Below are 110,669 nucleotides of genomic sequence, written 5' to 3' on the forward strand. Positions count from 1 at the left end.
GAATTTCGCGGCATTGATATCTTCACTGGGCAGATCGACGCATCGAAAGCCAAAAACAAACTGCGCGCTGCGCTGCACAGTGACGTACCAAACGAGACCGTTCTTGAGATCCGCGAGGAGATCGTCCGAGTGATCTCGCGAACATGAATCTGGTGGTTGACGCCGAACCAGTTTGATCGCGCCTGGCGCCAAGCCGCACAGAAAATCGCAGGTGCAAACATCAACGTCGCGTCGACCGCGTCCCAGATGCTGACCAGAGATTTTCGCCAAGAATAGAAATGGAGTGCGTAGTCCAACAGTTTCGGCCCGAGCATTGTCGGCCCAACGCCAACTTTTGATCAGCAAGTATTTCTTGTTTCCAGCATTCGCCCACCGGACAAATCGGTGCCATCCACTGCTGGCGCGCGCTTGTCCGGTGGGCCGCTGACGATCCGGTTCGGGCCGTCGGGTACTGAAATGGGTGGCGGGAGGGGCTCTTTTCCTCCCCTGCGTTCCCCAGGGAGGCTCAATACACCCCTGTTGCGGACACGGACCTGTCCGGCCCTACGCGATGGTCAATTCCGCCAGGGCACCCGCCTTTTTCAGTTCATAGAACTTGGTCCTGCCAATACCGAGTGCCAACCAGGGCTTAGTCCGGGAGGCATTGTTCTCGGCCAGATATTCGTCGCGTGTGACTGCCCCCTGTGCCACCCGCCGCGCGCGCTCAGCAACCGCCTTGCGGTGTTTACGCTCTTCAACCGGAACGATCTGCTGCAAACCTAAGTCCCGTGCTAACTGGGGCGAGATTTCCAGCCTTTCGGCGATCGTTGACCCCTTGTAGCTGTAGCGCCCATCCTTCCAGACACAATGGGAGGTCGGACGGCTTGCCTTGTCCAAGGCCTGCCTGATGGTTGCCCGAACGTCATTCGGCTTCAGCCCCGGGGTGGCGATGGCAGCCATGTTGGCGATCTGCGCTTCGATGTCACCGGCGTCCGGGGCATACGTCAGACAGGTCGCATAGAAATGCAGCCAGGTGTTGCGACGGCCAACCGGAACCATCCCGCCGCAGTAGTTCCGGAAGGTTTCCAGATCATCCATGATCTGTCGGAACCGCTGAGCCTGGGTCAGACCTCTCGGCATGTCAGCACCGTTCTTCGGCGACCTTTTCTTCCGTGCCTCTTTCCTGGTCAGGAGTTCCGCTCGCGTGGGCCGTCCACAGGCCAGGTAGATTTGATCTTCCAGCGTTTCATATGAGTAGCGTTGCAGGGTGCCGCCGGCGATCCTGACGCGCTTCCCGGATTTCTCGTTGATGCTGCCGGGAATTCTGAAGACCCGGGATTCATCATTGCATGCCGGGTCTGCCCCGAAAGGTAGAGAAAGCTCGATCAGGGCCTTCAATGCGGCGCGCCAGCGCTTCTTGATCGTCCACGACAATTCCTGGACCAGCCAAATAGCGGCGACCCCTCTGCCGGTTTGCAGAACGATGGATGGCTGAGGCAGGCCGTGAGCGGCAAGGTGCGCCGAATAGGCCGCCTGGACCTCGTCAGGTGTCTTACCGCGCCAGTCGATGGCAGTGCGATAGTCGAGATCGACAAACAGCGCATTCACGGCCGCCAGGTTGTTGTTTTCGCGTTTGCCCCAGAAGCGGTTCAACGAGACAAAGGAAGGCGAGTCCAGGAAGGTTGGCAGCTGATCCAGAAGTGTGTCCTTGTAATAGGTCCAGGACTTGGCCCCACCATCCGGCAGCTTGGTTAAAATGGCCGGGCCTCCCAAGCTGTCCTTGGGATGAAGCAAAGAGATGTAGTCCTCGGGGGAGAGGCTCTGTGGGATCGGATTGAACGGGGCGAATTCGCGCGGATCTGTATGTTGCATCCGCAGGAATTAGGCTCGGCCAACCTATCCCGGAAAAATCAGGTTGAAATCAATTTCGGTGGTATAACCTGCCCCAGGAGTGAAGAGTAAGTTAGTCAGGTCCTGACTTGACTTACCCGTTGCGAGATAAACCGTTTTGTAGACGGTCATTTGGACCCATCTCCCGTTAGTCAAACGCGTTATGCTAACGGGAGAAAAGCCTATGACCGCACAAATCATCCACATCGATCCAGAAATCGAAACCGCAATTCGAGACGGAAAACTGTCAGAGATCGAGATTACCGAGGCGCACATGAGGCTCTCAAATGGTGCTTTGTTGCTGAGGGCACGAGATCTTTTGCCACAGAAGGTGAATACAGATGAAGAAAAGGCGCAGGCCAAGACTGCTAAGCAACGTCAGCGCGATTTCGTCAAACGCAAGAATGAAGCCGGGTTCAAGAAAGATTGGCTGCATCAGAGCATTCAAGAATTGGCCGAAGCCGTTGGCGGCCAAGAAAATATTGCGAGCTGTATCCATCGACTGCGCAAACGTGCTGAAATAGCTGAACATCGCGCCGAGATGGCGGAGGCTGAGATCCACCGGCTGAAATCCAAGCGGTGGTGGCTTTTCTGGCGTTGACATTCTCGTAGTAGCGAGACTCTCACGGTAATCGGGGCTCATTGTAGGCGGTCTTTGACCCGGCCGCGCAAATCCACTCTGGTTCGTTTCTTGAGCCAAGAATCGACAGCCAGTTTATTGCACCCTGTAAATATCAGTCCTGCTGATAAAGGCTTGCTGGGGCGAAAGTGCCGGGTAACGGAGTTTCGTTTTCGTCCTTCACTTCATCCAGCGCTTCACTGGTGCCGATTATTACCTTACCGACCAGATGCATCAGAAGCTTGCGTTCTGCGTCGTCGAGATGAGCTAACATTCGCGCGTTGCGATCCCGCGAGGCGACCAGAGCCCTTTGTACGAGGGCCTGAGCTTCGTCGCTTAGCCGCAACAGAACACTGCGTTTGTCTTTGGGGTGCTTTTCCCGCACGACCAGCCCGCGGTCTTCCAGATCGATCACCAGGCGGCTCATTTGGCTTTTCTGTACGCCGGCGCGTTGTGCCAGCAGGTGAAGTGGCGCGGCATTGAGGAAGTCCAGCACTGCCAGTGCTCGCCATTCTTGCACGGTAAGGTTGAAATCCTTTTCGAGAGACAAGGAGGCGATCCGGGACGACATGCCAGCAAGCCTCTGAAGGTTATAGGTGAAAAGGTGCCGAATGTCCCCAGCATCCGACCCAATGCCATCCAGTTCCGTGATCACTGTATTGTCTTCCGTCATCTCGTTCTCCTTCGTCTTAATTAATATACTCGAACATCTATATCGTATCAAGAGACAACTAAATCGTTGACTCGATCAACTAAATAGGTGCAGGGTGGGACAAATGGTTGAAGCGGGAGAATCCGAAATGACAGAATGTGCGCAGATGTTCATCGCAGGCGAATGGTGTGATGGTGGTGCTGGAACGGCAGAAGTGCTGAATCCGTCCAACGGCCAGCCGATTGGCGCCGTAGCAATTTCCGACTGTGCGGATCTGGATCGGGCGTTGGCATCCGCGGACGGCGCATTTTCGGGCTGGTCGCGAACGTCGGCTTACGAACGTTCGGCGATCCTGCGCAAGGCAGGCGATCTACTTCGCGCACGGGCTGAGGAGATTGGCCGTCTGATGACTATTGAGCAAGGCAAGCCTTACGAGGAGGCGAAGGGAGAAGTCATGGGGTCGGCCGATCACATTGACTGGGCCGCCGAGGAAGGTCGCCGCATCTATGGTCGCGTGATTCCTGCGCGCGCGCCCAACGTTAGTCAGATTGCGTACAAGGTGCCGCTTGGCGTGGTTGCGGGGTTCTCTCCTTGGAACTTCCCGGTCAGCCAAGCCGTCCGCAAGATTGCTGGGGCGCTTGGCGCTGGGTGCTCAATTGTTATCAAGTGTCCGGAGGAGACACCTTACTCCTGTGCTGAACTGGTGCGTTGTTTCGCCGACGCTGGGGTGCCGGCGGGTGTGTTGAACCTTGTCTATGGTGTGCCTTCCGAGATTTCAGAGCACCTTATCCCTGCCGCGCCTGTGCGTATGGTCAGCTTCACCGGTTCAATCCCGGTGGGTAAGCATCTGGGAGAATTGGCTGCGCGTCATGTCAAGCGATGCACACTTGAATTGGGGGGGCACTCGCCCTTCATCGTGGCTGAGGACGCGGATGTTGATGCGGCCCTGGCGCTGGCCGTGGGGTTGAAGTTTCGCAACGCGGGGCAGGTCTGTGCTTCACCCTCGCGCTTTATGGTGCATGAACGTCACTATGATCGTTTCGTCGACGGTTTTGTCAAAGGTGCCGAAGCGTTGAAGGTTGGTGATGGTTTCACAAAAGGCGTGCAGATGGGTCCCTTGGCCAACATTCGCCGACTGGAGGCGATGGAGGCATTTGTCCAGGACGCGACTGACCGTGGTGCGACCCTGCGCTTTGGGGGGCGTCGCATCGGCAATGAAGGGTATTTTTTCGAGCCGACCGTCCTGACCGATGTTCCCGAAGACGCCCGCTTGATGGTCGAAGAGCCTTTTGGTCCTCTGGCTCCAATCGCGCCGTTCTCCTCGCTCGACCAAGCTATCGAAAAGGCAAATCAACTGCCGTTCGCGCTGGCTGCATTCGCGTTCGGCTCCAGTCAGCACACGGTTTCTCAGCTGTCTGAAGGGCTGGAGGCGGGGATGGTTTCGATTAACCATTTTGGGATCGCTTCTCCAGAAACGCCCTTCGGAGGGATGAAAGAAAGCGGCTACGGCAGCGAAGGTGGAGTTGAGGGCATGGAGGCCTTTATTACCACGAAATTCGTTAGTGCCGCGTCTTTGGCGGCCTGAGGAGAGAATGATATGACACTAAAAACACGAGCTGCGCTTCTGACGAAACAGGGCGTCGAAGGACCCTACGCAAAATCGAAACCTTTGGAAATCGCGGAGATCCGGCTGGATCCACCGGGTCCGGAGGAAGTGCTGGTGAAGGTGACCGCAGCCGCACTTTGCCACACTGATCTCAGTTTTATGACTGGGGATCGGCCTAAGGATATGCCGATGGTGCTGGGCCACGAAGCCTGCGGGGAGGTGCTGGAAACCGGCGCTCGCGTGAGTGATCTGAAACCCGGTGACCAAGTGGTGTTTTCCTTCGTGCCGCGTTGCGGTCATTGTCCCGAATGCACAGAGGGACGGCCCGTGCTTTGTGAGGAGGGGACAAAGGCCAACGGTGCAGGCACTCTGTTGTCGGGCGAACGTCGGATGCACCACAAAGGCCATGCCGTGAACCACCAAGCGGGGCTTTCGGCATTTTCCGAGATGGTCGTAGTCTCTCGCCATTCGCTGATCTCCGTCGCCGAAAAAGTTGAACCGAAATATGCCGCGCTCTTCGGTTGTGCGATCCTGACCGGGGGCGGAGCGGTGAACCGCGCGGCGGGAGTCACCGTAGGGTCGACCGTAGCGGTCCTGGGCCTTGGCGGGGTTGGCTTGTCGGCGGTGATGATGGCGAGGGCTGCGGGCGCACGCGAAATCATTGCCATTGACGTCAACGAAGACAAGCTGGCGCAGGCAAAGGACCTGGGCGCGACGGCCACCTTCAACGCCAGGTCTGAGACCTGTGTACAAGACGTGTTGGACCATACGTCTGGCGGGGTCAACTACGCGCTCGAAATGGCGGGCGCGCCGGGGGTGATGGAAATGGCCTATGCAATCACCCGGCGCGGCGGGACGACGGTCACTGCGAGCCTCGCGCGCAATGACACGATTTGGAAACTGCCGCCGGTCTCGTTGGTCGCGGGGGAACGTACGGTAAAGGGCAGCTATTTTGGTTCATCCATCCCGTCATTGGATGTGCCGCGCTACCTTGATCTTTTCCGGCAGGGGCGTCTCCCGGTGGAGAAGCTGCTCTCGGGCACGCTGAAGTTGGATCAAATCAACGAAGGCTTCGACCGGCTCGCTGAGGGATCGGTGATCCGGCAGGTAATCGAGTTCGACTGACGTAGAAGACAGTCACCCAAAAAACGGCGGTGCGGGTGGCTGAGGAAACCACCCCGCCATTGCCATAGACACAACCGTAGCGTGGGAGGAAGACATGGACGGGCAGGTTGCTATTCGTGAAGTGCAGAAGAATTACGGGTCATTCAAGGCGCTGGATGGTGTCAGTCTCGATATCGAACCGGGAGAATTTGTCACATTGCTGGGGCCTTCGGGGTCGGGGAAGACGACGCTCTTGAACGTGCTTGCCGGCTTTACCAGGCCTGATAGCGGCAGTGTAAAGATGGACGGAGTTGAATTCCTGACTTTGCCGCCACACAAGCGCGACCTCGGTATGGTGTTTCAGAGCTACGCGCTTTTCCCGCATATGTCTGTGCTCAAAAATGTCGGCTATCCGCTCAAATTGAGGAAAGTGGCGAAGGGAGAAATTGACCGCCGCGCTCGTGCGGCACTCGATGTGGTCAAGATGGGGCATTTGGCCGATCGCGATATCGGCGCATTGTCCGGAGGGCAGAGGCAGCGGGTAGCCTTGGCTCGAGCTATGGTGTTCGAGCCCAAGATCCTTTTAATGGACGAACCGCTTTCCGCTTTGGATAAGAATCTGCGCGAGCACATGCAGATCGAATTGAAGCGCCTTCACGATCAGCTCGGGACTACAACCGTCTACGTCACCCACGACCAGCGCGAAGCGCTGACCATGTCGGATCGCATTGCCGTCATCAATAATGGCACTCTTGTACAATACGACACGCCGAGCCGACTTTATGATCATCCAGTGAACCGTTTCGTGGCGGAATTCATCGGTGAATCTGGCTTCTTGCCGGTCGAGGTGCGCGAGGGTCGGCTGACGCTATTCGGCGAACCCGTTGTCTCGCGTGATCCCTGGCGAGGCGACACACGGGCATGGATGCTTGTTCGGCCCGAGAAACTTGCGTGGCGTGAACCCGAAGGTCCGGCGAACCGAGTTGATGCGACGGTATGCGAGGCGATCTATCAGGGCGACAGTTTCCTGTTGGACCTCGTGCTTCCGGACGGTGGTACGATCGACGTGCGTTGCAACCCGCACACCGCCAACATCGCTATCCCTTCCTCGGGCGACAAGATCAGTTTCTGGATCAGCCGCGACAACACCGTTCTTGTGGAGGGAGAGGCATGATCGCCGAAACATCCCTTTCTGTGACTCCGCGCCGTTCTCCGCGTCGCCCACTGAATGCGCAGACGCTGCGCGTTCAAGCGCGGCGCGAGCGTTTGGGCCGCATTGGTCTGACGCTTCCTGGGAGCATTCTCATCTGCGTCGTGTTGTTGATCCCAGTGGGTTGGCTATTCTACCTCTCGGCATTTGATGCGGCAGGGAACCTGACATGGGCGAACTACGAACGCCTCGGGCGCAGCCTCTATTTGCGGTCTTTCTTTACCACCTTCCGAGTGGCAGGCATCGTCACGCTTCTCACTGTGCTCATGGGGTACCCCGTGGCCTATATGATGAGCCATGCGCGGCCGCGCATGGCCACGGTGATCCTCGTCGCCGTAATGCTGCCGTTCTGGACTTCGGTGCTGGTGCGTACATACGCTTGGCTGGTGCTGCTGCAACGCACCGGGTTGGTTAACGGCTGGCTCCAATCTCTTGGGTTGACTAACGAACCGCTGGCACTCGTTCATAACGAACTGGGCACGATTATCGGCATGACGCACGTGATGTTGCCTTTTCTCATCTTGCCACTCTACGCCTCGATGAAGGCGGTGGACCCGGCGCTCATGAAGGCTGCCGCAAACTGTGGAGCGACGCCGGCGCAAGCATTCCGGCAGGTGTACTTCCCGCAGACCATCGCAGGTCTCGGGGCTGGGGCAGGGCTCGTCTTCGTGCTTTGTCTGGGGTTCTTCGTGACGCCCGTACTCTTGGGCGGAGGCCGCGTCTACATGTGGGCAATGCAAATCGGCGACAACATCTCGCTTTACGGCAACTGGGGCTCTGCCTCCGCGCTCGGGGTGGTGCTGGTGTTGGCTACAGGACTCGTGCTCTTCGCAATCCGTATTCTTCTCAAACTGGCCGGAGGTCCGCGCTGATGCTGAACACTCCCGTAACCGAAACTCAGATCACTCATGCAAACCGACTCTGGCTATATGCCGTTGTGACGCTTGTGACGATCTTCCTTGTGGTGCCCTGCATCCTTGTGGTGCCAATGTCATTTTCGGCCAGCGAATACCTTGAGTTCCCGCCCAGCGAACTATCGCTGCGTTGGTATCGAGCTTTCCTCGGCTCGCCCGAATGGCTGGGCGCACTCTGGACCTCGATCAAGGTTGCGGTACCCGTGACCTTCATCGCGACAGCGCTCGGCACTGCCGCCGCATGGGGTCTACATCGCCGTTTCGGACTGCTCTTCACGCTCAGTCGCAGCCTCTACATGCTTCCGATGCTGGTTCCGCTCATCCTTATCGCGGTTGGTGTGTTCTTTGTGTACGCTCGGCTCGGCATCAATGGAACCATTGGCGGACTGATTGCCGCGCACACAATGCTGGCGCTGCCATTTGTCCTGATCGCTGTCGGCAATGGGCTCACAAGCTTTGACATGAATCAACATCAGGTTTCTCGGTCACTGGGAGCGAGCGAGTTCGTGGCCTTTTTTACTGTAACCTTGCCGCAGATTCGCATTTCAGTGCTCTCCGGCGCGGTATTCGCCTTTGTGACCTCCTTCGATGAGGTGGTTGTGGCGCTTTACATCTCCTCCGGCAAAAACGAGACGCTGACTCGACGAATGTTTTCCAACATCCGCGACCAGGTTGACCCAACCGTCGCCGCGATCTCTTCGCTTCTGGTGAGCGTTGTGATCATCGGAATGGTGCTGTTTCTCTTGCTGCGGAAGGAGGAAGCGTGATGTCCGTTACCTTGTGCGAATGTTTTGCCCGCGACGGGCTGCAACATGAAACAGTCGAAGTGCCTACAGGAACCAAGGTAAAGTTGATCGACGCGATGACCGCAGCTGGGTTTCCCCGGATCGAGGTCACGAGTTACAGCCACCCCGGCCGCGTGCCGGTATTTGGAGACGCCAGTGCGGTACTGGCTAAGATCAAGCGACGCGGCGGGATCGGCTACAAAGCGACCTGTCCCAACGAACGCGCGGTGAGCCGTGCGCTCGAAGATTTCGCCTTGGGACACGGTGCAACGGAGATCAGCTTTCTCGCCTCCGCTACTGAAAGCCATACGGAACGCAACTTGCGTACAACACGTGACGGCCAGTGGGTGCGGATCGAAGAGATGTCTCGCCTTGCAGGAGATCGTTTCACTATCGTCGGTGTGCTCTCTGTCGCACTTGGATGTCCGTTTGAGGGCTCGGTTGATCCAGGGCGTGTGGTAGAAGACGCTGCGCGATTTGCCGAAGTGGGTGCCACGCTACTGACCGTCGGCGACACCGTCGGGACCGGTACGCCCAGCACGGTGCGGCACCTCTTCCGCCGCCTGATCGACGAAGTTCCGGGGATCACTCCGGTGGCCCACTTCCATGACACACGGGGAACTGGGCTGGCCAACTGCATGGCTGCTTTCGATGCGGGCTGCACTCATTTTGACAGTGCCTTCGGCGGTGTCGGCGGGCACCCGACGCAAATCAGCTATGGCCAGGGTCGCACCGGCAACGTGGCAACAGAGGACCTTGTCAGTCTGCTTGAAGCGGAAGGCGTCGCTACTGGGATCGATCTCGATGCGATGATGCGCCTGTCCGAGTGCTGCGAAAATGCACTGGGTCGGCAATTGGATAGCAAGGTGGCGCGTGCGGGGCTGTTGCCCGCTGCGGCTTAGAAAATTGAGGGGAGGACACAACATGACCGAAGAACGTCTGGTGCAGATTGAGGACCGCAATGCGGTGCGCATTATTACATTGAACAGAGCCGATAAGCTGAACGCGCTAAACACCGCGTTGACGCAGCAGCTTCTGGACGCGATCGAGGATGTAGGTCGCGATGCCAATATCCGCGCTGCCGTGATCCGAGGCGCGGGGCGGGGTTTTTGCTCTGGTGCTGACCTTGGCGAGTTTAAGGACCTGACGCCAGCGCAACAGGATCGCGTTGTTGCGCGTGCGGACCTGACCTGCCGTTTGCAAGCGGCGGCCACGGCGCAGTGCAAACCCTTCGTCGCTGCGATACATGGAGCGACTGTCGGTGGTGGCGCGGGTTTGGCGCTTGGCTGCGATATGGTGGTCGCGGCGCGAGGGCTCAAGTTTGGCTATCCGGAAACGAAGCATTCGATCGTGCCCGCACTGGTGATGACGGGCCTACAGCGCGGGATGGGCCGTAAGGCTGCTTTCGAGATGATCTCGCTCGGGCGTCTTATCGATGCGGACGAGGCGGGAGCTCTGGGTCTCGTCAACCGCGTGGTAGACGGTGATCCATTGCCTGCCGCGCTGGAAATTGCCGAAAATTGGGCCGCAATCGACCCGCGCGCCATGGCGGCGACCAAGAGCCTGTTCTACCGGGTAGGCGAACTGCCCTTCGAAGCTGCGATGATGGTCGGGCGCGACGTCAACACAATGATGCGTAGCTTTCGGGAGAACAAGTGATGCGGCCTCTTGACGGTATAAAGGTCGTAGACTTCAGCCGCGTGCTGGCTGGCCCTATGGCGACGCAGATTCTCGCGGATTCTGGCGCCGAGGTAATCAAGGTCGAACGCCCCGGCAAGGGCGATGAAAGCCGCACTTTCGCGCCTTTCTTCGATGAAGGACAGAGCGCTTACTATTCCGCTTTCAATCGTGGAAAGACCTCTATCGCCATCGATCTGCGAAACTCTGAAGGCCAAGCTATCGCATTGGAGCTTGCGGCACAGGCTGATGTACTGGTCGAAAATTTTCTGCCCGGAACGATGGATCGTATGGGGCTGGGTTACGAGACTTTGCGCGCGATCAATCCCGGCTTGGTCTATGTGTCCAACACCGGGTTCGGGCAGACGGGGCCATACAAGGATCGCAAGGGCTATGACACGGTATTTCAGGCGCTCTCGGGTGTCATTGACCTGACTGGCTTCCCCGACGGTCCGCCAGCTAAAGTTGGAGTGCCGTTTGCGGACATGACTTCGGGCCTGTGGATAGCGATCTCGGCGTTGACGGGCCTTATGGGGCGACAGGTCTCGGGCCAGGGGTGCCATGTGGATCTGTCAATGATGGACGTACAGGTGAGTCTACTAAGTCTTCCGTCTGCATGGTATTTCGCTGACGGGATCACACCCACCCGCACGGGAACGGAGCATCTGGGACGTGTTCCTTCGGCGGCATTTGAATGCACCGGCGGCGAATGGATTTTCATCTCCGCTTCCGATCAGCATTGGGCCGCGTTGGTCGATGTGCTTGATCTGACGGTGCCGCAGAGCTGGTCGGAAATGGCCGTGCGTGTCGCCGAACGTGAGGAGGTTATGCGGGTTCTGCGAGCGGCGATCCGAGAACGAGATCGCTCAGTGCTGGCCGAGGCACTGCGGCGCGGCGATGTGCCGGTGGGCGAGGTGAACACCGTTCCCGAAATCCTTGCCGATCCACACACGCAATCGCGCGGAATCGTTGGCAGCTTCGACGATACGAACGGCAGACCCACGCCCGCGCTTGGCACGCCGGGACGCTATTCGGGCTTTGATGGGCCGCGTTTTCAGGCGCCACCCGAACTGGGCCAGCAAACTACCCAGATACTGCGCAAGCTCGGGCGGGATGCCGACGATATCGAAGAACTGAAGCGGAAGGGAGTTGTGGCATGACATCGGATCTTGTGAAAACTCGGTGTGAGGGTGCGATCGCCCGTGTCACACTGAATCGGCCCGAAGCACGAAACGCAGTAAATCTGGACCTGTGCCACGCGCTACAGGCGTCCTTTGACGCCTTTCAGGGCGATACGGAGACCGCAGTGGTAATCCTTGATGCTGAAGGCCCTGTATTCTGTGCCGGGGCCGACATGCGTGAGCGCAAAGGCAAGGACGAAGCTTGGGTTGTCGCGCGTCGGCAAGCGTCCTTTCGCGCCTATGCCGCTATTGAGGCTTGTCCCATTCCCGTCGTCTGCGCGGTACAGGGGCCCGTGGTTGGATCGGGCGGCGAAATCTCCATGGCCTGTGATTTTATCGTTGCCTCCGACGCGACTACGTTCCTATTCCCGGAGCCACAATGGGGTACTGTGGGCGCGACACAACGCCTGCAGCGGCGTATTGGCGTGGCCCGAGCGAAGGAACTCCTTTTTACAGGTCGCAAGATGGGGGCGGAAGAAGCCTATGCGCTTGGTCTCGTCGCTCGCTTGGTGAGGGCTGCGGATCTGAGTTCGGAAGTTGAAGCCATCGCGGAGAAGATAGCGAGCGCTCCTAAGACCGCCATGCGTTTGACGAAGCAGGCGGTAGATCAAGGAAGTCGCACCGACCTGACCTCCGGGATCGAAGTGGAGATGGCCGCCATCCGGCAGCTTCTTGTGCAATCCGACTGGAAGGCGGGTGTGGAGAAGTTTTCGAAGGAGGTGGGAAATGCGGGCTGAAGATATCAGGGCCGGGGCGCTTTGCCCCGTGACATTGGAAGCTGCGCTGGCACGGACGGCGGCTTTGGTGCCGGAGGTCGAGGCCATTGTTGCTCCCGACGGTAGACGTACCTTCGCGGAACTGTCTGAAGAGGTCGCTCGTCTTCGTGGCGCGCTTCATGCGGCGGGCGTGCGACGGGGGATGCATGTGGGGGTCTGCCTTGGAAACGGGGCACTGTTTCAGGCACTATTCATTGCAATCGGCTCCATCGGAGCGGTGATGGTTCCATTGAATACGCGACTGCGCAGCGAGGACATCGCCTATTGTCTGCGTCAGAGCCGGGTTCGGCTACTGATCACGGCCGACCGGGTTCTGTCGAGTGATTTTATTTCGCTTCTTGGACCGCTCATCGGCAGGGAACTACCCGATCTCGAACGGGTGGTGCTAACATCAGGTGATGCGCCCTGGGCCGAGAGCTGGAACGCGTTCCTCGAGCAGGACGTCACGGGTGAGCCTGATCGATCCAAAGCCGATGACGTCGTCCTGATGCAATACACTTCCGGCAGCACGGGCTTTCCCAAAGGTGTGATGCTGCGCCAGCATGCGCTTTTGACTAACGGTTTCATTTCTGCCCAGCGGATGGGGTTGCGGGTGGCCGACAGATTTCACTCCGCACGCCCATTCTTTCACGTGGCGGGCACATCGCTGTCGCTTTGCGCTGCGTTGCAAATGGGTGTGACGCTTGTGACGATGGAACGATTTGAGCCTGCAGAAGCCCTTCGACTGATGGAGGAAGAGCGCTGCACGCATTTCTCCGGCAACGACACCATGGCTTTGATGTTGTTGAACCATGCTGATCGCCCTTCGCGCCGGCTATGCCTTCGAGGCGGTTGGGTCGCAGGGTCTGCGACTGTGTTACGTCGTGTCGTGCATGAACTGGGCGCCACGGAATGCGTTTCGGGCTACGGCCTGTCGGAGGCCTCGCCCAACATAGCTCAGTCGGCGTGGTGGGAGGACGAGGCGGTTCGCACCGGTGGGCTGATGCGCCCGCAGACTGGCCTTGAGGTTGGAATCTTTGACCCCGAGACTGGCGTGCACCTGTCCCCAGGCGAAAAGGGTGAAATTCGCGTGCGAGGCTGGTCGGTGATGTCTGGCTATTTCGATATGCCGGAAAAAACCAATGAGACATTGAGCCCAGAGGGCTGGCTGTTGACAGGCGACCTCGGACGCGTGGACGCAAAAGGGCGCTTGGAATTTCTTGGGCGGCTCAAGAACATCGTTCGTGTCGGTGGCGAAAATGTTTCTCCCGAGGAAGTCGAGGATATTCTGCACCGTCACCCTGCGATCAAGCAGGCGCAGGTCGTAGGTGTTCCGGACCCGCGGTTGCAGGAGGTCTGTGCGGCTTTCGTAATTCTGAACGATGGGGTTTCGCTGGACCTTTCAGACCTCGCCGCGTGGGCAAAGGACGCTATGGCTGGTTTCAAGATTCCACGGCACGTTTGGATCGTCGACAACTTCGAGGAAATCGGCATGACCGCCTCGGCCAAGGTGCAGAAATCGAAATTGGCAGAACACGCACGTAAGCTTCTGGAGGAGGTCTGACGCGCGGAGCGGCTCGGTGACGGGCCATCAAGCCCTTGCAAGGGTGAAGGTAAGATCCGGGAAGACCGGATTCAAAAGGAGGAATGGAAATGAAATACAGTGTAAGCATGCTCGCTCTGGGGTTGGTTTTCGCAACCAGTGCGGTATCGGCGCAGGAGCTGACGATTGCGGGCTTTGGCGGCAAGGTCCAGGAAGATCTGTCGCGGACCCTCTGGCAACCCGCAGCGGAGGCGGCAGGGCTCACCTTGAGACAGGAAAGCCATGATGGCATGGCCGGCGTCCGGGTGCAGGTGCAGTCCGGTAACCCGGGCTGGGATATCGTTCACATGGGTGCGGATCAATGTGCTGTGGGCGAGAAGGCAGGCATATTCGAGCCGCTCGACTACAATGTGATCGACGCCTCGGGCGTGCCTGACGAGGCGAAAGGCGACAATTGGATCGGCATTAACTCCTACTCGGTCGTGCTGGCTTACAACACGGAAAAGTACGGGGACAATCCGCCGCAAAGTTGGTCGGACTTTTGGGACACAGAGACGTTTCCCGGTCGACGGTCCTTGGGTGTCTATCCGCAAGAGATGATGGAAATCGCTCTGATGGCTGATGGTGTGGCTAAGGAAGATCTCTATCCGTTGGACACTGATCGCGCGTTGGACGCGCTGTCTCGCATACAGCCCTCCATCGATGTGTGGTGGACATCGGGCGCGCAGTCGGCGCAGCTGGTGGCTGATGGCGAAGTGGACATGCTCGCGATCTGGGGTAGCCGGGTGACGGGCGTTATCGAAAACGGGGCGCCGGTCGCCTTCACATACAATCAAGGCATCCTCGGAAATGGTTGCCTTGCTGTGCTGAAGGGCTCCGACAATGTTGAGGCCGCGCAGCGGTTCATCGCGGGGGTGGTTGCGCCTGAAACACAGGCCGACATTCCTAAGATGATGCCGTACTACGGGCCGACTAACCAAAAAGCCTTTGAAGTAGGTAACTTCTCGGAGGAGGTGCTCGCCGCGTCTAACACCGCGCCGGAGAACGCGGCCAAACAGGTGATCATCGACGTGAACTGGTGGGCAGACAACGCACCACTGGTTCAGGAAGATTACAAGATGATGATGGTTGAGTAATCTGCCTGGGCGCGGTTTTACACCGCGCCCGTCTTTAGAAACGGAGAGTATCATGAAGATCGAAACACGGCTTACACGACTTCTTGGGATCGATCTGCCGATTTGTCAGGCAGGCATGTCGTGGGCCTCTTCCAACTCTGCCTTACCTCTTGCCGTGGCGCGTGCCGGCGGACTGGGAGTGCTGGCGGCCGGACCAATGTATCTCGACGCACTGGAGCAAGCGATCGACGAAATCCGCGCTGGAACTGACCGTCCCTTCGCTGTCAATCTTCCTCTCTACAACAAACGCGCTGAGGAGATGATGGACCTTCTCGAGATGAAGCGAGTGCCGATCCTTGTTTGTTCGCAGGGTGGTCCAAAGAAGTATATCGACAGGTTCAAGGCCATCGGAACACGCTGCCTGCACGTCGTCGCGGGCGAAACGCATGCCGTCAAGGCAATGGAAGCCGGGGTCGACGGACTTGTCGTCGTAGGTGGCGAAGCGGGGGGGCATCCGCCGCCAACTCAAGTCTCTACTCTGGTGTTGGTTCGTGCAGTTTCGCACGCTACGGAGGGACGCATCCCACTGATTGCTTCGGGCGGTTTCGCGGACGGGCGGGGATTGCTGGCTGCGCTGTCTCTGGGTGCAGACGGAGCGAATTTCGGCACGCGTTTCATCGCAACGCCTGAAGCCGGGGTTTCTGTTGGCTACAAGGAGGCAGTGTTGGGCGCTAGGGTGGCCGACACGGTGTGCGTTGGCCAAGGATTGGGAATGATCCGTGCGATCCGCAACCCATTCACCGATCGCATGGTCGACCTCGAAAATTCTGGCGCATCATTGGACGACCGCCGCGATGTGTTTGCTGGCGCTACACTGAAGATGGCCGCGCTTGACGGAGACGTGGAAGGAGGAAAGCTGGAGGCTGGTCAAAGTACGGGACTGGTCGGGGCAATTAAGCCTGCGCATTTGGTTGTGGAGGAGATTGCAGAGGACTATCTTCGCGCTTTGGCCGCGCTTCCGGGGCGAACTTTTCTGAATGGAAGATACTCGTACGACGAAGGGGAGAAGGTGAACGGGTGAGTCTGTGAATTTGCTCAAGCCTCACTTTCGACCCAATCGCCACTGCTACAGGGGGGGGGCGAGCCGCAGCCACTCTACTGCGGTCGCCCCCAGGGAAAAATCTAATGAGAGAGTGGAGTTTGGTGCCTTGAAATCACAGAGGGGCCTTTGCCACTTCCCACCACTTCCAGCCCTCGTATTCATCTCCGCATTGCTTGAGATGTGAATAACGCTTCAGGGATTGCCAAGATTGATGGCCCGATATTTGAGCAACTTGAGGGATGGTTAGTCCCATCTCAAACAAACGGGAAATTCCCTCGTGGCGTAGGTCGTGGAAGTGCAGATCATCGATTTCGAGAAGTTTGCAGGCATCGGTGAACCGGCGACTGACAACATCACTGTTGTAGGGGAATATCCTGTCATCAGTGCGGGGCATGGAAGCTATGATAGATCTGGCTTCTTCCTGAATGGAGAGCGTCATGTCGTTTCCCTTGGTCTGCTTCGGATGCTTCATGTTGCGGATCGTGATCTCTTCATTCTCCAAGTCATAATCTGCCCAAGTTTGTGCCAAAATGGCACCTTGGCGGTGCGTTTCGAAGATCGCTGCCGCTACAATTTTGTGCATGGGAACCGAACGCGGATTTTCCTGATAGGTTTTGACGAAATGTTCCATCAACACGTCGAGTTCATCGAGTGAAGGACGTCGGGTTCTCTTGGCTGATTTCGTAACAATTCTCTGATGTTGAAGAGTGCGCATGGCCTCTTCGAATTCGGCGAGCGGCATGGTGACGCGACAGATCGGACCACCAAACCGGATGAGCGTACCCAATGTCACCATGTATCCGTTTACCGTTTGCGGCTTGCGAGGGGTGTAGGTGTAGTGTTCGGGAGTATCCTTTTTCGGATCTGATGGGCGAGCTTGAAGTCCTGAAAGAAGATCCAGGGCAAGCTTAACGAAATCCTCCGCCATGAGTTCCTCGATCGGAGACGCACCGAAATCCAGTCTCTGAAAATAGCTCAGCATCTGAGACTTGGATTTTCCAAAACCGTCAGGGGGGGCTGCGATATAGTCGCTGATGCAATCAGAAACGCTTTTGCGAGCTTTCGCTTTCATGGCACGCTCTAACCCTCCTGGTTTTTTCAACGCATCTTCATGTCGCTTCATCCAGCTTTTTGCCGCTTGTTCCGAGGCGAAAGTATCAACCAAATTGAGAATGATTTTCCCCTTTTTCTTCTTTCGGATCTGCGCTGTATAGCTCGGTTTTCCATTAGCCTTTAGGCGTTTTGTGATAGTTCCCATGGGGGCTCCTTCCAGTCACGTGTATTCCATGGCCGGGACATCGGATCGTTTGATTTTTTCGGAAGCGAGTTTGATTGGGTTTGAATCTCAAACCGGGGGCGATCGGGCAGAACAGAGGAGAACCGATGGGGTTGAGCCGCAGTCAGGCGACACTCGAACCGGGGCGCTGGAACTTTGGGCAAGAAAAGTGCTACACGGCGCCGCCGGTGCTACATTCTGTAGCACTCGGGTCAAAAACGGCGCTAAATGGGACCTAAACGAGGAAAACGCAGAAAATGGCGAATCCAAAAAACCAAGAAAAATCAGGTTTTTCTGACCTTCGGAACGCCGCCCGCCTATCTGTCGCCCCGATGATGGATTGGACGGACCGTCATTGCCGCTATCTGCACCGGCTGATGAGCCATCATGCGCTTTTATACACTGAGATGGTCACCGCGCCTGCTTTGGTGCGCGGCGGCGCGCTGCATTTGCTCGATTACAATGTTGAGGAACACCCCGTTGCGCTTCAGCTTGGCGGCTCTGACCCGGCGGAGTTGAAGGCGGCAACGGCGCTCTGTGTCGAGCGGGGCTATGACGAGGTGAACCTCAACGTCGGTTGCCCGTCGGATCGGGTGCAATCCGGGGCCTTTGGTGCGGTGCTGATGAAAACGCCGGACCTCGTGGCGGATTGTGTGAGTGCCATGCAAGAGGGGGCGGGCGATGTGCCGGTGACGGTGAAATGTCGGATCGGGGTGGACGATCAGGACCCCACTGAGGTGCTTCCCGACTTTTTGGAGAAAATGCGCGGCGCCGGCGTGACGCGGATCACGGTGCATGCCCGTAAGGCTTGGCTCGAAGGTCTTAGCCCGAAGGAAAACCGCGACATTCCGCCGTTGGATTACGCCCTCGTGCATGAGATGAAACGCGTCTTCCCAGAACTGCATTTGTCAATCAATGGCGGGGTGCAAAGCCCTGAAACGATTGAGGAAGAGTTGACGTTCATGGATGGCGTCATGGTCGGTCGTGCGGCCTATCATCAGCCCTACGACATTTTGGGCCACGCCGATAAAAGGGTGTTCGGTGATGCCCGCGAAGCTCTGAGCCGCGCCGAAGTGGTCCTCGCGATGGAAGACTACATCGGGCGCCACATCGCATCGGGTGGCAAGCTTGCGCAGGTCACAAAACACATGCTCGGGCTGTTTGCCGGTCAACCCGGCGCGCGGCGCTGGAAACGTGTGCTCTCGGAAGGCGCGCATAAAGAGGGTGCCGGGTTTGAGTTGGTGCGCGAGGCTTTGCCGCGCTGAAAATACGGTCTCTTAAGGCCCTGATGAGACCGACTTTCACTCCGCCGCATCTTTTCCAATTCTCCCTGTCTCCGGGTGCTCAGGTTCGACCTCGATCACGCTTTCCGGCGTTGCCGTGGGCTGTTCGACTGGGCGATGCTTGGGCGCGGTTTGTGACACGCGAGTCTCATCAAACGTGTCGGGCGCGGCCCAATCTTGCGTGCCAGTGCTCCAGACAAATTCCGGGTTCTTGGCGCGTTTGGCTTCGCGGCGCAGGCGGTAGTCCTCGGCGGAGCGGCTTTGACGGCCGAGACGCGTCAGGAGCCGCATCTGCACATGATGCAAAATGTCCCAGAACCAGACCCGAAGCGCCAACATTGCGGGCGTGAAGATCAGCGTTAGAACGGTCGCGATGCCGAGGCCGAACACCACCGCCGTAGCGAGGTTGGTCCAGAACTGCGCGGTCGGCGAATTGATCGTGTAGCCACCGTTAATGAAGTCCAGAGAGAGGCCGAACATCATCGGTGTCAGACCCGCCATCGTGGTGATCGTGGTGAGTAACACGGGCCGGATGCGGTCTTCGGCGGTGCGCACGATGGCCTCGATCCGCGGCATGAAGCGGGAATACTCTTGATAGGTATCAATGAGAACAATGTTGTTGTTCACCACGATCCCCGCAAGCGCCACCACGCCTGTGCCGGTCATGATCATGCCGAATGTCATATCCATCACCAAGAGCCCGATCAGCACACCCGCCGTGGACATCACCACCGCGAGGAGCACCAGCACAGAGTTGTAGAAGCTGTTGAACTGAGCGAGCAGGATGATGAACATAAGCGCGAGTGCTGCGCCGAAGGCTTTGCCAAGGAACTCTCCGGTTTCCTTTTGCTCTTCGTCATCGCCGGTCCATTCCCAAGCGACACCTTGGGGGAGGGGAGTTTCATCCTCCAGCCATTGGGTCAGTGTTTCGATCCGTTCGGTCGGCGTGATCGTCACGCCATCTTCGCGGGTCAGGCCACTGTCGACCGCCGCTTTGACATCGTAATACCTCTGTTGATCGACGCGGCTGATCGAGGCGAGTTTTGCCACAGGTTCGCGGGTGATGAAATTCGACAGCGGCACCAGCCCGTCCATGGTGCGGACTTTCAAAGTGTCCAAGGTCGAGAGCACACGGAACTCTTCGGGCAGGCGGACGCGGATGTCGATTTCCTCATCCGAGCTGTCCACCCGCATGGTGTCGAGCGTGATGCCGCGGGTGACGAGCTGAATCATCCCGCCGACGGTCGCCACATCCGCGCCGAACCGCCCGGCCTTCTCGACGTCCACGTCGATCTGCCAGTCGATGCCGGGCAGCGGCCGTGTGTCTTCGGTGTCGGCCAAGGCTTCGGTCGCGTCGAATTTGGCGCGTACGATCTCGGTCGCTTCCTCCAAAAGGGCGAAGTCGTCGGATTTGAGCCGCAGATGCACAGGTTTCGCCGAGGCCGGACCCATCGCGAGATTCAGCGTTTCGGTTTGAATGCCGGGCAGTTCGGCAAGTTTCGCTTCGATCTGGCCAAGCACGTAATTGCCGTCATATTCGGGACGCACATGGGTGTCCTCGAAGAACAGAAAGCCGTCTTTGGTCTCTGTCGGGCGATCTTCCCAAGGGATGAGTTCGACTTGGATTTGCCCGATGGTGTCACGCGGGGCGGAACTGCCGCCGGTGTTGGAATTGAGGCCACCATCGCCTGCAAAGACAAAGGCGTTGTCGACGCCGGGTTGCGCGAGCACGATGTCTTCGGCCTGCCGCACCAGCGCGTCTTTCTCTGTCAAAGACAGGTTGCCGCGCGCCTTGACGTAGATGATCGCCTGTTCCGGCTCGGTGGCGGCAAAGAATTCCACGCCTTTGTTGTTTTTGCCGTAATAGCCAAAAACGGTCATCACGGCAAAGATCACGGCGAGGATGGTGACGACGGGCATCACCGGATTGCCTGCGATGAAATGGGTGAAATGGCCGAAGGGTGAGCGTTTGTAACCGGCGTCGACCTTTTTGCCCCTGCGTTCGATGCGTGCTGAAGAGAGCGTGATGCCGGTGAAGGCGGAGCCTGCGAGGAACAAGACTGCACCAAGGATCACGCCGCCACCCGCACCCTCAGGCATGAGATAGCTCGGGTTCATCAGCTGCATCAGCCCGAGGAAGACCATATAGGCCGAAGGCACAACCAGCACGGCGCGCAGCCAATAGGGCGCCGTGGCGCGCAGGCCTGCGGAGGCGCGCTCGAACAGACGCGCAATGCGGCCCGAGACCCCGCCCATGACCGGCAAGTAGATGAGCGCCACGATGAGCGAGGCGGAGAGCACGAAGATGATCGTGACCGGCAGCATCCCCATGAATTCGCCTGCGATCCCTGGCCAGAACAACATCGGCAGAAAGGCGCAAAGCGTGGTGGCAGTCGAGGACACGATGGGCCAGAACATGCGCTTGGCGGCCTCGACAAAGGCGGCCATTGGGCCGGAGCCGTCCTCCATTTTACGGTCGGCATATTCCACGACAACGATGGCGCCATCGACCAACATGCCGACGGCAAGGATCAACCCGAACATGACGATGTTCGAGATCGTGATGCCCATCAGCCCCAAAAGGATAAAGCACAAGAGAAACGAGGTCGGGATGGCAAAGCCCACCAAAAGCGACGAGCGGATGCCCAAGGACGCCAGGACCACGATCATCACAAGCGCGATGGCGGTCAGGACCGAACCTTCGAGTTGGCTCACCATTGAGGACACCTGACGTGATTGGTCATTCGAGGTGCCGACCACAATGGCTTGCCTAAGCGGCGCGGGCCATGTGTCGAGTTCGGCCTCCACCTCTTGTTTGACGATTTCAACTGTGTCGATGATCGGGAAGCCTTTGCGCTTCACGACCTGAAGCGCGACGGTGTTTTCGCCGTTGAACCGCGCCGTGCCGACACGATCCTCAAAGGTCAGGCGAATGTCCGCCAGATCGGCAAGTGTCACCACTCGGTCGCCGTTCACTTTGACCGGAAGCTCCATCACATCGCGCTGGCTGTCGAAAGAGGCGGGGATTTTCACGGAAAATGTGCCTTGGTCCGTTTCGACCTCGCCGGCGGCGACAAGTTGGTTGTTGTTGGTCACCACATTGATCAACTCGGCGGCGGTGACATTGTAGCTTTCCAAGCGCAGAGGGTCGATTTCGACTTCAAGCATCTCGTCGCGATGGCCGGTGAGCTGGGCCTCCAAGACGGGTTCCAACCCTTCGAGACGGTCCTGCATCTGTTTGGCATATTGCACCAAAGTGCGCTCCGGCACGGGGCCGGTGAGGTTCACGATCAGGATCGGGAATTCCGAAAAATTCACCTCGGATATTGTGTAACTGTCTGCACCCTCGGGGAATTTGGCCTCAACGCGGCCCATGCGGTCACGCACATCGGCGATGATTTTGGTCTTGTCCCAACCGAATTCGAACTCAAGCCAGATGCCCGCGTAATTTTCGGACGCAGTAGCCGACATGGTGTCTAGCCCGTCGAGATCGGACAACTCCGTCTCCATCGGTTTGACCAAGAGCTTCTCAGAGTCTTCGGCGGAAATGCCGGGGAATTGCACGGACACATAGAGGCCGGGAATTTCAATGTCCGGCTCGCCCTCTTTCGGAAGGCTGACATAGGCGTAGGCGCCTGCAATCAGGGTCAGCGCCACGAAGGCGAGGATCATTCGGGCGCGTTCGCCCGCCCAGTCGACGAGACCGGTCATTGGCCGATCTCCACACCCATCGTCTCGGAAGAGGCAGCACCGTCTGCGGCGGTATTGTCGCCAAAATGCGGATCGACCAGCACACCCGCGCGAACAAATTCCTGCCCAACGGTGATGATGTCGGCGCGCTCCGGAAGACCTGCGACCCAGATGCCTTCGCGGGTGTCGCGCAGCACAGTCACCGGCGCGAATTCCACACGGTTCTCAGGTCCGACAAGACGCAAGCCGATGCGCCCCTCGTCATCCAGCGTGAGCGAGGATTGCGCCACGAGATGCGCCTCGACGCCGGCGGAGGCGATGGCGATCTCGACGGTCTGGCCATCTCGGATGGTGTAGTCGGGGTTCGGCACGTCGATCTCGACGCGGAAGGTGCGTGTGGCGGGATCGGCAGAGCGCGACAGGAAGGTCACCTGACCCGACACCGTGTCGCCGGTGATCAGCCTCGCGCCCGCCATGGCGCCCAGTTCGATCTTCGACACATCGCTCTCGGAGGCGTAGCCCACCAGCTTGATCGGATCGAGTTGGATCACCGTGGCGCAAGGGCTACCTGCAGACAGAAATGTCCCAAGCTCCGCCGTGTCGCTTTCCAGAAGTCCTGCGAAGGGGGCTTTGATCGTCAGGTTTTCGATGTCGCGCTCGACCTGGGCGACGGCGGCACGGGCGCTTTCGACACCCGCCTCTGCGGAGAGAATTTGCGTCTCGGAGGCATAGCCGCCGCTCGCGAGTTTGCGGGCATTGGCAAGCGAGACCTCGGCTTCGGAGAGTGCGGCTCGCGCCTGCGCAAGGCTCGAATCGCGGGTGCCCCGGTCGATCTGGCAAAGCGCCTGACCCGCCGCGACGGACGCGCCTTTGCGCAGCGGCTCGTTGATCACACGCCCGGTGGTTTCCGCCGTGACCTCTACACTGCGCGCAGCTTCGGTCTCGCCGCGCAAGACAACACCGGTCTCGAGCATCTGCGCTGTGGAGTGACGCGCCACGACCGAAACTGCGACATCCTCTTGTGTCGCTTTCTCAGAAGGCGGCGCGAAATCTTCGCTGATCTCGGCCGTGTCTGTTCCGTCTTCTCCTGTCAGCCGGTCGCGTTCGAAAATAAACAGATAGAGACCCACGGTCACAAGCAGGGCGATGAGGATGGAAACGATACGCATGGTGGGCGGTCCCTGTCTGAGGTCTTGCGAAATTATGTGGTCTCTTGATGTGTAATGGTTACGATTGGTCCAAAGTGTTGGATCAACCCTATCACGCCTTCAAGAGTTAATAGCTTTAACATTGCGACCAAAATGGGGGAGGTGCGTGATTTTCACAAGATCGTGTCGCGCATTTTTCCACTATTTTTCTGTTTTACGCCGCGACACAAAGGCGCTGGGGCGAATTTTTAGAGTGCAGCGGTGGCAGCTTCTGTGTTTGTGCACAGTGCAGCGGCTTTGTGTTGTATGTCAGGCCGATGCAAGGCCGGGTCTTGGCATTCTGTCGAAGATCGGGGTAAGAGGGTGCACAAGTTTTGAAACGATATGACACCGAGGGTGTCACTCCGGCGCGCAAAGCGCAGGAGGTCAGGGCAGGGGGCAGACGTGAGCCACAGCGATACCTTTATCGAGGAAGTGACCGAAGAGGTCCGCCGCGACAAATTCTATGGCTTTCTGAAGAAATACGGCTGGATTGGAATCGTCGCTGTGCTGGCCCTCGTGGGCGGCGCGGCATTCAACGAATATTCCAAAGCCCAGGCTCGCGCTCAGGCCGAGGCCACGGGTGATGCGTTGACCGCAGCACTCGGACAGGAAACCGCCGAGGCGCGTGCAGAAGCTCTGGCTCAGGTGACGGCCGAGGGTGATGCCCGCGTCATTGCCGCCATGTTGCGCGCGGGCGAATTGCATGCCGCAGGCGATGCCAAAGGCGCGCTGTCGGTTTTGGCGCCTCTGATGGCCGACGACATGCTGGCCCCGGTCTATCGTGATCTGGCGGTTCTGAAATCCGCCATGATCGGTGCCGGAGAGATTGCGCCTGAGGACCGTGTGACGCAACTGGCCGCGATCGCCAGCCCTGGCGCGCCATACCGCCTTTTGGCCGAGGAACAAATTGCCGCCGCTCAGGTTGAAATGGGCGAGGTTCAGGCCGCGATTGAAGGCTATCGGGCAATCTCGCAGGACGTTGAGGCAAGTAATTCCTTGCGTCGGCGCGCGGCACAGATGATTGTGGCCCTTGGGGCCGATCCCGTGGCCGAGTAAAATTGGCGAATTGTGTCAACAACGTAAGAATGTGACGAGTGCAAGAGATGCGTCGGGATCGTGTTAAGAAAGGGAGTGCAGGTATGATCGGTCGATCGGGCAAAGCGGGGCTTTTCATAGCGATGCTGGCGTTGACCGCCTGTGGGGCGGGGCGTGAAGAGATACTGACGGGCCCGCGTGTCGATCTGCGTGATGGCTCGCCGCTGGCGAATGCGGACACGGGACCGGTGCAGAACCGCAGCGTGGCGATTTCTCTGGGCCAACAGGTGTCGCGTGACGCCTGGACCATGACGGGCGCCGGGCGGATGCATGCCTCCGGTCACAACGCATTCACCTCCGGCACGCCGACACTCGCTTGGACCTCTGATATCGGTCAGGGCAAGACCCGCAAGACCCGCCTCACCGTTGATCCGGTCGCCGCACAAGGGATCGTTGTGGCAATGGACGCCGAGGCGCGTTTGACCGCCGTCTCCGCCAGCTCAGGTGGCAAGGTCTGGTCCGTCGATCTGACGCCTGCGGGCGAGAAGTCCGGCAAAGTCTTTGGTGGCGCTCTGGCGATCTCGGGCAACGTGGTCTATGCGACCACCGGCTACGGCGATCTCGTGGCGCTCGATCTGCGAAGCGGTGGCGAGATTTGGCGCCAGCGCCTCGATTCCGTCGGCGCAGCTGGCCTGACGGTGCATGACGGTCTGGCCTATGTCACTGCAGGTAATGGCAAGGCTTGGGCGATTGAGACCGCGAACGGCCGCGTCAAATGGCAGGTCACCGGTCCCGAAAGCGTGACCTCGCGCGTCGGCGCCGTGTCGCCCGCAGTGTCCGACAAATTCGCGATCCTGCCCTTTGCTTCGGGCGATCTCTACGGTGTCTTCCGTCAGGGCGGCATCCGCTATTGGACCGCGTCGCTTGCCGGTCAGCGCAGAGGCGTGGTTTACGCCAACGTCTCAGACATCACCTCCGATCCGGTGGTTGTGGGCAACACCTTCTATGTCGGCAATCAGGCCGGACGGTATGCCGCGTTCAACATTGAGACCGGCACGCGGATCTGGACGGCGGATGAAGGCGCTTATAGCCCGGCGTCCATCGTGGGCGGTTCTGTCTTCATCGTCACGGATCGCAACGAGTTGGTGCGCCTGTCGGCCTCGTCTGGCGAGCGCATCTGGGGCGTGCAGCTGCCGTATTTCACCACCGACAAGGTGCGCAAACGCAAAACCGTCTTTGCGCATTACGGCCCGGTCGCTGCGGGTGGCAAGCTTTGGGTTGCCTCTGACGATGGTGTGCTGCGCGGCTTCGACCCTGCGTCCGGCGCGCTGGCCTCTCGGGTCACGCTGCCGAAAGGCGCTGCGTCGGATCCGATCGTTGTGGGCGGTGTGATGTATCTTCTGCTCGAAGACGGCTCTCTGGCCGCTTTGCGCTAAAGCGTTTTTCGAGACGCGTATGAAATCTCTTTGACGAGCGGCCCCGAACACGTGTATCGGGGCCGCTTGACACTTGTTTTGGAGCCTGTCCATGTCCTTTTCGCTTGCCCTTGTCGGTCGTCCCAATGTGGGCAAATCGACCCTGTTCAACCGCCTTGTCGGGCGGCGGCTGGCTTTGGTCGATGACCAGCCGGGCGTGACGCGCGACCTGCGCGAAGGCGAGGCCAAGCTTGGCGATCTGCGGTTCACCGTGATCGACACGGCGGGGCTTGAAGAAGCGACCGATGAGAGCCTTCAGGGCCGGATGCGCAAGCTCACCGAACGCGCGGTCGATATGGCGGACGTGTGCCTCTTTATGGTGGACGGGCGTGCAGGGGTTCTGCCCGCCGATGAGGTCTTTGCCGAGATTCTGCGCAAACGTGCCAAACATGTGATCCTCGCCGTGAACAAGGCCGAGGGGCAGGCGGGCGAAAGCGGATTTCTGGAGGCCTACGGGCTGGGCATCGGCGAACCTCTGCGGCTCTCTGCCGAACATGGTGAAGGCATGCCGGATTTGTATGAGGCGCTCAAACCACTTGCTGAAGTGTTCGACCTTCGCTCTGCCGAAGAGCAACCCGAGGTCGATGTCGAACTGACCGAGGAAGAACAGGAACTGGGCGAGGGCGAAGACATCGGCGGCGCGTCGCGCGATTTCACGCTGGATAAGCCGCTGCAAATCGCTGTTGTGGGCCGTCCGAACGCCGGGAAATCGACGCTGATCAACAAGCTCTTGGGCGAAGATCGTTTGCTCACCGGTCCTGAGGCCGGGATCACCCGCGACAGTATTTCCGTGACCATGACGTGGAACGGCACCCCGGTGCGGGTGTTCGACACGGCGGGGATGCGCAAAAAGGCCAAGGTGCAGGAAAAGCTCGAAAAGCTGTCCGTCGCCGATGGATTGCGCGCGGTGAAATTCGCCGAGGTCGTGGTGGTCCTGCTCGATGTGTCCATTCCGTTTGAACAACAGGACCTGCGCATCGCTGATCTGGCGGAGCGCGAGGGCCGAGCCGTGGTGATCGCGGTGAACAAATGGGACGAGGAAAAGGACAAATCCAACAAGGCGAAAGAACTGCGCGAAGAGTTCGCGCGTCTTTTGCCGCAGCTCCGTGGCGCACAGCTGGTGACCGTGTCGGCGATGACCGGCAAGAACTTGGATAAGCTGCAAGAAGCCATCCTCAATGCCCATGCGATCTGGAATCGTCGTGTGTCGACCTCGCGTCTGAACTCCTGGCTCGGTGCCATGACGCAGGCCCACCCGCCGCCTGCGCCCGGTGGCCGTCGGATCAAGCTTCGCTATATGACGCAGGTGAAAGCTCGCCCGCCGCAATTCGTGGTGATGTGCTCGCATCCGGACGAGTTGAACGACAGCTATAAACGCTATCTGATCAACGGGTTGCGCGAAGACTTCGACATGCCGGGGACGCCGATCCGGCTGTTCTTCCGCTCTCAGGCGGACAAGAACCCCTATAAGAACAAGACGAAATCCACGCCGTCGCGCTTGCGCAAGCATTTGGGCAAAGACCGTGCGGATGCGCCGAAGGTCAAGAAACAGCGGCCCCCGAAGCGGTGAGGCGTTGGACGCTAGAAACAAAGAAGGGAGGCGTTATGCCTCCCTTTTTACGTTAAAGGTCGAGATCAACCCAGATCGGCACGTGATCGGAGGGCTTGTCTTTGGCGCGCGTGTAGGCGTCGATTTGACAGTCGGTCAGGAGATCGGCGGCCTGTGGCGACAAGAGGAAATGGTCGATGCGGATGCCGTCGTTTTTCTCGAACGCGCCCGCTTGGTAATCCCAAAACGTATAGGTCTCCGGCGCACCGTTGCGAACGCGGAGCGCATCCGTCAAGCCGAGGTTCATGAGTTTGCGGAACTTGGCGCGGCTCTCAGGGCGGAACAGTGCGTCCTCTTTCCAGGCTTCCGGGCGTTTGGCGTCCTCGGGCTGCGGGATCAGGTTGTAATCACCCGCCATGAGGAAGGGCTGTTCCTCGGCCAAAAGCTCTTGCGCGCGGGCCGTCAGCCGGTCGAACCATTTGAGTTTGAAGTCATATTTCGAACCGGGCACAGGCGCGCCGTCGCTGTTCAGATCGACCGGGTTGCCATTCGGGAGGTACAGCCCGCAAATGCGGATCGCGCCCTTGTCGCCGACCACGGTGGCCTCGATGTAACGCGCCTCTTCGTCATCGGCGCCGTCGCGGCCCGTGCCTTCAGCGCCGGGAAGGCCGCGGGTGACGTCTTCCAGTGGCAGTTTCGACAGGAGAGCGACGCCGTTGAACGACTTTTGCCCGTGGGTTTCAACGTTATAGCCCATGTCTTCGAACAGCTCGCGGGGGAAGTTTTCATCGACGGATTTGATTTCTTGCAAGATCGCCACATCCGGCTCGGCCTCTTTCAGCCAGTCTTGCAGGGCGTTCGCCCGCGCTTTGATGCCGTTGATGTTGAAGCTGGCGATTTTCATTACGGCTCTCCTTGGTTTGCCTCTTTTTAGGGGGCGCGTGCGGCGAGGGAAAGGGGATGTTCCCAGAAGGCCGATAATGCTTTGAATTGGTCGTCAGGCTTTGGCCGCAATCGCGCGACCCGCCGCCGCAGCCGAGGCCCATGCCCATTGGAAATTATAGCCGCCGAGCCAGCCGGTGACGTCGACCACTTCGCCGATGAAATAGAGGCCGGGGAGGGATTTGGCTTCCATGGTTTTCGACGACAAGGCGTCGGTGTCCACGCCGCCCAAGGTGACTTCTGCGGTGCGGTAACCTTCGGAGCCGGTGGGTTTCAATGTCAAACCATGAAGCTGATCGGCGAGCGCACGGAGCGCCTTGTCAGAGTGATCGGCGAGGTTGCCCTTTAGCTGGAATTTCTCCGCCAAAGCCGTCGCGAGTTTGGCGGGGAAGAGGGTGGCCAGCGCCGTTTGCATCTGGCGCCGGCCATTTTGTGCGCGCTCGGATTTCAAGGCTTCGAAGGCGTCCCCGCTGGGCAACAGATCGACGGTGATCGCATCGCCTTCGCGCCAATAGTTCGACACTTGCAGGATCGAAGGGCCTGACAGGCCGCGATGGGTGAACAAAAGCGCCTCGTCGAAAGAGGTGCCGTTGGCCGTAACCCGTCCGTCCAGTGCTGTGCCGGAAAGTGGTGCGATCCAGTCGAGTTCATGCGGTGCGAAGGTCAGGGGCACGAGACCGGGGCGGGTGTCGAGGACCGTGAGGTCGAACTGCTCGGCGATCTGGTAGCCCAGTCCGGTGGCGCCCATTTTGGGGATCGACTTGCCACCCGTGGCGATGACGAGGTTGCGACACTGAATAGAGGTGCCGTTCAGCGTGACGATGAACTGATGCCCGTCGTGGCGGATTTCGCCCACCTCCGTGGACAGCCGGATCTCTGCGCCTCGCGCCTCGGCCAAAAGCATCTCGATGATCGCGGCGGATTTGCCGTCACAGAACAACTGACCCAGACCTTTTTCCGGGTTTTTCTCATGCCATGTGATGCCATGTCTGGCCAAAAGATCGATGAAATCCCATTGCGTGTAACGCGCCAGAGCGGATTTCATGAAATGCGGATTGGCGGAGAGGTAGTTTTGCGCCTCGGCATAGAGATTGGTGAAATTGCACCGCCCGCCGCCGGAAATGCGGACCTTGTCAGCCGGGCGCTTGGCGTGATCAACCACCAGCACGGACGCGCCCTTTTCAGTGGCGAATTTCGCGCAGAAAAGCCCGGCAGCGCCCGCGCCCAAGATGATCGTGTCAAACTGTTCCATAGCCCGGTTTGAGCAGGGCGCGGGTCACATTGCAAGCCCGGAAACTCCTCCGGCGATAGAACCAAAAAAGGCCCCCGAAACGAGAGCCTTTTTCACGACTGTGGGAGGTGCAGTCTTAGTGGTCGTTCACCTCGGCGGTGGCAGCCGGGGTCGTCGTGTCGTCGGTGTAGAGCACGGTCAGCACGTCTTTCAGAGGCTGGGTGCGGAACTCGATGCGGACATTGGTGTTGGCGCCAGCTTTGACCGGTGCGGAGCCGAGAACTTTGCCTTCGACACCGTCACGCGCATCATAGGCGTAAACGACGCCAGCACTGTCCGCGCGCACGAGTTCGAGGGTAACACCGGAGTTGGTGTTTTGTGCTTCGCCGGGTTTGATATAGCCAGCGCCTGCGAATGCGGCGGAGCCTGCAAGGGTGACAGCAGCGGCGGCGAGAACGGTTTTAACGGTATGTTTGGTCATTTTAATGGTCCTTTTGTTCTTGAGAGCGACAGGGAAGCTCCCTTCTTGCCTCTCCATATGGCGCTTTGAGGTGGGATGGTAAGTCCCTGTAAGCTCACAATGGTGTGTGCGAAAAATGACATCACGAAGTGTTTACCTGTGCAAGTGTGCGTGTGGGGAGACTTACACGCTCGACGGAAAATCCTGCGGCTTGTCTTGGCGCGGGAACTTCGGCAACCAACTGAGGCAACAAAAAAGGAGGCCCGCGGGCCTCCATCTGCTTGGTCTGGTTTGACGCGGACGTCTTACATCGAAAAGGACACGCCGCAGCCGCAGGCCGAGGTCGCATTCGGATTGTCGATCACAAAGCGCGCGCCGATCAGCTCTTCGGTGAAATCGATCGTCGCGTTTTCTAGAAAGGGCAGGGACACAGGGTCGATCACCACCGTGCCGCCATCGCCCGCCAGCACCACATCATCCTCGGCAGGTGCGTCCAGCGTAATGTCATATTGAAACCCCGAACATCCGCCGCCTTCAACCGCCACGCGCAGCGCCTTGTCCTCGCCAGTCGCGGCGTTAATCTCGGCCAAACGCGCATAGGCGCGAGAGGTCACTTTCGGGGGCAAGGTGAGGGCCATGGTGTCGATCCCGGGGGTTCAGACTGAAAAAACAGTCCTTTATTGCGAAAAAGCGACGTCATCTGTTTGTCGCGGGTCTCTGAGCACAATATAGTTGTGGAAAACTCAGGCGACAAGGTGGGGGCGTGTAAGCCCCACTGTGGAAAAGAGAACAGATGTTGAAACCCTATGCAAGCCAGCCCAATGAGACGCGGGGCCGTCTCTATCCCGAGGAACTGTCGACATTCCGATCCCCCTTTCAGCGCGACCGCGACCGGATCATCCACTCCTCGGCCTTTCGCAGGCTGAAACACAAGACGCAGGTCTTCGTCGAACATGAGGGCGATTATTACCGTACGCGTCTGACCCATTCCATCGAGGTGGCGCAGGTGGCGCGCACCATGGCGGGAGCTTTGGGGCTGAACGAAGGTCTGGCGGAGGCCGTCGCGCTGGCGCATGACCTGGGACATTCGCCGTTCGGGCACACCGGAGAGGACGCGCTTGAGCTGTTGATGGAGCCTTATGGAGGGTTCGATCACAACGCTCAGGCGCTTCGGATCGTCACCAAACTCGAAAAGCACTACGCGACCTTTGACGGGTTGAACTTGACCTGGGAGAGCCTTGAGGGCATTGCCAAGCACAACGGGCCTATCATCGGCCCCAATGCCGACAAAAAGAAACACCCCGACGATGCGCCTTTGCCCTATGCGCTCAAGGAGGTGAACGATCTCTTCGATCTGGAACTGCACACATTCGCCAGCGCCGAGGCGCAGGTGGCGGCGATTGCCGACGATGTGGCCTACAACCACCACGATCTGCACGACGGGCTGCGCGCGGGTCTGTTCACCGCCGAGGATCTGATGGAATTGCCGCTGACGGGACCGGCCTACGAAGAAGTCGACCGGCTTTATCCTGGCTTGGAGCGCAACCGGCGCGATCACGAGGCTCTGCGGCGGATTTTCGGCTATATGGTCGAGGACGTCCTGACCATCGCGACCAACCGCCTTGAGGCTGCGAAACCGGAAACGGCGCAGGACATTCGCGATATGGACCGGACGATCATTCGGTTCTCCAAGCCGTTCTTCCAGAACCTAAAGGCGATCAAATCCTTCCTGTTCAAGCGGATGTATCGCGCACCTTCGGTGGTCAAGGAACGCCAACGTGTCACCCATATGGTCAACACGCTCTTCCCGCTGTTCATGCAAAAGCCTGAACTTTTGCCCGCAGAATGGCGTCATGAGGTCGAGGCGGCGCAATCGGAAACCGAACTGGCGCGGATCGTGCTTGATTATGTTGCGGGCATGACGGACCGTTTTGCCATTCAGGAATTTGAACGACTTTGCTCCTGACGCGTTAAGGTGAGTATTTCGGCTGCAATGAAGTGAGGGCAGACACATGGCCACAGAACAGGTGATGGGGCTGGGGCCGGTGGAGGCTTTTGCTCTGGTGGGTGTGCTGGGCGTTGGCTCGCAATGGCTGGCATGGCGGCTTAAACTTCCCGCGATTGTGCTGATGCTGGCGGCAGGTCTGCTGGTCGGGCCGGCTTTGGGCATACTTGAACCTCAGCGCGACATTGGTGACTTGGTGCAGCCGCTCATTTCGCTTGCGGTTGCGGTGATCCTGTTCGAGGGCGGGCTGACGCTTGATCTGCACAAACTGGGCGATGCACGCAAAGGCGTGACGCGGCTGGTGCTGATCGGCGCGCCTTTGGGGTGGTTCCTATCGTCCGCAGCGCTGCATTGGGGCGCGGGGCTTGGCTGGGAGGCCTCTGCGGTCTTCGGTGGCATCATGGTCGTCACAGGGCCAACGGTGATAGCGCCGCTTTTGCGTCAGGCCAAATTGCAAAAACGGCCCGCGAACCTGTTGCAATGGGAGGCCATCGTCAACGATCCAGTGGGGGCGCTGGCCGCTGTTCTGGCGTTCGAATTTGTGCTCGTTGGGCGCGAGGCGGAGAGCTTTCCGGATGCCGTGATGCAATTGGCGTTCGGGATCGCCATCGCCATGGCCGTCGGCATCGCCTCAGGCGCCGCGATCTCCTACCTCTTCCGGCGCGCCTATGTGCCTGAATATATGAAAGTGCCGGTGCTCTTCGCGACGCTTCTGGCGACATTTGCGTTTCCAAACATGATGTTGCACGAAAGCGGGCTTTTGGCTGTGACCGTGATGGGGTTGATCATCGCCAACGCAGACCTGCCGTCTTTCGAAGAACTCAGGCGGTTCAAGGAACACGCCACGATCCTTCTGGTCTCTGGTGTCTTCATCCTCTTGGCCTCCTCAATGGATTTCGCCTCTCTGGGGCAACTCACTTGGCGCGCTGGTCTGTTCGTGGCTTTGGTGATCCTTGTGGCGCGGCCTTTGACGGTGCTGATTTCGCTGATCGGCACGGGATTGCCGCGCAATGAGAAACTGTTGATTGCACTGACCGGCCCGCGTGGCGTGGTGCTGGTCGCGGTCGCCGGTCTCTTTGGTGAGCGCCTGGCTGCCAATGGGGTGACCGATGGGGCTGTTGTCGGTCCTTTGGCGTTTGTTCTGGTACTGACCACCGTCGTTCTGCACGGGTTCACCCTGTCGCCTTTGGCGCGGGCTCTGGGGCTGGCGACGAGTGGCAAGCCCGGTGTGCTGATCCTCGGCGGCTCGCGGTTTACCACGGCGCTGGCCGAGGCTCTGAAGCGCGAAGAGGTGCCGGTCTTGATCGCCGATCCGAACCACGCGCGTCTGGTGCGGCCACGCGCGGCGGGGCTTCCGGTGTTTTACGGCGATATTCTGGGCGAGGCGGCAGAAGACAGTCTTGAGGTGCTGTCCTATGAGACCTTAATCGCGGCGACCGAAAACGATGCCTATAACACCTTGGTGGCGACCGATTTCGGCTCTGAATTCGGGCGGGATCAGGTCTGGCAACTGGCCCGAGTCAAAGGCGAGCGAGCGCGTCATGCGCTTCCGACACAGCTTGGCGGGCGACCCTTTGGCGGTGGCAAGACCTATGGCGAGTTGGACGATCTGATGCGTCAGGGCTGGCGACTTTCTGTGACACAGCTTTCCGAGGATTACGGTTTCGACCAATGGAAAGAGGACCGGTCCAATGCGATGCTTTTGGGGCGTATGAGCCCGGATGGCGTTTTCAAACGGTTCCTGCCCGAAGATGCCGAGCTTCTGTTCCCGGGCCGTGCCGAGGCGGCGATCAAGGATCTGCCCGAAGATCAGCGCGAAAGTGCGCGTGAGGCTTTGAAACGGCGGCGCACGGAGCTGCGGGTCAACACGGCACGCGGCCGTATGAGCGCAGGCGTGAAACTCGTTGCTCTCGTGCCGCCCGAGCCGCAGGGCGCGGGAGTGTAAACCCGCCCACCAGAGACCCCAAGCCCCGTTGACGTGGCGCGCCCGCGTGGTAAACCCGCGCTGGACTTATAAAGAGAGAGACCATGAACCTTTTCGCCGATATCCGTGCCCTTGTGATCGACAGCCTTGAGGCCCTGACAGCCGAGGGCGTTCTGCCCGAGGGGCTTGAGTTTGCCAATGTGGCCGTCGAGCCGCCGCGCGATCCGCTGCATGGCGATATGGCGACGAATGCCGCGATGGTGCTGGCCAAACCGGCGCGTATGAAGCCGCGCGACATTGCCGACAAACTGTCGGAAAAACTCGCCGCAGACGCCCGGATTTCCTCTGTGGATGTGGCTGGGCCGGGGTTCATCAACCTGCGTCTTGACGAGAGCGTCTGGTCCGGTCTCGTGGAAACCGTGCTCACCACCGAGGGCTATGGTCGCTCGACGATGGGTGGTCAGGCGAAGATCAACGTCGAATATGTCTCCGCCAACCCGACCGGCCCGATGCATGTCGGCCACACGCGCGGCGCTGTGTTTGGCGATGCTTTGGCCTCTCTCTTGGATTTCGCGGGCTATGACGTGACGCGCGAATATTACATCAACGATGGTGGCGCGCAGGTTGACGTGCTGGCGCGCTCGGTGTTCGAACGCTACCGCGAGGCCAATGGTCTTAGCCCTGAGATTGCCGAAGGGCTCTATCCGGGCGATTACCTTGTGCCGGTGGGTGAGGCTCTGAAAGAGAAATACGGCGACAGCCTGTTGGACCAGCCTGAAGAGGTGTGGCTTGCGGATGTGCGCGAATTTGCGACCGACGCGATGATGGCGATGATCCGCGAAGATCTGGCGCTTTTGGGCGTCGAGATGGACAAATTCTTCTCGGAAAAGTCGCTCTACAACACCGGTCTGATTGAGGCGGCGATTCAGGAGTTGAAAGACAAGGGCTTGATCTATCGCGGCACGCTGGAGCCGCCGAAGGGCAAGTTGCCGGAAGATTGGGAGCCGCGCGAGCAGACGCTATTCAAATCCACCGAACACGGCGATGACGTTGACCGTCCGATCCAGAAATCCGACGGCGCGTGGACCTATTTCGCCCCCGACATCGCCTATCACTACGACAAGGTGAAGCGCGGCTATGACGGCATCATTGACGTCTTTGGTGCTGACCACGGTGGCTATGTCAAACGGATGAAAGCGGCTGTTTCTGCGCTGTCTGATGGCAAGGTCGATTGCGACATCAAACTCATCCAGCTGGTGAAACTGTTCAAGAACGGTGAGCCGTTCAAGATGTCCAAACGCGCGGGCACCTTCGTGACCCTGCGCGATGTGGTCGAGCAGGCGGGCAAGGATGTGACCCGCTTCATCATGCTGACCCGCAAAAACGACGCGCCTTTGGATTTTGATTTCGACAAGGTTCTGGAGCAGTCGAAAGACAACCCGGTGTTCTATGTGCAATATGCCCATGCGCGGGTGTGCTCGGTGCTGCGCAAAGCTGCCGAGCAGGGTGTGAGCCTGACGGATACGCCGAAATTCGACGACCCGGCTGAGATCGCTGTGGCGCGCAAAATCGCCGATTTCCCGCGTCAGGTGGAGATCGCCGCCAAAGGTCACGAGCCGCACCGGATTGCCTTCTATCTCTACGAGCTGGCATCGGATTTCCACGCGCTTTGGAACAAGGGCAATGACAATGAGGCGCTGCGGTTCCTGCAAGATGACGCTGATCTTTCGTCCGCAAAAATTGCATTGCCGCGTGCCGTGGCCGTTGTGATTTCTGCGGGACTTGCTATCCTTGGCGTGACCCCGGCGGAAGAAATGCGTTGATCTTCAAGAGCTTCGCGCCAAACTGACCGGTATCCCGGGAGGGGCCGCATCTAAAACGAGGGCAAAAGATCCTCACGCGGCCTCTCAAGAGCAGACAATAACCCGCAGAAAACAAGCGGGAAAATGACGAGGCGAAGAGTATGCAGGACGTTGAAAACGGCCCAGATTCCCCCTATGCGCAGGCGCAGGATCGCGGCGACACTTCTCGCGAAAATCCCCGCGAAAAACACTCTCACCACGAAAATCATTGGCAGAGACCCGAGCCGCAAATGACACGACAACCCCATTACGGTGGTCAAAACCACCCCGGATTGTCCGCGGCACCGGATGCAGACCGGTTGTTTTCCAACGAGAATGTGCACTTTCCGCCACAGTCTGAACGCGCGCCGTCGCAAGATTACAGCCATGACGCCCGTCACATCGCACAAGGGTTTCATGACCCACGCGCGAGCTATGAGGCCGGTCCCGCCTATGTCTATGACACTTCTGATATGCCGGAGATCGAGGCCAAAGAGCCGCCGCGCCTCGGTGTTGCACAAATCATCGGCGCGATTATCTCTCTGGCCCTGATCCTCGGTCTGGCGATCTGGGGCTATAAGTTGATGGTGCGGGATGTGGCTGGCGTGCCGGTGATCCGCGCGCTCGAAGGGTCGGCGCGGCTCTTGCCTGATGATCCAGGCGGCCAACTGGCGATGCACCAGGGCCTAGCGGTCAATTCCGTCACCGCCGATGGATCTGCCGCTGCGCCCGCAGATCGCTATGTTCTTGCGCCTGCCACGGCCAGCCTCACCGACGAAGATCAACCGATGTCCGAGGTCCAGCCGGTGTTGTCCGCTTATGAGCCGTCGAGTGACGCGTTTGCGCTGCAACCGGCACCTGAGGTACAAGCGCCTGCCGCGGAAGAGGGGCTGGAGCAAATCGCCGTGGCAGAAGACCCGCTTGAGCTTCAAAGCGTTGAGGAACTGGCCGCGTCAGTTCAAGATATGGCCGAAGACCTGGCGACCAGCGATGTGATGATTTCTCCGATCCCGAAACCGCGCCCGGTGCGTCTTGCATCCTTGGCGCAATCCGCATCCGCTTCTACGACGCGCACGGATGCCGCGAGCCTCGATGGAGTGGCGGGCGATATTCTTGCGGCCATTGGTGGCGTGACGGAAATGACGCCCTCCGAGGTGCCGTCGGGATCGCGTCTGGTGCAATTCGGTGCGTTCCAATCCGAAGACATCGCGCGCAGCGAATGGACGCGTCTGTCGGGTCGCTTCGAGGAGCTGATGGAAGGCAAAACGCGGGTGATCGAACGGGCGGAGAGCGGCGGCAAATCCTTTTATCGCCTGCGGGCCTACGGCTTTGCCGATGCTTCTGATGCCAACCGGTTCTGTGCCGCTTTGACGGCGATGAACGCGGCCTGTGTGCCGACCGTTCAGCGCTGATTATGGGGCAGGGCGCCTACATCTTTGGCTGTGGAACTCTGACGCTGTCTCCCAAGGAGGCGGCGTTTTTCCGCGAGGCGCAGCCCTGGGGCTTTATTCTTTTTGCGCGCAATGTCGACACACCCGTTCAACTGCGGGCGCTGACCGCTGATCTGCGTGCGGCCGTTGGTTGGCACGCGCCGGTGCTGATCGACCAAGAGGGTGGTCGCGTGCAACGCATGCGTGCGCCGCATTGGCGTGAATTTATGCCGCCTTTGGATCAGGTCCTGACCGCGAAGGATCCCGACCGTGCGCTGTGGCTTAGAGGGCGGTTGTTGGCCGAGGACCTGTTCCGCGTGGGCATCGACGTGAATTGCGTCCCCGGGCTCGATGTGGCCCGCGACGAGACGCATCCATTCTTGAAGAACCGCTGTTTCTCCGGAGATCACGGCGTGGTTGCGCGTATGGGCCGCGCCTTGGTCGAGGGGATGGCCGCAGGCGGCGTGTCTCCGGTGATGAAACATCTGCCCGGTCACGGACGCGGCACGGTGGACAGCCATAAGGGCCTGCCCCGTGTGACCGCTTCGCGCGCGGAGTTGGCCGAGGATTTCGCCCCTTTTGAGGCCTTGAGCGATTTGTCGATGGGGATGAGCGCACATATCATTCTGGACGCGATCGACCCTGAGCGCCCGGCCACGAAGAGCCCTAAGGCGATCCGGGTTATTAGGGACGAGATCGGTTTTGAGGGTCTCTTGATGACCGATGACATTTCTATGGGCGCGCTGGACGGGACCGTGTTGGAGCGCGGTGAAACGGCGCTCGCGGCCGGATGCGACATGGTTCTTCATTGCAATGGCGATCTCGCGGAGATGCAGGAGATCGCGCGTCTCGGTCTGATGTCAGAGGCGGCACAGGCCCGCGCAGATCGCGCCATTGCCAGTCGCTCGGCCTACCAGCCCATTGACATCGACGCGCTGGCGGAAGAGTTTTCCAGAACGTAATTTTAGCAGCACCGTAAAAGGCGCACGGTTAAAGGCAGAGCATGGCCGATTCCGATCAGTTCGATCTCAGCGATATTCTCAGCGTCGAGGAACGTCTCGCCGCCGAGGCATTGATCGTGGATGTCGACGGCTTTGAAGGTCCTTTGGATTTGCTTTTGCAGTTGTCGCGCACGCAGAAGGTCGATTTGATGAAAATCTCGATCTTGCATCTGGCGCAGCAATATCTCGTGTTTGTCGAGAAGGCAAAGGAACTCAGGATCGAATTGGCCGCCGATTATCTGGTGATGGCGGCGTGGCTGGCGTTTTTGAAATCGCGGCTTTTGCTGCCGCCTGATCCGACAGACGAAGGCCCTTCGGGCGAAGAACTGGCCGCGCATCTGGCCTTTCAGTTGCAACGTCTGGAGGCGATGCGCGAGTCCGCTGCCAAACTCATGGCGCGTGACCAGAAGGGGCGCGATTTTTTCGTGCGAGGCATCCCCGAAGAGGTTCAACGTCTGCGCAATGTGACCTATACGGCGACGCTTTTGGACTTGATGCAGGCTTACGCCCGCGTGCGGACCAAAGACGAATTCCGGCCTTTCGTGTTGGACCGAGAGGCGATCTTGTCGATGGAACAGGCGCTGGAGCGGATGCGCGGGCTCATTCCATTCGCGGTCGAATGGGCGGATTTGTCGTCCTATCTGCCCGAAGGGTGGGAGTTGGACCCGAAGAAACGGCGCTCGGCCACAGCGGCGACATTCGCGGCGTCTTTGGAACTGGCGAAACAGGGCCAAATCGAATTGCGTCAGGGCGGCACATTCGCGCCCATTCAGATCAAAGCGAGACGGAGATAATATGTCGGACGAGCAGGCAGAGGTTGCACAAGAGGAAAGCTTGTTCGAGGCGCCGCCTTTGGCGGAGCAGGAACGCATGGTCGAAGCGGTGCTTTTCGCCTCCGCCGATCCGGTGAGCCTCACCGACCTTGCCGCACGCATGCCGCACGGCTGTGAGCCGAAAGCGGCCTTGGAGCAATTGCAGAAGCGCTATGAGGGACGAGGCGTGCGCGTGGTGCGTGTGGGCGACAACTGGGCGATCCGCACTGCATCCGATCTTGGCTTTCTGATGCAAAAGGAAACGGTTGAGACCCGCAAACTCAGCCGCGCCGCGATCGAGACGTTGGCGATTATCTCCTATCACCAACCCTGCACCCGCGCCGAAATCGAGGAAATCCGCGGTGTCTCCGTGTCGCGCGGCACTTTGGACCAGCTGATGGAACTGGAATGGATCAGATTTGGCCGCCGCCGCATGAGCCCGGGACGGCCGGTGACCTATGTGGTGACCTCGCAATTCCTCGATCACTTTGGGCTTGAGAGCGCGCGTGATCTGCCGGGCGTCAAGGAACTGCGGGCTGCCGGGCTGTTGGAAAGCCGTCCGATGCCGGGGCTAGATGACCGCGACGAAGACGACGATCAGGACGATTTGTTCGAGGATGAATCCTGACGCTTTCGGGACAGGACCTCACAGAGACGTATGCAACAGGTTTTCATTTTTGCGACGTGGAAACAGCGCATTTTGCCTCTATCTATTGTAAAGACACATAAAATTGCGTTCCGCGCACCACTCGATCCAGAAGGCAATGCGATATGAATTTGGACAGACTGATCAATATGGTGATCAACCGCGTGATCCGCACCCTCGTGAACAAAGGCGTAAACGCCGGGATTGATGCGGGGTCTTCGGCTCTGGCCAAACGGCGCCAGCCCTCTGATGGGACGGTGCTGTCTGAGGAAGAGCAGCGCCAGCAAAGTCGGGATCAGGCCCGGATGGCCGCTCAGGGCAAGAGAACCGCCAAGAATGCCCGCAAAGTCGCACGCCTCGGGCGCCGGATCGGCAAGTTTTAAGCGGTTTCATAGCACCCGAGACTGTCGGGCGCGCCCTACGTTTAACTGCGGAAGTGTTTCGACAACTTCAGACCTTGGCCCTGATAATTCGAGGCCAGATCCGCGCCGTAAAGTCGCTCCGGTCGGCTTTGCATCCGCTCATAGACCAGTCGCCCGACGATCTGCCCATGTTCCAAGACAAAGGGCGCCTCGTGACAGCGGACTTCCAAGACGCCGCGTGCGCCAGCCCCGCCTGCGTCCACATTGCCAAAACCCGGATCGAAAAAGCCCGCGTAATGCACCCGGAATTCACCCACCATGGCAAGGTAAGGCGCCATTTCGGCGGCGTAATCCGGTGGGATATGCACGGCCTCACGGCTCACGAGAATGTAGAAAGCGCCGGGATCGAGGATGATCTGGCCATTCTTTGAATAGATCGGCTCCCAATATTCGGACGGATCGTAATACCCGATGTTGTCGAGATCGATCACGCCCGTGTGCGGCTTGGCCCGGTAGCCGACAAGATCGCCCTCGGAGGGGGTTAGATCGACGGAGAACCCAAGCCCCTGATCGATCACGGCGGGACCGTCCACGAGCGGGCTTTCGTCATGCAGTGCGATAAGTTCAGGGTCGCTCAATTGCGCCTGACCGGCGCGGAACCGTACCTGATTGAGGCGCATTCCGGGACGTACCAGCACGGAGAAGGAGCGGGGGCAAATTTCCGCATAAAGCGGGCCGGTGTAGCCCGGCGCGATACGATCGAATTCGACGCCTTCGTCAGTGATCAAACGGGTCAACAAATCCAGCCGTCCTGTCGAACTTTTGGCATTGGCGACCGCTTGAATGCTCTCGGGCAGGGACAGGCTTTCCATCAAAGGTACGACATAGACGCAGCCTTTTTCCAGAACGGCCCCTTCGGACAGGTCGATTTGATGCATTTCGAATTCTTCGAGGCGCTCTTTGACGCTCCGGCCCGCGCCCGCCAGAAAAGAGGCCCGCACGCGCCAGGCCCGCGTGCCAAGGCGAAGGTCCAAGGAGGCCGGTTGGACTTGTGCGTCGATCACCTCGGGAGCGGCGTTAATCTCGCCGCGCGCCAGCATCTCGCGAATGGCATGATCGGCCAATACGCCGACGTGAACACCCAACTCTCCACCCATTGTCGTCCCTCCACCCATCTCGTGGGCTAGTCTTTTCTTTGCATCCGGCATAACGCAAAACCGCCCGCAAGCCCAGAGGGTTGCGAGCGGTTTTGAGAGTATAATGGTCGGGCTAGCAGGACTCGAACCTGCGACCTTCCGTCCCCCAGACGGACGCGCTACCAGGCTGCGCTATAGCCCGACGTGGAGACCTAAATAGTGATTTCCGTGCCGGGGGCAAGGGCTATTTTGGCAAATTCTGCGTTGAATTTGGAATTCGCCGATGTGGTCTCATCAAAGCGAGGGATGGCGTTCTCACCCCGCCAAACGGTCCCGAAGTGTTTCGATCCGTGCGATCAGGGACTGCAGCTCATGGGCGGGCACGGTGGTCAAGCCGCGTCGATTGAGCTGACCCAAGATGCCAACGGTTACAGTGATCCCCGGCGCATCGTCCTCAAGATCATCTGACAGATCAAGGCCTAGGCCAAGCGGGCTCGGTTGAGCCTCGCTGAGATCGGAAGGGGTCTCAGGCAGCGCCTCCGGTGCTGCGAGGCTGTCGAGGGGCTCGAGCGTATCCGGAGCAGCCTCAAGCATCGGTTCCTCCGGCACGTCGACAAACGGTGCCTCAAGAGCGACGTCGGGCACGGGCACATCACTGGATTGGGTCTCATCGGAAGTGAAATCTGCGACATCGCTGTCGTCTTCCGCAGCGATCGGCGGCAGAACTTCATCAGATTCTTCGACAGCAGGTTCCGCAGCAGCGGGCGCCATGTCGAAATCGAAGGCGGCTTGACCGGGCAAGGCGTCTGTGGGCGGGGCTTCTGCAGTCTTGGCCGCTGGCGGGACGACTGCATCCGATTCAGGCTGCTCCGCTACTGGGAAAACCTCTTCCGGGAGCTCCGCAGGCGCGGCGTCCGGCAGATCAAGACTGTCTTCCTGAACATGTGCGGGCGGCTCAAAGCCGTGTGGCGCAAAGCTCTCAGCGGTAAAATCAGCGCCTTCGGCGGCCTCTGATGCTGGGGGCGCCGGTTCGGGCTTGGGCTCGGGACGGGCAAACGGAACTACTGTTTCCGGCGGCGGTGTGGTCTCATCTGCGCCAAAATTCTGCGTATCATCGTCTTGCGGCACCATTTCGGCCATCGGGGCTGGTGGAACCGGGGCAGAGGGAATCGGTGCGATTGTCGGCGCTGGCGCGGTGATCGGCTCTACGCCCTCAATGATCGGCGATAGCGATGCGACATATTTGACGCCATGTTCGCGCAGAAGTTTCTGAACACCGCGAATGGTCATGCCGTCATCGTGCAACAGCTTTTTGATGCCGCCCAAAAGCGCCATGTCGGCGGGGCGATAGTATCGCCGACCGCCGGCACGTTTGACCGGTTTGACTTGGGTAAAGCGGCTCTCCCAAAAGCGCAGCACATGCGCTGGCGTGTCGAGCCAATCGGCAACCTCGCTGATGGTGCGGAAGGCGTCCGGTGATTTATCCATGTGTCATCAAGGCCTTAGATATTGTTCTTACGCTTTGTTGCCGTCGGCAACCCGATCTTTCATCAGGTGAGACGGGCGGAAGGTCAGCACGCGGCGCGCCGGGATCGGGGCTTCGTCGCCGGTTTTCGGGTTGCGGCCCACGCGTTCGGATTTCGAACGCACGGAGAAGGTGCCGAAGGAAGAGATTTTGACGGTTTCACCCTCGACGAGCGCGTCGGAAATATGGGCAAGCACGCTTTCGACCAGCGTGGCGGATTCATTGCGGCTCAGGCCGACCTCGCGAAACACGGCTTCGCTCAGGTCCATACGTGTCAAAGTCTTGCTCATCGGTCTCCCCCTTTTGAACGGTTGAAGCGAGAGTGGCAGGTTGCAAAGGCCCCGTCAATATCAATGACTTGGGCCAAGCTGTTGAGGCAGGAATTCTCTCGTCGGGCCGAGCAGGGCGCTCACCAGCGGATGACCACCGCACCCCAGGCCAGACCGCCGCCGATTGCCTCGGCAACGCAGACATCGCCTTTCTTGATCTGACCGCGCGCGACGCCCACGGACATTGCAAGCGGGATGGAGGCGGCGGAGGTGTTGCCGTGATCTTGCACGGTGACGACGACCTGATCCATCGAATGGCCGAGCTTCTTCGCAGTGCCTTCGATGATGCGGATATTGGCCTGATGCGGAACGATCCAGTCAACGTCGTCAGAGCTGAGCCCGGCCTTCTCAATCGCGGTTTCGGCGGTGGAGGCGAGTTTTTGAACTGCCTGACGGAAGAGCGCATTGCCCTGCATCCGCAGTTTGCCCGAGGTGCCGGTGGTGGACACGCCGCCATCGACATAAAGCATCTCTTTATACTGGCCGTCGGAGTTTAGATCGACCGAGAGAATGCCGCGATCTTCAGGTGTGCCTGCGCCTTCTTGGGCCTCAAGGACCAAAGCGCCTGCGCCATCGCCAAAGAGCACGCAGGTGGCACGGTCTTCCCAATCCATGATGCGCGAGAAAGTCTCTGCGCCGATCACAAGCACCTTTTTGGCCTGACCGGAGACGATTTGCGCGTTGGCGTTGGAGAGCGCGTAGATGAACCCGGCGCAGACGGCCTGCACGTCAAAGGCAAAGCCGCAGTTCATGCCCAACTCGCTTTGGATCATCGTGGCGACAGAAGGGAAGGTCAGGTCGGGTGTCGAGGTGGCGACGATCACGGCGTCGATCTCAGAGGCGTCAAGCCCGGCGCTTTCCAGAGCGGCCCGAGCGGCGGCAGCGCCGAGCATCGAGGTCGTCTCGCCCTCAGCCGCGAAATGGCGGCGTTCGATGCCGGACCGGGTGCGAATCCATTCGTCCGTTGTGTCGAGAGTTTTTTCGAATTCTGCGTTTTCGACCACGCGTGCGGGGAGATAGTGACCCACGCCGGTGACGACTGCCCGGATTGTCATGGCTTTGAGCCTTTTGTTATTTATGACGTCGGGTCATTTTGCGCCGAGGCGTCGGCGGATGCAACCCGTGCGGCCAAACGTTCGGTGAACCCGGTAGAAGCCAGTTCATAGGCCAGTTTGATGGCGGCGGAAACGCCGGTCGCGTCCGCCGAGCCGTGCGATTTGACCACAGTGCCCTTGAGACCAAGGAACACGCCGCCGTTCACCCGGCGCGGGTCGATTCGCTTTTGCAGGCGTTTCAGGGAGGTGAGCGCCAAAAGGGCGGCGATGCGCGACAGCGGCGTGGCTTTGAAGGCCTCTTTCAAGAAATCACCCACGAGTTTCGCGGTGCCTTCGCCGGTTTTCAACGCGATATTGCCGGTGAACCCATCGGTCACGATCACATCGACCCGGTCGCCGGGGATGTCGCCGCCTTCCACGAAGCCTTTGAAATCATAGCCGCCGATGTCGGCCGCATTGGCGATCAGATCATTGGCGTCTTTGAGTTCCGCGCGCCCTTTGTGCTCCTCGGTCCCGACGTTCAAAAGTCCGACACGCGGCACATCGAGGCCAAGCCCGTTGCGCGCATATGAGGCCCCCATCATCGCGTACTGCAACAGATCGCGGGCATCGGCGCGGATGTCCGCGCCTACGTCCAACATGACGTTGAACCCTTGATCGTTGCGTGAGGGCCAGAGGCAGGCGATGGCGGGCCGGTTGATGCCGTCGAGCTTGCGCAGGCGGATCATCGAGGTCGCCATCAAAGCACCGGTGTTGCCACAGGACACACAGGCCTGAGCCGCGCCGTCTTTCACCGCATCGATGGCGGAGCGCATCGAGGTGTCGGTGCGGCGCATCGCCTGGCTTGGCTTCTCGTCCATCGTGACGACGCCCGGCACATCGCGAATCTCGACACGATCGCGCAGAACGCGGCGCTTACGCACAAGCTTTTCAAGCTCGCTGGCAGGGCCGTGGACGATGAAGTTGACGTCAGGATTCTTGGACGCAGAACGCGCAATACCGGCGACAATGGTCGCCGGTCCACGATCTCCGCCCATAGCGTCGACCGAAAGCGTCACTTTCACGCCTGAGCGTGCCCCAAGTCGGCCTTTGCGTTGGGCCTCGGTCTCCGCAGGAGCGGCAGACAGCGGATCAACGGAAGGCTGAGAAGAGGTCATGCGTCAGACGTCAAACAGTGTTGCGCTTATGCTGCGTCTTCGTCGAGATCGATCTCGTCGGCCTGAGCAACGACTTCACGGTCGTCGTAGTGGCCGCAGGCGCCGCACACGTGGTGGGGGCGCTTCAGTTCGCCGCAGTTCGGGCATTCAGCCGGGTTGCCAGCGACCAGAGAGTCGTGGGCGCGGCGCATGTTCCGCTTGGAGCGGGTAACTTTATTCTGAGGGACAGCCATGTCTCAACCTCGGTATCTAAAGGGCAGAAGACCGAGACGGACTTGTGCCACAGGTGGGCGGGGCAGGTGCCCCCATTCATCTCCGGACCTCTTGCCCGGCAAAACTTTGGCGCTTCATAGGCCTTCGTGGGCAGCGTGTAAACCATGGTTTGTGCCACGGTCCCGAAACTGCCGATCCTGTCTGCATCAGGCGCGAAAACATGCATGGAAGCGAGGCCGGGAACATACTCGGATTTCGCTATCTTGCAAGTCTTTTGTTTGCGCCTGTGTTTTCAGAGGCTTACCCTCTGATTTTCCGTCTTTTCAGGCCCGTTTCTACAGGTGTCACAGGCTTATTCGCCATCTTTCCCGAGTTTGTCGCGCAGCGCCTTCAGGCTGGCAAAGGGTTTGGCGTCGTCGTCCGTCATCGCGTCTTTGCCAGATTCGGTGAATTGGGTGACGGCCAGCTCGGCGCCTTCGACGCGCGGATAGTCCGGCGCGGAGAGCGCAAGCGCCTCTTCGGCGACGGCGGATAGATTGAGAGAGACGGGCAGGGGCTCTGTCGTCTCGTCCTCAGGCATCTCGACCTCTTCCTCGGGCGTGTGCTCTTCCTTGAGTTCGGCCAGATAGGTGCGGGTCACTTCGGTGTCGATCCGGGTCGTCACCGGCGCCAATGTGGCCACGCAGGGCTGCACCACCGTAGCACCCAATGTGCCCTCCAGCCGCCAGTCGCGCTTGCCGACGGGCACCATTTTGCCCTCGAAGCTCACTTTCTTGATGGAAGAGAGGCCGAGCGTGGCCGCCATTTCCTCCAGATCTTCGGAAGTGGGTTTGAGCCGGAACGGATGGGCATGGGCGTCGGAGAGATCGCGCAAGCGCAATTCCACCCCCCAGCTGGTCAAACCGTCATGTCCCATAGTCGATGTCTCCTTGAACGTCGGGCGCTGTTTCTATAAGCGGATAAGAGGCGTACGCGCACAAGGCAAGAGGGGGCACATGGCCGACCGCATTTTCCCGCAAAAAACCGTATCTTCGGGACTTGGAGTCCTGATGAAAGCTCTGCTTGGGCTGGTGCTCGTTGTGTCTTTGACGGCCTGCGTCGCGCAGTTCCGCAATCACGGCTACGTGCCGTCCGACGATCAGCTGGCGCAGATCAACGTGGGCGTAGATACCAAAGAGACGCTGGCCGAAGAGATCGGCACGCCGGGCACCGAGGGCATTCTAGATGGCTCCGCCTGGTATTACGTGCGCTCGCAGTTCCGTCACCTGGGCGCGCTCGAGCCGAAGGAAGTGGACCGTCAGGTTGTGGCGATTTCCTTCGATGCGCGCGGCCGGGTCAGCAATGTCGAGCGCTTTGGCTTGGAACAGGGCCGTGTTGTCGTGCTGTCGCGTCGTGTGACGGATGGCGGCGTGCAGGGCATCACCTTCCTTCAGCAGCTCTTTGGCAACTTGGGCAATGTCTCCGCCGAGCAATTGCTGCAATAAGATTGATCTTTGATCGAGATGACAAAAGCCGCCCTTGGTTTGTTTTGGGGCGGCTTTTTTTTCGTATGTGGATGAAGACGCGTCCGCTTATCCGTCGACCGCGCCGTCGTCCGGCTGAAAGCGGATCGAGACGCCGTTGATGCAATAGCGCATGCCTGTAGTCTCGCGCGGTCCATCCGGGAAAACATGCCCCAGATGCGCACCGCAGTCATCGCAATGCACCTCGGTGCGGACCATGCCGTGCGAAGTGTCGCGGGTTTCGGCCACCGGTGCACCGTCTTTGGTGGCATCGAACGAGGGCCAGCCGCAATGCGATTCGAATTTATTGTCCTGTTTGAACAATTCGGCGCCACAACAGGCGCAGGTGAAGACGCCCGGTGTTTTCGGAAAACCCGGATGGGAAAACGGACGTTCGGTGCCCGCCTGACGGGTGACGCGGTAGGTTTCCGGGTCCAGCTCGGCGCGCCATTCGGCGTCGGTTTTCTCGATTTTGGCCATGGCAGAGTTCCTTTTTGTTCTGTGCCAAACATAGGCGGGGAATGGCTTAGGGCAAGACGTCAAAAAATCGTCATCTCTTGTAGCCATGGTGGGGCGACCCCATAGTCTATTTAGGACAAGCGGAAGGATCCGGGCGATGTTCAAGCTTCTGAAAGGCCGTTACACGGTGCGTTTTGCCGAAAGCCGAAGCGATATCGAGGCGGCGCAGCGGTTGCGGTATCTGGCGTTCGTCGCCGGCACGGGGGCGATGGCCCGCGAAGACGGGCTTGAGGCCGATGATTTCGATGCGCTTTGCCGTCATGTCTTGATCGAAGAGCGCAAGAGCGGGCGACTGGTCTGCACCTATCGGTTCCTCGATCTCGAAGGCGGCGCGCAGATCGCGCAAAGCTATGCGGCGCAGTTCTACGGGCTTGACGGATTGGCGGATTACGAAGGCCGTATGCTGGAGATGGGGCGGTTTTGCATTCATCCCGAGGCGCGCGACCCGGACATCTTACGCGTCGCCTGGGGGGCCATGACACGCTATGTGGACGAGCAGGGGGTTGATCTGTTGTTCGGCTGTTCGTCGTTTCACGGCACGGAGTGGAAAGAGCACGCGGACGCCTTGGCGATGCTCAAACACCGTCACCTCGGGCCGAAACGCTTTCTGCCCAAGGTGAAGGCGCCGAATGTCTTCAAATTCGCCGCGCGTTTGCGCCGCAAACCCGATGCGCGCCGTGCGATGCTCAAAATGCCGCCGTTGCTCAAGACCTATCTGATGATGGGCGGTTGGGTGTCGGATCACGCGGTGGTGGACCCTGATTTGAACACGATGCATGTGTTCACTGGTGTCGAGATCAAATCCATTCCGCCCGCGCGCAAGAAATTGCTGCGCGCGGTGGCTGGGTAAGGCTCAGCGCTTATCCAGCGCGAGGCGTAGCCCCAGCGCAATAAAGATTGCACCCACGGAGCGTTCCATCCAAAGCGCCAGCCGTTTGCTGCGTCTGAGGGTCTGACCCAGACGATCCGCCATTAAAATGAGCGGCGGCTCAATGAAGGCGGCGATGCAGATGATCAGGATGCCATGTAAAAACAGCTGCGCCGAGATCGGCCCCGCGCCCTCGACCACGAATTGCGGCAGAAAGGCCAAGAAAAACAGCGCCACTTTCGGGTTCAGGATGTTGGTCAGCATGCCTTGGCGAAAGATCGTCGTGACCGGGTAGCTGGGGCCGGATTCGGGCCGGTCGGGTAGGAAACTCGCGCTTTTCGCGCGCAGAGCAGACACCCCGAGCCACAAAAGATACGCCGCACCAACCCATTTGACGATGGAAAAGGCTGTGGCCGAGGTCATCAGAATGGCCGACAGCCCAAGGGCCGCCATCAACACATGCACCATGGCGCCGGTCCAAATGCCGAACATGGCGATAAAGCCCGCGCGGCGTCCGCCGCGAAAGGTCTGGCCTAGGATAAAGGCAAAATCCGGCCCCGGTGCGAGGTTCAACACGAGGGCTGCGGAGAAGAAGGTGGTCCAGTGGAGGAGGGTATAATCGAACATGCGGGAACGTTAGCCACGGGACAGGAAAAGCCCAAATCAGCTTTTGTGTCAGCCTGTGTCACAGCAGTTGATATTGACCTTTCCCGCGCTTCACAGTAGCGCAGGCGGCATGGCACGCGCACCCGTTTTACAGCTCTCCGACATTTCCCTCACCTTTGGGGGCGATCCCGTATTTGATGGTCTGAACCTCGTGGTCCAAGAGGGCGACCGCGTCGCTCTTGTCGGCCGCAATGGCTCCGGAAAATCCACGCTGATGAAGGTCATGGCCGGTCTCGTCGAGGCCGACCGGGGCGCTCGCGTGTTGGGGCCGGGGATCACGGTCGGCTATATGGAGCAGGACCCGGATCTGTCGGGCTTTGCGACCTTGGGCGAGTTTGCCGCCTCCGCGCTGGACCCGTCGGAATCCTATAAGGTCGATATGGTCGCCGAGGGGCTTAAATTTAACCCCGAAACACCGATCGAGACCGCTTCGGGCGGCGAGCGGCGCCGGGCGGCTTTGGCGAAACTTCTGGCCGAGGGGCCGGGGTTGATGCTTTTGGACGAGCCGACCAACCACTTGGACATCGAGGCCATCGCCTGGCTCGAAGAAGAGCTGCGCACGACGAAAACCGCCTATGTGCTGATCTCCCACGACCGGGCGTTCCTCAATCACCTTACCCGCGCGACGCTTTGGATCGACCGCGGGCAGGTGCGGCGTCAGGAGGAAGGATTCGAAGCCTTCGAGACCTGGCGTGACAAGGTCTGGGAAGACGAGGACATGCAGCGCCACAAGTTGGATCGCAAGATCAAGGCCGAGGCGCGGTGGGCGGTCGAGGGCATCTCTGCCCGGCGCAAACGCAATCAGGGACGGGTGCGCGCGCTTCAGGACCTGCGCGCCGAACGTGCAGGCCAAATCCGGCGGCAGGGCACGGCGGCGATGGAGTTGGAAGTCGCCGAGAAATCCGGCAAGCGCGTGGTCGAGGCCGAACACATTTCGAAGAGGTTCGAGGACAAGATCATCGTCCGTGATCTCTCGATCAAAGTGGCGCGCGGCGACCGGATCGCTTTTGTCGGCCCGAACGGGGCGGGCAAGACCACGCTTTTGAAAATGCTCACCGGCGAGATGGAGCCCGACAGCGGCACCGTCAAACTGGGCACTAAGCTGGAAATGGCGGTCTTCGATCAGACCCGCTCGAATCTGCGCGATGACCTGACGCTTTGGGAGGCGATGACCTCTGACAAGGACATGCGGGTCTCCGGAAAAGCCGATCAAGTCATGGTGCGCGGCACGCCGAAACATGTGGTCGGCTATCTCAAGGAATTTCTCTTCACCGATGCGCAGGCCCGCGCGCCCGTGGCGTCCCTGTCGGGCGGTGAAAAGGCGCGGCTGTTGCTGGCGAAGATCATGGCGAAACCGTCGAATCTTTTGGTGCTCGACGAACCGACCAACGATCTCGACATCGAGACCTTGGACCTTTTGCAGGAATTGCTGACGGATTTCGAAGGCACCGTGCTTTTGGTCTCTCACGACCGTGATTTCATCGACCGTGTGGCGACACAAACGGTGGCGATGGAAGGCGATGGCGAGGCGGTCGTCTATGCGGGCGGCTGGTCGGATTACAGGGCGCAGCGCGGCGAGAAACCTGCCGTATCGGCTGCGAAAACAGCCCCGAAACCGGTCGAGAAAGCGGCGGCACCTGCGGCACCTCAGGCCAAGCCTGCGGCGAAATCCAAGCTGTCTTTTACGGAAAAGCACCGCCTTGAAGCGTTGCCTGCAGAGATGGAGCGGCTGGAGGCGGAGATCGCCAAATTGGGCGAGCTTTTGTCCGATCCGGAGCTGTTCACCCGCGAGCCTGTGAAGTTCCAAAAGGCCACGGATATGTTGACAGAACGTCAGTCTGCACTTGAGGCCGCAGAAGAAGAATGGCTTACGCTCGAAGAGAAAAATTCCGACGCGTGAGCCGATAGATCTTTTTGGAATAAGCTGCTTTTTGCCGGTTTGCCCATGGCAATAAGCGGCATTTTTCCGATTATTGGTACCTCACGGTTTCCTCACGCTGGCGTGACCGCAGCCCCTCTGTTTTCTCGGAACAACTTCGCTATTTCTTCGGTTGAGATGCTGATCAAGGCATCACCTCACGAACGAGGCAGAAAAGGAGAAAAACATGAAACGTATCGCAACCCCCGTCCTGGTCCTGAGCGCCATGGCCCTCACCGCACCGGCTTTCGCGGGCGGCTATTCCGAGCCGGTCATCGAACAGCCGACCATCGCTCCCGCACCCGTCATGCCGGTGTCCGGCTCCGATTGGACCGGTGGGTACGCCGGTGCTACGCTTGGCTACGGCTGGGGCGATGACGCGCTTGATGACGCGGATGACATGACCTACGGCGTCTTCGGCGGCTACAACTACGACTTCGGTCAGTTCGTGCTCGGCGGTGAATTGGAATATCTCGGTTCCGAGATTGAAAACGACACCGCGAACCTCGATGACATGACCCGCCTGAAACTGCGCGCCGGTTACGACGCCGGTCCGGCCCTGATCTACGGTGTGGTCGGTGCGGCCTATGCCAATGCTGACATTGCGGGGTCTTCCTACAGCGACACGGGCTACACCTACGGTGTCGGTGTGGACTATGCTGTGACCGATAGCATCAACGTCGGCGCCGAGGTGCTGCAGAACGAATTCGACGAATTCGACAACAGCGGCACGGACCTCTCGGCCACAACTGTGGGTGCCCGCGTGTCCTTCAAATTCTGATCTAGCTTAATTTGAGCTTGCAGAGTTCAGGCGGTTCGTTCCCCCCACATTAGAACCGCCACGGCCCCTCGCAGAAATGCGGGGGGCTTTTTTGTTTCGTGGGTTCGGGATGTCATTGCCAAGCGGGATGCGATGGCTACACTGGCGCGCAACTGACAAAGGGTATCACCATGGCGCTGGAAGACGCAAAAACTCAGATCGATCTGGCCTTTACCGGCAACGGGCGGGGCCTCGCCTTTGAGAACGCCTTTGGCGGGGCGCTCTCGGCCTTTCGCCGTCGCTATACAAAGGATCTAAGCGGCGTCGATCTGGCGATCACCGGCGTGCCGTTTGACCAAGCTGTGACCAATCGCCCCGGCACCCGTCTTGGACCGCGCGCCATTCGTGAAGCGTCCGCTTTGCAGGCGTTTGATGCGCCGTATGGCTGGGGCTATGTGCCGTTTGATGAGTTCAATGTGGTGGATTACGGCGATCTCGCCTTTGACTATGCCATGGTTTCCGAATTTCCCGATCGGCTCACCGATCACATCCGCACAATTCTGGCCGCTGGCGCCGGAAGCCTCGTGATGGGTGGCGATCACTATATCAGCTACCCGATCCTGAAAGCGCATGCGGAGAAATTCGGGCCCCTGAGCCTTATTCATTTCGACGCGCATTCCGACACTTGGCAAGACGACGATCTGACCCGGATCGACCACGGCACCATGTTTTACAAGGCGGTGAAAACCGGCCTAATCGATCCGAAAGCCTCGGTCCAGATCGGCATTCGCACCGACAATCCGGACACGATGGGCGTCAACATCATTGATGCGCGCACCGTGCATGAACGGGGTGCTGCTTGGGTGGCCTCTGAGGTGAAAAAGATCGTGGGCGAGCGCAACTGCTATCTGACCTTCGACATCGACTGTCTCGACCCGGCCTTCGCCCCAGGCACTGGCACGCCGGTCTGGGGCGGGCTGGCCTCTTGGCAGGCTGCGGCGATCTTGCGCGATCTGGCGGGGGTGAACCTCACCGGCGGTGATATCGTCGAGGTTTCTCCGCCCTATGACACCACCGGGGCCACGGCCATCGCAGGTGCGCATGTGCTGATGGAGATCATCAGCCTCTATGGTTGGACACGCCGGAAAGACGTATGAGAATGGTATTCTGGGGGATCATCATCGCATTTGTTGCGTTGCAGGCGCTGATCCGGCTTTTGCCGACCGATCCTGCACGCTGGCATGTCGATCCCTTCGCCGCCGCCGATCCTGCGCCGGGCGGCGTCAAACGTGTGCTCACCGTGCCGATGGAGCCGGACGAGGCGCTCACCCGTTTGGCCGCGATTGCCGAAACCGAACCGCGCACGCGTCATGTTGCCGGATCGGTCGAAGAGGGGCGTCTGACCTATCGCACCCGCACCGCCTTTTGGGGCTTTCCTGATTTCACCACCATCGCCGCACACCCGCATGACAGCGGCGCCGAGGTGGTGATCCTCGCCCGACTGCGCTTTGGCACATCCGATATGGGCGTCAACGGACGGCGTGCGGAGGCGTGGATCGAGGCCGCAGGGTTTTAGCGATGTCTCTTGACGCTGACACAGATCGCGGGCAACAGATCACGCCATGATACCAGAAGATCGCCTATACCAAATCCTCCAGCGTTTTGAATTCCTTGAGGCCTCCATGTCTCAGGGCTCCGGCGATATTGTCGCCTTGGGCCGTGAATATGCCGAGTTGCGCCCCGTGGTAGATCAAATTCGCGGCTACCAGAGCCTGCGTGCCCAGATTTCTGAGGCCGAGGAGATGCTTGCGGACCCTGAGATGAAGGCCTTGGCCGAAGAGGAACTGCCCGGTCTCAAAACTGCGCTGCCAGAAGCCGAAGAGGCGCTTCAGATTGCGCTTTTGCCGAAAGATGCCGCCGACACCGGCTCCGCCATCATCGAGATTCGCCCCGGCACGGGCGGCGACGAGGCGGGTTTGTTCGCGGGTGATCTTTTGCGCATGTATCAACGCTATAGTGAGGCTAAGGGCTGGCAATTCGAGATCATCGAACTGTCCGAGGGCGAGTTGGGCGGTGTCAAAGAGGTCGTTGCCAATATCAAGGGCGAGGGCGTCTTTGCCCGGATGAAGTTTGAGTCCGGCGTGCACCGGGTGCAGCGTGTGCCGGAGACGGAAAGCGGCGGACGCATTCACACCTCTGCCGCCACCGTTGCCGTGCTGCCCGAGGCGCAGGACGTGGACATAGAGATCAACGCCAACGACATCCGCATCGACACGATGCGCAGCTCTGGCGCGGGCGGCCAGCACGTCAACACCACGGATTCGGCGGTGCGGATCACCCACATCCCGACGGGAATCGTTGTGACCTCGTCGGAGAAGTCCCAGCACCGCAACCGCGAGATTGCGATGAATGTGCTCAAAGCCCGGCTTTACGACGCGGAACGGCAAAAATTGCATGACGCGCGTTCGGCGGACCGCAAATCGCAGGTCGGATCGGGTGATCGCTCGGAACGCATTCGCACCTATAATTTCCCGCAAGGCCGCATGACAGATCACCGCATCAACCTGACGCTCTACAAGCTCGATCAGGTGATGCAGGGCGATCTCGATGAGGTGATCGACGCTCTGATTTCCGACCATCAATCGGCGCTTTTGGCGGAGATGGAAGGGTGACGGTTCAAGCTACCTTGATTGCTGGCACCAAGCGCCTCACGGAGGCGGGGGTCGACGGCGCGCCCCGCGACGCGCGGCTGTTGATGGCACATGTGTTGGGCATGGAGCCGGGGCGGCTGACGCTCGTGATGCCGGATGAGATTTCAGTGGATCACAAAGTGGCGTTTGAAGCGGCGATTGAACGCCGTCTGACCCGTGAACCGGTCTCGCACATTTTGGGCTATCGCGACTTTTACGGGCGGCGGTTTCAGGTCTCTTCCGATGTGCTCGATCCGCGGCCCGAGACGGAAATCCTGATCTCTGAAGCGCTCTCCAAACCCTTCACGTCAGTTCTCGATCTTGGCACAGGATCGGGCGCTATCCTTTTGACATTGCTGGCGGAACAGGTTTTGGCCAAGGGGCTTGCGACGGATCTCTCTGAGGCTGCTTTGACGGTGGCGCAGACCAATGCGGAGGCACTTGGCCTCGGCAAGCGCGCAAGGTTTCAACAGGCGGATTGGTGGGCTGGCGTCGAAGGCCAGTTCGATTTGATCGTCTCCAATCCGCCCTATATCGCCGCCGACGAAATGGCGGGGCTGTCGCCTGAGTTGGCGCATGAGCCACGCATGGCGCTGACCGATGAGGCGGATGGGCTCATGTGTTACCGTGAGATTGCCGCAGGTGTGCGGGCGCATCTGGCGCCGCGTGGGCGGATCATGGTGGAGATCGGCCCGACACAGGGTGCGGCCGTATCCGATCTGTTTTTGGCTCAGGGCCTCAAGGCCGTGCGGGTTATCGCTGATCTCGATGGGCGCGACCGTGTGGTCGTGGCACAGGCGCCGAACCCGCATCCGCGCAACGTGGGAAAATAACGCATCCGGCTCAGCCGCAATAAGGGATTTGCTTATCCTTTTGTGCAAGACGTCCTGTTAGCGATACCCTTGATGATGCATCGCTGGGATCGGCAGAATTCCGGGAAAAACCGTTCAATTTGGCGCAAGCCATGTGCAAAAACCTCTTGTAATGCGCCGATGTACATGGTTACTGGGGACAGCGTATGGCGGAGGACACTCCCCAACGCGGTTACCCTGCACAGCTTTGACGTTGAGGGCTCTCATTTCGGGGAGCGCCGTGCACAACAAGAGCATGGACACAAGAACAGAAAAGCCAGCTTTAGGACAAGCCGGTCCAAGAATCCGGCAACAGGCTCGACTTTACCGAGATATAGGCTCGAAAGAACAACATATGAGATCTTCTAAAAACCGTTCGCGGTCCAAGAACAACCGCAACCGTTCCGTTGGCAATATCGTCAACCGTGTCTTCGACAGCTCCGGCCCCGAAGGCAAGGTGCGCGGTACGCCACAGCAGATCATCGAGAAATACAACCAGCTGGCCCGCGATGCGCAGCTTGGCAACGACCGGGTGGCCGCTGAGAACTTCCAACAGCACGCGGAGCACTACCTTCGCCTTCTGGGTCAGGCCCAGAAAGAGCAGGAAGCGCAGCGCGAGCAGCAGGAGCGTGAACAAAACGAGCGTCGTGAACGCCAAGAGGCAGAACGTGCCGAGCGTCAGCGCAAACGTGAGGAACATCAGGCCGCTGGCGAAGGCGAGCAACCCGATCTGGTGTTCGTAGACAGCAAGCCGGACGATGGCGGCACGGGTCTGGTTGAGACACCGGAGGAAGCCCCGAAAGAGGCGGCTGAAGCACCGAAACCCAAGAAACCGCGTGCTCCGCGCAAACCGCGCAAGACCAAGGCCGAAAAGGATGCGGAAGCTGCAGCGAAGGCTGCGGAAGAGGCCTCCACCGAGGCGCCGCAACCGGCCCCGGAGACCGCGCCGGACGCAGCCGAGTAAGGCACAGACCGAATTCCTGAAACCCTCGCCGTCGGCGGGGGTTTTTCTTTTGCGCAAGGGGCTTAGGTGTCGTTGTCTATATCCGCGTCGATCAATGTGTCGATGACGGCAGACATCAGTTCCGCGCGATTTTTGGTGCCGGATTTGCGGTAGATCGCGTTGAGATGCGCTTTGATTGTGCCTTCTTTATTGCCGCGCAGCTCGGCGATCTCGGTGATCGACAGGCCTTTGACGAGAAAACCCGCCACATCGCGTTCCGCAGGCGACAGCGCCCAGCTGTCGAAATGCGCCTCAATCACCTCGAACACGGCGCGGGAGGCTTCTTTGAGACTGACTTCGAGGCGGGCTTTGCGGGTGATGAGATTGCGCAAAATCCGAATTTCGAGAAAGATCGCCCCCACCAAAGTGGCGGCGGCGATGGCTTCGATCGACAGGTGCAGGGGCGGTTTGCCGCCCACTTCCGTCAGATCAGTGATGACATCGCTGACGAAAAACAGCGCGCAAAAGGCTTGGGCTACGATCAGAATGAGCATCGCCGCGGGTGGCGTTTGTCGCGCGGGTGTGGCCATCTTGTTCCCCTAGGGCAGTATCCTGAAACTCTCGGTCAGCTCAGCGCGGTGCACGATATGGACCTTATTGCCCGAGGGATCGCGCAGATAGGCGCCGTAGTAATCCGGCGCATATTGCGGTCTGAGACCCGGCGCGCCCTCATCACGTCCGCCCTGCGCTAAACCTGCGGCATGGGCGGTGTCGACGGCGGCGCGGGTGGGGGCCACGAACGCTAGCATTGCGCCATTGCCGGCATGGGCTTTGGCTCCATCGAATGGGTTATAGACATAAAATCGCGGAAAGGGTGCTTCGGGCCTGACCCAGCACCGCGCCTCCGGACCACCATCGGGGTCCACCTCGCGCTGTTTCAGACCCAATGGGAGCAATACGGCGTCGTAAAAGGCGGCGGCAAGGTCGAGATCATCGGCGCCGACGGTGACATGGGAAAACATGGCTTATCCTTTCGCGACTTCGCGCGCCACTTCTCTGGCGAGCGCGCACCACCCTTCGATCGGCACCTGTTCCGCACGGTCCGTGGGTTTGATCCCTGCCGCGACCAGTCGATCTTCGATCTCTGGAGAGACGCCCTTGAGCGAGGCGCGGAGCATCTTGCGGCGTTGATTGAAACCGGCGGCGACGATGCGCTCCAGCACTTTGGGATCGGCCTCAAAGCGCGGCGCGGGCAGGGCCTCGAAATGCACCACTGCGGAGTGGATTTTCGGCGGCGGGCTAAAAGCTTCGGGCGGCAGTTCCATGACAATCCGGGGCCGCGTGCGCCATTGGCTGAGGATTGCGAGACGGCCGTATTTTTTTGACCCGGGCTCTGCGACGATGCGCTCGGCCACCTCTTTCTGGAACATCAGCGTCAGAGAAGCCCAATAGGGCGGCCACGTGGGCGGCGTGAGCCAGCGCACCAAAAGCTCCGTGCCGACATTGTAGGGCAGGTTGGCGACCACGCGCACTGGGGGCGTCAGGCGCTCCAGCGGGTCGATTTCCAGCGCGTCGGCGTTGATCACCTCAAGCCGTCCGGGATAGGCGGCGGAGATTTCCGACAATGGCCCCATCGCACGGCTGTCTTTTTCGACGGCCAGAACCTTGCGCGCGCCCTCGGCAAGAAGGCCACGGGTCAGGCCGCCGGGGCCGGGGCCAACCTCCAGGACGTCGGATTGGGTCAGGTCACCGGCCTGGCGGGCAATTTTCGACGTCAGGTTCAGGTCGAGAAGAAAATTCTGTCCGAGAGATTTCTTTGCGACGAGACCATGGGTTTCGATCACCTCTCTGAGCGGCGGAAGTCCGTCAACGGTGGCCATCAGCGCACTCCTTTCTGGGCCATCTCAGCGGCCATTTTAAGCGCCGCGATCAGGCTTGTCGGGTCTGCAAGGCCCTTGCCCGCGATGTCAAACGCCGTGCCGTGATCGGGCGAGGTGCGGATGAAGGGCAGGCCCAAGGTGACATTAACACCGCCGGAAAAATTGATCGTCTTGATCGGGATGAGCGCCTGGTCGTGATAGGCACAGAGCGCGACGTCATAGCCTGCGCGCGCGCGGGCGTGGAACATCGTGTCGGGCGGCATTGGGCCTTTGAGATCAAAGCCTTCTGCGCTCAAACGCTCGATCAGCGGGATCATCCAGTCAAGCTCTTCCTGCCCCATCGCGCCGCCTTCGCCCGCATGGGGATTGAGCCCGGCAAGCGCGATGCGTGGGCGTTCCAGCCCCCAGAAACGGCTCAGATCGGCGGCGGTGATGCGAATGGTCTCTTCGAGCAACGCGGGCGTGAAAGCGGCGGGCACGTCCTTCAGCGCGATGTGGATCGTCACGGGCACGACGCGCAACTCCGGACAGGCGAGCATCATCACCACACGCTCCACGCCGCCCAGATCGGCGAGATATTCGGTGTGGCCGGGAAAGGCAAAACCGGCGCCGTCTTTCAGGACTTTTTTGTTGATCGGTGCGGTGCAGAGCGCGGAGGCGGCCCCCGATTGCACCAGAGACACGCCGCGCGCGATCACATCAATCACGCCCTGCGCGTTGCTCAGATCCGGGTGTCCGGGCGTGGCGGAGGCGGCGAACTCATGGCGCAGCACGGGCAGGGTGCCTGAGGCGACATGATGCGCCTCGTGGGCCGCGGAGATTTCCGTGTAGTGAGTGCCATCTGGCAAGTGGCGCGGATCGCCGATCCAGAAAAACGGCACGGAGCCGTCGAGAACTTTCGCGGCGGCGACGGCCAGTTCGGGCCCGACGCCCGCCGGTTCGCCGCAACTGAGTGCGATGGGGGCAAAAGCAGCCGGGCTCATATCTCTTCTTTCATAGTTTGCCCGTCATGGGCGTCAGATCAGGGGTAGACGATGGTCGCATCGGCCCGCATTTCGGCGACAAAGCTGTCTGCGAGGGCGCCAAGACGTTGGGTTTGCAACTGGTTGCGGATCTGTTCGCGGTCGTCTTCGCCCGTTGTGCCATAGCTGCGGCTGCACATCATCAGGAAGACGAGCGTTTGACCATCGGCGCGGGTCAAAGCGGTGGACACCTCGCCGGGATCAAGTTTGGCAAGCTCAATCGCCACGTCATTCGGAATGTCGCCTGCAGGCAGCGTGTCGATCTGAAGCACCTCTGCGGGCTCATTTTTCGCGACGGTGTAGAGGTCTTCGCAGCTGTCGACGCTGGCTTTGACGGTTGCAGCACGTTTCAGGGCTGCCTCGGAGCGACCGCCTGCGATGTAGTAGGCGGCATATTTGATCGCGTCGGCCTTGGGCGTGGGCGCCGTGGTTTCGGCCACGGAGCGCAGCTGGAACATACCGATGGCGTTCTCGGTCGACAGAGGCGAGGTGACCTCGCCGGGTTTGAGACCCGCGACCGTGCCTCGCAGCGCGGGCGGCAGATCGCCGATGTTCACCCAATCCATACGCCCGGCTTTCTCGCGCGACGGCGCCACGGAATATTCGCTGGCGGCGGCGGCGAAGGCGCCAATGGTCGGACGCGAAGCGATTTGTTTGGCGAGCGCTTCGGATTGCGCGCGTTCCTCGGGCGTGCGCGCCGGAAGGAAAATCTCGGACAACAGAACTCGCAAGCCGCCCGACGGGCCGTTGTTTTGCAGGGCGCGATCGACCTCAACCTCGGAGACCAGCGCCTTGGAGGCAAAGCGCGCGCGGGCATATTCGCGCCACAATAGGCCGATGCCGACGAAATCGCGTACCGTCTGGGCGCTGACGCCCTCGCGAGCCATGAGGTTCAGGAATTGTTCCGGTCTGAGGTTGCCGCGGCTGGCAAACTCCTGAATGCCTTGAGCGATTTGCTCGTCTGTCAGCTCAAGCCCGACGCGTTCCATTTCATTCTGTTTCAAACGGTCTTCGATCAGCGCATCAAGAGCCGCCTGACGGGTCGGGACGCTGCCGAGGACCGACATGAATTGAATGCGCTGGTTCAGCTCATAATTGGTCACGACCTTGTCGTTGACATAAGCGACGGGCGCGAAAAGGTTTTGCGCGGTGGCGGGCGCGAGACCTGCGGACAAGCTCAAGGCCGCGGCACAAACCGTCCCAAGGGTGGCTTTCTTAAGCCCGGCGATCAGATCAGCCCCGAATTTGCGTGTCATGCCAACTCCCATATTCCACCTTCACAACCATCCCTGTTTGCGCAACGCGCCCAGGGTGTTTCGCTTCTTTCTTAAGAGGTTTCTTGGCGCGGGCCAAGCGGATTGCCAAGCGCCAAGGCCACCCAGCGGTCAAATCTAGGCAAAAGATTGCGATTGCCGCCGCGTCGACCGTGCGGATGGTCCATCAAAACGCGCATGATCCGGCCTGTTCCTGATCGGCCCCGAAGGCGCCAAAGCCCAGCGTAAAGGACACGCTTGTCGTCGGATCGAGGTCGTCCGTGTCCCAATTGCGCCGAGACAGCCCCAGATTGAAGCGCGTGCATTCGTTCTGAAACTGAAGTCCAACGCCGACGCGCGTCTCCGAATCTTCCGTGAAATCATAGAGGTATTGCGCAGTTGCTGACCAATTCCGGGCGATTTTCACGGCCCCCTCAAAGCCGAATTCATTGAGGTTCGTGTCGCGCTCTTCCAAGGCGTCCGCCGTCACATAGGCGTAGCTTGTACCGATGCTGTAGCGCGGGCGCATGTAATCGAGGCGGGTTTCCCATTTCGTCACATCGACATCCTCATCGAAAAGCGCCCGAGAGGTAAAGGACAGGCCTGTGTCGAATTGCATGTTCGCGGCCAAAAGCCAGTCGGATTGACGCGTGGAGAGGCCGGAGCTTTCTGAATAGGCCGTGGTATCTTCTAGATAGAGCACGCGGCCCAGCGTCAGACCATATTGCGAATGTTGGCCGAAATGCGCGAAATGCACCCCGGCAGCGGCGGTCAGGCCGGTCTCGCGTCGATCCGCGCCCGGAAAGCGCGCAAGTGTCAGAAGATTGCCTTCGTCGAATTCCACAAAACGCGAATCCGTATTTGGCACATCGCCGCCTGAGGTGTCTGACCAACCCAGTTGCAGCATGGGCTCCAAAAGCTGCGATGCGCCCGACGCGGTGCGGCGCAACAAAGGCCAACTCAGCCGGGTTTCCGCTTCGCCCGTAAGGCGGATCACTTTGTTCTCATATGCGGAATATTGTTGTTGGACATAGGCGTCCGCCATCAGCGCCGCTGTGCTGTCAAGTTTCAGGCCGGGGCCAAAAACTGCGCCGCCACGCCACCGGGTTTCGGCGCCGAGACGGATCACATCATAGCCGTCAATGTCATCCTCGGAATCGCGGTAGGAGGTCGAGGCGGAGAGCCCGAAGCTCAGCCGTCCCGGCAATTGCGGCACTGTGACGAGGCGCTCATAGCTGAATTCGCCCAAAAGGAACGGCAGCTGATCTTCGATCACCACATCCGAAGCGCGCAGGCTGCGCGAATAGGCCAATTGGGCGTCCAGCGCCTCATTGGCGCGGTAGCGTGTCAGCGTGACTTTCGAGGTCAGGTAATCGCCATCGTCGATGCCGTAATCGGCCAGATAGGCGATATCCGAGGCGGCGCGCAGATCGACGCCGAAATTGAGGCCGCGCCCGATATTCCATTGCCCCTGCGCAAAGAGATAGGCGCGCAAGCCGTCGCGGGTGTCATCCGAACTGATCGCGCCGTTTAGCTCAAGATCGCCGTTGGTGAAGGCCTGACGATAGCGCAGGTTCAGAGTTGTCGTCTTGGTCGCGATATAGGGCGACACGGTCAGATCCCGGTGATCGCCCAGCGTGATGAAATAGGGCACGACGATGCCAGTGCCCAAGGTAGAGTCGGTGCGAATCTCCGGGACGAGAAAGCCGTTGGCGCGCTTGAGCGTCGGGTCCGGAACGCGCAGCCGCGGCAGCCAGAGCACCGGCACATCCATGATCCGAAAATGCGCGTTGGTGAAATAGAGTTGGCGTGCCTCGCTGTCGTGCACGATCTCTTGCGCACGAATTTCCCACAGCGGCACCGGACGGTTGATGCAGACTTCGCAGGTCGAGGCCACGGATTTCTGCAATCTGAGGTAGCGTCCGTCGATCACATCGAGCCGGGCGGCGGCCAGTTGCATCTGGCGGTCGATCACCATGCGTGCAGAGGTCAGGATGCCGTTTCTAAGCTCGGTATCAAGCTCGGCGGCGGAGGCGAGGATGACCGCGTCCGTGTCGCTTTGTGTCAGGCGGATCGGACCGTCGATGCTAAGCGCGCCGGTGGTCTGGTTATAGGTGATGCGGCTGGCGGTGAGGCGTCGGGTGCCTTGCAGCACCTCGACGTCGCCGGTGGCAATCAAAAGTTCACCGTCGAAAGTGACGCCATTGGCCAGAAGTGCCGTCGGCGAATTGGTTGCCGTCGTGCTGTCTTGGGCCCCCGCTGACTGAGGCAGGGTCGCTTGCGACAGCGCAGCGGCGAGAAGCACATGACAGGCCCCCCGTGACACGCCAGAAAGCAGGCGAGAGACAGGTCGGCGCAAAGGGCGGCGCATCAAGGACAGAAAAGACGAGGCGGCGGCGGTCATATCTCTATCCATCTTCCAGATGCAGCAGAAGTGCAAGAGTGGCGAAGATCACCGCCATAGGTGGCGCCCAGGCCGCGAGAGAAATCGGTAGCAATCCATTCTGTCCCATGACGATGGCGAAGGAGCGCAGAAAATAAAAGCTAAAGGCCAAAAGCATGGCTGTGACGACCCGTGAGGAGGTGTTGCCGAGCCGCGTGTGCCGCATGGTGAACCCGGCGGCGATCAAGGCCATGGCAATGAAAGAAAACGGCAGCGCCAATTCACTTTGCAGCCACATGCGATAGGAGCGGGCGGAGAATCCTGCGACCTCAAGCTTGTCGATGTAGCTTCCAAGCTCCCAGAACGGCACAGCTTCGGGCGCGCCGAAGCGATCACGGATTTCATTCGGGGTCAAAGAGGTGGGGAGCGTCAGATCGTCATGAACAGTCGCGGCCACTTCAGGGTTGGCGGCGCCCAATAGTGGCCAGCGCTTGGCCTGTTTCAAATGCCATTGCCCGTCTTCGATCTCGGCGCTTTGGGCTTCGATCCGGTAGAGCGGGGTGCTGTCTGGCGCAAAGCCAACAAAGCTCACATCCTGAAGCTGTGAGCCGTCGAGGTTGGAGCGGCTCGCGCGGAACACCATCTGGCCGTTGGCTGTGCCCTCGCGCAGCCATAGCCCTTCGTCGGAGACCGAAAAGACCTGCGCTTCTCCTTGGCTCAAAAGGGTGATCCGGCGCTCATAGCTGCGTTCAGAGGTGGCGGCGATCGGGTTGAACACGGTGACGCTGAGGACGCCGAACAAAAAGGCCACGGTCATCGGCGGCACCAGGGAGCGCAGCGCCGAGCGGCCCGCGGCACGGGCCACGACCAGTTCCGAGGATCGGGCAAGCCCCAAGAACAGCACCAGTGTGGCGATCATCACGATGATCGGCAGAATGTCATACAGGGTCCGTGGCACCCGAAGCAGCGCCATTTGCAGAACCGCCGCACCTCCGATGCCGAGATCGGACAGATCGCGCAACTGATCGAGGCTTTCGACCATCAAGATCAGCCCCCCGAAAAGCGCCAAAACAATGAGCAGCGCGCGCAGGAACCGACGACCGAAATAGAGATCAAGCTTCATCGTGGCTCCCCCCGTGTTTCGCCGGGCGCATCCGACTTCGATGGCCGCAGGCGCGGATGGGCGGCTTTCCACATCAGGGCGAGGGCCATGAACACGGCTATTATCGACGCCAGATAGCGCAGCGGCCAAAGCCGGGGGTCGTCGTCAATCGCACCGCCAAATCCGTTGTCAAGGCTTTTCACGATGACCAAAAGCAAGATCGCCAAAAGGATTTGCTTCCAAAGGCCAAAACGCGAAAACCCTCCAATGAGAAGTGCACCGAAGCCCACGAGACAGATGACGAGGCCTTGCACCGCCTTGTTGGTGCGCTGCGCGACCTCTGCCACCACCTCAAGACGCGTGGCGTCCAATTCGGTCAAAAGGGCCGCGTCCGCACTTAGCAAATTCACGCTGTCGGTCGAGCGCATCGTGTGTTTTCGGCTCGTGTTGGTGTTCAAAAGCCCGGCGAGACTGTAGGCGAAACTGTCGAAGCGGGTGACGGAAAGGCGGTTGTCCTCAAGATCGAAGACCTGCGACATGCCGTCGAACAGCAACAGCATCGGTCCCGCATCATCTTTGACGATCAATGCTTTGCGGGCCATGAAGCCTTGGCGTTCGCCCTCGGTGCGGGTGTTCGAGATATAGACATCCTCAAGCTCGCCCGCAGCTGTGATGTTGCGTACATAAAAGGTCACGCCTTTGACGGGGTGCACAAAGGAGCCCTCGGTCAAAAGCCGTGCAGTCACGTCGCTGGTGATTTCGGCGCGGCGCAGGTCCAGCTCGCGTTGCGACATAGGCACGAGGATATGCGCCAGAATCGCGATCATCACGCCGACGATGGCGCCAAAGATCAAAACGGACCGCGCCAACCGATAGGGCGAATAGCCCGCCGCCTGAACCACGACCAGTTCAGATTCAGAGGACAGGCGGTTGGTGACGTAAACCGTGGCGGCAAAGGCCGCGATCGGTAGAAGATTGACGAGGATGGTCGGCAGAGACAGGAGCGTGAGCTGCACAAAGGTCGAGGCCGATTGCCCGTCGCCCATCAGCCAGTCCAAAAGGCCCACCGCCTTGTTGACCCAGAACACCAAAGCCAGCACGAGCGAGAAGAACCCGAACAGCATCAGCAATTGCTGAAGCATGTATTTATCGAATCTTCCCAAACCCGTGTTCCCGTGACCGCACTTTAACTTGGGCCGGACTTTATCGTCACAGCGCGCGGGGAGAAAGGTCCAATCTCGCCCGCGAAACCATCTGGCGCAAACCTCCGCTGGAAAACCCGTGGGGGAAAACTCGCACTGGTCAGTCGGGGCTTCGCCCGCTACCTATAACGGAACTGAAAACAAACAGGATCTCCCATGACCGCGCTTGCCCAATTTTCCGTTGCCGCCCTCGATCTCGATGCCATCGCCACCGCCGCAGGGCGCGTGGTCGTGATTGTCACGCCCGATGGCAAACTGGGCCAGCCCGCGCGGCGGATCAACCGGGTGACCAAGGGCGCTCTGGCGCGTTTCTTGGAAAGCGATGGTTTCGAGGCGCTGAAAGAGGGCGAGGCTAAGGATCTGGCCTATCCGACCGGAATGGAAGCCGACGCCGTTCAGGTTGTGAAGCTCTCCAATCAGGCCTCCACCGCCCTGTGCCGCAAGGCGGGTGCGGCGATTGGCGCGGCTTTGGGCAAGGCAGATGCTCTGGTGCTGCCCGGAAGCCTCAAACGCGTCGAAGAACTGTCTTTGGGGATTGCACTGAAACATTACAGTTTCACTGATCATAAGACTCTGGACGAAGAGGTCACCGTGCCTGCCGTGACGCTCGCTGTGACGAAACCCGAGAGCGTTGATCTCTCGACCGTCACGGCTCTGGCCGAAGGCGTGTTCTTCACCCGCGATCTGGTAGCTGAGCCTGCGAACGTCTTGACCACCACGGAATTCGCCAAACGTCTCGTCGAGCTTGAAAGCCTCGGCCTCAAGGTCGAGGTGTTCGAAGAGGATCGTCTCGCCGAGCTGGGCATGAACCTCTTGCTCTCCGTCGGCCAAGGCTCTGTGACGCCGACGAAAATGGTGGTGATGAGCTGGTCTGAGGGCGGCGATGAGGCGCCGATTGCGCTTGTCGGCAAGGGCGTCGTCTTTGACACCGGCGGTATTTCTTTGAAACCCGGCGCGGGCATGGAAGACATGACCATGGACATGGGCGGCGCGGGCACCGTCTCGGGCGTGATGAAATCGCTCGCACTGCGCAATGCGCCGGTGAATGTTGTAGGGCTTGTGGGTCTCGTCGAGAACATGCCCGACGGTCAGGCCACGCGCCCCGGCGATGTGGTGAAATCCATGAAGGGCGATACCGTCGAGATCATCAACACCGATGCCGAAGGCCGCCTCGTTCTGGCCGATGTGCTTTGGTATGCGCAGGAAACATTTGCGCCCCGCGCGATGGTGAACCTTGCGACGCTCACCGGCGCTTGCGTGGTGGCTTTGGGCCATGAAAACGCCGGTGTCTTCTCCAACGACGACGCCTTCTGCAATGGCTTCCTGAAAGCCGCAGAGACTGAGGGCGAGGGCGCTTGGCGTCTCCCGTTGGGCGCCGGTTACGATGCGCTGATCAAATCCGATGTGGCCGATATGAAAAACGTCGGGCCGCGTTGGGGCGGAGCGATCACGGCGGCGCAATTCCTCAAGCGCTTCGTCAAAGACGATGTGCCGTGGATGCACCTCGACATTGCGGGCGTGGCCTCGGTCTCGTCGCCCACCACCTTGGCGCCCAAAGGTGCGACCGGTTGGGGTGTTCTGGCGCTCAACCGGATGATTGACGAAATGAATGCCGAGATGAAGAAGGAGGGCTAAGCCCCTATGGGTGCGGTCTATTTCTACCACCTGACCCGCGCGCCTCTGGCGGAGACGCTGGCCACGCTTGCAGAAAAATCTTTGCAAGCGGGCTGGCGCGTGGAGGTGCGCGGGCGCTCGGATCAGATGCTCCGCGCGCTGGATCAGGCGCTCTGGCTGCGCGAGGGGTTTTTGCCGCACGGGCTCTCAGGCGGGCCGCATGACGCGGATCAGCCGATTCTGTTTACCTCAGGCGCAGGAGGCAACGCGGCCTCCTGTGTCATGAGCGTCGGCGGCGCGGAGCTGAGCGCCGAAGAAATCGCATCTCTCGACCGCGCTTGCATCCTGTTCGACGGGGATGACCCGGACGCGGTGCAACATGCCCGCGTGCAATGGAAAACCCTCACCGCCGCCGGGGCTGAGGCGCAATATTGGTCCGAGGAAAGTGGTCGCTGGGAAAAGAAGGCAGAGAGCAAGAAGGGGTAACCGCTTCTTTTGTCTTTAAATATCCCGGGGTGAATTGGCGGAGCCAAGAGGGGCAGCGCCCCTAACCCTTACCGCGTCAAAATCAGCTTGCCCTGCTGAATTTCGATCCGCTCATAGCGCCGCAGGTAATCCATTCCCAAAAGCGATCCAAACAGTTCCCCATCCGTGACATAGGCGCGTACACCTTCGTCCGTGATGCCCTCAAGGCCAAGCGTGTCGATCCGCACGGGGGCGGTGCGCACTGTGCCATTGGCGGTTTGGGCGCGGCCCGTGAAGGCCAGATTGTCTACGTCGATCCCGGCGCGTTCGGCGTCTTCCAGCGAGAGCACGACATTGGACGCGCCTGTGTCGACCAGAAATTCTACCGGTGCGCCGTTGACCTCGGCGATAACGGAAAAATGCCCGCTATGATCGCGGTCCACGGTGATCACGCCGGCGCCATTGCTGAACTGCGCTGGGGCAAGTCGCGGACGCACGTCTTGCCAGAGGCCGACCGCGGCCAAAGCGCCGATAAAGATCAGCGCCCAGAGCGCTGCATGACGCGCCATCTGGCCAAGATTGCGCCGATTGGCGACAACGTAATAAAAGCCGACGGCGCCTAAGAGCAGCGAGAGATAGAGAATGCGGGCGGTGTCCATTTGATCCATGCGCTATAGATAGGGACGCCTCTTTGATTTGTCAGTGGGACAAATCGCGCTCAGCATAACGTTCAAGTGACGAAAAACAGCACCTTAATACCGTCGGCCACGAATTGCACAGAGAGGGCGGCCAAAAGCATCCCCATCAGACGGGTGACGACATTGATCCCCGTCGCGCCCAACCCGCGCTCCATCACATTGGACAGCATGAAGAAAATCAACACCACGGCGAGAACCGCAATCAAGACGCCCAGCATCAACATGACGCCTGTCACGCCGTCGGCTTGGTCAATCAAAAGGATCATTGAGGTGATCGCGCCCGGACCGGCCAGCAGAGGCGTGGCGAGGGGGAAGACTGAGGGGTCTTCGACCGGTTGATGTTCCGGGTGTTCGGCATGTTCGCTGCGGCGTTTCGAGCGTTTCTCAAAGAGCATTTCAAGTGCTGTGAGGAACAGCAAAAGCCCACCCGCGATGCGGAAGGCGGGCATGGAAATTCCTACGAATTCAAGCACATGATCGCCGAACAATCCAAAGAGCGTGAGGATTACGAAAGCGATCAACACCGCGCGCAGGCCGACCGCACGGCGGTGTTTCGCGGAGGCACCTTGGGTCAGCGCCACGAACAAAGGCGCAAGCCCGATCGGGTCGATGATGACGAAAAGCGTCATGAATGCCGTGATCAGAACCTGCAACTCCATCGCTTAGCCTCCCGCTTGCTCCAGCTTTTCGAGCGCATCCATCCAGAGCGCCTCTGCGCGGTCCATAGCCTCCGACACCTCGCCGTATTTCTTTTGCCAGATGACGGCGGCCTCTTTGTCCTCGTAAAGCTCGGGATTGGCCAGTTTGACTTGTAGCTTCTTGCTCATGTCCGTCAGCTTGCCGACGCGTTCCTCACATTTGCGCACCTCGGCACGCAGGGCAAGGATCTCGTCGCGGCTGGCCTTTTTCGGCTTGGGCGCGGGCTTTTCTTTTTTCTCCGCCTTCGGCTTTTCGTCGCCTTGCAGCAAGAGCTTGCGATAGGCGTCGAGGTCCTCCTCGTAGGGGGCCACACGGCCATCTTTCACAAGCCACAGACGGTCGGCCACGAGGCTGAGAAGGTGCATGTCGTGCGACACCAAAACCACGGCGCCGGTGTAGGCGGTGAGCGCCTCGACCAAGGCCTCGCGGCTTTCGATGTCGAGGTGGTTGGTCGGTTCGTCGAGGATCAGAAGATGCGGCGCGTCGAGCGTGGCCAGCAAGAGTGAGAGCCGCGCTTTCTGACCACCGGACAGACGCCCGACCTCGGTGTCGGCCTGATCCGCGCCAAGGCCAAAGCCCGCCAGTTTCGCCCGCAGTTTCGGCGGGTGGAAATCGGGCAGGGCGCTTTGCAGGTGCTGAAGCGGTGTCTCATTAAGATGCAACTCGTCGACCTGGTGTTGGGCGAAAAAGCCGATCCGCAGCTTGTTGTGACGCGTGATCTGGCCGCCCATCGGGTCGAGACGGTTCGACAGCAATTTCGACAGCGTCGATTTGCCCTCGCCGTTGCGACCCAGCAAAGCGATGCGGTCGTCCTGGTCGATCCGAAGGTTCAGCCGCTGCAAAATCGCTTTGCCATCATAGCCGACGGACGTGCCTTCCATATTGATGATCGGCGGGGACAGTTCCTCGGGCTCGGGGAAGGAAAACACCACACGTGCCGCATCCTCAGGGGCGGTGATGGTCTCCATCTTTTCCAACATCTTGACGCGGGACTGCGCCTGTTTGGCTTTCGAGGCTTTCGCTTTGAAGCGATCCACAAAGCTCTGCAAATGCGCGCGTTGCAGCTCTTGTTTCTTGGCGGCGGCGGCCTGAACGGCGCGCTTTGCGGCGCGTGTGCGGGCGAAATCGTCATAGCCGCCCGAATAGAGCGTCAGTTTTTTGCTCTCCAGATGCAGGATCGCCCCGACAGCGCGATTGAGCAGCGCGCGGTCATGCGAAATCAACAGCACGGTGTGCGGGTATTTGGCGAGATAGGTCTCAAGCCAAAGCGCGCCTTCGAGGTCGAGATAGTTGGTCGGTTCGTCGAGCAAAAGGAAATCGGGCTGCGAGAACAGAACACCCGCAAGAGCCACACGCATCCGCCAGCCACCAGAGAAGGCGGAGCAGGGCATTTTTATTTCCTCTTCGGTGAACCCCAGACCTTTGAGGATCGACGAGGCGCGCCCCTCGGCGGACCAAGCGTCAATATCGGCCAAACGGGTCTGAATATCGGCAATCCGGTGCGGATCTGTGGCGGTCTCTGATTCCGCCATCAGGCTCGCGCGTTCCTTGTCCTCGGCCAGAACCGTGTCCAGCAAAGACACCTCGTTGCCCGGGACCTCTTGGGCCACGCCGCCGATGCGGGCGCGTTTCGGGATCTCGATAGAGCCGCCCTCTAGGACCAATTCGCCTTTGATGATGCGAAACAGCGTGGTTTTGCCCGCGCCGTTGCGCCCCACGATGCCGACCTTATGGCCGGTGGGAATGGTGACAGAGGCCTCTTCGATCAGAGTGCGGCCTTCGACGGAATAGGTGATGTTCTGGATCTTAAGCATGGAGGTGACTTGCCTGAGCTTTCGGTCAAGGTCAATCGCCGCTTTTCAAAGCGCGCGTCCCATGTTATCCGGCGCGCAATCTTTGGGCGGGGTGTTTGCCCTGTCCGTTCCATCTGACCCATCCAAGAGGTTCTCTCCCATGGCGATCCAGCGTACCTTCTCCATCATCAAACCCGACGCAACCAAGCGCAACCTGACCGGCAAAATCGTTGCCAAATTCGAAGAAGCCGGCCTGCGCGTCGTCGCTTCCAAGCGCATCCAGCTGACGCTGGCTCAGGCTCAGGAATTCTACGGCGTCCACAAAGACCGTCCGTTCTTTGGCGAACTGTGCGAATTCATGATCTCCGAGCCGATCGTTGTGCAGGTTCTCGAAGGTGAAGACGCCATCGCGAAAAACCGCGAAGTCATGGGCGCCACCAACCCGGCCGACGCTGCAGAAGGCACCATCCGCAAAGAGTTCGCGCTCTCCATCGGTGAAAACTCCGTGCACGGCTCCGACGCTCCGGAAACCGCAGCTGTCGAAATCGCTTACTTCTTCTCCGGTCTCGAACTGGTCGGCTAAGCTTTAGCCTTTGAAGAGAATAGGAAAGGCCGCCCTCGGGGCGGCCTTTTTGCATGAGCTATGCTGACTAGGGCTTAGATGCGGCTGTGCTCCGGTGTGCGGGCGATGATCCAGACAGCGTGCACGATGCCGGGGATATAGCCCAAAAGCGTCAACAGGATGTTGAGCCAGAAGTGTTTGCCAAAGCCCACCTGCAAGAACACGCCCAAAGGCGGCAGCAAAATCGCGACAAGAATGCGGATAAGGTCCATGGTGTTCTCCTTTTCGTGTTGAAAAGAGAACGCCTTTAGAGAGGATTGGGTTCCGCTTGGCTTTGGATGGCGTTTAGCGGCGCAGTCCCGTACCGATCTCATTGAGCACAGATTCGATGCCCGTCGGCGCCGCTGTGGTGTCGGCCGCGACAGAGGTCACGATCGCATCGAAGCGGGCGCGTAGAGCCTCTTTCTCCTTGCCTTTGCAATCGTTCCAGGGGCGGCCCTGAAGCCCCATGACCATGGCGTAATAGGCGATGAAATGCGGCCGCGATCCGGTCGCCAGAAGCCGTGTGTAGGCCGCATCCGGTCCCAACGCCCGCAGCGCCTCGGCGCTCTCGATCCCCGCACGCGCAAAAGACGCGTCAGAGGCGGGGCCGAGGTTGCGAATGGAGGAGACCGGTGACGCCATGCCGGGTCAGGGTTTTACAACCGTATCCAGCGCGTGCAGCGTCGCCAGAAGCGGGCCGAGGTCTTCGATCTTGAGCATGTTCGGCCCGTCCGAGGGCGCGTTGTCCGGGTCTTCGTGCGTTTCAATGAACAATCCCGCCACGCCAACGGCCACCGCCGCGCGCGCCAGCACCGGCACCATGGTCCGGTCACCGCCCGTCGAGGTGCCTTGGCCGCCCGGTTGCTGCACCGAATGGGTTGCATCCATGATCACCGGATAGCCGGTCTGGGCCATACGCGGCAGGCCGCGGAAATCGCTGACAAGCGTGTTGTAGCCAAAGGATGTGCCGCGTTCGCAGAGCATGATCTGGTCGTTGCCCGTGGAGGCCAGTTTCGCCGCCACATTGTCCATGTCCCACGGGGCCAAAAACTGGCCTTTCTTGACGTTCACCGCCTTGCCAGTCTCGCCCGCAGCCAGCAACAGGTCCGTTTGACGGCAGAGAAACGCCGGGATCTGCAACACATCGACCGCTTCGGCGGCCATGGCGCAGTGGCTCGGCTCATGCACGTCGGTGATGACCGGAACGCCGAATTCCTCGCGGATTTTCGACAGGATGGTCAGTCCTTTTTCGGCGCCAAGACCCCGCTTGCCCGACAGCGAACTGCGGTTGGCTTTGTCATAGGAGCCTTTGAACACAAACCCCGTGCCGGTCGGCGCACAGGCCTCCGCAATTTTCTCCGCCAGCATCCGGGCGTGATCGAGGCTTTCCAACTGGCAGGGGCCGACGATCAGGCCAAAGGGCCGGGCGTTGGAGAAGGTCACATTGCCGATGGTGACGTCTTTGGCGGCTGTGGGGGTGGACATGGCGGGATCCTCGCAAAGGGTTTGAGACCCTATCCCATGAAGCAGGGTTTGGGCGCAAGCCCGTTGGCCGGAGACGGCGATCTCGGTGTCGAGATCGGGTATGCCCGTCGCATGATCGCGTTGTAGCTTTCAGCGGCGAGACAATCGGCAAGGCAATCGGTGCCAGCTTGCTGACCTTTGCTGTGCCCTACGTGCGTTTGATCGCTCGTAGCGCACATTTAGATAGGGTTTGCGAAGAACGGGCTTCGCCTATTCGACAGGGTGTTGGACGAATGCGCACTCAAATCCTGTCGTGAGTTGAAAAGAGAGAGATGAAATCCCTAAAAAAGAAGAATATCCCGGTTTGACCATTCGATCTAAAACGACCTGTGTCTTTGGGGGCGTTTGGCGTCAGACAGATGTTTCAATTCGGGGCAAGGGTAGGGACGTTTCGACAGACTGAGGCAGGGGAACGCCGGGTTTCTTGAGGGGCGCGGCTTGAACCTTGGGGCGCATTCAGGTCTACAGCGCGGATAAATCCGGGCCTTTGGAATCAAAAACCATGACCTCACATGACGGCCAGGCGGCCTCCATCATATTCGACACGGTCGGAAAATCCTTTGCCAAACCGGGCGGGGGAACCGTTTCCGCGATCAGCGATGTCTCCCTGACTGTCGAGGCCGGGACGATCACCGGCATCATCGGCCGTTCGGGCGCGGGCAAGTCCACGATGTTGCGCATGGTCAACGGGCTGGAGCGTCCGACCTCTGGTAAGGTGCTGGTCGGCGATCAGGACGTGGGCACCGCGCGCGGCGCCAAGCTGCGGGCCATTCGGCGCGACGTCGGCATGATTTTCCAGCATTTCAATCTCTTGTCCTCGGGCACCGTCTCCGAGAACATCGCTTTGCCGCTTGAAATTGCGGGCATTGGAAGCGCGGAGATCAAGACCCGTGTGGCCGATCTTGTCGACCGTGTCGGGCTGACGGCGCAGGCGGATCGCTACCCGTCCGAATTGTCCGGCGGCCAGAAACAGCGCGTGGGCATCGCCCGTGCTCTGGCGACCGAGCCGAAAATCCTGCTCTCCGACGAGGCCACCTCGGCGCTCGACCCGGAGACAACGCAAACCGTGTTGTCGCTGTTGAAAGACATCAATCGCGATCTCGGGCTGACCATCCTTTTGATTACCCATGAAATGGCCGTGGTGCGTGACATCGCCAGCCATGTCGCCGTGATCGAAGGCGGCCAGATCGTCGAGGCCGGAACGACCTATGACGTCTTCACCGCGCCGCAACATCCGACGACGCGCTCTTTCCTGTCGGGCGTGACGGGTGTCACCTTGCCCGCCTTTATCAGAGATAAAATCATCGCTGAGCGTCCGGCGTCGGGCGGCGAGGAAGTGGTGCGCGTGACCTTTTCCGGCAAACATGCGACCGATCCGATGTTGGCGCTATTGACGCGCGATCTGGGGATCGAGGTCAATATTCTCGCCGGTGCGGTCGAAGAGATCGGCACGCAGCCCTTCGGCAATCTTCTGGTCTCGCTCGACGCCGCCAAAGGCGATGAGGCGCGGACCTATCTGGAACGTCATGGTCTTTTGACGGAGGTGCTTGGCTATGTCGGCTAATCTCATCAACCTTTTGATCGAAGCGACCGGTCAGACGCTTTACATGGTGGCGATCTCGACCCTTCTGGGAACCCTGTTCGGCCTGCCTCTCGGCGTGTTTCTGGCGATCTCCCAGCGTGGGGAGCTTTTGTCCTCACCTTGGGTGAACAAGGTGTTGGGCCTTGTGGTCAACGCCACGCGGTCCGTGCCGTTCATCATTCTCGTTGTGGCGATCATTCCCTTCACACGCGCCATTGCGGGCACCTCAATCGGCACCACCGCCGCGATCGTGCCGCTGACCATTGCCGCCGTGCCCTTCATCGCGCGACTGGTGGAAAATGCCATTCGCGAGGTCGATGGCGGGCTCATCGAGGCGGCACGCGCCATGGGGGCGACCCCGTTCCAGATCATCCGCAAGGTGCTGATCCCCGAAGCCTTGCCTGCGATCACGCTGGGTCTCACACTCGCCGTGGTGAGCCTCATCGGCTATTCCGCCATGGTCGGCGCCGTCGGTGGCGAAGGACTTGGCGATCTCGGTATTCGCTACGGTTATCAGCGCTTCATGCCCGATGTTATGGCCGTGGTGGTCGTCATTCTCATTGTTCTCGTCCAGCTTGTGCAGTCCATTGGTGAATGGATTGCCGCCCGCGTGGACAAACGTGCCCCCAAGGGGCGCGGTCAATAACCCTATCCGAACCGCATCATAAGGAGTTTACACATGCTGCGCGTTGCAACCCTTTCCTCCGTTCTCGCCCTCATGGCCTCTGTCGCCATGGCCGAAGAGATCAAAGTCGGCGTGTCCCCCGGCGAACATGCTGAAATCATGGAAGTCGTGGCAGAGGTTGCCGCCCCGATGGGCCTCGACATCGATGTGGTGGAATTCTCCGACTACGTGATCCCGAACACCGCGCTGGCCGATGGCGACATCGAAGCCAACTCCTTCCAGCACGTGCCCTATCTGGACAACCAGATGAAGGACCGCGGCTTTGAACTGGTTGTCGTGGGCAACACGATCACCACGCCGATGGGCATCTATTCCGACAAGATCGAAGACCTCGCCACCCTCGAAGACGGTGCGAAAGTCGCGATCCCGAACGACCCGACCAACGGCGGCCGTGCGCTGTTGTTGTTGCAAGACCTCGGTCTCGTAACGCTCGCGGAAGGCACCGGTCTCGTGCCGAGCCCGCTCGACGTGCAGGACAACCCCAAGGGCCTCAAGTTCCTCGAACTGGACGCCGCCCAACTGCCGCGCACTCTGTCGGATGCCGACATCGCGATCATCAACACCAACTACGCCATCGCCTCGGGTCTGAGCCCGAAAGACGATTCCATCGCGATGGAAAAGGCCGAAAGCCCCTATGTGAACGTGATTGTTGTGCGCAAGGGTGACGAGGACCTGCCCTGGGTGAAAACCCTTGTGGACGCCTATCACTCCGATGAGGTCAAAGCCTTTATCGAAGACAGCTATGATGGCGCTGTGATCACCTCCTGGTAAGATTAGTCGGTGTTCAGTGCAGGACGCGCCATGCGCGAACCGCAACTCGAACGCGACCCATGACAGACGAACGCCGTCCCGCTTGGGGCGGCGTTTTTTGTTCGAACAGGAGAGGAACAGGAGTTGCAGGCCGCAGTTTGCAGGGAACGCCAAAACGTCGGACGTCACCCTGATAAGGGCGGGTTCCAAAACGACAAAAGCGACCCAGAGGATCGCTTTTTCGTGTCTTCCAACCATTTTAGAGTGTGGTTGGCTCCGGCGGTAGGGATCGAACCTACGACCAATTGATTAACAGTCAACTGCTCTACCGCTGAGCTACGCCGGAACATGTGGCGGTGTATAGCTATGTGATTTGGGGCGTGCAAGTGGGTTTTGTGACAAAAAATAAAATTTTGACAATTTTTTCCTCAAGTCACGGAAAATACAGCATTTTCAGAGAGTTCGGGCGCCGCGCGAACATGGTTTCTTTCGGTGAGGTCGATCAGATGCGCCAAAGTGTTGCGCGCAGCGGCGGGCAGGTGGTTTTCGGGCAGCTCCGTGTAGACGGCTCTGGTCAATGGCAAGAGCGTCTGAGAGCCTTCGCGTAGAATGTCGAGGATCTGTGCCTCACGCTGGGCGCGGTGGCCCAGCAGAAAGTCGATCCGTTCAATAGGGCTGTCCACCGGCGCGCCGTGGCCGGGCATGAGGCGCACCGGTGCTACATTATGCAGGAGGGCGCAGCTGTCTCGAAAGGCGGCTGCATCGCCATCCGGCGGGGAAATCAGAGAGGAGGACCAGCCCATGATGAGATCGCCGGAAAAGACCATGTCTTGCCAGTGAAAGCAGAGATGATTGCCCATATGCCCGGGTGTATGAAGCGCCTTGATAGGGCCTGCGGCGGTCTCGAGCGTTTCTTCATGCGCCAATGTCACATCGGGGGCAAAACTGTCGTCGACGCCTTCGCCGCCGCCGATTTGATCGCCAAGTGCGGACATCACCGGACTGCGTCCGGCAACCGCGTCACCAAAGGCATGAACGGGCGCACCAGTCATCTCGGACAGGGCCTGCGCGCCTTCTGAGTGATCTCGATGCGCGTGGGTGACAAGGATATGCGAGAGGTGCGCGCCGTCGGGCAGGGAGGCGAGGATCGTCTCGCGGTGGTCCGCCAAATCGGGGCCGGGGTCAATCAACACACGCGCTTCTCCGTCCCCCAAGAGATAGGTGTTGGTGCCCCAATAGGTCATCGGTGAAGGGTTCGGTGCCAGAATGCGGATCAGCCCGGGGGCGATGTGGGTCACGGTGTCGGGACGGGGATGCACGTGATTGTCCTTTTCTTCTGGCTCTGTCAGGGTCTACCAAGGGCGCGTTTCGTCGCAAAGGTGAATCTCGGCGGAGGGCGAGGGCGCCTTGAGGCGCGCTCGTGAAATCATAGGGGACCGTGCGCGCGCCCCGAAAGGCTTTGATGTATGCTGTTCGATTGGCTTAAAAAATATCTGCCGCGCGGGATTTATGGCCGGGGCGCCCTCATCCTTTTGGTGCCTGTCGTGGTGATCCAGATCGTGGTGATCGTTGCCTTCTCCCAACGCTATTTCGAAGACATCACGCGTCAATTGAGCCGTGGCGTGGTGGCCGAGATTGGCCTCTACGTGGTTTCCGCTGAAACATTGCCGCCGGATCAGGTCTCGCTTGCCTTGCAGGAGTTAGATGAGCGCCTGGGATTTACATCGACCTTCGGCGCGGAGGCACCGGTCCAAGATCAGCGACGTTGGTATGACTATTCTTCCCGGGTGATCGAAGACGAATTGCAGAGCGCGATCGACGGTGTCGAGGGCGTCGATGTGGCCAGCAACACGCAGCGCGTGCGGCTTTCGATTCTGACCGAAGCCGGGCGTTTGACGCTTGAGTTGCCGCGGCGGCGGGCTTCGGCGGCGAATCCGCACCAATTGGTGGTCTGGACGGCGTTCACGGGCCTTGTGATGACCCTCATCGCGTTTATGTTTCTGCGCAATCAGCTTCGGCCCATTCGTCAACTGGCGCGTGCCGCCGAAAGTTTCGGGCGCGGGGAAAGCCGACCCTATCGACCGGCGGGCGCCATCGAAGTGCGCTCTGCGGGCGCGGCTTTTCTCAACATGCGCTCGCGGATCGAACGTCAGATCGAGCAACGGACCTTGATGCTCTCCGGTGTCTCACACGACCTGCGCACGCCCCTGACGCGGATCAGGCTGGGCCTGTCGATGCTGGATGTGCCTCAGACGGACGCCGAGGAAGTTGCGGCCATGCAAGCCGATCTCGACGAGATGGAGCGGTTGATTGAGGCTTTCCTGGATTTCGCGCGCTCTGACGCGACAGAGGATCCGGAAGAGGTCGATCTGGTTCAGTTTGTGCAGTCCGCGAAGGAACGTGCGGAACGCGCCGGCGGTGTGGTTGAACTGGGGGCGATGCCGGATCAGGCGGTGATGTTGAAATTACGTCCGGTGGCGCTGGCGCGTGCCCTCGACAATCTCATGTCCAACGCCCGGCGCTATGGCACGACGGCGCGCATTGGTCTGGCGCTGTTTGAGCGCGCAGCGGTGATCTCCGTTGAAGATGACGGGCCGGGGATTGCGCTTGAGGGGCGCGAGCGGGCTTTGCAGCCTTTTGTGCGCTTGGATGAATCGCGCAATCAGAATCGCGGGTCAGGTGTGGGGCTTGGCCTTGCCATCGCGCATGACGTGGCGCGGCGGCACGGCGGGACGCTGCGACTTGGCGAAAGCGAGGCGCTGGGTGGACTGAAAGCCGATCTGGTCTTGGCGCGTTAAGCGGCAAGAAGCCCGATGAGGGGCACCCAAGCCTTTGATATGAAGAGAATTTTATGGATTTTGGTAGGCCCGGCAGGACTTGAACCCGCAACCAAAGCGTTATGAGCGCTCTGCTCTAACCAATTGAGCTACAGGCCCCTACCAGCGCTTTGCTTATTGTGCGGGCATGGCAGGGTCAAGCAGAAGTCGAAGAAAGGCGCCAACGCGGGCCTTTTCAACCGGGCACAAACCGCGTAAACGGTCGGCAACTTTGGTTTGCGCGGGGAGCCTTTGCCATGACGCAGGGAAAAAACGGTCTGACTTATGCGGACGCCGGTGTGGATATCGATGCGGGCAATGAGCTTGTTGAACGGATCAAACCGGCGGCGAAAAAGACCACGCGTCCGGGCGTGATGGCCGGTCTCGGCGGTTTTGGCGCGCTGTTCGATCTCAAAGCGGCGGGCTATGAGGACCCGATCCTCGTCGCCGCGACGGATGGCGTGGGCACCAAGCTGCGCATCGCGATCGACACGGACAACGTCAAAACCGTGGGCATTGACCTCGTTGCCATGTGCGTGAATGACCTTGTGTGTCAGGGGGCTGAGCCTTTGTTCTTCCTCGACTATTTTGCGACCGGAAAGCTCAAGCTCGACAACGCCGCTGCCGTCATCGAGGGCATCGCAGAGGGCTGTGCGCAGTCTGGCTGTGCGCTGATCGGCGGTGAAACGGCAGAAATGCCGGGCATGTATGAAGATGGCGATTTCGACCTCGCGGGTTTTGCCGTGGGCGCGATGGAGCGTGGCTCCGATCTGCCGTCCGGCGTGCGTGAGGGCGATGTGCTTTTGGGGTTGGCGTCCAACGGCGTGCATTCCAACGGCTATTCGCTGGTGCGTAAAACCGTCGAGATTTCCAGCTATAAATGGTCCGACATCGCGCCGTTCTCTGATGCGACTTTGGGCGAAGAGCTTTTGAAACCGACCCGCCTTTACGTCAAACCGGTGCTCAAGGCGATCCGCGCGGGCGGCGTTCATGCGCTGGCGCATATCACCGGTGGCGGTCTGACCGAAAACCTGCCGCGCGTGCTGCCGACCGGCATGGGCGCGGACATCGACCTGACGGCTTGGACTTTGCCGCCTGTGTTCAAATGGCTGGTCGACACCGCGGGCCTGTCGCAGCATGAATTGCTCAAGACCTACAATGCCGGGATCGGCATGATCGTGGTCTGTGCGGCCTCCGAAGCTGATGCTTTGGCGGAGCTTTTGAGCGGCGAGGGCGAAACCGTTTATCGCCTCGGTTATGTGACCACGGGCAATGGCGTGACCTATGAGGGCGCCCTGTCGTGAGCCCCAAAAAGGTCGCGATTCTGATCTCCGGCGGCGGCTCCAACATGGTGTCGCTCGCCAAATCCATGTTGGACGGGGCAGAGGGCGAACATCCCGGACGCCCCTGTCTTGTGCTCTCCAACGTGCCCTCGGCGGGCGGGTTGATGAAGGCCGGCGACATGGGGATTGCGACCGAAGTGGTGGATCACCGTGACTTTAAAGGCGACCGGGAAGCCTTTGAGAAAAAGCTTATTTCCGTCATTGACCAATATGAACCGGACGTCATCGCGATGGCCGGGTTCATGCGCATTCTGACGCCCACGTTCATCTCGCATTACGCGGGCAAGATGCTGAATATTCACCCGTCTTTGCTGCCGAAATACAAAGGCCTTCACACCCATCAGCGCGCGATTGAGGCGGGCGATGAGGAGGCCGGGTGTTCGGTGCATGAGGTGACGGCAGAGCTTGATGGCGGGCCGATCCTTGGGCAGGCGCGGGTTACAATTTTGCCAAATGACACGGCGGATGATCTGGCGGCGCGGGTTCTGGTGAAAGAGCATCTTCTCTATCCCTTAGTGCTCAAACGGTTCCTCTCGGGCGAAAAAGACCTGATCACGCTTTAAGCCACTCTTCGTGGCGCTAGGGCGACATGTCGCGGGTCTGTGATCCTTTCGGCCCTTTCAAAGATATATTCGAGATGTAGAATATAACGCGAGTCCGCACAGGACCCGTAGCTATGTCGCGAAAGGATATCGCATGAAAACCGCTGATTTCGTTGCCACAATTTTTGACGGCCATTCCAACCCGGGCAAAGTGACCGTGGCCTTTACCATGGCGCTCAACGCGCAGAAAATGGGCCACAGTTCAATCGTCTTGTTGATGGTCGAAGGCGTCGAACTGGGCCAGCCGGGCTCCTGCGACGATATCGACATTGGCAAACCCTTTGAGCCGGTGGCGGACCTGATAAAGACCTACCGCGAGGCCGGTGGACGCATCGGGATTTGTGGCGCCTGCATGATCCACAACGGGTTCAGCGCCGAACAGATGGACCCGGCCTATGAGATCATCACAGCGCCGGATGTTGTCGAGTTGCTGATGGCGGCGAAGGGCAGTTTGCCGATCACCTGAGCCACGTTTTCGCGCTCAAAAGAGGGGCAGCTTGCACCAGACAAGGGGAAGGGGGGCGTTCTGCGCCCCCTTTGTTCTTTTCATTCCAGCTCAAACCCCGTATCAGAATTGAACCGCCGGGATGACCCCGCACCGCAGGCAAAAGAAAACAACATGATCACGATCACCACGACCGAAGGCCTTCAGGCTTTCTGCGACCGCGCCAAAGCTCACCCTTATGTCACGGTCGACACCGAGTTCCTTCGCGAACGGACCTATTATTCCAAACTTTGCCTCGTGCAGCTTGCCGTTCCGGGCGACGCTGAAGAGGACGCGGTTCTGGTCGATCCGCTGGCCAAGGGACTTGATCTGGCGCCGCTTTACGCTCTGTTCCGCGATGAAAACGTGGTTAAGGTCTTCCACGCCGCGCGCCAGGATCTCGAGATTTTCTATATTCAGGGTCAGGTGATCCCGACGCCTCTGTTTGACACGCAGGTGGCCGCGATGGTCTGCGGCTTTGGTGAGCAGGTCGGCTACGAGACCCTCGTGCGCAAGATCGCCAAGGAAAGCCTCGACAAAACCTCGCGCTTCACCGATTGGTCGCGCCGCCCGTTGACGCAGGCGCAGGAAAGCTACGCGCTGGCCGATGTAACGCATTTGCGGGTGATCTATGAATTCCTGCGTGATGAAATCAAACGCGAAGGCCGCGAGAAATGGGTGGCCGAGGAGCTTGAGGTGCTGATGTCGCCGGAGACCTATGTGGTCAAGCCCGACGACGCCTGGATGCGGGTCAAGACGCGCACCAGCTCCGGCAAATTCCTTGCAGCTGTCAAAGAGCTGGCCGCTTTCCGAGAGTTCTACGCCCAGAGCCGCGATATTCCGCGCAATCGCGTCTATAAAGATGACGCGATGCTGGAATTGGCGTCGACGAAACCCAAAACGCCACAAGACCTGTCGCGCTCGCGGCTTTTGTTGCGTGAGGCTCGTAAAGGCGAGATCGCCGACGGTATCCTGCAAGCGATTGAAAAGGCGTCTAACTACACCGCCGCCGAAATGCCAAAGCTCGATATGTCAAAAGACAAGCTTCAGGTGAACCCGGCGCTGGCGGATATGCTACGCGTGTTGCTCAAGGCGAAATCTGACCGATTCAACGTGGCCGCTAAGATGATCGCCTCCGCCTCCGATCTCGATCAGATCGCGGCCGGAAAGCGCGATCTGCCGGTGTTCAAGGGCTGGCGCGCCGAGGTGTTCGGTGACGATGCGCTGCGGCTCTGCAAGGGTGAGATCGGTCTGGCCGTCAAAGGTCAACGGGTCGATGTGATCGCGCTTTAAAGCGCGATCTCACCTTCTTTCAGAACCATTTCGAACCGTTTGCCGGTGAGGGTTTGCGGCTCAAACCCGCACGCACGATACGTCGCCTGCGCCGCCATATTGTGGTCCTGCGTGCCGACGGTCAGGCTGTGACAGCCCAAGGCGATCGCGGTGGCTCTGGCTTCTGTAATCAAAGCCCGCCCAACGCCTTGACCGCGCGCCTCTTTGGCGATGAAGAGATGGTGCAGGTCCAGCGTCTTTTGCCCATGTTGCAAACGCAACCCACCAACCAGTCCCGCATAGCCAATCAGCGCACCTGCGCGCTCCGCCACCAAAAGGCGCAACCACGGCAGATCCGCGCGCATCAGATCAATCAGGCCAGGCAAGTCTAGCTCAGGCGTGTCGCCATTGTGATGCGCGAGCGCATGTATCATCTCCAAAAGCGCATCCTTGTCGCCCCAGCGGGCACGCCGGACCGAAATGGGTTGCGTGGCCATGCTTTGCGTCGCGTTGATCGGTGTCATGAGGGTCATTTTTCTCTCCTGTCTGCGCCACAGGAGGGGAATATTGACATAAAAAAAGCCGCCTCGTGTGGCGGCTGTTCAATGTTCCAAGTCGAATGGGCCGCGCTTATGTAAGCTCGGTCCAATAAAATACGGTCATGGAAGCAATCTGTGTCATGCGAGCCAATCTGCGCGGAGAGGTTGGGTCTGTCAAGCGCAAAGCGCGCCTGCCTCTGATGCGAGGTTAGACGAGCGCCATCTCATAGCGGGGCGCGCGCGGGGTGCGGCGCTGAAAGCCGACGGCGCGATAGGCCGCTTTGGCAGTCTCGGAGGTGCTCATGATCCCGACGCTCAAGGTGCCACAGCCCAGATGATGCGCGACACTGCGCGCGGATTGGGTCAAAGCGCGCGCGACGCCTTTTTCGCGATGCTCCGGGCGGACATAGAGGTGGTGCATCTGCATGGCGCGGTCGATGGGGCTCAGTTGCAGCCCGCCGACCAGCGCGGTGTAACCAATCAAAGCGCCATTCTGTTCCGCCACCAAAATGCGTGCCCAAGGATTTGGGGCATAGAGCAGGTCGATTAAGGCGTCTTTATCGAGCAGCAATTGATCCTTCGTCACCATTTGAAGGGCGTGGATCATCTCAAGCAGGCAAGGCAAATCTTCCTGTTCCATCGCACGGATGGTCAGGGGCGGGATGGCCAGCGGGGAGGTGAGGCCCGTGATATCGAAGCTGCGCTCAGTCATTTTGGTCATGTTCTGATCTCCTGCCGCGACAAGACATCAAAAAGGTTAAGGCCACCCTTGGGTGACGGTGAATTTTTTGTAACAGCGGCCGATTTTTTCGGTGAGGTGCGTTTGACGCCCATATGTGTGAGCGCGCGTGCGCTGTCAATCTGTAGATTTGGCCAAATTGAGCGCTTGGTCAAATTTATAGGGCAGATTGAGAGAGGGGGGCGACTTGCGGAGGCGCAGCTGGCCACCGCAAGTCTCGGTAAGTGACAGCTCAGCCGTCGTAATCCACCTCTTCGGTCAGGCGCACGGCATCCGCGCGCTCTTCGGCCAGACGGGCCAAGGAGATATTGTCGGGGTGCAGATCACCCCAGCTTTTGACCAGTTCGGAGGCGTCGGTGCCCGGCACCACCGGGTATTCGGAATTTGCCTCGGCATAGATTTCCTGCGCGTGTTTGGAGGTCAGGAATTCGATGAACTGGATGGCTTCCTCGGTGTTCTTAGACGCTTTCGTTAGCGCAACGCCCGAGATGTTTACATGCGTGCCGCCACCTTCGACGTCGAACCGCGGAAAGTCGAGGCGCACGGAGTTCGCCCATTCGCGCTGTTCCTCATCGGCCAACATTTCGCCCATGTAATAGGTGTTGCCGAGAGAAATGTCGCATTCGCCGGCCCAGATCGCCTTGACTTGCGCGCGGTCGTTGCCCTGCGGTTTGCGGGCGAGGTTGGCTTTGAGCCCTTCGAGCCAGGCTTTGGTTTCCTCGGGGCCGTGATGCGCGAGATAGGCGGAGGTCAGACCGATCATATAGGTGTGCAGGCCGGAGCGGGTGCAGATACGGCCTCTCCATTTCGGATCTGCGAGATCCTCATAGGTGGTCACTTCGCCCTCGGCCACGCGCTCTTTCGAGGCGTAAACAATCCGCGCACGCGAGGTCACACCCCACCAGTTGCCTTCCGGGTCGTGGAATTCGGCGGGGATGTTTTGCTGCAAGGTCTCGGTCATCAGCGGCTGGGTCACGCCGGCGTCGACGGCCTCGGCCAGACGCGCGATGTCGACGGTCAGGATCACGTCGGCTGGCGAACGGTCGCCCTCGGCCTTGAGGCGCTCGGTCAGACCTTTTTCGATATAGGCCACGTTCACCTGAATGCCGGATTCTTCGATGAAGGCGTCGACGAGCGGCTGGATCAATTCCGGCTGGCGATAGGAATAGACGTTCACATCGGCGAAGGCGGGTGCGGCTGCGGCAATGAGGGGCAGGGCGAGGCTAAGACGCTTGTGCATGAGGATCTCCGTGGGGGCTCCGTTGGTTTGCGTCCTTAAATCTGAGTAAAACGCTCAGGTCAATCTTAGTTTGACTGAGATCATCGCTTTTTGATCGGCAAAACTCAGGCCTTGCGGGCCTTCTCCTCGGCCTTGATCGCATCCCAAAGCGCGTCCATCTCCGCCAGATCGCTGTCTGCGGGCGCTTTGCCCTCCACCGAGAGGCGGTCTTCTATTGCGTTGAAACGGCGTGTGAATTTCGCATTGCAGGCTCGCAGAGCCTCTTCCGCGTCCACCCCCAAATGGCGCCCGAGATTGACCACGACAAACAGCAAATCGCCGAACTCCTCGAAGACCTCGGCCTGCGTAAGACTGTCGCGTGCCTCTTCCAATTCCGCGGCTTCTTCGCGGATTTTATCCAAAACATGCGAGGTGTCCGGCCAGTCGAATCCCACACGCGCCGCCCGCTTCTGTAGCTTTTGCGCCCGCATCAAAGCGGGCAGGCCCATAGCGACCCCGTCAAGGACGCGGGTCTCCCCACGGCGCTCGCGTTCCTTGGCTTTTTCCTTTTCCCAATCGACGGTCTGCTGCTCTGGCGACTTTTGATTGCTCTCGTCGCCGAAGACATGCGGGTGACGCGAAATCATTTTGGACGCAATGCTTTGTGAGACGTCATGGAAATCAAACAGCCCCTTGTCGGAGGCGATCTGGGCCTGAAACACCGATTGGAACAACAGATCGCCCAGTTCGGATTTCAAATCCTCCATGTCGCCACGCGCAATCGCATCATCGACCTCATAGGCCTCTTCGATGGTGTAAGGCGAGATGGTCGCGAAATCCTGTTCGATGTCCCAGGGACAGCCACCCTCCGGGTCACGCAAACGGCGCATGATTTCCAAAAGCTGCTCAATGCCCTCAGGCACGTCGTGGATCGGGTCGCGGGGAGTGTCCTGTGTCATGGCGATAAACTGGCCCTCACAAGAGGGCTTTGCAAGCCTGAAAACCCGCGCTACAAAGGTCCTCATGACCAACCGTGCCACCATCATTATTGGCTGCTGCATTATCCGCTGACATCGTCGCGCGGGTCCGGTCTCTTTTCACCTGAAATGGAAGCTGATAAGCCCGCGGGGGACACCCTGAGGGACTAGCTTATGACCATCAAGCTCACCAATTCGAAGACCCGCAAGAAAGAGGTTTTCGAGCCGATCGACCCGAACAATGTGCGGATGTATGTCTGTGGCCCGACGGTTTACGACCGCGCCCATATCGGCAACGCGCGGCCCGTGATCGTGTTCGATGTGCTTTACCGGCTGTTGCGCCATGTCTATGGGCCGGATCACGTCACCTATGTGCGCAACTTCACCGATGTGGATGACAAGATCAACGCACGCGCCGCCGAAAGCGGGCGTTCGATCCGCGAGATCACCGACGAGACCACCCAGTGGTATCTCGATGACATGCGCGCGGTGGGGGCGATGGACCCCGACCAGATGCCGCGGGCGACCGAATTCATCGGCGCGATGATTTCGATGATCGAAGGGCTGATTGCAAACGGCCACGCCTATACGGCAGAGGGCCATGTGCTGTTTTCCGTCGAGAGCTACAAGGACTACGGCAAGCTTTCGGGCCGCTCCATCGACGATATGATCGCGGGCGCCCGTGTTGAAGTGGCGCCCTACAAACGCAATCCGATGGATTTCGTGCTGTGGAAACCGTCCTCCGACGATCTTCCCGGTTGGGACAGCCCGTGGGGCCGAGGGCGTCCGGGTTGGCACATCGAATGCTCGGCCATGTCTTATGAGCTGTTGGGCGAGAGTTTCGACATCCACGGCGGCGGCAACGACCTGATGTTCCCGCACCACGAAAACGAGATCGCCCAAAGCTGCTGCGCCCATCCGCAGGGGTGCTTCGCGCGCTATTGGCTGCACAACGAGATGTTGCAGGTCGAGGGCAAGAAAATGTCCAAGTCTCTGGGCAATTTCTTCACCGTGCGGGATTTGTTGGATGGCCATGACGGGATGCCGGGGGTGCCGGGGGAAGTGATCCGCTTTGTGTTCCTCTCGACACATTACCGCAAGCCGATGGACTGGACGGCGGAAAAGGCGGAGCAGGCGAAGGCGACACTTATGAAGTGGTATCGTCAGGCTGGAGAAGCGATCGATAGTGCAGAGCTCTATCAACCCGTCGTGGATGCTCTCTCAGACGATTTGAATACGGCTGCCGCAATTGCAGAGATGCACCAACTTTCGCATGCAAATGATCAACCTGCGCTTCGGGCATCGATGCACTTGATGGGGTTCCTGCAAAACGGCATTCCCGATTGGGCGCGGGGCGTCGATCTATTGGACTATGCCGACCGGCTCTCCGAACTCCGCACAATCGCCATGGAAACCAAAGACTTTTCTGCCGTCGACGCGATGAAAACCGCGCTCTTGGATGCAGGTGTCGAAGTGCGCATGTCTAAAGCTGGCGTGGAACTTGACGCGGGGCCCAACTTCGACGCTGCGAAACTTGAGGGGCTACTTTGATGACCACAGCCAACACCAAAGACCGCCTCTATCTCTACGACACCACACTCCGCGACGGCCAGCAGACCCAAGGCGTGCAATTCTCCACCGAGGAAAAGCACCTGATCGCCGATGCGCTCGACCATCTCGGCGTCGATTACATCGAGGGCGGCTGGCCCGGCGCCAACCCGACCGACAGCGAATTCTTCGCCGACGCGCCCAAGACCAAAGCCACTTTCACCGCCTTCGGCATGACCAAACGCGCCGGGCGCTCCGCCGAGAATGACGAGGTGCTCGCGGGCGTGTTGAACGCGGGCACGGATTCCGTTTGTCTCGTCGGCAAGACCCATGATTTCCACGTCACCACGGCGCTCGGCATCACGCTTGAGGAAAACATCGAGAACATCGAAAAATCCATCGCCCATCTGGTGGCGCAAGGCCGCGAGGCGCTGTTCGATGCCGAGCATTTCTTTGACGGCTATAAGGCCAACCCCGACTACGCCATCGCCTGTTGTCAGGCCGCCTATAAGGCCGGGGCGCGCTGGATCGTGCTCTGCGACACCAACGGCGGCGCGCTGCCCGGTGAGGTCTATCAGATCACGCTCAAAGTCATTGAGGCGGGCATTCCCGGCTCACATCTGGGCATTCACACCCATGACGACACCGGCAACGCCGTCGCCAACAGCCTCGCCGCCATCAACGCTGGCGCGCGGCAGGTGCAGGGGACGCTCAATGGCCTCGGTGAGCGCTGTGGCAATGCCAATTTGATGACGTTGATCCCGACATTCCTGTTGAAAGAGCCGTATAGATCGACGCTCGACACAGGGGTCACGGAGGACGCCCTGAAGAGCCTCGTCAAAACCTCGCGCATGCTCGACGACATCCTGAACCGCGTACCGCTGCGCTCTGCGCCTTACGTCGGGGCCTCGGCCTTTGCGCATAAGGCGGGGCTTCATGCCTCGGCCATTCTCAAGGACCCGACCACATACGAACACATCCCGCCCGAGACCGTTGGCAACGCCCGCATCGTGCCGATGTCGAACCAAGCAGGGCAGTCGAACCTGCGCTCGCGTTTGGCGGATATGGGGCTGGAGGTCTCGGAGAAGGCCGATCTTGGCCGCATTCTCGACCGCATCAAACAGCGCGAGAGCGAGGGCTATTCCTACGACACCGCGCAGGCGTCTTTCGAGTTGGAAGCGCGCCGTGAGCTGGGCCTCATGCCCGCGTTTTTCGAGGTCGAGCGCTACCGTGCCACGGTAGAACGCCGCCGCGACGCGAAAGGCCGCGAAATCCATCTCTCCGAGGTCACGGTGGTGGTCAATATCGCCGGAGAACGCCACCTGTCGGTCTCCGAAGGCATCATGGCGGACGGCAATGACGGCGGGCCTGTGAACGCGCTGTCGAAAGCTCTGGTGAAAGATCTTGGGCCCTATTCCGACATGATCACCGACATGGAACTCGTTGATTTTAAAGTGCGCATCACCAATGGGGGCACCGAGGCCCGCACCCGTGTGATCATTGACCATGAGGACAGTCTGGGCCGTCGCTGGTCCACCGTGGGTGTGTCCTCGAACATCATTGACGCGTCTTTCGAGGCACTTTTGGATGCGGTTTTGTGGAAACTTTTGCGCGATGGCGCGACGGCTTTGGGAGCCGAATAATGTCGGTTCAAGCCTGCGCAGAGATCGTCCAAAAAGGTGACGAAGACCGGTTCCGCGCCACGATGGCCGCGCCTCTGGCCGCGCGCGAGGTGTTGTTCCCGATCCACGCCTTTTGTCTTGAGGTCGCGAAGGCGCCTTGGGTGACCAAGGAGTCGATGATCGCCGAGATGCGGTTGCAGTTCTGGCGTGATGTCTTGCAGGAGAAAATCGACGGCAAGGCGCCGCGTGCCCATGAGGTGGCGGGGCCACTGGCCGCGGTGCTTGATACCGCCTCTGCGCAGGCTTTGGATGCCACGGTGACTGCGCGGCAATGGGACATTTACCGCGATCCGCATGAGGATGCAGCGGCGCTCAGGTCCTATCTGCATAAAAGCTACGCCATCCCGATGCACCTCGCAGCCCGTCTGCTTGGTGCACCGGAAACCGCGACCAAAGCGCTTAACGCTCTGGGCTACGCGGGCGGATTGGCGCGCTATCTGATGGCCATTCCGGGGTTGCAATCGGCGGGGCGGATTCCGCTGGTCGACGGTCGCCCTGATGCGGTGTCAGAGCTTGCAAAAGAGGCTCTGGAACAGGGCCGTTGGGGCGCGCAGCAATTGGGCAAACTGTCCAAAACTGCCCGCGCGCCGATGATCGACGCGGTGATGCATTTGCCGGTGTTGAAACAGGCGGCAAAAGACCCGGACGCAGTTCTGGACGGACGTCTGGGGCAGGGACCTGCGGGCAAAGCCCTACGTCTGGCCGTGGCGTCTCAGTCGCCAAGCTGGGCTTTTTTCTGAGTGTAATCGAGCACATAGACCCGGATGGCGGAGGCCAATCCGCTGTCCACACCGCGCAGCTCGTCGATCTCGGCGGCCAGCACATTGACCGGGATGTCGCGCTCTTTGGCGATGCCGCGAAAGGCGCGCCAGAACGGTTCTTCAAGCGACACAGAGGTGCGGTGGCCGTGCAAAGTCAGCGAGCGCTTGACCGGTCGGCCCATCAAAAGCGCGCTCATGTGTCGTCTCGCTTATGCGCGTCCAATTCCGATTCGGCCTTGGCCTTCTGCGCCTCTTCGAGGGCTTTTTGCGCCTTGGTGCGACCGAATTTCACGGCATTCTGATCGCCCTCGGCGCGCTTGTCCGCGCGGGCTTTCTGTTTGCGAAACTGGTTCAGATTGGTGACGTTGTCGGTGCTCATGGGGTGGCATGATACCGTATGAACGGGTTTTACGCCAGTGCCAAAATCGGCCCGTCCAAAAGTTCCATCAGTGCGCCAAAATAGCCCTCGGACCGTGCGGGGCGGTTCGGGTCGGAACTGATCGCGACGGCAAGGTCTCTTTCCGGATGGGCGGCGATGATCTGGCCACCATAGCCGCGCGCAAGGATGTAGCCGCTGTCGTTCAGGAACCAGCCGTAGCCATAGGACATGCCGGACCAGGGCGAACGGGTGCGGGCCGTGGTGGAGGCGTCGATCCAGCTTTGCGGCAGGACGTCGCGGCCTTCGAACCGACCGCCATCGCGCAGCATAACAGCGATTTTCAACATGGCGCGGGGCGTGAGCGCCATTTCATTGCCGCCCATGTAATAGCCCTGCGGATCGCGGGTCCAGGGCGGGATCTCAATGCCCAAAGGCTGGCCCAAGATGCGACGCATCTGGGACAAAAGCGTCTCGCCGGTGGCCTCGGCAAGGGCTGCGCCCAAGAGATGCGTGCTGCCGCTGGAATAGATCATCCTGCTGCCCGGTTCGGCCTCCATCTCGCGGGTCAGGGCATAGGTGTTCCAGTTCGAGGAATTCACCCAAGCGCCGTAATTCGGCCCGGAGGTGGACGCCAACCCGGCACGCAGGCTGACGAGGTTTTCCAAGGTGATGTCGCGCACACGTGCGTCGGCGCTATCGGGAATGAGGCGGGGGGCAACCTCGCCCAGCGTTGCAGTGATTGAGGGAACGGCACCCGACGTTATAGCGTCACCGAGGCAAAGCGCGACGAGGCTTTTGGAGCAGCTTTTGATGTTGGTGAGCCGGTCCAGTCCACCGCCGCGCGGGGCCTCGGCAAAGATCACCTCCGGGCCGCGCTGCACTTGCAGGGACTGGAGCTGATCGAGATCGTTCACAGTTTCTGAGAGAGACGTGCTCTGCGCCCAGGCGGGGCGAAGGGCGGTGAGGGCGAGGGCCGCAGGGGCGGCTGTGAGAATCTGGCGACGATACATGCCGCCAGACTGTCACAGGTTTCGAGCTTTAAGGACTCACGGGCGATCACAGTCCCGCGGGTCATTCTATAAGCGCGATTTGTCTTTAGTTTTGAGGGGCGTAGGCGCGCATCACCTCTTCGTAGCGCGCGGTGGTGATCTCCGGGTTGTGGGTCTGGACGCAGGCGACCATCTCCGGGCGCGCGCCATTGGGGGCGGCGGCTTCACCGGCCTGATAGCGTTGTTTCGCGGCCTTCATTTCTTCGCGCGAGGGACGGTTGGCTTTGAAACATTGGGTCAACTCCTGTTTCGTGAGGCCCAGGTCTTTGGCGATGTCTTCGACCGGAAAGCGGCCCTGTGCGGTGGCGGGCAGGGCAAGCGTGATGAGAAGCGGGGCTGCGAGAAGGTATTTCATGGTCTGTCTCCTGTGTGTTGGAGCCTCTGATACGTGTGTCCCTTCGGCCTTCCGTCGGCAAAAAAGAAAGGCGACCCGAGGATCGCCTTCACTTTAATTTGTCATGTTTTCAGCGTAGGGAAACGCTGCTTCGCGCGTAGCGCGTTGGTCCGAACCAATCAGTCCTTCGGGCCGATCATCTGCTCAGGGCGGACCACTGCGTCAAAGGTGGCCTCATCCACAAAGCCCAGCTTGATCGCCTCTTCTTTGAGGGTCGTGCCGTTCTTGTGCGCGGTCTTGGCAACTTTCGTGGCGTTGTCGTAGCCAATGGTCGGCGCGAGAGCGGTCACCAGCATGAGGGACTCGTGCAGCAGTTTCTCGATGCGCGGCTCGTTGGCCTCGATGCCCGCCACCATGTTGTCGGTGAAGGCGGACGCGCTGTCACCCAACAACTGCATGGACTGCAGCACATTGTAGGACATCATCGGGTTGTAGACGTTCAGCTCGAAGTGGCCTTGCGAACCGGCGAAACCGACGGCGGCGTCGTTGCCCATGACGTGGGCGCAGACCATTGTCAGGGCTTCGGCCTGGGTCGGGTTCACCTTGCCCGGCATGATCGAGGAGCCCGGTTCGTTTTCCGGCAGGATCAGCTCGCCCAGACCGCAACGCGGGCCGGAGCCCAGAAGACGCAGGTCGTTGGCAACTTTAAAAAGCGAAGCAGCGACGGTTTTCAGCGCGCCGGAGAACATCACCATCGCGTCGTGTGCTGCGAGCGCTTCGAATTTGTTTGGCGCGGTCACGAAGGGCAGACCTGTGATTTCGGCCATGTTTTTGGCGACAGCTTCCGCCCAGCCTTTTTTCGTGTTGAGACCGGTGCCGACAGCCGTGCCGCCTTGGGCCAACTCGTAGATCGCGGGCAGGCACATCTCGACGCGCTTGATGCCCATGCGGACCTGATGCGCGTAGCCGCCGAATTCCTGACCTAGCGTCAGAGGCGTCGCGTCTTGGGTGTGGGTGCGGCCGATCTTGATGATGTCTTTGAATTTCTCGGCTTTTTCTTCGAGTGCAGCGGCCAGTTTGTTCAGGCCGGGCAGCAACACGTCACGCGCCTGCATGGCGATGCCGACATGCATGGCGGTCGGGAAGGTGTCGTTCGAAGACTGGCCCATGTTGCAGTGATCGTTCGGGTGCACCGGATCTTTCGAACCCATCGTGCCGCCCAGCATTTCGATCGCGCGGTTCGAAATCACCTCGTTGGCGTTCATGTTGGACTGGGTGCCGGAGCCGGTCTGCCAAACGACGAGCGGGAAGTTATCGTCGAATTTGCCCTCGATCACCTCGGTGGCGGCGGCCACGATGGCGTCGCCAAGCTCTTTCGACAGCTTGCCCTGCGCCATGTTTTCCATCGCACAGGCTTTTTTCACCACGCCCAGAGCGCGGATGATTGGCACCGGCTGACGTTCCCACCCGATGGGGAAGTTCATGATCGACCGCTGGGTCTGCGCGCCCCAATATTTGTCGGACGGGACTTCGAGCGGGCCAAAGCTGTCGGTTTCGGTACGGGTGGTCATCGGGGCACTCTCCCATGCTATGCCAAAGATTGCTTTGGCTATAAGGCCTCAAACAGGGGCTTGCAATGTATACCGAGGCATACATGGCGGTGATAGCGCTAAAAAACGATGTCCTGACCTAAGTTTGCGCCCTAATTTACACGGCGCCGGTATTCGAAAACGCGCGCGGGCGGAAGGTTGGCCCAAACCGTGCCGCGTTTCTCAGAGACAAGGCCAAGCTCGCCCTGCATCTCGGGCGTGATCGGGGAGCTGTTTGCATAGGTGATCTGGGTGAAAAACGCGCCCGGCGCCATGACCTCAAACGCGCGGCCTACGACGGCGCGTTGCAGCGCGGGTTTTGCGAGAACCGGCACACCGGAGATCACCGCGCCGATGTTGCTGAGCCCGATGTCTCGGATGTCTTCGGCAGGGCGATTGATGACACGGACGCCCGGGAATTTTTCACACAATTCGACACAAAACCGAGGATTTAGCTCCAAAAGCGTCAGACGCGAAGGCGGCACGCCACGGGCAAGGATTTCGCGGGTAAACGACCCGGTGCCTGCGCCGATCTCTACGATGGGGCCTGAACTATCCTCGACGCCACGGGTCATGAGCCGCGCGGTGGCCCCCGAAGATGGGGCAATGGCGCGAACTTCGTCAGGGTTGCGGATCATCTCAGAGAGGAAAACAGCAAAATCGCGCGGCATCTAGGAGCTCCTGTTGGCTTTGGCACCATGGATGAGCGGGGGATGCTGGCAAATCAAGCGGGCAGATGCGGCTGTTACGCAATCTTCACGGGGCTGTTTCCAAAGCGATAAAAAAGGGGCCGCTTGGGCCCCTCAATGTCGTTCAGATGTCGGATCAATTCACTTGCGGAACTTGTCCAGAGAGACAATCTCTGCCTCTTTCGGTCCGCTGCTTTTCTCCGGTTCGTCTTTCGGCTCGAAAGAGGTCACCTCGGCGTCATGCGGGATCTCGTCTTCGTCCATTTCCTCGACATCGTAATCCTGCGTCTCAAAACGCAGGCCGAACTCGACGGAGGGGTCCACAAAGGTGCGGATCGCGTCATAGGGGATATACAAAGGCTCCGGGCTGTCGCCAAAGTTCAGCGTGATCGCGAACCCGTCTTCGGAAACCTCGAGATTGTCGAACCAGTGCTGGATGACGATGGTCATTTCCTCGGGGTAGCGGTCCGAAAGCCAGTCCGCCAATTCCACATCCGGGTGCATGGTGTCAAAAGTGATAAAGAAATGATGTTCCCCCGGCAAACCGTCCTTGGCCACGCCATCGAGCACTTTGCGGATCAGTCCGCGCATCGCGTCGTGCATGAGGTTGCCATAATCGATGGTTTTGGCCATCCGAGCGTCCTTTCCTTATCCCTTCCTCGCAGCATAAGGGATTCTGCAGGAGAGGGAAGAGGCCTTTGAGATCACTCAGCTCATGAACTCTCCAGCGGCGCCAAGACCCAATCCAGCCAAGGCCATAAGGGCCAGCGTGGTCATCAATCCGCGTTTGAGGGCGAACAAGAGGAGGGCCGCGAGGATCACGAACGCCACCGCTTCCACCGACAGGCTGCGCAAATCGGGCAGGGTGAGTCGCACTGGGCCGAGGCTTTGTGCCGAGACGCGGGTGAAGAGCACATGAAGCGCAAACCACCACGACAGAGAGGCGATCACACCGACGACGGCGGCAGTGACGGCCTTTAAGGCTGCGTCGAGTTTTGGCCGGGTGGCAATCCAGTCGATGTAGGGCGCGCCTGCGAAAATCCATAGAAAACAGGGGGTAAAGGTGACCCAAAGCGTGACAAGAGCGCCCATGAGACCGCCCAGAAGCCCCAAAGGCGTTGCGGCCATATACCCTACAAATTCCGTCACAAGGATCAGCGGACCGGGCGTGGTTTCGGCCAATCCCAACCCGTCAAGCATCGCCTCGGGCGTCAGCCAGCCGTGGTTTTGCACCACTTCTTGCGACATATAGGCCAGCACCGCATAGGCGCCTCCAAAGGTCACGACGGCGAGTTTCGAGAAAAACAAAGCGATTGCCAAAAGCCGATCTTGCCCGCTGAGCCAAAGTCCGATCAGCGGCGCGGCCCAAAGCGCGCTCCAGACCGCCAATGTGCGGGGCAGATGTGTGGCTTTCGGTGTTGGCATGCTTGGGGCGCTGGCTTTGGCAGTGAGAGCGCCATAGGCGGCCGCGCCCAGCACGATCAGGGGGAAAGGCACGGAAAACGCGGTGATCAGCACAAAGGACAGCGCGGCCAGCAACCAGCGGCTGCGGGTGCGAAGCGCTTTTTTGCCCAATCGCAACAGGGCCTGAAGTACGACCAGAACCACCGTCGCCTTGATCCCAGCAAACAGCGCCTCTGAGGCGGGAAGGTGGCCGAAATGGGCATAAAGGGCCGCAAGCGCCAGCATCACGAGCGCGCCGGGGGTGACAAAAAACAACCCCGCGATCACGCCGCCGGGCACACCGCGCAGGCGCCAACCGGCATAGGTTGCGAGCTGCATCGCCTCGGGGCCGGGCAGCATCATGCAAAAGGAGAGCGCAGAGAGAAACCCGTCCTCGCTGAGCCAGCGCCGATCTTCGACCAATTCTCGATGCATCACCGCGATCTGCGCTGCCGGTCCCCCAAAGGACAAAAGCCCGATCCGGGCGAAGCTTTTCAGGAAGGCGGAAAAATCCGGCGGGTTGGAAGAGGGCTGGGGCGTCACGGCAGAGCCTCGGTCAGGAAACCAATGCGCTCTTGGTAGCCGCCCCAGCCCGTGGGTCAAGCCCTCGGTTCTAGCCTGCGGGTGCAAGTCGGACAAAACCGCCGGTCTGGCCCTCAAGCACGCCATGTTCATCTGATGTCGGCTTGAGCATTGCCTCCAGCAGAACGGCTGTCGGCGTCCAATAGGGAATGTACCACTCCTGATCGACCTCGAGGATCAGGACCTCGTCCTTGGCGGCATCATAGGCGCCGATCAGCGACACATGCGGGCCATCCCAATCACCGGTCACGACGCCTTGGTTGAAATAGACCAAGAGTGTGTCGCTAGAGCTTTCTTCGTTGAGAGACAGCCAGTTGCGGATGGTTTCTAAAGTGGCCTCTGTGGCGTCTTCGGGTTTGAATGAGGTGACGCCGTAGTCTTCGAGGCCTGCCACAGACAGAGCCGCCGCGGCATAGGTGACCAGATCGTTGAACATCACGCCATCGCCGCCTTCGGCTGAGATTTCCGACCAATGCGCGTCGCCCACGGCCTCCAACAAGTCGGGTTGTGTCATCACGGTGTCTTCGGCATTGGCCGGCAAACCGGCAAGCCCGTTCACGGCGGCGGTCACTGAGGCCACACCACATGCGGAGGTGGTAAATTGCGGCTTCACATAGGGCGCAAAGGCCCAGAAATCCGGCGCGGGCGCGCTGCGTAGATAGTCGGTGGCCTCGGTCACAGGTGTGGCGTTGGGGCCAAGCTTCGGAAGAGGGGCCTCGTCTTCGGCATGGGCGGCGAGGCTCGCACACAGAGACAGAGGCAGCACCAGAGACAGGGCCCGCGCCCCGATATAAACAACGGTCGATTTCATATGTCACCTATTTGAAAACGGGCCATGACCGTGAGGCAATCATACGCCGACACGTGATCCCGCCCGCTTACTTTTGATCAAATTTAGAGATTGGCAAGAGAAACCGAACGCGGTGGACCGAGGCGCCGCGACGTTGCCGCGTTTTCAGGCGAAAGACGTCACGCCAAGACTTCGCCCGCGAGCATGAGCGCGAGAGAATCCTTAGGCAAATTGCCCATCTGTTCAAAATAGCTGACGAAATCATAGCTGTTGTATGCCTCTATGATTTTACCGTTCTTTAGTCGGATCATCACTTGCCCGGGAATGTGAATGGGCGACATGTCAGAGGCTTTCTGCGCATGAAGTGTCATCCGCACCCAGACGCGGTCGTCCATCTCCATCGAGTCTTCGATGCTAAAGCTGACATTTCGAACGACGTGGAGAACGGCGGGAACCAGACTTTGAAAATCTTCGATCTGGGCCGCGAAATCCGGCATCAACCCACTGGCCAGAGCCTCGCCATCGAAAAACTCGGCCACTGCGTCGAGATCTCCCTCGACCCATACTTTTTCATACCAAGCGGTGAGAATTTCGAGACCGGTCACGGCGTAATCCATCCATTTTGAAGCATTGTTCAAACGGCATACGCCCAAAACCTAAAGAATTGGTTGCCAGCCCCAACTAATTCTTGTGCCAAACGACTTTTAAAAAGGAGGGGGGTAAGTGCAGGATTCTGTTGCCAGGCTCCTGCGGGCCCCGCCTTACGCTGCTAGGCGTAAGGACTTAGATTTCGATATTTCGCACAGCTTACGCTGCGAGAGCCATCGGAGCTTTGTTGTCGTTTGCAACTAGCTTAAGTGAACCGATAACGGTGGTATCTCACCGAGACAAAGCAAAACCCCTTTAGACGTCCGTCGATCCTATTTCGTCCCCATGATCCAATCTCTTGCCGATCTCAAACGAAGATCGAAGAGGGGTATTTGGTGGAGACGCCGGGTACCGCCCCCGGGTCCGATCCGCTTATTACGAGCGCGTTTATGTCCATAGTCGCCGAAGCGACAACACACATGTAAGCGATGGGAAGCCGGGTTTCAAGAGGTGGTGACATAATGCGAAACGCCGCCCCAATGACAGGGCGGCGATTACTTTTTTCCGAAATAATATGGCTTTAGAAGCCGGCTTTGATCTTCTCGAACTCTTCGGACTGCTTTTCACGCAGCTCGACAGACATCGGAAGCTGGGCCAGGATCGGCGCGTCGATCGGCTCAAGGCCACCGGCGATAAGTGCTTCTTCGCCAAGCGTTGCCAGACCTTCGGTGTTGGAGATGCCGTAGCCCGCGTCCATCAGGACAGAGGCGTTCGACGCGTCCAAAAAGCCGTTGATGTAGTCATAGGCTTTGTCTTCCGAACCGGGGCCGTCTTTGAGGTTCACATAACCACAGAGCCAGAGCGAGGAGCCTTCGGTCGCTTCGCGTTGGAAGCCAACGGGGAACCCTTCATCGACCAACGTCGGATAGGTTTCGTTCCAGGCCCAGGAAATCAACACTTCGCCCGTTGCCATCAGCTGTGCCAACTCCGCCGGGTCGGTCCAATAGGTGCGCAGGTTCGGGTGAACTTCGCGCAGCCAAGCGGAGGCCGCTTCGAATTGTTCGTCCGTCGCCGTGGTCCAATCCGTGGTGCCGGTCGCCAGATAGGCCAGTGCATAGGCGTCGTCCACGTTGTCCGGCAATGTCATGCGGCCCGCGTATTCCGGATTCTTGAACACTTCGAGAGAGGCGACGGCTTCGGCGGGCACTTCGTCAGTGTTATAGGCGATGGCTGTCGAGCCGAAATCAGTCGGGATGAAGTAAGCGCTCGCGGCGGCCACGTCAGAGCCCAAGAGGTTGCTGTCGAGTTTGGAATATTCGGTGATTTTTGCGGTGTCCCACGGCTCGATGATGCCGCTTTCTTCCCATTTTTTCACGGAGCCCGCACAGACGTGGCTGACGTCGGCTTTAAAGCCGGAGACGAGTTTCTGCAGCGCTTCGTCTTCCTCGCCGAAGAAGGCAAAGGACGGCTGTACGCCATTCTTTTCGGCGTATTTGGTATGGAAGGCCGGGTCTTCGAAGCCCGAGTAGTCAAACACCAAAAGCTCGGGGTCTTCGGCAAATGCGGCACCCGCGAGAATGCTGAGCGCTGCGCCGCCCAAAAGGGTTTTCATCATGTTCATGTCATCTCCCTGAAAAATGGACCATGTCTGGAACAAGACGCTATCAGGCGGCTAGGCCTTTGCAAGCAAGATTCCCGTGAGTTGGGCGGGAAGGGAGGCTAAGTGCCGTAATTTGATCAAATTATAAGCAGGTCTCCGGTCCGGCCGGAATTTAGACCTTAGTCCAGGGCCGTGCGCAGCGTCTGATCCCGCAGATAATCCATCAAAATCTCAAGCCGTGCCCCCACGCGTGCCTCCAAAGCCTCCACCATGGCCTCATGCAGCGAGATCACGGCATCGCGGTCGCGCTGACGGTAGGTCAGCATGTTCATCAAAGGCTCAATACCTTCGACCGCAGCGGCCAATTGCCAGGACAACACCGGATTGCCCGCCGCATCGACCAAGGCGCGATGAAACGCCACATCTGAGGCGCAAAACGCCTCGTCCGACAGCTCCGGATCCTTTTGTCGGGCAATCTCTGCACGCATTTTGTCGAGATGATGGTCTCGTCGGTGCTTGGCCGCGAGACGCACGCAGCCGCGCTCCAAGGCAAACCGCGCTTCGCAGGCGGTGGTGATGTCGACGTTATTTAGGGTGATAAGCAGCGTGGCACTGGAGGCCATCTGCGCATAGGCGTCCTCAAAGGACTGTTGATTGACAAAAGCACCACCAGTCGCGCCACGTTTCGTGCGGATCAGACTTTGCGCCGCCAACCGTTTCAACGCCTCACGCACGGTCGCCCGAGACACTCCGTGCGCCTCGGAAAGCTCCGACTCAGAGGGGAGGCGATCACCGGCCACCAAAGCGCCGCTCAGGATGTCCTGGCGAATGCGCTCCGCGATTGCGGCGGACAAATCTTTTTGTTTTTCTGGTTTTGGTAAATTGTCAGACATTTGACTTGCCAGTGGGATTAATTGTCTGACATTTATGTAGGAGACTTGAGAGAAGTGCAAGATTGTAAGGAGGACCCAATGCGCGCCCTGATCATGGAACAGAATGATGAAGGTCTGGCCACACCGCAGATCAAGGAGATTTCCGAGGACGATTTGCCTGAGGGCGACGTCTTGGTGCGGGTCGAGTATTCCACGTTGAACTACAAAGACGGGCTCTGCCTCTCGCCGAAGGGCGGCGGTTTGGTCCGCAAGTATCCCCATGTGCCCGGAATCGACTTTTCGGGGACTGTGGAAGCATCCGAGAGCGCAGATTTCAAGCCGGGCGACAAGGTGGTGCTCACCGGTTGGCGTGTGGGCGAGGTGCATTGGGGCGGCTATGCCGAGAAGGCCCGCGTCAAATCCGATTGGCTGGTGCCGCTGCCCGAAGGTCTGACGACGCGACAGGCGATGGCCGTCGGCACGGCGGGATTCACGGCGATGCTCGCGGTGATGGCCTTGGAGGACCACGGGTTGTCGCCTGAAAAAGGTCCGGTGCTGGTCACAGGTGCCTCTGGCGGTGTTGGGTCCGTTGCCACGGCCATTCTGGCGCATCTGGGTTATGAGGTCGCCGCCGTCACCGGTCGCCCTGAGGGCGCCGACTATCTGAAATCTCTCGGGGCTACACAGATCGTGGCACGCGAAGACATCAGCGAGACCGTCAAGCGCCCGCTTGAGTCCGAATCCTGGGCTGGTTGTATTGACGCTGTTGGCGGATCAATGTTGGCACGGGTGTTGGGACAGATGAAATACGGCGGCTCTGTTGCTGCCATCGGGCTCGCGGGCGGCGCGGATTTGCCCGCTTCTGTGATCCCGTTCTTGCTACGTGGTGTGAACCTTCTGGGCATCGATTCCGTGATGCAGCCGAAAGAGAACCGTATCCGCTGTTGGAACCGGATCGCCTCCGACCTGCCGATGGAGAAACTCGAAGAGATGGTGCAACCCGCCACGCTCGACAACTTGCCCGCGCTTGGGGCGGCAATCCTCAAAGGCGGCGTGAAAGGCCGTGTCGTGGTGGACCTCTCCGCATAACCGCAGGCGACACCATCAAAAAACGCGCTCTTCTTACTCTTCTCAAGGGCGCGTTTTGCCGTTAACGCTTTGCGTCATGGATATTTCGACACTTCTTCCCTTCGCCGCCCTGATCGCCGTAATTGGCGCTTTCGCGGGCATTCTGGCCGGTCTTTTGGGCGTGGGCGGCGGGATCGTCCTCGTTCCCGCTTTCTATTACGCCTTCGCAGGGCTGGGATACGACAGCCCGCAGCTTATGCAAATATGCCTCGCGACTTCTTTGGCGACGATCATCGTGACCTCGATCCGCTCGGTGTCCTCGCACCACAAAAAAGGCGCTGTGGAATGGTCAATTCTGAAGAGCTTCGCCCCCGGCATCGTTGTGGGGGCCGTGATCGGTGTGCTCGTCGCCTCCAGTCTGCGGTCGACAACGCTTCAAATGATATTTGGTCTCATCGGTATTTTCATCGGCCTTTACATGGCCTTCGGCAATTCCGCATGGCGCCTCGGCTCTGAAATGCCCAAGGGCCTCATGCGCGCCGTCGTTTCGCCGCTCATCGGTTTTCTCTCGGTGCTGATGGGCATCGGCGGCGGCTCCTTCGGGGTGCCGACGATGACGCTTTACGGCGTGCCGATCCACCGCGCGGTCGCGACCGCTGCAGGCTTTGGCGCCATCATTGCGATCCCCTCAGTGATCGGGTTTCTCTTTGTAAACCTGCCTTCGGACGTGACGCCGCCCTTCACGGTGGGCGCGGTCAACATCGCGGCCTTTTTGCTGGTGATCTGTATGACTCTCGTTACTGCGCCTTTGGGGGCAAAGATCGCCCATGCGATGGACCCGAAACCCCTCAAACGCGTGTTTGGCGGCTTTCTGATCCTCGTCGCGCTCAACATGCTGCGCAAGGCACTGATGGGCTAAGAAGGCTTGAGTATTTGAGGCTGCAATGAAGAGGGTTTTCATGGCAGCCTCAAATACTCACTTCTGACGTTTGAGTTGTTCCGAGCGCTGCGGCAGTTCGTCCATGACCGCACGGCGCGCCTCCGGTGTCATCCGCGACCAAGCCGCGATTTCGTCAATCGAACGGGCACACCCCAAACAGAGCCGTGTGTCCGGGTCGATTTTACAGACATTGGTGCAGGGGCTTTCGATCTTGGCACCTGATGTGGCCGTGGCCATCATAGGTTCCTCAAGCGATCCAGGGCCCCTTGCAGGATCACGCCTGCGGCGACTTGATCGATCTTGTCGGCACGTTTGGCGCGCGACATGTCAGCCTCAAGCATGGCGCGGTCGGCGGCCACGGAGGACAGGCGTTCGTCCCAGAATGTGATCGGCAGTTCGGTGAGCTGGCCGAGATTGCGGGCGAATGCGCGGGTTTTCTGACAGCGCGGACCCTCGGAGCCATCCATGTTGCGAGGCAGGCCCAAGACGATTCCAGAGACCTCACGCGCGTTCAGAAGTTTCAGCAAAGCCTCAGCGTCTAGGGTGAATTTCTTGCGCCGGATTGTCTCCGTCGGGGTAGCGACCGAGCGCAGCCGGTCGGAGATCGCGACGCCAATGGTTTTGTCGCCAAAATCCAGCCCGGCGAGCGCACTCATCGGCGGCAGGGTGGCGGCGAATTCCGCAATGTCATCGGTGATCAAAGCGCTCATTTCTCTGTCCTTATTCCACAAGCCCGGCACGTTCGGCGCCCTGACGGATCACCGCCAGCGCCTCGGGCGAGGGGCCAAAGATCACCTGTGCTTCGTTCCAGATCGCCCGCGCGCGCTCAGTGTCGCCCAGCATGGCAAGCGATGAAATCAGGCGGGACCATTCCTCGGGTGAGCCGCCTTCGTTGGCAAGGCGCGCGGAAAGGCCCTCGACCATACCCCGGATCATGTCTTGGCGTTCTTCCGGCGTCATGTCGGCGGTGGCGTCGATATCCTCTTGGGTCGGACCGCGCAAGCCACCCGCCATCGGAGCGGGCGGCAGTGTGTAGCGCACACCTGCGGCTTGTGCGACGGCTTCGATCTGGGCCCGGATCGGCGGCACCCAAGGGTCGTCCGGCGCGGAGGAGTTCAAGAGCGGGCGCCAGAGTTTGAAGGTCATATCAGGGCGGCCGTTTTGTGCAAACATCATGCCGGAATAGTAGATCGCCGTGCCGTTCTGCGGATCGCGGCTCAGGGCTTTGGACAGGGCTTCCTCGGCCTCGGGCGAAACATAGCCGCCGGCGGCAAGGATCATCATATCGGCGAGATCGGCGTAATCGTCAGCGGTCGCACCCGCGCCCTTGATGCGGATCACCTCTTGCTGGGCGGCATAGGCGCGGTCGTAATTGCCGATCACTGCCTCGTTGCGGGCCAAAAGGACATGGCCCTGTAGATCGTCCGGACGGGTTTCAAGTGCCGTGCGCAGCTGGCCCACGAGCGTCAGAAGGCGCTCGTCAGGCGTCTGGATGGGCGGCGAGGAGGGGCGTGTCTGTTCAATCTCGGCCTGAGACGGGCGGGTGGCGCGAACCTCTTCGGCCAAGGCAAGGCGGTGCGACAGTGGCAGATCCTCATACCCCGGCGCGCCGAGGTCGCGATAGAGCCAGATCCCGCTGCCGATGACGCTAAGGCCCAGCGCCACGGCCAGCCACATCGGCGTGGAAGAGGTTGTTTTCGCTTTGGTGCCTCGCGCCTTGTCGGCCTCGAGCAGGCGGCGGGAGACCTCGACACGAGCGCGTTTGGCGTCTTCTTCGGAGATCACGCCCCGAGCGGCATCGCGGTCGACTTCTTTGAGCTGGTCGCGGTAGACCTTCATCTCGATCTCCGCCGCAGAGGCGCTGTCAGCCCCGATCCCGCGCGCTTTGCGCAGGGCCAGCGCCAGAGGGGCGGCGGACAGGATTGCGATGGCAGTGGCGATGATCCAAAAGGTCATGTCAGGGTCCGTCAAAGAAATTTTCCGTTGCGAAGGTGTATCCGGCGGCGGGGCTTTGCGAAACCCCCTATGACGCGGGTGTGACCGAATGGCTCGAAGCGAGACCTCGACGCTCTCGGAACCAATAGGGGGGCCAGGCGTTGTTCCTTCAATCGTCCGCGATATGCGGAGACACGAAATGAAGGAGACAGAGATGTCGAGCCATAACGAAACGAAATCTGGTGGCAATGTGGGGCTTGGGGTTCTTGTGGGGGCCTTGATCGTGATTGTGGCCGGGCTTGCGGCCTATATTTTCACTGGCGGCGATATTCCCGCCGTGGGCGATGAACCCGAGATTCAGATCGATCTGCCGGATTAAGGTGTGACAGGTGGTTCGGATGCGGGGCATACTAGACGCGTGCACTAGGATAGCGGCGAACACCCGCTGTTCGGCTTTTCTGGAACGATTCCAGTGTTTCGCCCTTGACCCGAGCCCGCCATCGGATCACCTATAACCCGGACCTGAAACGCATCACTGCTGACCAATGGAGGCCCCAATGGCTTTTGAACTTCCCGATCTTCCCTATGCTCACGACGCTCTCGCCGATCTCGGCATGTCCAAGGAGACGCTTGAGTATCACCACGACCTGCACCACAACGCCTATGTGACGACCGGCAACACGCTGATCGCGGGCACCGAGTGGGAAGGCAAATCGGTCGAAGAGATCATCAAAGGCACCTACGACGCCAATGCTGTCGCGCAATCCGGCATCTTCAACAACGCGTCCCAACACTGGAACCACACCCAATTCTGGGAAATGATGGGCCCGGGCGAAAAAGCCATGCCGAGCGAGCTTGAGAAAGCCCTCGTCGAGTCCTTCGGCTCCGTCGAAGAGTTCAAGAAACAATTCGCCGCTGCTGGCGCTGGTCAGTTCGGCTCCGGCTGGGCTTGGCTCGTGAAAGACACCGATGGTGGTCTCAAAGTGACCAAGACCGAAAACGGCGTGAACCCGCTCTGCTTCGGCCAAACCGCGCTGCTGGGTTGTGACGTGTGGGAACATTCCTACTACATCGACTTCCGCAACAAGCGTCCGGTCTACCTGTCGAACTTCCTCGACAAGCTGGTGAACTGGGAAAACGTCGCATCGCGCATGTGATCCGGTGAACGCGGGATTTTACATCCTTCTCGGGCTGGGAGCCGTCGTGCTCCTGGCCCTTTTTTACGGGTTCTGGATCGAGCCCGCCTGGCGTCTGCGTATCAAACGCCATCGGGTCGAACATCCGGCTTGGGGCGCGCGTGCGCCCATGCGGATCGTGATCATTTCCGATCTTCACGCGGGCGCGCCCTATATTCCCTTGTCGCGGGTTCAGAGAATTGTGCGAAAAGCCAACCGCTTACAGCCGGATCTTGCGGTGCTTTTGGGCGACTATGAGGCCGCGCATCGTTGGACATGGGGCCAGTTGGACAAAGATGACATTATCGGCGCATTAAAGCCCTTTACCGGCGAACTTGGGACCTACGCCGTTCTTGGCAATCACGACTGGTGGCAGGATTTCGCGGCGGCCAAGGATCGCGTGCCCTGTGCTGCGCAAAAGGCGCTGACGCGTCACGGCATTCCGTTGCTGGACAATGAGGCGGCCAGATTGACGCATGAGGGGGGAGACGTCTGGCTCATCGGTCTGGGCGATCAACGCCCCTATGACGAGGGACCCGACGGCGAGGGGTTCGACGATTTGGATGCGGCCATGCGCGAAGTCACCTCAGAGGCGCCGGCGATCCTGTTGGCCCATGAACCCGAGCTGTTCCCGCATGTCCCTGAGCAATGCCTCCTGACCCTGTCCGGCCACACCCACGGCGGACAAATCCGCATCGGCAACCGCTCTCCCATTATCATGGCGGCGGAAAACGAAACCTATTCTTATGGGCGCTACGAGGCCGAGGGTCGTGTGTTGATCGTCTCCGGCGGCATCGGATGTTCCGAATATCCGGTGCGGATCAATATGCCGCCTGAAATTACGGTCGTAACGCTCTGCGGCCCGGAGACCATATCATGACTCGTCCACTTCCCAACGCTTGGACCCTGACGCCAGAAATGCGCGCCGAGGCAGTGGCTTTGCGTCACGAATTGCATCGCTTTCCAGAAGTCTCGGGCGAAGAATATGAAACTGCCAAGCGTATCGCAAAGCAGATGCGTATTCTCGACGCTGAGGTGATCGAAGGGCTGGGTGGCACAGGGGTCGCCGCCGTCTTTGGCGCTGGCGCGAAAACCCTGATGATCCGGGCGGAGCTGGACGCTTTGCCGATCCTCGAAGAGTTCGGACCTACGTATCGGTCTCTCAATGAGGGCGTCGGGCATCTGTGTGGCCATGACGGCCATATGGCGACGCTCTATGCGGTGGGACGGGCCTTGTCGGAGCGCGCGCCTGAGTGCCGCGTCGTTCTGTTGTTCCAGCCCGCCGAAGAGACCGGGCAGGGCGCGCGGGCGGTGATGGCCGATCCGAAATTTGCTGCGCTCACCCCAGATCTGGCGATCTCTTTGCACAACCTGCCAAAGCTGCCCCTGGGGGCTGTGGCCTTGCAAGAGGGCCCTGTAGCCTGCGCGTCGCGCGGGCTTCATATCCGTTTCACCGGCCAGACCTCGCACGCTGCGCGGCCCGAAAATGGCCGTTCGCCCGGTCTTGTGCTGTCGGAACTGATCCCTGCCTTGGGCGCGCTGTCGCGCGATTTGCCGACCGAAGACCCGGGATTTCGCCTCTGCACCGTCACCCACGCGCGTCTCGGCGTGCCGTCCTTTGGTATCAGCCCGGGCGAGGCGGAGTTGCAAGTGACTCTGCGTACATTGTTGAACAGCGAAATGTCGGCGCTTGAGGCCGAGGCCCGCGCGCTGATCGAAACCTCTGCCGCCGCTTTCACGCCGGAGATCACCATCCACGATGCCTTTAGCCATTCGGTCAATGCGCCCGAGGCGACGGCTCTGTTGGAAGAGGCGGTGAGAGGCCTGCCGCGTGTCGAGGGCGCGATCCCGATGCGTCCCTCTGAGGATTTTGGCCTTTTCGGCACTGAAATCCCGGCGGCCATGTTGTTTTTGGGGTCGGGCGAGGATCAACCAGAATTGCACAACCCGGATTTCGACTTTCCCGATGCGCTTATTCCCTTGGGGGCGGAGATTTTCCTCAATGCAATTCAGGCCTTTTGCAGTGGAGACATTGTTTGAACGCCATCTCGACCTATGCTGAGTTTCGCGCGGCCTTTCTGGCGCGGATCAAAGCGGCGGCTGTCACTTTTGATCCGTTGCTGCTGAGTTTCATGGACGGTTTGGGGGCTGCGGGGCATTTTCAGATCGGTGGCGAGACCATTGTCACCATGGAAGACCCGATGCGACCGGACGGTTTGACGAGCGATGTCTACTTCTGTCAGCCGCCAGATCTGGTGCGGCATTGGTTCGGTGAGGGCGGATACGAGGATCAGATCGTTCCCTTCCTTCACGCATCGAGCACCGGGTCCTATATCGCGCTCTGGCAGCTTGCGGGGCAGCCTCAGCGTTACGTTTTTTTAGGCGACGAGGGCGAGTGCCTGACACTCGCGGAGCGGGCGGAGGATTTGATCAGGCTCTTGGCGACAGGCTATATCGAGATCTATGGGCGCGAGTCCTTGGAGGACACCGCCGAGGAACAGTTTGAAGACAGCTTTGAGGAGGATTTCACGCCGCCAGCTTTGGCCAGGTCCCTCTGTTTCGAGTTGACCGGTCAAATTCCGTCCGAAAGCTTTGCATCCCATCTCCCTTTCGCGCCGGGCAAGGACCCGTTCGAGGCCTTCGTGGCGAAGGCGATTGGCCTCTAGGCTGTGCAATGCGGACCAAGGGCATCAAGCGTCCTGTGCATTTTTGTTTCTTGCAAAGCGCCGGTGAAAGGCGCTTTGTCCGGCCATGACTGAAACGCAAAAAGGCTGGGTCGCGCTCCTCTTGGCACAGACCCTCTGGGGCATCGCGCCGCTCTATTACAAAGCGATGGACATGGTTCCGGCGACAGAGATTCTGGCGCATAGAACGATTTGGACATTCGTGCTCTTTGGCATCTGGATCGTGTTCAAGCGGCGTTTGGGCGAGTTCTGGCGCCTGATCAGCGGCCCGCAGCAGCGCAAGGTGATCTTTGCGGCAATGTTCATTTCGGTCAACTGGGGTCTCTTTATCTATTCCGTGCAATCGGGGCAGGCGCTAGAGGCGGCCTTTGGCTACTATGTCTTTCCGCTCGTCGCCACTTTGGTCGGTGTCGTTGTGTTCAAGGAACGTCTCTACGGGCTGCAATATCTCGCGATTGTCTTGGCGGGGATCGCGGTATTGGTGCTGGGCATCGGGATTGGCACCCTGCCGTGGATTGCGCTCACGTTGGCGGTGACTTTTTCGATCTATGGCGCGATCAAGAAGACCTTGGTCGCCGGGCCGTTTCTCTCAGTCGCGGGGGAGGTCGTGTTTTTGGTGCCTCTTGCGCTGATCGGTCTCGCGGGAATTCATCTTTACGGCTGGGGCGGCACGGAGACCCAAGTTGCCGGCAATTTCGGCAGTTCTTGGTACATGTCTCTTATGCTGATCGCCTCGGGCGTTGTGACCGGCGTGCCGTTGATCTTTTTTGCCGCCGCCGCGCGTCGTCTGCCGCTCAACATCGTCGGCATGGGGCAATATCTCAATTCAACGCTACAGTTTCTTCTGGCAGTCTTCGTCTTTTCAGAACCCTTCACCCATTGGCACGCCATTGCAATGCCGATGATTTGGATCGCGCTGGCGCTCTACACGCTGGAAGTGCTGCGTCAGGACCGTTCCGCACGTAGGGCACGCAGGGCTTCGACCAGTTCTGCGACCGTTTCCGCCGTCTCGAAATAGCTTGAGGTTGAAATGGGCGCGAAGCCTTCGCTGATCACATGTTCGATCAGTGCCTCAAGTGGCTGCCAATAGCCCTCGGTCGACAAGAGAAAGATCGGCTTTTCATGCAGGCCGATCTGTTTCCAGGTCAGAACCTCGAAAAACTCGTCCAGAGATCCCGCACCACCAGGAAGCACCACGATGGCGTCCGAGTTCATGAACATCACCTTTTTGCGCTCATGCATATTCTCGGTGATGATGAAGCGTGTGAGGTCGCGTTTACCCACCTCTTTCGGCAACAGATGCGTTGGGATCACGCCAAAGGTCTCGGCGCCGTTTGCCTGCGCCGCGCGCGCAACGGCGCCCATCAGACCGACATCGCCCGCGCCATAGACCAGACGCCACTCCTCACGCGCGATGGCCTCTCCCATTTCGATCGCGGCGGCCTCGTAGCTGTCCTTGTGACCCGGGCGCGAGCCGCAGTAGACGCAGACGGAAAACGGCGTGGAATATGGCGCGGAAACAGGCGTATCGGACATGGCATATACTTTCAAAAAAGGAAGTCTTTGACCCTTGTTAGACCCCTTGCTAGGCTCCCTCAAGTCTTGATCGAGGCGCTGATCGCCGCAAGCTGTTCCGCGAGGACGGCATGCCGTTGCGGGTGCACTGTCTCGGCGGGGGAAACATAAGGACAAGAGATGTCGAAAACGAACGGATGGATGCTGCCCGCCGCAGGTGTAGGCGTGGCGGTGATTGTGGTGGCGATCGGAGCAACGCTCTATCTCGCGCGGCCTCAGCCGGAAACCGATACAGCGGCAGAGACAGCACAAACCGCCGTTGCGCTTTCTGGCACGGAGGCGCCTGCAGCGGTTGTGGACATGGCTGCGCCTGCATCGGACCAAGGCGCGACCTCCGAGGCCACGCCGGAGGTGGCCGAGGCCTCCGCCCAGCTCTATCCTGCCTTCGATCTGGTCCGCATTCCGCCAGACGGGCTCGCGACGGTGGCCGGGCGCGCAGAACCCGGGGCGACGGTGTCCATTCTGGTTAACGGCCAAGAAGTGACAAACACCGAAGCCTCCGCGCGTGGCGAATTCGTCGCGCTGTTTGATCTGCCCGCCTCGGGAGAGGCACGCGAAATGCGTTTGGTGTCCAAATCCGCGACGGAAGAGGCGCAAGAGCTTGCCAGTGCGGAAACCGTGCTGATCGCCCCAGCCAGCGCTCCACCAAAATCGCCTGTCTCTTTGGGAGACGAGACCGACGTGCCGCCCGATCTCTCGTCGGGGAGTGGCCTGTCCGGCACGGCGGAGAGCACGGGCGTCGCGGTTGCAACGCAGGTGTTGGAAAGCGCGGGGCAGGAGGCCGGAGGATCGGCGGAACAGCCGACCGTATTGATGGCGGATGACGAGGGCGTCAAAGTGTTGCAACAAGCGGGCACAGCGTCCGCAGAGTTGCGCATTGATGCGGTCACCTATGATCCGGAAGGCCGGGTGTTCGTCTCTGGCCGCGCCGCACCTTGGGCAGAGCTTTTGATTTACCTCGACGGAGTGTTTTTGACCGAGGCACGCGCGAGTGCGGACGGCCAATGGCGGCGCGAACTCGAAGAGGTTGCTGCAGGACGCTATACGCTACGCGTCGATCAGACCGGAGCCGAGGGCGCCGTGATCAGCCGCGTCGAAACCCCATTCCAGCGCGAAGAGATCGCCAAACTGGCCGAGATCGCATCGGGACCTGCGGAGGGCGTGGAAACCACGGTAGAGACGACGGAGGTGGCCGCAACGGAAGTCGCAACAGCTGCATCCAACAGCCCACAGCCCCGCATTGCCTCGGTTACCGTGCAGCCAGGCAACACGCTTTGGGGCATTGCGTCTGAGCGGTATGGCGATGGTTATCTCTATGTCCGCTTGTTCGATGCGAACCGTGCGCAAATCCGCGATCCGGACCTCATCTATCCGGGGCAGATTTTCGACCTTCCGGAATAAGAGTTTGAGCGAGAGGCATCGCCGCTGCGCGAATATGCCTCTCGTGTTTTGCGCGAAGAGCGCTTGCGGCTAAGGCGGTCTTGCATCAAGTTGCGCGCCTGTTGCAAAAGTGAAAGGCAGCTCTATGCGTGGCAATCGCCCTTTGAGAGTGACCGATGGACCGAAAAATGGCTGGGCGGTGATCCGCGCGGTCATTCCCTATTTCTGGCCTGACAAAACGGCGGAAGACGCCGGCAAAACCAAAGCGCGTGTGATCGTCGCTATGGTGTTTTTGTTGGCGGCCAAGCTGGTCACGGTCGGCACGCCGGTGCTCTACAAAGCC

112 protein-coding genes, 3 tRNA genes and 1 other RNA gene (1 of these 116 running past the window's edge) are annotated in these 110,669 nt (G+C 59.7%); 58 read left to right on the forward strand and 58 right to left on the reverse strand.

Annotation, left to right across the window (positions count from 1 at the left end; all coding sequences use genetic code 11):
* Positions 1-543: 543 nt before the first annotated feature.
* Positions 544-1,851 (reverse strand): DNA-primase RepB domain-containing protein, encoded by a 1,308-nt coding sequence (locus J5Y17_RS04830; RefSeq protein WP_219784107.1) that lies wholly within the window; start codon positions 1,849-1,851, stop codon positions 544-546.
* Positions 1,852-2,053: 202 nt separating this feature from the next.
* Between J5Y17_RS04830 and J5Y17_RS04835 the strand changes: the two genes are divergently transcribed.
* On the forward strand, positions 2,054-2,470 hold the full coding sequence (locus J5Y17_RS04835) for a hypothetical protein (protein WP_219784108.1): 417 nt from the start codon (positions 2,054-2,056) through the stop codon (positions 2,468-2,470).
* Positions 2,471-2,603: 133 nt separating this feature from the next.
* Here J5Y17_RS04835 and J5Y17_RS04840 read toward each other — a convergent pair whose 3' ends face one another.
* Complete coding sequence (locus J5Y17_RS04840; RefSeq protein ID WP_219784109.1) at positions 2,604-3,161, reverse strand: MarR family winged helix-turn-helix transcriptional regulator; 558 nt, start codon at positions 3,159-3,161, stop codon at positions 2,604-2,606.
* A 103-nt stretch (positions 3,162-3,264) separates the two neighbouring features.
* On the opposite strand from J5Y17_RS04840, the gene J5Y17_RS04845 reads away from it, so the two are divergent.
* The 12 genes from J5Y17_RS04845 to J5Y17_RS04900 all read left to right on the forward strand — a co-directional run bounded on the left by J5Y17_RS04845 (position 3,265) and on the right by J5Y17_RS04900 (position 16,111).
* Positions 3,265-4,725, forward strand: coding sequence for an NAD-dependent succinate-semialdehyde dehydrogenase (locus tag J5Y17_RS04845; RefSeq protein ID WP_255571879.1), 1,461 nt, complete (start codon positions 3,265-3,267; stop codon positions 4,723-4,725).
* Positions 4,726-4,737: 12 nt separating this feature from the next.
* Positions 4,738-5,871 carry a zinc-dependent alcohol dehydrogenase family protein gene (locus J5Y17_RS04850; protein WP_219784110.1) on the forward strand — a complete coding sequence of 378 codons (1,134 nt, stop codon included), beginning with the start codon at positions 4,738-4,740 and terminating at the stop codon, positions 5,869-5,871.
* Between the two features lie 94 nt (positions 5,872-5,965).
* Complete coding sequence (locus J5Y17_RS04855; protein WP_219784111.1) at positions 5,966-7,024, forward strand: ABC transporter ATP-binding protein; 1,059 nt, start codon at positions 5,966-5,968, stop codon at positions 7,022-7,024.
* A 20-nt stretch (positions 7,025-7,044) separates the two neighbouring features.
* The gene (locus J5Y17_RS04860) at positions 7,045-7,932 is read left to right on the forward strand and encodes an ABC transporter permease (protein WP_370628861.1); all 888 of its coding nucleotides are present in this window, start codon (positions 7,045-7,047) and stop codon (positions 7,930-7,932) included.
* Positions 7,932-8,741, forward strand: coding sequence for an ABC transporter permease (locus J5Y17_RS04865; RefSeq protein WP_219784112.1), 810 nt, complete (start codon positions 7,932-7,934; stop codon positions 8,739-8,741). The genes J5Y17_RS04860 and J5Y17_RS04865 overlap by 1 nt, the downstream gene beginning before the upstream one ends.
* The gene (locus tag J5Y17_RS04870; protein WP_219784113.1) at positions 8,741-9,661 is read left to right on the forward strand and encodes a hydroxymethylglutaryl-CoA lyase; all 921 of its coding nucleotides are present in this window, start codon (positions 8,741-8,743) and stop codon (positions 9,659-9,661) included. Before J5Y17_RS04865 ends, J5Y17_RS04870 begins: the two co-directional genes overlap by 1 nt.
* 22 nt (positions 9,662-9,683) lie before the next feature.
* Positions 9,684-10,418 (forward strand): enoyl-CoA hydratase/isomerase family protein, encoded by a 735-nt coding sequence (locus J5Y17_RS04875; RefSeq protein ID WP_219784114.1) that lies wholly within the window; start codon positions 9,684-9,686, stop codon positions 10,416-10,418.
* Positions 10,418-11,596 carry a CaiB/BaiF CoA-transferase family protein gene (locus J5Y17_RS04880; RefSeq protein WP_219784117.1) on the forward strand — a complete coding sequence of 393 codons (1,179 nt, stop codon included), beginning with the start codon at positions 10,418-10,420 and terminating at the stop codon, positions 11,594-11,596. The genes J5Y17_RS04875 and J5Y17_RS04880 overlap by 1 nt, the downstream gene beginning before the upstream one ends.
* A complete protein-coding gene (locus J5Y17_RS04885; RefSeq protein ID WP_219784118.1) occupies positions 11,593-12,354 on the forward strand; it encodes an enoyl-CoA hydratase/isomerase family protein in 762 nt (253 codons plus the stop codon). The genes J5Y17_RS04880 and J5Y17_RS04885 overlap by 4 nt, the downstream gene beginning before the upstream one ends.
* Complete coding sequence (locus tag J5Y17_RS04890) at positions 12,344-13,936, forward strand: AMP-binding protein (protein WP_219784120.1); 1,593 nt, start codon at positions 12,344-12,346, stop codon at positions 13,934-13,936. Before J5Y17_RS04885 ends, J5Y17_RS04890 begins: the two co-directional genes overlap by 11 nt.
* A gap of 89 nt (positions 13,937-14,025) precedes the next feature.
* A complete protein-coding gene (locus J5Y17_RS04895; RefSeq protein ID WP_219784122.1) occupies positions 14,026-15,051 on the forward strand; it encodes an ABC transporter substrate-binding protein in 1,026 nt (341 codons plus the stop codon).
* Positions 15,052-15,103: 52 nt separating this feature from the next.
* Positions 15,104-16,111 (forward strand): nitronate monooxygenase family protein, encoded by a 1,008-nt coding sequence (locus J5Y17_RS04900; RefSeq protein WP_219784123.1) that lies wholly within the window; start codon positions 15,104-15,106, stop codon positions 16,109-16,111.
* A 133-nt stretch (positions 16,112-16,244) separates the two neighbouring features.
* On the opposite strand, the gene J5Y17_RS04905 is transcribed toward J5Y17_RS04900, so the two are convergent.
* Entirely contained in the window at positions 16,245-17,390 is a 1,146-nt protein-coding gene (locus J5Y17_RS04905) for a site-specific integrase (protein WP_219784125.1), read from the reverse strand.
* A 275-nt stretch (positions 17,391-17,665) separates the two neighbouring features.
* Here J5Y17_RS04905 and dusA point away from each other — a divergent pair, with 275 nt between their 5' ends.
* Positions 17,666-18,673, forward strand: a complete 1,008-nt coding sequence (dusA, locus tag J5Y17_RS04910) for a tRNA dihydrouridine(20/20a) synthase DusA (RefSeq protein ID WP_219784126.1) — start codon at positions 17,666-17,668, stop codon at positions 18,671-18,673.
* Between the two features lie 36 nt (positions 18,674-18,709).
* Here dusA and J5Y17_RS04915 read toward each other — a convergent pair whose 3' ends face one another.
* Positions 18,710-22,402, reverse strand: coding sequence for an efflux RND transporter permease subunit (locus J5Y17_RS04915; RefSeq protein WP_219784128.1), 3,693 nt, complete (start codon positions 22,400-22,402; stop codon positions 18,710-18,712).
* Complete coding sequence (locus J5Y17_RS04920) at positions 22,399-23,550, reverse strand: efflux RND transporter periplasmic adaptor subunit (RefSeq protein ID WP_219784130.1); 1,152 nt, start codon at positions 23,548-23,550, stop codon at positions 22,399-22,401. The genes J5Y17_RS04915 and J5Y17_RS04920 overlap by 4 nt, the downstream gene beginning before the upstream one ends.
* Positions 23,551-23,973: 423 nt before the next feature.
* Between J5Y17_RS04920 and J5Y17_RS04925 the strand changes: the two genes are divergently transcribed.
* The 3 genes from J5Y17_RS04925 to der all read left to right on the forward strand — a co-directional run bounded on the left by J5Y17_RS04925 (position 23,974) and on the right by der (position 27,651).
* Positions 23,974-24,627, forward strand: a complete 654-nt coding sequence (locus J5Y17_RS04925) for a hypothetical protein (protein WP_219784132.1) — start codon at positions 23,974-23,976, stop codon at positions 24,625-24,627.
* Positions 24,628-24,710: 83 nt separating this feature from the next.
* On the forward strand, positions 24,711-26,042 hold the full coding sequence (locus J5Y17_RS04930; RefSeq protein WP_219784134.1) for a PQQ-like beta-propeller repeat protein: 1,332 nt from the start codon (positions 24,711-24,713) through the stop codon (positions 26,040-26,042).
* Between the two features lie 91 nt (positions 26,043-26,133).
* Positions 26,134-27,651, forward strand: coding sequence for a ribosome biogenesis GTPase Der (gene der / locus J5Y17_RS04935; protein WP_219784136.1), 1,518 nt, complete (start codon positions 26,134-26,136; stop codon positions 27,649-27,651).
* Positions 27,652-27,703: 52 nt separating this feature from the next.
* Here the strand turns inward: der and xth are convergent, their stop codons facing one another.
* The 4 genes from xth to J5Y17_RS04955 all read right to left on the reverse strand — a co-directional run bounded on the left by xth (position 27,704) and on the right by J5Y17_RS04955 (position 30,901).
* Positions 27,704-28,534, reverse strand: coding sequence for an exodeoxyribonuclease III (gene xth / locus J5Y17_RS04940; RefSeq protein WP_219784137.1), 831 nt, complete (start codon positions 28,532-28,534; stop codon positions 27,704-27,706).
* 93 nt (positions 28,535-28,627) lie between these two features.
* Entirely contained in the window at positions 28,628-29,824 is a 1,197-nt protein-coding gene (locus tag J5Y17_RS04945; protein WP_219784138.1) for an NAD(P)/FAD-dependent oxidoreductase, read from the reverse strand.
* Positions 29,825-29,939: 115 nt separating this feature from the next.
* Complete coding sequence (locus tag J5Y17_RS04950) at positions 29,940-30,284, reverse strand: hypothetical protein (protein WP_219784139.1); 345 nt, start codon at positions 30,282-30,284, stop codon at positions 29,940-29,942.
* Positions 30,285-30,568: 284 nt separating this feature from the next.
* Positions 30,569-30,901: an iron-sulfur cluster assembly accessory protein gene (locus J5Y17_RS04955; protein ID WP_167600482.1), complete on the reverse strand. Its 333-nt coding sequence runs from the start codon at positions 30,899-30,901 to the stop codon at positions 30,569-30,571.
* Between the two features lie 155 nt (positions 30,902-31,056).
* On the opposite strand from J5Y17_RS04955, the gene J5Y17_RS04960 reads away from it, so the two are divergent.
* The 8 genes from J5Y17_RS04960 to J5Y17_RS04995 all read left to right on the forward strand — a co-directional run bounded on the left by J5Y17_RS04960 (position 31,057) and on the right by J5Y17_RS04995 (position 40,305).
* Positions 31,057-32,229 (forward strand): deoxyguanosinetriphosphate triphosphohydrolase, encoded by a 1,173-nt coding sequence (locus J5Y17_RS04960; RefSeq protein WP_219784140.1) that lies wholly within the window; start codon positions 31,057-31,059, stop codon positions 32,227-32,229.
* 46 nt (positions 32,230-32,275) lie between these two features.
* On the forward strand, positions 32,276-34,213 hold the full coding sequence (locus J5Y17_RS04965; protein WP_219784141.1) for a sodium:proton antiporter: 1,938 nt from the start codon (positions 32,276-32,278) through the stop codon (positions 34,211-34,213).
* Between the two features lie 83 nt (positions 34,214-34,296).
* Positions 34,297-36,015, forward strand: coding sequence for an arginine--tRNA ligase (argS, locus tag J5Y17_RS04970; protein WP_219784142.1), 1,719 nt, complete (start codon positions 34,297-34,299; stop codon positions 36,013-36,015).
* Positions 36,016-36,284: 269 nt separating this feature from the next.
* Positions 36,285-37,445: an SPOR domain-containing protein gene (locus J5Y17_RS04975; protein ID WP_219784143.1), complete on the forward strand. Its 1,161-nt coding sequence runs from the start codon at positions 36,285-36,287 to the stop codon at positions 37,443-37,445.
* A 2-nt stretch (positions 37,446-37,447) separates the two neighbouring features.
* The gene (locus tag J5Y17_RS04980) at positions 37,448-38,425 is read left to right on the forward strand and encodes a glycoside hydrolase family 3 N-terminal domain-containing protein (protein ID WP_219784144.1); all 978 of its coding nucleotides are present in this window, start codon (positions 37,448-37,450) and stop codon (positions 38,423-38,425) included.
* Positions 38,426-38,466: 41 nt separating this feature from the next.
* Positions 38,467-39,258: a ScpA family protein gene (locus J5Y17_RS04985; RefSeq protein ID WP_219784145.1), complete on the forward strand. Its 792-nt coding sequence runs from the start codon at positions 38,467-38,469 to the stop codon at positions 39,256-39,258.
* 1 nt (position 39,259) lies between these two features.
* A complete protein-coding gene (scpB, locus tag J5Y17_RS04990; protein ID WP_219784146.1) occupies positions 39,260-39,904 on the forward strand; it encodes an SMC-Scp complex subunit ScpB in 645 nt (214 codons plus the stop codon).
* 143 nt (positions 39,905-40,047) lie between these two features.
* Positions 40,048-40,305 carry a hypothetical protein gene (locus tag J5Y17_RS04995; RefSeq protein WP_219784147.1) on the forward strand — a complete coding sequence of 86 codons (258 nt, stop codon included), beginning with the start codon at positions 40,048-40,050 and terminating at the stop codon, positions 40,303-40,305.
* 41 nt (positions 40,306-40,346) lie between these two features.
* Here the strand turns inward: J5Y17_RS04995 and J5Y17_RS05000 are convergent, their stop codons facing one another.
* From J5Y17_RS05000 to J5Y17_RS05035, 8 genes are all read right to left on the reverse strand, one after another.
* Positions 40,347-41,441 (reverse strand): 2'-deoxycytidine 5'-triphosphate deaminase, encoded by a 1,095-nt coding sequence (locus J5Y17_RS05000; protein WP_219784148.1) that lies wholly within the window; start codon positions 41,439-41,441, stop codon positions 40,347-40,349.
* A 104-nt stretch (positions 41,442-41,545) separates the two neighbouring features.
* A tRNA-Pro gene (locus J5Y17_RS05005) sits at positions 41,546-41,622 on the reverse strand.
* Between the two features lie 113 nt (positions 41,623-41,735).
* Positions 41,736-42,908: a MerR family transcriptional regulator gene (locus tag J5Y17_RS19150; protein WP_255571885.1), complete on the reverse strand. Its 1,173-nt coding sequence runs from the start codon at positions 42,906-42,908 to the stop codon at positions 41,736-41,738.
* A 27-nt stretch (positions 42,909-42,935) separates the two neighbouring features.
* Entirely contained in the window at positions 42,936-43,235 is a 300-nt protein-coding gene (gene ihfA / locus J5Y17_RS05015; RefSeq protein WP_219784149.1) for an integration host factor subunit alpha, read from the reverse strand.
* 119 nt (positions 43,236-43,354) lie between these two features.
* On the reverse strand, positions 43,355-44,329 hold the full coding sequence (locus tag J5Y17_RS05020) for a beta-ketoacyl-ACP synthase III (RefSeq protein ID WP_219784150.1): 975 nt from the start codon (positions 44,327-44,329) through the stop codon (positions 43,355-43,357).
* Positions 44,330-44,349: 20 nt separating this feature from the next.
* Positions 44,350-45,486 carry a phosphate acyltransferase PlsX gene (gene plsX / locus J5Y17_RS05025; RefSeq protein WP_219784151.1) on the reverse strand — a complete coding sequence of 379 codons (1,137 nt, stop codon included), beginning with the start codon at positions 45,484-45,486 and terminating at the stop codon, positions 44,350-44,352.
* Between the two features lie 26 nt (positions 45,487-45,512).
* The gene (rpmF, locus tag J5Y17_RS05030) at positions 45,513-45,719 is read right to left on the reverse strand and encodes a 50S ribosomal protein L32 (RefSeq protein ID WP_219784152.1); all 207 of its coding nucleotides are present in this window, start codon (positions 45,717-45,719) and stop codon (positions 45,513-45,515) included.
* A 332-nt stretch (positions 45,720-46,051) separates the two neighbouring features.
* Entirely contained in the window at positions 46,052-46,615 is a 564-nt protein-coding gene (locus J5Y17_RS05035; protein WP_219784153.1) for a DUF177 domain-containing protein, read from the reverse strand.
* Between the two features lie 79 nt (positions 46,616-46,694).
* Between J5Y17_RS05035 and J5Y17_RS05040 the strand changes: the two genes are divergently transcribed.
* Positions 46,695-47,183, forward strand: coding sequence for an outer membrane protein assembly factor BamE (locus tag J5Y17_RS05040; protein WP_370628864.1), 489 nt, complete (start codon positions 46,695-46,697; stop codon positions 47,181-47,183).
* A gap of 87 nt (positions 47,184-47,270) precedes the next feature.
* Here J5Y17_RS05040 and msrB read toward each other — a convergent pair whose 3' ends face one another.
* Positions 47,271-47,681, reverse strand: coding sequence for a peptide-methionine (R)-S-oxide reductase MsrB (gene msrB, locus J5Y17_RS05045; protein WP_219784154.1), 411 nt, complete (start codon positions 47,679-47,681; stop codon positions 47,271-47,273).
* Between the two features lie 136 nt (positions 47,682-47,817).
* Between msrB and J5Y17_RS05050 the strand changes: the two genes are divergently transcribed.
* Complete coding sequence (locus J5Y17_RS05050; RefSeq protein WP_219784155.1) at positions 47,818-48,570, forward strand: GNAT family N-acetyltransferase; 753 nt, start codon at positions 47,818-47,820, stop codon at positions 48,568-48,570.
* 3 nt (positions 48,571-48,573) lie between these two features.
* Here J5Y17_RS05050 and J5Y17_RS05055 read toward each other — a convergent pair whose 3' ends face one another.
* Positions 48,574-49,215, reverse strand: a complete 642-nt coding sequence (locus tag J5Y17_RS05055; protein WP_219784156.1) for a LysE family translocator — start codon at positions 49,213-49,215, stop codon at positions 48,574-48,576.
* A gap of 109 nt (positions 49,216-49,324) precedes the next feature.
* Between J5Y17_RS05055 and J5Y17_RS05060 the strand changes: the two genes are divergently transcribed.
* The 7 genes from J5Y17_RS05060 to J5Y17_RS05090 all read left to right on the forward strand — a co-directional run bounded on the left by J5Y17_RS05060 (position 49,325) and on the right by J5Y17_RS05090 (position 56,437).
* Complete coding sequence (locus J5Y17_RS05060) at positions 49,325-51,154, forward strand: ABC-F family ATP-binding cassette domain-containing protein (protein ID WP_219784157.1); 1,830 nt, start codon at positions 49,325-49,327, stop codon at positions 51,152-51,154.
* Positions 51,155-51,359: 205 nt separating this feature from the next.
* A complete protein-coding gene (locus J5Y17_RS05065) occupies positions 51,360-51,953 on the forward strand; it encodes an outer membrane protein (protein ID WP_255571886.1) in 594 nt (197 codons plus the stop codon).
* A gap of 170 nt (positions 51,954-52,123) precedes the next feature.
* On the forward strand, positions 52,124-53,089 hold the full coding sequence (gene speB, locus J5Y17_RS05070) for an agmatinase (protein WP_219784158.1): 966 nt from the start codon (positions 52,124-52,126) through the stop codon (positions 53,087-53,089).
* A 2-nt stretch (positions 53,090-53,091) separates the two neighbouring features.
* Complete coding sequence (locus J5Y17_RS05075) at positions 53,092-53,508, forward strand: DUF1499 domain-containing protein (protein WP_255571887.1); 417 nt, start codon at positions 53,092-53,094, stop codon at positions 53,506-53,508.
* Between the two features lie 46 nt (positions 53,509-53,554).
* On the forward strand, positions 53,555-54,604 hold the full coding sequence (gene prfA / locus J5Y17_RS05080) for a peptide chain release factor 1 (RefSeq protein ID WP_219784160.1): 1,050 nt from the start codon (positions 53,555-53,557) through the stop codon (positions 54,602-54,604).
* Entirely contained in the window at positions 54,601-55,455 is an 855-nt protein-coding gene (prmC, locus tag J5Y17_RS05085) for a peptide chain release factor N(5)-glutamine methyltransferase (protein ID WP_219784161.1), read from the forward strand. Before prfA ends, prmC begins: the two co-directional genes overlap by 4 nt.
* 373 nt (positions 55,456-55,828) lie before the next feature.
* Positions 55,829-56,437 carry a DUF4167 domain-containing protein gene (locus tag J5Y17_RS05090; RefSeq protein WP_219784162.1) on the forward strand — a complete coding sequence of 203 codons (609 nt, stop codon included), beginning with the start codon at positions 55,829-55,831 and terminating at the stop codon, positions 56,435-56,437.
* A 62-nt stretch (positions 56,438-56,499) separates the two neighbouring features.
* Here J5Y17_RS05090 and J5Y17_RS05095 read toward each other — a convergent pair whose 3' ends face one another.
* From J5Y17_RS05095 to J5Y17_RS05130, 9 genes are all read right to left on the reverse strand, one after another.
* Positions 56,500-57,006, reverse strand: a complete 507-nt coding sequence (locus J5Y17_RS05095; RefSeq protein WP_219784163.1) for a helix-turn-helix transcriptional regulator — start codon at positions 57,004-57,006, stop codon at positions 56,500-56,502.
* Positions 57,007-57,015: 9 nt separating this feature from the next.
* Positions 57,016-57,438 (reverse strand): VOC family protein, encoded by a 423-nt coding sequence (locus tag J5Y17_RS05100; RefSeq protein WP_219784164.1) that lies wholly within the window; start codon positions 57,436-57,438, stop codon positions 57,016-57,018.
* A 3-nt stretch (positions 57,439-57,441) separates the two neighbouring features.
* The gene (rsmA, locus tag J5Y17_RS05105) at positions 57,442-58,296 is read right to left on the reverse strand and encodes a 16S rRNA (adenine(1518)-N(6)/adenine(1519)-N(6))-dimethyltransferase RsmA (protein ID WP_219784165.1); all 855 of its coding nucleotides are present in this window, start codon (positions 58,294-58,296) and stop codon (positions 57,442-57,444) included.
* The gene (pdxA, locus tag J5Y17_RS05110) at positions 58,296-59,279 is read right to left on the reverse strand and encodes a 4-hydroxythreonine-4-phosphate dehydrogenase PdxA (RefSeq protein WP_219784166.1); all 984 of its coding nucleotides are present in this window, start codon (positions 59,277-59,279) and stop codon (positions 58,296-58,298) included. The genes rsmA and pdxA overlap by 1 nt, the downstream gene beginning before the upstream one ends.
* 38 nt (positions 59,280-59,317) lie before the next feature.
* Positions 59,318-60,574, reverse strand: a complete 1,257-nt coding sequence (locus J5Y17_RS05115) for a peptidylprolyl isomerase (protein WP_219784167.1) — start codon at positions 60,572-60,574, stop codon at positions 59,318-59,320.
* Between the two features lie 71 nt (positions 60,575-60,645).
* The gene (locus J5Y17_RS19155; protein WP_255571888.1) at positions 60,646-60,771 is read right to left on the reverse strand and encodes a hypothetical protein; all 126 of its coding nucleotides are present in this window, start codon (positions 60,769-60,771) and stop codon (positions 60,646-60,648) included.
* The gene (locus J5Y17_RS05120; RefSeq protein WP_219784168.1) at positions 60,759-62,975 is read right to left on the reverse strand and encodes an LPS-assembly protein LptD; all 2,217 of its coding nucleotides are present in this window, start codon (positions 62,973-62,975) and stop codon (positions 60,759-60,761) included. Before J5Y17_RS05120 ends, J5Y17_RS19155 begins: the two co-directional genes overlap by 13 nt.
* 4 nt (positions 62,976-62,979) lie before the next feature.
* Positions 62,980-64,077 (reverse strand): LPS export ABC transporter permease LptG, encoded by a 1,098-nt coding sequence (gene lptG / locus J5Y17_RS05125; RefSeq protein WP_219784169.1) that lies wholly within the window; start codon positions 64,075-64,077, stop codon positions 62,980-62,982.
* Positions 64,074-65,219: an LptF/LptG family permease gene (locus J5Y17_RS05130; protein WP_219784170.1), complete on the reverse strand. Its 1,146-nt coding sequence runs from the start codon at positions 65,217-65,219 to the stop codon at positions 64,074-64,076. Before J5Y17_RS05130 ends, lptG begins: the two co-directional genes overlap by 4 nt.
* 195 nt (positions 65,220-65,414) lie before the next feature.
* Between J5Y17_RS05130 and J5Y17_RS05135 the strand changes: the two genes are divergently transcribed.
* Both J5Y17_RS05135 and J5Y17_RS05140 read left to right on the forward strand, forming a co-directional pair.
* Complete coding sequence (locus tag J5Y17_RS05135; RefSeq protein ID WP_219784171.1) at positions 65,415-66,893, forward strand: leucyl aminopeptidase; 1,479 nt, start codon at positions 65,415-65,417, stop codon at positions 66,891-66,893.
* Positions 66,894-66,899: 6 nt separating this feature from the next.
* A complete protein-coding gene (locus J5Y17_RS05140; RefSeq protein ID WP_219784172.1) occupies positions 66,900-67,358 on the forward strand; it encodes a DNA polymerase III subunit chi in 459 nt (152 codons plus the stop codon).
* Positions 67,359-67,426: 68 nt separating this feature from the next.
* Here the strand turns inward: J5Y17_RS05140 and J5Y17_RS05145 are convergent, their stop codons facing one another.
* The 3 genes from J5Y17_RS05145 to J5Y17_RS05155 all read right to left on the reverse strand — a co-directional run bounded on the left by J5Y17_RS05145 (position 67,427) and on the right by J5Y17_RS05155 (position 70,548).
* Positions 67,427-67,996 (reverse strand): TIGR02281 family clan AA aspartic protease, encoded by a 570-nt coding sequence (locus J5Y17_RS05145; protein ID WP_370628865.1) that lies wholly within the window; start codon positions 67,994-67,996, stop codon positions 67,427-67,429.
* A 71-nt stretch (positions 67,997-68,067) separates the two neighbouring features.
* Entirely contained in the window at positions 68,068-68,694 is a 627-nt protein-coding gene (locus tag J5Y17_RS05150; RefSeq protein ID WP_219784174.1) for a MarC family protein, read from the reverse strand.
* Between the two features lie 3 nt (positions 68,695-68,697).
* On the reverse strand, positions 68,698-70,548 hold the full coding sequence (locus J5Y17_RS05155; protein WP_219784175.1) for an ABC-F family ATP-binding cassette domain-containing protein: 1,851 nt from the start codon (positions 70,546-70,548) through the stop codon (positions 68,698-68,700).
* Positions 70,549-70,687: 139 nt separating this feature from the next.
* Here J5Y17_RS05155 and ndk point away from each other — a divergent pair, with 139 nt between their 5' ends.
* Positions 70,688-71,110 carry a nucleoside-diphosphate kinase gene (ndk, locus tag J5Y17_RS05160; RefSeq protein WP_219784176.1) on the forward strand — a complete coding sequence of 141 codons (423 nt, stop codon included), beginning with the start codon at positions 70,688-70,690 and terminating at the stop codon, positions 71,108-71,110.
* Between the two features lie 74 nt (positions 71,111-71,184).
* On the opposite strand, the gene J5Y17_RS05165 is transcribed toward ndk, so the two are convergent.
* From J5Y17_RS05165 to kdsA, 3 genes are all read right to left on the reverse strand, one after another.
* Complete coding sequence (locus J5Y17_RS05165) at positions 71,185-71,361, reverse strand: YqaE/Pmp3 family membrane protein (RefSeq protein WP_167600442.1); 177 nt, start codon at positions 71,359-71,361, stop codon at positions 71,185-71,187.
* Between the two features lie 73 nt (positions 71,362-71,434).
* Positions 71,435-71,773 carry a TfoX/Sxy family DNA transformation protein gene (locus J5Y17_RS05170; RefSeq protein WP_219784177.1) on the reverse strand — a complete coding sequence of 113 codons (339 nt, stop codon included), beginning with the start codon at positions 71,771-71,773 and terminating at the stop codon, positions 71,435-71,437.
* A gap of 6 nt (positions 71,774-71,779) precedes the next feature.
* Positions 71,780-72,616: a 3-deoxy-8-phosphooctulonate synthase gene (kdsA, locus tag J5Y17_RS05175; protein WP_219784178.1), complete on the reverse strand. Its 837-nt coding sequence runs from the start codon at positions 72,614-72,616 to the stop codon at positions 71,780-71,782.
* Positions 72,617-73,157: 541 nt separating this feature from the next.
* Here kdsA and J5Y17_RS05180 point away from each other — a divergent pair.
* The 3 genes from J5Y17_RS05180 to J5Y17_RS05190 are packed head-to-tail and all read left to right on the forward strand — an operon-like array spanning position 73,158 to position 75,693.
* Complete coding sequence (locus tag J5Y17_RS05180) at positions 73,158-74,219, forward strand: methionine ABC transporter ATP-binding protein (protein ID WP_219784179.1); 1,062 nt, start codon at positions 73,158-73,160, stop codon at positions 74,217-74,219.
* Positions 74,209-74,883 (forward strand): methionine ABC transporter permease, encoded by a 675-nt coding sequence (locus J5Y17_RS05185; RefSeq protein ID WP_219784180.1) that lies wholly within the window; start codon positions 74,209-74,211, stop codon positions 74,881-74,883. Before J5Y17_RS05180 ends, J5Y17_RS05185 begins: the two co-directional genes overlap by 11 nt.
* A 33-nt stretch (positions 74,884-74,916) precedes the next feature.
* Entirely contained in the window at positions 74,917-75,693 is a 777-nt protein-coding gene (locus tag J5Y17_RS05190; RefSeq protein WP_219784181.1) for a MetQ/NlpA family ABC transporter substrate-binding protein, read from the forward strand.
* Positions 75,694-75,943: 250 nt separating this feature from the next.
* On the opposite strand, the gene J5Y17_RS05195 is transcribed toward J5Y17_RS05190, so the two are convergent.
* Together J5Y17_RS05195 and J5Y17_RS05200 are read right to left on the reverse strand one after the other, a co-directional pair.
* Positions 75,944-76,018 (reverse strand) — tRNA-Asn (locus J5Y17_RS05195).
* A gap of 82 nt (positions 76,019-76,100) precedes the next feature.
* Positions 76,101-76,991 (reverse strand): MBL fold metallo-hydrolase, encoded by an 891-nt coding sequence (locus J5Y17_RS05200; RefSeq protein WP_370628866.1) that lies wholly within the window; start codon positions 76,989-76,991, stop codon positions 76,101-76,103.
* A 147-nt stretch (positions 76,992-77,138) separates the two neighbouring features.
* On the opposite strand from J5Y17_RS05200, the gene J5Y17_RS05205 reads away from it, so the two are divergent.
* A complete protein-coding gene (locus tag J5Y17_RS05205; RefSeq protein ID WP_219784182.1) occupies positions 77,139-78,470 on the forward strand; it encodes an ATP-binding protein in 1,332 nt (443 codons plus the stop codon).
* 61 nt (positions 78,471-78,531) lie between these two features.
* Here the strand turns inward: J5Y17_RS05205 and J5Y17_RS05210 are convergent.
* Positions 78,532-78,608, reverse strand: a tRNA-Ile gene (locus tag J5Y17_RS05210).
* Positions 78,609-78,745: 137 nt separating this feature from the next.
* Between J5Y17_RS05210 and purM the strand changes: the two genes are divergently transcribed.
* The 4 genes from purM (at position 78,746) to rnd (ending at position 82,210) form a co-directional block, all read left to right on the forward strand.
* A complete protein-coding gene (purM, locus tag J5Y17_RS05215) occupies positions 78,746-79,792 on the forward strand; it encodes a phosphoribosylformylglycinamidine cyclo-ligase (protein ID WP_219784183.1) in 1,047 nt (348 codons plus the stop codon).
* The gene (purN, locus tag J5Y17_RS05220) at positions 79,789-80,394 is read left to right on the forward strand and encodes a phosphoribosylglycinamide formyltransferase (RefSeq protein WP_219784184.1); all 606 of its coding nucleotides are present in this window, start codon (positions 79,789-79,791) and stop codon (positions 80,392-80,394) included. The genes purM and purN overlap by 4 nt, the downstream gene beginning before the upstream one ends.
* Before the next feature lie 133 nt (positions 80,395-80,527).
* Positions 80,528-80,899, forward strand: coding sequence for a DsrE family protein (locus tag J5Y17_RS05225; protein ID WP_219784185.1), 372 nt, complete (start codon positions 80,528-80,530; stop codon positions 80,897-80,899).
* A gap of 153 nt (positions 80,900-81,052) precedes the next feature.
* Positions 81,053-82,210: a ribonuclease D gene (gene rnd, locus J5Y17_RS05230; RefSeq protein ID WP_219784186.1), complete on the forward strand. Its 1,158-nt coding sequence runs from the start codon at positions 81,053-81,055 to the stop codon at positions 82,208-82,210.
* Here the strand turns inward: rnd and J5Y17_RS05235 are convergent.
* The 4 genes from J5Y17_RS05235 to mazG form a co-directional block, all read right to left on the reverse strand.
* A complete protein-coding gene (locus J5Y17_RS05235; protein ID WP_219784187.1) occupies positions 82,207-82,722 on the reverse strand; it encodes a GNAT family N-acetyltransferase in 516 nt (171 codons plus the stop codon). The genes rnd and J5Y17_RS05235 overlap by 4 nt on opposite strands.
* Positions 82,723-82,936: 214 nt before the next feature.
* Positions 82,937-83,449 carry a GNAT family N-acetyltransferase gene (locus tag J5Y17_RS05240; protein WP_219784188.1) on the reverse strand — a complete coding sequence of 171 codons (513 nt, stop codon included), beginning with the start codon at positions 83,447-83,449 and terminating at the stop codon, positions 82,937-82,939.
* 250 nt (positions 83,450-83,699) lie between these two features.
* Positions 83,700-84,707 carry a Fe(3+) ABC transporter substrate-binding protein gene (locus J5Y17_RS05245; protein ID WP_219784189.1) on the reverse strand — a complete coding sequence of 336 codons (1,008 nt, stop codon included), beginning with the start codon at positions 84,705-84,707 and terminating at the stop codon, positions 83,700-83,702.
* Positions 84,708-84,811: 104 nt separating this feature from the next.
* Entirely contained in the window at positions 84,812-85,645 is an 834-nt protein-coding gene (gene mazG, locus J5Y17_RS05250; protein WP_219784190.1) for a nucleoside triphosphate pyrophosphohydrolase, read from the reverse strand.
* A 192-nt stretch (positions 85,646-85,837) separates the two neighbouring features.
* Between mazG and cysS the strand changes: the two genes are divergently transcribed.
* The 3 genes from cysS to J5Y17_RS05265 are packed head-to-tail and all read left to right on the forward strand — an operon-like array spanning position 85,838 to position 89,633.
* Positions 85,838-87,214: a cysteine--tRNA ligase gene (gene cysS, locus J5Y17_RS05255; RefSeq protein WP_219784191.1), complete on the forward strand. Its 1,377-nt coding sequence runs from the start codon at positions 85,838-85,840 to the stop codon at positions 87,212-87,214.
* Positions 87,214-88,854 carry a citramalate synthase gene (gene cimA / locus J5Y17_RS05260; RefSeq protein WP_219784192.1) on the forward strand — a complete coding sequence of 547 codons (1,641 nt, stop codon included), beginning with the start codon at positions 87,214-87,216 and terminating at the stop codon, positions 88,852-88,854. Before cysS ends, cimA begins: the two co-directional genes overlap by 1 nt.
* Positions 88,854-89,633 carry a squalene/phytoene synthase family protein gene (locus J5Y17_RS05265; protein WP_219784193.1) on the forward strand — a complete coding sequence of 260 codons (780 nt, stop codon included), beginning with the start codon at positions 88,854-88,856 and terminating at the stop codon, positions 89,631-89,633. The genes cimA and J5Y17_RS05265 overlap by 1 nt, the downstream gene beginning before the upstream one ends.
* Here the strand turns inward: J5Y17_RS05265 and J5Y17_RS05270 are convergent.
* The 13 genes from J5Y17_RS05270 to J5Y17_RS05330 form a co-directional block, all read right to left on the reverse strand.
* The gene (locus J5Y17_RS05270; RefSeq protein WP_167600817.1) at positions 89,606-89,839 is read right to left on the reverse strand and encodes a ribbon-helix-helix domain-containing protein; all 234 of its coding nucleotides are present in this window, start codon (positions 89,837-89,839) and stop codon (positions 89,606-89,608) included. The two genes, J5Y17_RS05265 and J5Y17_RS05270, sit on opposite strands and share 28 nt — an antisense overlap.
* 8 nt (positions 89,840-89,847) lie before the next feature.
* A complete protein-coding gene (locus tag J5Y17_RS05275; protein ID WP_219784194.1) occupies positions 89,848-90,033 on the reverse strand; it encodes a DUF4169 family protein in 186 nt (61 codons plus the stop codon).
* A gap of 29 nt (positions 90,034-90,062) precedes the next feature.
* Entirely contained in the window at positions 90,063-91,043 is a 981-nt protein-coding gene (locus tag J5Y17_RS05280; RefSeq protein WP_219784195.1) for a serine hydrolase, read from the reverse strand.
* 85 nt (positions 91,044-91,128) lie between these two features.
* Positions 91,129-91,437, reverse strand: a complete 309-nt coding sequence (locus J5Y17_RS05285) for a hypothetical protein (protein WP_219784196.1) — start codon at positions 91,435-91,437, stop codon at positions 91,129-91,131.
* A 158-nt stretch (positions 91,438-91,595) separates the two neighbouring features.
* The gene (gene fumC / locus J5Y17_RS05290; RefSeq protein WP_219784197.1) at positions 91,596-92,987 is read right to left on the reverse strand and encodes a class II fumarate hydratase; all 1,392 of its coding nucleotides are present in this window, start codon (positions 92,985-92,987) and stop codon (positions 91,596-91,598) included.
* 131 nt (positions 92,988-93,118) lie between these two features.
* Positions 93,119-93,676: a class I SAM-dependent methyltransferase gene (locus tag J5Y17_RS05295; protein WP_219784198.1), complete on the reverse strand. Its 558-nt coding sequence runs from the start codon at positions 93,674-93,676 to the stop codon at positions 93,119-93,121.
* A 159-nt stretch (positions 93,677-93,835) separates the two neighbouring features.
* Positions 93,836-94,327 (reverse strand): SspB family protein, encoded by a 492-nt coding sequence (locus tag J5Y17_RS05300; RefSeq protein WP_219784199.1) that lies wholly within the window; start codon positions 94,325-94,327, stop codon positions 93,836-93,838.
* A 75-nt stretch (positions 94,328-94,402) separates the two neighbouring features.
* The gene (gene chrA / locus J5Y17_RS05305) at positions 94,403-95,680 is read right to left on the reverse strand and encodes a chromate efflux transporter (protein ID WP_370628867.1); all 1,278 of its coding nucleotides are present in this window, start codon (positions 95,678-95,680) and stop codon (positions 94,403-94,405) included.
* A gap of 70 nt (positions 95,681-95,750) precedes the next feature.
* Positions 95,751-96,530, reverse strand: coding sequence for a phytochelatin synthase family protein (locus J5Y17_RS05310; protein ID WP_219784200.1), 780 nt, complete (start codon positions 96,528-96,530; stop codon positions 95,751-95,753).
* A gap of 158 nt (positions 96,531-96,688) precedes the next feature.
* Positions 96,689-97,114 (reverse strand): nuclear transport factor 2 family protein, encoded by a 426-nt coding sequence (locus J5Y17_RS05315; protein ID WP_219784201.1) that lies wholly within the window; start codon positions 97,112-97,114, stop codon positions 96,689-96,691.
* A 117-nt stretch (positions 97,115-97,231) separates the two neighbouring features.
* Positions 97,232-97,608, reverse strand: a transfer-messenger RNA (tmRNA) gene (gene ssrA / locus J5Y17_RS05320).
* Positions 97,609-97,677: 69 nt separating this feature from the next.
* A complete protein-coding gene (locus J5Y17_RS05325; RefSeq protein ID WP_219784202.1) occupies positions 97,678-98,718 on the reverse strand; it encodes an extracellular solute-binding protein in 1,041 nt (346 codons plus the stop codon).
* 158 nt (positions 98,719-98,876) lie between these two features.
* Positions 98,877-99,590: a FadR/GntR family transcriptional regulator gene (locus tag J5Y17_RS05330; RefSeq protein ID WP_219784203.1), complete on the reverse strand. Its 714-nt coding sequence runs from the start codon at positions 99,588-99,590 to the stop codon at positions 98,877-98,879.
* Between the two features lie 93 nt (positions 99,591-99,683).
* Here J5Y17_RS05330 and J5Y17_RS05335 point away from each other — a divergent pair, with 93 nt between their 5' ends.
* Both J5Y17_RS05335 and J5Y17_RS05340 read left to right on the forward strand, forming a co-directional pair.
* Complete coding sequence (locus J5Y17_RS05335) at positions 99,684-100,658, forward strand: oxidoreductase (RefSeq protein ID WP_370628885.1); 975 nt, start codon at positions 99,684-99,686, stop codon at positions 100,656-100,658.
* 76 nt (positions 100,659-100,734) lie between these two features.
* Positions 100,735-101,556, forward strand: a complete 822-nt coding sequence (locus J5Y17_RS05340; RefSeq protein WP_219784205.1) for a sulfite exporter TauE/SafE family protein — start codon at positions 100,735-100,737, stop codon at positions 101,554-101,556.
* Between the two features lie 57 nt (positions 101,557-101,613).
* Here the strand turns inward: J5Y17_RS05340 and J5Y17_RS05345 are convergent, their stop codons facing one another.
* From J5Y17_RS05345 to ccmI, 3 genes are read right to left on the reverse strand one after another with little or no spacing between them, the layout of a single operon-like run.
* Positions 101,614-101,814, reverse strand: coding sequence for a DUF1289 domain-containing protein (locus J5Y17_RS05345; protein ID WP_370628868.1), 201 nt, complete (start codon positions 101,812-101,814; stop codon positions 101,614-101,616).
* A complete protein-coding gene (gene ruvX, locus J5Y17_RS05350; RefSeq protein WP_370628869.1) occupies positions 101,814-102,287 on the reverse strand; it encodes a Holliday junction resolvase RuvX in 474 nt (157 codons plus the stop codon). Before ruvX ends, J5Y17_RS05345 begins: the two co-directional genes overlap by 1 nt.
* 10 nt (positions 102,288-102,297) lie before the next feature.
* Positions 102,298-103,533: a c-type cytochrome biogenesis protein CcmI gene (ccmI, locus tag J5Y17_RS05355; RefSeq protein WP_219784207.1), complete on the reverse strand. Its 1,236-nt coding sequence runs from the start codon at positions 103,531-103,533 to the stop codon at positions 102,298-102,300.
* Positions 103,534-103,726: 193 nt separating this feature from the next.
* Between ccmI and J5Y17_RS05360 the strand changes: the two genes are divergently transcribed.
* The 6 genes from J5Y17_RS05360 (at position 103,727) to rarD (ending at position 108,389) form a co-directional block, all read left to right on the forward strand.
* Positions 103,727-103,891, forward strand: coding sequence for a hypothetical protein (locus J5Y17_RS05360; protein ID WP_219784208.1), 165 nt, complete (start codon positions 103,727-103,729; stop codon positions 103,889-103,891).
* Positions 103,892-104,069: 178 nt separating this feature from the next.
* Complete coding sequence (locus J5Y17_RS05365; protein ID WP_219784209.1) at positions 104,070-104,669, forward strand: superoxide dismutase; 600 nt, start codon at positions 104,070-104,072, stop codon at positions 104,667-104,669.
* Positions 104,670-104,715: 46 nt separating this feature from the next.
* A complete protein-coding gene (locus tag J5Y17_RS05370) occupies positions 104,716-105,567 on the forward strand; it encodes a metallophosphoesterase (protein ID WP_219784210.1) in 852 nt (283 codons plus the stop codon).
* A complete protein-coding gene (locus J5Y17_RS05375; protein ID WP_219784211.1) occupies positions 105,564-106,727 on the forward strand; it encodes an amidohydrolase in 1,164 nt (387 codons plus the stop codon). The genes J5Y17_RS05370 and J5Y17_RS05375 overlap by 4 nt, the downstream gene beginning before the upstream one ends.
* Positions 106,724-107,353, forward strand: coding sequence for a hypothetical protein (locus tag J5Y17_RS05380; RefSeq protein WP_219784212.1), 630 nt, complete (start codon positions 106,724-106,726; stop codon positions 107,351-107,353). Before J5Y17_RS05375 ends, J5Y17_RS05380 begins: the two co-directional genes overlap by 4 nt.
* Before the next feature lie 85 nt (positions 107,354-107,438).
* Positions 107,439-108,389 (forward strand): EamA family transporter RarD, encoded by a 951-nt coding sequence (gene rarD, locus J5Y17_RS05385; RefSeq protein ID WP_219784213.1) that lies wholly within the window; start codon positions 107,439-107,441, stop codon positions 108,387-108,389.
* On the opposite strand, the gene J5Y17_RS05390 is transcribed toward rarD, so the two are convergent.
* Positions 108,317-108,907, reverse strand: a complete 591-nt coding sequence (locus J5Y17_RS05390) for a TIGR00730 family Rossman fold protein (RefSeq protein ID WP_219784214.1) — start codon at positions 108,905-108,907, stop codon at positions 108,317-108,319. The genes rarD and J5Y17_RS05390 overlap by 73 nt on opposite strands.
* Positions 108,908-109,066: 159 nt before the next feature.
* On the opposite strand from J5Y17_RS05390, the gene J5Y17_RS05395 reads away from it, so the two are divergent.
* On the forward strand, positions 109,067-110,347 hold the full coding sequence (locus J5Y17_RS05395) for a LysM peptidoglycan-binding domain-containing protein (RefSeq protein ID WP_219784215.1): 1,281 nt from the start codon (positions 109,067-109,069) through the stop codon (positions 110,345-110,347).
* A gap of 124 nt (positions 110,348-110,471) precedes the next feature.
* Positions 110,472-110,669 carry the beginning of an ABC transporter ATP-binding protein/permease gene (locus J5Y17_RS05400; protein ID WP_219784216.1) on the forward strand. The gene runs 1,641 nt beyond the window's last position, so 198 of the gene's 1,839 nt are visible here — the first part of the coding sequence; it begins with the start codon at positions 110,472-110,474; its stop codon lies off the right edge, out of view.

Origin of the sequence: Celeribacter sp. PS-C1 (assembly GCF_019429625.1) — a bacterium.
Lineage (GTDB): Bacteria > Pseudomonadota > Alphaproteobacteria > Rhodobacterales > Rhodobacteraceae > Celeribacter.

Excerpts from the sequence above, each read along its gene's own strand:
- J5Y17_RS05235 (WP_219784187.1), bottom strand. The coding sequence starts at position 82,722 with ATGACCCTCATGACACCGATCAACGCGACGCAAAGCATGGCCACGCAA.
- ndk (WP_219784176.1), top strand. The coding sequence starts at position 70,688 with ATGGCGATCCAGCGTACCTTCTCCATCATCAAACCCGACGCAACCAAG.
- cimA (WP_219784192.1), top strand. The coding sequence starts at position 87,214 with ATGACCACAGCCAACACCAAAGACCGCCTCTATCTCTACGACACCACA.
- argS (WP_219784142.1), top strand. The coding sequence starts at position 34,297 with ATGAACCTTTTCGCCGATATCCGTGCCCTTGTGATCGACAGCCTTGAG.
- J5Y17_RS04870 (WP_219784113.1), top strand. The coding sequence starts at position 8,741 with ATGTCCGTTACCTTGTGCGAATGTTTTGCCCGCGACGGGCTGCAACAT.
- J5Y17_RS04985 (WP_219784145.1), top strand. The coding sequence starts at position 38,467 with ATGGCCGATTCCGATCAGTTCGATCTCAGCGATATTCTCAGCGTCGAG.
- J5Y17_RS04835 (WP_219784108.1), top strand. The coding sequence starts at position 2,054 with ATGACCGCACAAATCATCCACATCGATCCAGAAATCGAAACCGCAATT.
- J5Y17_RS05100 (WP_219784164.1), bottom strand. The coding sequence starts at position 57,438 with ATGTTTTCCCATGTCACCGTCGGCGCCGATGATCTCGACCTTGCCGCC.
- J5Y17_RS04915 (WP_219784128.1), bottom strand. The coding sequence starts at position 22,402 with ATGACCGGTCTCGTCGACTGGGCGGGCGAACGCGCCCGAATGATCCTC.
- J5Y17_RS04855 (WP_219784111.1), top strand. The coding sequence starts at position 5,966 with ATGGACGGGCAGGTTGCTATTCGTGAAGTGCAGAAGAATTACGGGTCA.
- J5Y17_RS04845 (WP_255571879.1), top strand. The coding sequence starts at position 3,265 with ATGGTTGAAGCGGGAGAATCCGAAATGACAGAATGTGCGCAGATGTTC.
- xth (WP_219784137.1), bottom strand. The coding sequence starts at position 28,534 with ATGAAAATCGCCAGCTTCAACATCAACGGCATCAAAGCGCGGGCGAAC.
- J5Y17_RS05000 (WP_219784148.1), bottom strand. The coding sequence starts at position 41,441 with ATGGGTGGAGAGTTGGGTGTTCACGTCGGCGTATTGGCCGATCATGCC.
- J5Y17_RS04955 (WP_167600482.1), bottom strand. The coding sequence starts at position 30,901 with ATGGCCCTCACCTTGCCCCCGAAAGTGACCTCTCGCGCCTATGCGCGT.
- J5Y17_RS05165 (WP_167600442.1), bottom strand. The coding sequence starts at position 71,361 with ATGGACCTTATCCGCATTCTTGTCGCGATTTTGCTGCCGCCTTTGGGC.
- J5Y17_RS05180 (WP_219784179.1), top strand. The coding sequence starts at position 73,158 with ATGACCTCACATGACGGCCAGGCGGCCTCCATCATATTCGACACGGTC.
- prfA (WP_219784160.1), top strand. The coding sequence starts at position 53,555 with ATGATACCAGAAGATCGCCTATACCAAATCCTCCAGCGTTTTGAATTC.
- J5Y17_RS19155 (WP_255571888.1), bottom strand. The coding sequence starts at position 60,771 with ATGCGCGTTTTGATGGACCATCCGCACGGTCGACGCGGCGGCAATCGC.
- J5Y17_RS05090 (WP_219784162.1), top strand. The coding sequence starts at position 55,829 with ATGAGATCTTCTAAAAACCGTTCGCGGTCCAAGAACAACCGCAACCGT.
- J5Y17_RS05395 (WP_219784215.1), top strand. The coding sequence starts at position 109,067 with ATGTCGAAAACGAACGGATGGATGCTGCCCGCCGCAGGTGTAGGCGTG.
- J5Y17_RS05065 (WP_255571886.1), top strand. The coding sequence starts at position 51,360 with ATGAAACGTATCGCAACCCCCGTCCTGGTCCTGAGCGCCATGGCCCTC.
- rnd (WP_219784186.1), top strand. The coding sequence starts at position 81,053 with ATGATCACGATCACCACGACCGAAGGCCTTCAGGCTTTCTGCGACCGC.
- J5Y17_RS05310 (WP_219784200.1), bottom strand. The coding sequence starts at position 96,530 with ATGAAATCGACCGTTGTTTATATCGGGGCGCGGGCCCTGTCTCTGGTG.
- scpB (WP_219784146.1), top strand. The coding sequence starts at position 39,260 with ATGTCGGACGAGCAGGCAGAGGTTGCACAAGAGGAAAGCTTGTTCGAG.
- J5Y17_RS05140 (WP_219784172.1), top strand. The coding sequence starts at position 66,900 with ATGGGTGCGGTCTATTTCTACCACCTGACCCGCGCGCCTCTGGCGGAG.
- J5Y17_RS04980 (WP_219784144.1), top strand. The coding sequence starts at position 37,448 with ATGGGGCAGGGCGCCTACATCTTTGGCTGTGGAACTCTGACGCTGTCT.
- J5Y17_RS05245 (WP_219784189.1), bottom strand. The coding sequence starts at position 84,707 with ATGCACAAGCGTCTTAGCCTCGCCCTGCCCCTCATTGCCGCAGCCGCA.
- J5Y17_RS05285 (WP_219784196.1), bottom strand. The coding sequence starts at position 91,437 with ATGAAATACCTTCTCGCAGCCCCGCTTCTCATCACGCTTGCCCTGCCC.
- J5Y17_RS04885 (WP_219784118.1), top strand. The coding sequence starts at position 11,593 with ATGACATCGGATCTTGTGAAAACTCGGTGTGAGGGTGCGATCGCCCGT.
- J5Y17_RS05335 (WP_370628885.1), top strand. The coding sequence starts at position 99,684 with ATGGAACAGAATGATGAAGGTCTGGCCACACCGCAGATCAAGGAGATT.
- J5Y17_RS05060 (WP_219784157.1), top strand. The coding sequence starts at position 49,325 with ATGGCACGCGCACCCGTTTTACAGCTCTCCGACATTTCCCTCACCTTT.
- J5Y17_RS05265 (WP_219784193.1), top strand. The coding sequence starts at position 88,854 with ATGTCGGTTCAAGCCTGCGCAGAGATCGTCCAAAAAGGTGACGAAGAC.
- J5Y17_RS05225 (WP_219784185.1), top strand. The coding sequence starts at position 80,528 with ATGAAAACCGCTGATTTCGTTGCCACAATTTTTGACGGCCATTCCAAC.
- J5Y17_RS04920 (WP_219784130.1), bottom strand. The coding sequence starts at position 23,550 with ATGCGTATCGTTTCCATCCTCATCGCCCTGCTTGTGACCGTGGGTCTC.
- J5Y17_RS05185 (WP_219784180.1), top strand. The coding sequence starts at position 74,209 with ATGTCGGCTAATCTCATCAACCTTTTGATCGAAGCGACCGGTCAGACG.
- J5Y17_RS05240 (WP_219784188.1), bottom strand. The coding sequence starts at position 83,449 with ATGACCAAAATGACTGAGCGCAGCTTCGATATCACGGGCCTCACCTCC.
- J5Y17_RS05075 (WP_255571887.1), top strand. The coding sequence starts at position 53,092 with ATGGTATTCTGGGGGATCATCATCGCATTTGTTGCGTTGCAGGCGCTG.
- J5Y17_RS05115 (WP_219784167.1), bottom strand. The coding sequence starts at position 60,574 with ATGACACGCAAATTCGGGGCTGATCTGATCGCCGGGCTTAAGAAAGCC.
- J5Y17_RS05340 (WP_219784205.1), top strand. The coding sequence starts at position 100,735 with ATGGATATTTCGACACTTCTTCCCTTCGCCGCCCTGATCGCCGTAATT.
- J5Y17_RS19150 (WP_255571885.1), bottom strand. The coding sequence starts at position 42,908 with ATGGATAAATCACCGGACGCCTTCCGCACCATCAGCGAGGTTGCCGAT.
- plsX (WP_219784151.1), bottom strand. The coding sequence starts at position 45,486 with ATGACCTCTTCTCAGCCTTCCGTTGATCCGCTGTCTGCCGCTCCTGCG.
- purM (WP_219784183.1), top strand. The coding sequence starts at position 78,746 with ATGACGCAGGGAAAAAACGGTCTGACTTATGCGGACGCCGGTGTGGAT.
- rpmF (WP_219784152.1), bottom strand. The coding sequence starts at position 45,719 with ATGGCTGTCCCTCAGAATAAAGTTACCCGCTCCAAGCGGAACATGCGC.
- J5Y17_RS04960 (WP_219784140.1), top strand. The coding sequence starts at position 31,057 with ATGTTGAAACCCTATGCAAGCCAGCCCAATGAGACGCGGGGCCGTCTC.
- J5Y17_RS05120 (WP_219784168.1), bottom strand. The coding sequence starts at position 62,975 with ATGACCGCCGCCGCCTCGTCTTTTCTGTCCTTGATGCGCCGCCCTTTG.
- J5Y17_RS05205 (WP_219784182.1), top strand. The coding sequence starts at position 77,139 with ATGCTGTTCGATTGGCTTAAAAAATATCTGCCGCGCGGGATTTATGGC.
- msrB (WP_219784154.1), bottom strand. The coding sequence starts at position 47,681 with ATGGCCAAAATCGAGAAAACCGACGCCGAATGGCGCGCCGAGCTGGAC.
- J5Y17_RS04905 (WP_219784125.1), bottom strand. The coding sequence starts at position 17,390 with ATGGGAACTATCACAAAACGCCTAAAGGCTAATGGAAAACCGAGCTAT.
- J5Y17_RS05365 (WP_219784209.1), top strand. The coding sequence starts at position 104,070 with ATGGCTTTTGAACTTCCCGATCTTCCCTATGCTCACGACGCTCTCGCC.
- J5Y17_RS05095 (WP_219784163.1), bottom strand. The coding sequence starts at position 57,006 with ATGGCCACACCCGCGCGACAAACGCCACCCGCGGCGATGCTCATTCTG.
- cysS (WP_219784191.1), top strand. The coding sequence starts at position 85,838 with ATGACCATCAAGCTCACCAATTCGAAGACCCGCAAGAAAGAGGTTTTC.
- J5Y17_RS05345 (WP_370628868.1), bottom strand. The coding sequence starts at position 101,814 with ATGGCCACGGCCACATCAGGTGCCAAGATCGAAAGCCCCTGCACCAAT.
- fumC (WP_219784197.1), bottom strand. The coding sequence starts at position 92,987 with ATGACCACCCGTACCGAAACCGACAGCTTTGGCCCGCTCGAAGTCCCG.
- J5Y17_RS04880 (WP_219784117.1), top strand. The coding sequence starts at position 10,418 with ATGCGGCCTCTTGACGGTATAAAGGTCGTAGACTTCAGCCGCGTGCTG.
- J5Y17_RS05375 (WP_219784211.1), top strand. The coding sequence starts at position 105,564 with ATGACTCGTCCACTTCCCAACGCTTGGACCCTGACGCCAGAAATGCGC.
- J5Y17_RS05300 (WP_219784199.1), bottom strand. The coding sequence starts at position 94,327 with ATGGCCAAAACCATCGATTATGGCAACCTCATGCACGACGCGATGCGC.
- pdxA (WP_219784166.1), bottom strand. The coding sequence starts at position 59,279 with ATGAGCCCGGCTGCTTTTGCCCCCATCGCACTCAGTTGCGGCGAACCG.
- J5Y17_RS05170 (WP_219784177.1), bottom strand. The coding sequence starts at position 71,773 with ATGGCGTCACCGGTCTCCTCCATTCGCAACCTCGGCCCCGCCTCTGAC.
- J5Y17_RS05275 (WP_219784194.1), bottom strand. The coding sequence starts at position 90,033 with ATGAGCACCGACAACGTCACCAATCTGAACCAGTTTCGCAAACAGAAA.
- J5Y17_RS04945 (WP_219784138.1), bottom strand. The coding sequence starts at position 29,824 with ATGGAACAGTTTGACACGATCATCTTGGGCGCGGGCGCTGCCGGGCTT.
- J5Y17_RS05035 (WP_219784153.1), bottom strand. The coding sequence starts at position 46,615 with ATGGGACATGACGGTTTGACCAGCTGGGGGGTGGAATTGCGCTTGCGC.
- J5Y17_RS04995 (WP_219784147.1), top strand. The coding sequence starts at position 40,048 with ATGAATTTGGACAGACTGATCAATATGGTGATCAACCGCGTGATCCGC.
- dusA (WP_219784126.1), top strand. The coding sequence starts at position 17,666 with ATGGCGAATCCAAAAAACCAAGAAAAATCAGGTTTTTCTGACCTTCGG.
- J5Y17_RS04875 (WP_219784114.1), top strand. The coding sequence starts at position 9,684 with ATGACCGAAGAACGTCTGGTGCAGATTGAGGACCGCAATGCGGTGCGC.
- J5Y17_RS05150 (WP_219784174.1), bottom strand. The coding sequence starts at position 68,694 with ATGGAGTTGCAGGTTCTGATCACGGCATTCATGACGCTTTTCGTCATC.
- ccmI (WP_219784207.1), bottom strand. The coding sequence starts at position 103,533 with ATGACCTTTTGGATCATCGCCACTGCCATCGCAATCCTGTCCGCCGCC.
- J5Y17_RS04840 (WP_219784109.1), bottom strand. The coding sequence starts at position 3,161 with ATGACGGAAGACAATACAGTGATCACGGAACTGGATGGCATTGGGTCG.
- J5Y17_RS04895 (WP_219784122.1), top strand. The coding sequence starts at position 14,026 with ATGAAATACAGTGTAAGCATGCTCGCTCTGGGGTTGGTTTTCGCAACC.
- J5Y17_RS04930 (WP_219784134.1), top strand. The coding sequence starts at position 24,711 with ATGATCGGTCGATCGGGCAAAGCGGGGCTTTTCATAGCGATGCTGGCG.
- J5Y17_RS04850 (WP_219784110.1), top strand. The coding sequence starts at position 4,738 with ATGACACTAAAAACACGAGCTGCGCTTCTGACGAAACAGGGCGTCGAA.
- J5Y17_RS04865 (WP_219784112.1), top strand. The coding sequence starts at position 7,932 with ATGCTGAACACTCCCGTAACCGAAACTCAGATCACTCATGCAAACCGA.
- ihfA (WP_219784149.1), bottom strand. The coding sequence starts at position 43,235 with ATGAGCAAGACTTTGACACGTATGGACCTGAGCGAAGCCGTGTTTCGC.
- J5Y17_RS04900 (WP_219784123.1), top strand. The coding sequence starts at position 15,104 with ATGAAGATCGAAACACGGCTTACACGACTTCTTGGGATCGATCTGCCG.
- J5Y17_RS05055 (WP_219784156.1), bottom strand. The coding sequence starts at position 49,215 with ATGTTCGATTATACCCTCCTCCACTGGACCACCTTCTTCTCCGCAGCC.
- J5Y17_RS05325 (WP_219784202.1), bottom strand. The coding sequence starts at position 98,718 with ATGAACATGATGAAAACCCTTTTGGGCGGCGCAGCGCTCAGCATTCTC.
- J5Y17_RS05280 (WP_219784195.1), bottom strand. The coding sequence starts at position 91,043 with ATGTATCGTCGCCAGATTCTCACAGCCGCCCCTGCGGCCCTCGCCCTC.
- J5Y17_RS05050 (WP_219784155.1), top strand. The coding sequence starts at position 47,818 with ATGTTCAAGCTTCTGAAAGGCCGTTACACGGTGCGTTTTGCCGAAAGC.
- J5Y17_RS05145 (WP_370628865.1), bottom strand. The coding sequence starts at position 67,996 with ATGGACACCGCCCGCATTCTCTATCTCTCGCTGCTCTTAGGCGCCGTC.
- J5Y17_RS05135 (WP_219784171.1), top strand. The coding sequence starts at position 65,415 with ATGACCGCGCTTGCCCAATTTTCCGTTGCCGCCCTCGATCTCGATGCC.
- J5Y17_RS05190 (WP_219784181.1), top strand. The coding sequence starts at position 74,917 with ATGCTGCGCGTTGCAACCCTTTCCTCCGTTCTCGCCCTCATGGCCTCT.
- speB (WP_219784158.1), top strand. The coding sequence starts at position 52,124 with ATGGCGCTGGAAGACGCAAAAACTCAGATCGATCTGGCCTTTACCGGC.
- kdsA (WP_219784178.1), bottom strand. The coding sequence starts at position 72,616 with ATGTCCACCCCCACAGCCGCCAAAGACGTCACCATCGGCAATGTGACC.
- J5Y17_RS05360 (WP_219784208.1), top strand. The coding sequence starts at position 103,727 with ATGTCGAGCCATAACGAAACGAAATCTGGTGGCAATGTGGGGCTTGGG.
- der (WP_219784136.1), top strand. The coding sequence starts at position 26,134 with ATGTCCTTTTCGCTTGCCCTTGTCGGTCGTCCCAATGTGGGCAAATCG.
- rarD (WP_219784213.1), top strand. The coding sequence starts at position 107,439 with ATGACTGAAACGCAAAAAGGCTGGGTCGCGCTCCTCTTGGCACAGACC.
- J5Y17_RS04830 (WP_219784107.1), bottom strand. The coding sequence starts at position 1,851 with ATGCAACATACAGATCCGCGCGAATTCGCCCCGTTCAATCCGATCCCA.
- J5Y17_RS05295 (WP_219784198.1), bottom strand. The coding sequence starts at position 93,676 with ATGCCGCGCGATTTTGCTGTTTTCCTCTCTGAGATGATCCGCAACCCT.
- J5Y17_RS05155 (WP_219784175.1), bottom strand. The coding sequence starts at position 70,548 with ATGCTTAAGATCCAGAACATCACCTATTCCGTCGAAGGCCGCACTCTG.
- J5Y17_RS04975 (WP_219784143.1), top strand. The coding sequence starts at position 36,285 with ATGACACGACAACCCCATTACGGTGGTCAAAACCACCCCGGATTGTCC.
- J5Y17_RS04965 (WP_219784141.1), top strand. The coding sequence starts at position 32,276 with ATGGCCACAGAACAGGTGATGGGGCTGGGGCCGGTGGAGGCTTTTGCT.
- lptG (WP_219784169.1), bottom strand. The coding sequence starts at position 64,077 with ATGAAGCTTGATCTCTATTTCGGTCGTCGGTTCCTGCGCGCGCTGCTC.
- J5Y17_RS05020 (WP_219784150.1), bottom strand. The coding sequence starts at position 44,329 with ATGACAATCCGGGCAGTCGTCACCGGCGTGGGTCACTATCTCCCCGCA.
- rsmA (WP_219784165.1), bottom strand. The coding sequence starts at position 58,296 with ATGGCCACCGTTGACGGACTTCCGCCGCTCAGAGAGGTGATCGAAACC.
- J5Y17_RS05040 (WP_370628864.1), top strand. The coding sequence starts at position 46,695 with ATGGCCGACCGCATTTTCCCGCAAAAAACCGTATCTTCGGGACTTGGA.
- J5Y17_RS04950 (WP_219784139.1), bottom strand. The coding sequence starts at position 30,284 with ATGACCAAACATACCGTTAAAACCGTTCTCGCCGCCGCTGCTGTCACC.
- J5Y17_RS05390 (WP_219784214.1), bottom strand. The coding sequence starts at position 108,907 with ATGTCCGATACGCCTGTTTCCGCGCCATATTCCACGCCGTTTTCCGTC.
- J5Y17_RS05330 (WP_219784203.1), bottom strand. The coding sequence starts at position 99,590 with ATGTCTGACAATTTACCAAAACCAGAAAAACAAAAAGATTTGTCCGCC.
- mazG (WP_219784190.1), bottom strand. The coding sequence starts at position 85,645 with ATGACACAGGACACTCCCCGCGACCCGATCCACGACGTGCCTGAGGGC.
- ruvX (WP_370628869.1), bottom strand. The coding sequence starts at position 102,287 with ATGAGCGCTTTGATCACCGATGACATTGCGGAATTCGCCGCCACCCTG.
- J5Y17_RS04890 (WP_219784120.1), top strand. The coding sequence starts at position 12,344 with ATGCGGGCTGAAGATATCAGGGCCGGGGCGCTTTGCCCCGTGACATTG.